Raw genomic sequence first — 109,731 nt, forward strand, 5'->3', positions numbered from 1 at the left:
GCTCGATCCGCAGGCCTCCCAGACGCTCGGCATGGCGCTGCACGAGCTGTCGACCAATGCCACCAAATACGGCGCGCTCGCCAACGACACCGGCATCGTCTCGCTGAGCTGGGTGACGGCCGGCGAGAACCTCGACCTCGTCTGGCTCGAAAGCCGCGCGACGATCGACAAGCAGGCCATAGCGGACAGCCGCAAGGGCTTCGGCAGCGTGGTTCTGGAGCGCATGCTCGGCATGGCGCTCGACGCGACGCTGGAATTCATCGTGCATGACGACGGCATCGAATGGCGGGTGACGATCCCGCTCGCCCGCCTGCGTGACGAGGAGGCTCACCAGCCGGGTTCCTCCGAATGATGAGAGCTGCTTCTTCCTCCCATGCCGGGGTTTACGCCATGACGCCTTTCCTGCGGGCGGCCATCGCCGCCGCCATGCTTGCGGCCGCCGTAACGCCCGCCCTTGCCGCCGGCGAATGCGTGGTCGACGATCCGACCGGCACGCCGCTCAATGTCCGCTCCGCGCCGAACGGGCCGATCCTGACGACGCTGCGGAACGGCACGCGGCTGGAGGTGATCGAGGAAACGAGGATCGGCGCCAAGCGCTGGCTTTTCGTCTCGCGCGGGGGCGAGCGGCTCGGCTGGGTCTTCGGCGCCTATGTCGTCTGCCCGAAGGGCGGCGATGCGCCCGATCTGGCGCCGGGCCAGCCGGCCAGCCGCTTCTGACGGGCACCGGGCGGCGGTTGATCGCGGCCCCTTCCATTTCGCCCGCTAATGGTTTATAGGCACCGCCAGCAATGCGGGCCTGCCCGCTTGCCTTCACGGCCATCGCTGGACGACATCCCGGCTTTTGGCGACCTTTGTTCCCATTCATGAAAGGACATACGATGTCGATCACTGCTGAGCGCAAGGCTGCGCTGATCAAGGAATACGCCACCAAGGAAGGCGACACCGGTTCTCCGGAAGTACAGGTCGCGATCCTGACCGAGCGTATCAACAACCTGACCGGCCACTTCAAGGACCACAAGAAGGACAACCACTCCCGTCGTGGCCTTCTGACGCTGGTTTCCAGCCGCCGCTCGCTTCTTGACTACCTCAAGAAGAAGGACGAAGCCCGTTACAGCAAGCTGATTGCTGCCCTCGGTATTCGCCGCTAAGCAATTTCGGCGGGCGTTCCTCGTGAACGCCCGCCGCTTTCTTTTGCGGAAGAAATTTCCGCCGTACCGCTTCGTCAGTGCCGGCTGCGGCCGCCTCGCGGAACGGGATTCTCCAGCAGGCCGGATGGGCCGGTCCTGCGGAACCAACCGATGGCCTGTCATGGGGCAGGATTGCAGGATGCTTCGGGCGCGCGGCGCCATCCACGGAAGCCTCCCGCTGTCTTGCCCATGATGCGTCACGAACACGGATAGACCACCTGCGCCTTTTCGGGCGGCGGTGCGCGTATCCGTCAAGAAGGACAAGACATGTTCGATACCCATACGGTTGAAATCGAGTGGGCCGGCCGCCCGCTCAAGCTGGAAACCGGCAAGATCGCCCGTCAGGCTGACGGCGCGGTTCTCGCGACCTACGGCGAAACCGTCGTTCTCGCCACCGTCGTTTCCGCCAAGGCGCCGAAGCCGGGCCAGGATTTCTTCCCGCTGACCGTCAACTACCAGGAAAAGACCTACGCCGCCGGCAAGATCCCGGGTGGCTACTTCAAGCGTGAAGGCCGTCCGTCGGAAAAGGAAACGCTGGTTTCCCGCCTGATCGACCGTCCGATCCGCCCGCTCTTCCCGGAAGGCTACAAGAACGACACGCAGGTCGTCGTCACGGTCGTCCAGCATGACCTCGAGAACGATCCCGACGTCCTGTCGATGGTTGCCGCTTCCGCCGCGCTGACGATCTCCGGCGTTCCCTTCATGGGCCCGGTCGGCGCCGCTCGCGTTGGCTACATCAACGGCGAATACGTCCTGAACCCGCATCTCGACGAGATGGACGAGTCGGTTCTCGACCTCGTCGTCGCCGGCACGCAGGACGCCGTCCTGATGGTCGAATCCGAAGCCAAGGAACTGAACGAAGACGTCATGCTCGGCGCCGTCATGTTCGGCCACAAGGGCTTCCAGCCGGTCATCGACGCGATCATCAAGCTCGCTGAAGTGGCTGCCAAGGAACCGCGCGACTTCCAGCCGGAAGACTATTCCGAGCTTGAAGCCGAAATGCTCGGCCTTGCCGAAACCGAACTGCGCGCCGCCTACAAGATCACCCAGAAGGCTGATCGTTACGCCGCCGTCGACGCCGTCAAGGCCAAGGTGAAGGCACACTTCCTGCCGGAAGGCGTCGAGCCGAAGTACAGCGCAGAAGTCATCGGCGCCGTCTTCAAGCACCTGCAGGCCAAGATCGTTCGCTGGAACATCCTCGACACCAAGAGCCGCATCGACGGCCGCGACCTCGAAACCGTTCGCGCCATCGTTTCGGAAGTCGGTATCCTGCCGCGCACGCACGGCTCGGCTCTCTTCACCCGCGGTGAAACCCAGGCCGTGGTCGTTGCCACGCTCGGCACCGGCGAAGACGAGCAGTATGTCGACAGCCTGACCGGCATGTACAAGGAACGCTTCCTGCTGCACTACAACTTCCCGCCCTACTCGGTCGGTGAAACGGGCCGCATGGGCTCCCCGGGCCGCCGCGAAATCGGTCACGGCAAGCTTGCCTGGCGCGCTATCCGCCCGATGCTGCCGACGGCGGAACAGTTCCCCTACACGCTGCGCGTCGTCTCCGAGATCACCGAGTCGAACGGCTCGTCCTCGATGGCGACCGTCTGCGGCACCTCGCTCGCTCTGATGGATGCCGGCGTTCCGCTGGCAAAGCCGGTTGCCGGTATCGCCATGGGCCTCATCCTTGAAGGCGATCGCTTCGCGGTTCTCTCCGACATCCTCGGCGACGAAGACCACCTCGGCGACATGGACTTCAAGGTCGCCGGCACCGCCGACGGCATCACCTCGCTGCAGATGGACATCAAGATCGCCGGTATCACCGAAGAGATCATGAAGGTCGCGCTCAGCCAGGCGCAGGGCGGCCGCAAGCACATCCTCGGCGAAATGGCCCACGCCATCTCCGAAGGCCGCAGCCAGCTCGGCGAATTCGCACCGCGCATCGAAGTCATGAACATCCCAGTCGACAAGATCCGTGAAGTCATCGGCACGGGCGGCAAGGTCATCCGCGAAATCGTCGAAAAGACCGGCGCCAAGATCAACATCGAAGACGACGGCACGATCAAGATCGCGTCCTCGTCCGGCAAGGAGATCGAAGCGGCCCGCAAGTGGATCCACTCCATCGTCGCGGAACCGGAAGTCGGCATGATCTACGAAGGCACGGTCGTCAAGACCGCCGACTTCGGCGCCTTCGTCAACTTCTTCGGCCCGCGCGACGGCCTCGTGCACATCTCGCAGCTCGCCCAGGAGCGCGTTGCCAAGACCTCTGACGTCGTCAAGGAAGGCGACAAGGTCTGGGTCAAGCTGATGGGCTTCGACGAGCGCGGCAAGGTTCGCCTCTCCATGAAGGTCGTCGACCAGGCGACCGGCAAGGAAATCGCCGCCGACAAGAAGGGCGACGGCGAAGCCGCCGAGTAATCGGACACCAATGCATGAAGGGGGCGCGGAGCGGCACGTTCCGCGCCCCTTTTCTTTTTAGTAGACCAATCATCCGCCGAAAGCCGACCATGACCCGCGACGCCCTGAAAACTCTGTTCCATCCCTTCGCCTCCGGCACGCTCGGCCTGCCGGGTGAGGGGGAACGCTACCTCTTCCTCGGCGCGGAAGCCGGCCAGCGCCCGCCGGAAGGCTTTGGCGCGTCCCTGGAGGCGGTGCAGCCGCTGCGCTCGCTCTATCGCGGGCTGGAAGCCGTGCGCGCACCGGTCAAGCCCGTCATCGAGGGCGAGGATTTCGACGGCGCGCTCATCCTGATGACCAAGCACAAGGGCGAGAACGAGAACCGTATCGCCGAAGCCCTGCGCCGCGTGCGCACGGGCGGTCTGATCGTCGTTGCCGGCGGCAAGGAAGACGGCGTGCAGTCCATGCGCAAGCGCCTCGACCAGCTTGGCCTGACGGGCGATTCCATGCCGAAGTACCATGGCCTCGCCATCTGGTTCGCCCGCCCGGAAGACCCGGCGGAGGCGATCTCCAAGCTCGCGGCCAAGCCGGTGCGCATCGCCGGCCGCTTCACGGCGGCGCCCGGCATGTTCTCGCATGACCGCATCGACGACGGCTCCGAACTGCTCGCCACCCGCATCCCGGAGGATTTCAACGGCCATGCCGCCGATTTCGGCGCGGGCTGGGGCTATCTCTCGGTCATGCTCGGTGGCCGCGCGCCGCAGGCGAAGGGCATCGACCTCTTCGAGGCGCATTACGAGGCGCTGGAAGCCGCCAAGGAGAACATGGCGGAGAACTGCCCGAACATCCCGGCGCGCTTCTACTGGTTCGACCTGACGACGGAAACGCCGCGCGACCACTACGACCTCATCGTCATGAACCCGCCCTTCCACGAGGGCCATGCCGCCGACCATTCGCTCGGCGCTGGCATGATCCGCATGGCGGCGAAGTCGCTGAAGATCGGCGGCCGCCTGCTGATGGTCGCCAATCGCGGCCTGCCCTACGAGCCGGTGCTGAAGGAAGCCTTCAAGGAAAGCGGTGAGCTTTGCCGCAACGCCCGCTTCAAGGTGCTGTGGGGCAAGCGCTGAGCCCTACAAAGGCAGCGCGAAGCTCTGCTTGACCGTTTCGCTCGGCACATCCGTCTTGACGGTCTGGATGCCGTTCCTGCGGGTGAGATGCGTCGACTGGAAGCGGCGATAGTCTTCCAGGTCCGAGACGACGACGCGCAGCAGTGCGTCGCTCTCGCCGAGCATGATGTAGCACTCCACCACCTCCGGCAGCCGCTTCATCGCGGCGATGAAATGGTCGATGGTCTCGGCATCCTGCGCCGTCAGGGAGATGCGCGCGAACATGGAAAGCTGCAGCCCCACCTTCGCCTGATCCACCACCGCGACATAGCGGTCGATGACGCCGGCCTCTTCCAATAGCTTCACCCGGCGCAGGCAAGGGGAGGGCGACAGGCCGACCCGCCTTGCAAGCTCGACATTCTGCAGGCGGCCATCCTGTTGCAGTTCGCGCAGGATACGGCGGTCGATATCGTCGAGCTGCATTGAAATCCTCACAAACGTTCAAGCCATCCAGTGGCATGGAATGCCAAATTCTTGTCCATTGCTGGCATCTTCGCAACCCCGTTGCGCATGGGGCGGCATAGGCTGCCGATGTCTGGATGAGGAGGGCAGGATGGACTGGGCTTGGATAATGGCGGCATCTGGCTTTGCCTTCGCCATGGCGGGCACGCCGGGGCCGAACAATACGATGGTGACGGCATCGGGCGCCAACTACGGCTTCCGTCGCACCCTCCCGGTCGCAATAGGCATGGGCATCGGCGTGGCAGCCATCATCTTCGCTGTCGCGGCGGCAGGCGGCGCGGTCGTCTCGGACCCGCGCGTGCATCTGGCGCTGAAATGGATCGGCATCGCCTATCTGCTCTGGCTCGCCTGGCGTATCGCGACGGCTCCGGTCGGTCTTTCGTCCGGGAGCAGCCGGCAGCGGCCCTTCACCTTCGTCGAGGGTGCATTGCTGCAGCTCGTCAATCCGAAGCTCTGGGTGATGGTCGCGGGCGCTGTGGTGGCCTATGGCGGAGGCGTCGCAGGGGACCTAGCGATCCCCTCGGCCTTTGCCGTCATCTTCGGCGGCGCGACGCTGGTGAGCACGCTGGCCTGGGCCGGCATCGGCGTCGGCGCGGGGCGCTTCATGACGGGGGAGCGCAGCCTGAAACTGTTCAACAGAACCATGGCGTTGCTGCTGGTGCTGTCGCTCGTGCCGGTCGTGTTCGACTGAGCACAAAGAAAAACGGCGCGAAGGAGATCTTCGCGCCGTGTGTCTCTTACTCGCTGTCCGCTTTCGCCAGCCGCTCCAGCGTCGGCATGGAGGTGATGTTGTAGCCGGCGTCCACATAGTGGATCTCGCCGGTAACGCCGCTTGCCATGTCGGAGAGCAGGTAGAGCGCCGAATTGCCGACATCCTCGATGGTGACGGTGCGGCGGAGCGGGGCGTTCTTCTGCTGCCAGGAAAGCATGGCGCGGGCATCGGAGATGCCGGCGCCGGCCAGCGTGCGGATCGGGCCTGCCGAGATCGCGTTGACGCGGATGCCCTGCGGGCCGTAGTCGCCGGCAAGGTAGCGCACGGAGGCTTCCAGCGCGGCCTTGGCGACGCCCATGACGTTGTAGTTCGGCATGACGCGCACCGAGCCGCCATAGGTCAGCGTCAGCATCGCGCCGCCGTCCGTCATCAGGTCCGCCGCGCGCTTGGCGATCTCCGTGAAGGAGAAGCAGGAGATGACCATGGTGCGCGAGAAGTTGTCGCGCGAGGTGTCGGCGTAGAGGCCCTTCAGCTCGTTCTTGTCGGAAAAGCCGATGGCGTGCACGACGAAATCGAGCTTGCCCCACTTTTCCCGGATCGCTTCGATCGTCGCATCCACCGAGGCGATATCCTCGACGTCGCAGGGAATGACGAAATCCGAACCGAGTTCGGCGGCGAGCGGCTTGACGCGCTTGCCGAGCGCTTCACCCTGGTAGGTGAAGGCGAGTTCGGCGCCGGCGCCGGCCAGTTTCTGCGCGATCCCCCACGCGATGGAGTGATTGTTCGCGACCCCCATGATGAGGCCGCGCTTGCCGTTCATGATCCCCGTCATGCGTGTCATCCGTTGTGACGCTGGAAGACCAGCGTGGCGTTCGTGCCGCCGAAGCCGAAGGAGTTGGAAAGAACCGTGTCGATCTTGGCATTGTCGATGCGCTTGCGCACGATCGGAACGCCGTCGAATTCGGGGTCCAGCTCGGTGATATGCGCGCTTTCGCCGATGAAGCCGGCCTGCATCATCAGGAGGCCGTAGATCGATTCCTGCACGCCGGCAGCGCCCAGCGAATGGCCGGTCAGCGACTTGGTCGACTGGATGTGCGGGATTTTCTCGCCGAAGACTTCGCGGATCGCGCCGATCTCCTTCGAGTCGCCGACGGGCGTCGAGGTGCCGTGCGTGTTGATGTAGTCGACATCGCCCTTCACCGTGGCGAGCGCCTGACGCATGCAGCGCATCGCGCCTTCGCCCGACGGGGCCACCATGTCGTAGCCGTCGGAGGTCGCGCCGTAGCCGACGATCTCGGCATAGATCTTCGCGCCGCGGGCCTTGGCGTGCTCCAGTTCCTCGAGGACGAGGACGCCCGCGCCGCCGGCGATGACGAAACCGTCGCGGCTGACGTCATAGGCGCGCGAGGCGGTCGACGGCGTGTCGTTGTACTTGGAGGACATGGCGCCCATGGCGTCGAAGAGGTTCGACATGGTCCAGTCGAGGTCCTCGTGGCCGCCGGCGAACATGATGTCCTGCTTGCCCCACTGGATCATTTCCGCGGCATTGCCGATGCAGTGCGCCGAGGTCGAGCAGGCCGACGAGATGGAATAGTTGACGCCGTGGATCTTGAACCAGGTGGCGAGCGTCGCCGAGGCCGTCGAGGACATTGCCTTCGGCACGGCAAACGGGCCGATGCGCTTGGGCGAGTTGTTCTTGATGGTGATATCGGCCGCCTCGATCAGCGTGCGGGTGGACGGACCGCCCGAACCCATGATGATGCCGGCGCGCGGATTGGCCGAATATTCGGCCTCTTCAAGGCCCGAATCGGCGATGGCCTGCTTCATCGCGACGTGGTTCCACGCGCCGCCCTGCGAGAGGAAGCGGGCCGCGCGGCGGTCGACGAGATCGGTCGTGTCGATGTTCGGCGAGCCCCAGACCTGGCACTTGAAGCCGTGGTCGGCGAAGTCCTGGCTGAAGCTGATGCCCGAGCGCGCATCGCGCAGCGATGCCGTCACTTCGTCAGCATTGTTCCCGATGGAGGATACGATCCCCAGACCCGTGACAACTACCCGTCTCATATTCCTGACCTTTTCTTGAACGTCTCGTGGCGGGGGCGGCGCGCCGCCCCCGAGGCTTTCCGCCTCAGGCTTCCTTGTCCTTCGACAGGCCGACGCGCAGGTCGGTCGCCTGGTAGATGGTCTCGCCGTCGGCCTTCAGCCAGCCGTCCGCCGTGCCGAGCACGAGGCGGCCGCGCATGACGCGCTTGAAGTCGATGCCGTATTCCAGAAGCTTGGTGTCCGGCCGGACCATGCCCTTGAACTTCACCTCGCCGGTGGAGAGCGCCATGCCGCGGCCGGGCTCGCCGAGCCAGCCGAGGAAGAAACCGGTGAGCTGCCACATGCCGTCGAGGCCGAGGCAGCCGGGCATGATCGGATTGCCCTGGAAATGACAGGGGAAGTACCAGTCGTCGGGCTTCACGTCGTATTCGGCGCGGATATAGCCCTTGTCGAAGGCGCCGCCCGTCTCGGAAATGTCGGTGATGCGGTGGACCATCAGCATCGGCGGCAGAGGAAGCTGCGCATTGCCCGGGCCGAAGAGCTCGCCGCGGCCGCAGGACAGGATTTCCTCATAGTTGTAGCTGGATTGCCTGGTCGTCATCGAATGTCTCATCCCCGGTCTTGTACACGCTTGTTCAGCGCTAGATTTAGAGGAGGCGAGGCGGAATTTAAAGCGCCCGATCCCTCCCGTTTTGTCGCCGCACCCGTTTTGGGCGAGACGTTAATTCAGCAGTCCGCATACATGATGCGTGCGGTGACAGCCAGCGCAAATTGCCTTGGGCGGGGCCAAGGCCCCGGTTTTCCGCATGTTGCGCGCCCATCGGGCGCTGCAATCCTGGCCCATTGGGCGTTGCAATCCTATTGAATCCCGGCAGCGCTAAAGTTATATCGAAAGCTCAAGATTGTTGTTCAAGGCCAGACAAGCGGATCGCTCGCCCATGACGCATGCACACGAGTTGCCCATCGAAGAGCGCCTGCGCCATTCCGGCCTGCGCCCGACGCGCCAGCGCGTGGCCCTTGCCGACCTCCTGTTCGCCAAGGGCGACCGCCACCTGACGGTGGAGGAACTGCACGAGGAAGCCGTCACGGCCGGCGTTCCGGTCTCGCTGGCGACGGTCTACAACACGCTGCACCAGTTCACCGAGGCCGGCCTCATCCGCGTCCTGGCGGTGGAAAGCGCGAAGACCTATTTCGACACCAATGTCTCCGACCATCACCATTTCTTCGTGGAGGGCGAGAACCACGTCCTCGACATCCCGGTGAGCAATATCGAGATCGGCAACCTGCCGGAGCCGCCCGAGGGCATGGAGATCGCGCATGTCGACGTGATCATCCGCCTGCGCCCGCGCAAGGCCTGATCCTTCTCACATGACATCGTCCGGATGCCGCCCCGGCCGGGGCTTGTAGACCGGAAAGCGCCAGCCGAAGCGCAGGGCCCCGCCGCGAACGATGAAGGCGGCGCCCATGCCGATCGCTGAGGCGACCCACAGCGGCGCCTCCGCGACGGTGGCCCCCGTGAAGGCCGCGGCGCCGATCAGCGCGGCCGTGATGTAGACCTCCGGCCGCAGCAGCACCGAGGGCTCGTTGGCGAGGAGGTCGCGGATGATGCCGCCGAAGCTTGCCGTCAGTACGCCGGTGGTGATGGCGACGGTCGGCGAGCCGGTGGCGGCATAGCCCTTCGCCGCGCCCATCACGCAATAGGCCGAGACGCCCATGGCATCGAGCCAGAGCAGCAGCCGGTAGCGCGACTCGATGCGGTGCGCCAGCACGAAGACGACCAGCGCCACCGTCACGCAGACGATGAGATAGGTCGGGTTCACCACCCAGAAGACAGGTATCCCGAGGATGACGTCGCGGAACGTGCCGCCGCCGATGCCGGTCGCGGCGGCGAGGAACAGGAAGCCGATGATGTCGAGTTGCTTGCGCGAGGCCGAAAGCGCGCCCGTCGCGGCGAAGACGGCAACGCCCGTATAATCGAGCAGTTCAAGGATCGTCACGTCTTCCCCCTTATTCGCCGGGCCCCCAGCAGGCCAAGCCTCGCGACAGCTTTGCTGCCTAAAGCTGTTCCGGCAAGGTGCGTCCGGAATCGCCGACTGCAAAGGTGCGCGCGGCAGAATCACGCCGCATGCCGCACCCGGCCGCATAATGACCGAATCGCCCGCCATGGAAAGGTTTGAGAGATGGCCATCCGCATGAGTTTCCTCGCGCTCCTCTGCGCCGCGCTCGTCGCGGCCGCCACGCCCGTTCGCGCGGCCGAGATCGTGCCGGATGCCATGGCCGCCGTTCAGGCGGAAGTTGCCAAGCGCTGCAAGACGGCCGTCTATGGCGAGGACTTCGCCGAGAGCGTCGATTTCAACAACGACCGGCAGACGGATGCGATCTTCAATCTCGGGGCGGTCAACTGCGACGGCGTGCCGGGCGGCCTGTGCGGCAATGTCGGCTGCCCGCACGAATTCTATATCCGCGTGGCCGAGGGCGGCTATTTCCTCGCCGCCACGGCCGATCTCTACGGCTACGAGATGAAGAAGCGCTTCGGCAACATGGTGCTGGAGCTCAAGGCCAATGCGGCAAGCTGCGGCCGGAGCGACGACGAGTATTGCATCATGACCATCCGCGTGCGGAACACCCGCTTCGAGACGATCTCGAAGAAGTGACCTATTGCGGAAGCAGCGTATGTGTGCGGCCCGCGAGGTAATAGAAGAGCAGTCCCGTCCATTCGCGCAGCGCCGTCGTCATGAGCTGGCTGTTGGCCGATGGCTGGGAGAAATCGAGCCCGAGGCTCGCCCGCCCGGTCGTGCGGTAATCCGTCGGCCAGGGCTGCACGGCAAGGCCGAGCTTGCGGAAGAGGCCGACCGACCGCGGCATGTGGAAGGCTGACGTCACCAGCAGGCAGTTCCCGAGATTGTTCGCGGCAAGCAGCGCCTGGGTATTGGCGGCGTTCTCGAACGTGTCGCGGGAATCTCCCTCGCGGATCAGCCGTGTCGCCGGCACGCCGAACGCCTCGAAGAAGCGCGTGCCGACCACGGCGTCACCCTCATAGGCCCCGCTGAACGATCCGTCGCCGCCGGAAATCAGGATGCGCGCTTCGGGAAACTCCCGCGCCAGCCGCAGCGTTTCGACGAAGCGGTCGCCGGCCTGCGTCATCTCGAAGCCGCCGCGCGCCGCGATGATCTCCGATTCGAACCCGCCGCCGAGCGTGATGATGCAGGAGGGCCCGCCGCTGGCAAGCTCGGCGCGCGGAATGCGGTCTTCCAGCACCTGAAGGAGCACCGAACCGGTCGAGGTGAAGAGCGTCACGAAAAGGACGAGCGCGGCCATCGTCCCCGCCAGCGTTCCGATGCGCCGCCAGCCCAGCCGGCCCGCGGCAAGGCCGATGACGAGCAGTGTGAAGGTGAGGGAAAGCGGCTGGGCGAGAAGCCAGAAGATCTTCGAAATGTAGAAGGTCACGTCACGCCCATCCTGCCCGTTCCGTCATGCGGGTGCGGTCGCCGGGGCCGCCCCCTTGCCGCGCCGCAGATAGAGGATGCCGGCGGCAAGCGCAATGCCGGCGGCAAGAACCGCGATAGCGACGAGCGGCCGATAGGCGATCCACGCGACGGCGATGACCGCGGGCCCGACGAGCAGGGTGAGGATGAGCGCGATCGCCGTCGTGCCGAAGCGCACGATGGAACCGACGAAGGGTACGATGTCGGCGATCACGCCGAAGATGGAGAGGATGAAGGCGAAGCCGACGAGGAGCCCGACCAGCCCGCCGATGCGCACCGCCCAGGTGATGATCGTGTTTTCGCTCTGCGCCGCGTCGAACATCGCGGCCGCGTCGGAAATACCGGCCTCGCTGAGGAAGAGCTCGCGCCCGTTCGTCGTCTTGTAGGGAACGAGGCCCGTACCGCGCTGCGCGCCGACGAAGCTCGCCTCGGAAACATCCGATCGCTCGAAGCGGATGCGGATGTCGCCGATCTGCGGATCCTGCGGGTTGAGCGAGAAGACGGCCGCGCCGGCCATCACCGAGACGGGCTTGCCGAGCGAAACGGCCTCGCCGAGCCGGCTCGCCTCGGTCGCGCCGAGCGGCACGATGCGCTCCTTGCCGAGGCGGGCAACCGCGCGGCCCTCGATGCTGAAGGCGCCGATCGTCGCCGAGGGAACGGAGAAGCGCGCATCCGCGACCGGCTTCCTCGGATTGTCGTGGCCCGGCTGGCGGAAGCTGCCGGAGCTGATCTCGTCGCGGCTCCATTCCTTGCGGTAGGAATAGGTGGTGACGGTTTCCTCGCTGCCGCCGAGCTGCTTGCGCGTCTCGGACTGCGAGCTCTCGGCCCATTGATACATCTCGACGATGCGCTCGAGGCCGGCCGCGCCCTCGGCGGAAATGCCGAGCATATCGTCCTGCGGCACGCCGACCGGCTTCACCGGCCCGGAAATATGCACGAGCCTGCCGTCATTGGCCGGATCGACGCTGCCATTGTCGAGGGAAACCACGAGCCCGGCGCCCTCGACGAGGGCCCGGTAGGTCTTCACCGAGCGGCCCTCGTTCCAGAAGAGAAGCCAGATGCAGGCGACAAGCAGGACGAAGCCGACCAGTATCTTGATCAGCGCCCCCTTCAGCCTGGAAAACCAGGAGGTGGTCGTCGTTTCCGTAAAGCTCATGAAGTCCCCCGACAAGCCCGGCATTTTCCCCTGAAACGCGTAGCACGCCATGCTTATTCGCGGTTCCTGAATTGCGCAAGACGGGAACTTTCAGGCCGGCTCATCCGTTTATTCGACGCGAATAAAAGGGAGCACATCCATGACCGAGAACCGGGAAGACCGCATCCGCAGACGGGCCTACGAACTCTGGCAGCAGGAAGGCTCGCCCGAAGGCAAGCCGGACGACCATTGGCTGCAGGCGGAGCATGAAATCGACCATGGCGATGGCGAGATCGGCGGCGACGACGAGCCGAATCTCGCAGCGCTTCGCGAAGCCGCCCGCCAGCACAACGACACCTTCATCGTAAAGACCGACCTGGAGGACGCCGACCAGCGTGAGGCGACGCCCGGCATGCGCGAGCAGCCATAGGGCCGGCGAGGACATTTTCGGGCCCTTCGACATCTGATCCGTTTCTGGCTGTACAATCGCGACAGTCACGGCGAGACTTTTGCCGATGATTCGGGGGGCACTATGAAAAATGTTCCGGCAACCGCGCTCGTGCTGGCCTTCGCCGGCCTCGGCATCCAGCCCACCATGGCAGGCGACCTTGTCGATGAGGTCCGCCTCGGCGTGAGCGGGGTCGTGAAGGGCGATCACGACAAGGGTGCCGTCGGCTCCGCCGAAATCTACTTCGCGCCTTTCCACTCGTCCGAGACCGGTCTTGCCAAGGCCCTTCTCGAACCGCGCGTCCAGGTCGGCGTGTCGGGTGGCGCGGACGCGACGGACCAGGCCTATCTCGGCCTCAACTGGCATGTGCCGATCACCGAGACCTTCTTCGCCGAGGTCGGCGCGGGCGGCACGGTGCATAACGGCAACCTCGACAGTGGAACCGGCCCGCTCCTCGGCTGCCGCCTCCTCTTTCGCGAGCACGCCGCGCTCGGCATGCGCGTCACCGACAACGTCAACCTGATGGCGACCGTTGATCACTCGTCCCACGCCAACCTCTGCGACGGCCCCAACGACGGCATCACCCACGCCGGCGTGAGCATCGGGGTAAAGTTCTAGGGCGGAATACGGCAGCGGTTGTGTAGCGCTGTAGAAAGATCATTCTGCGGGAAGGTTTGGTGGAGCTAAGCGGGATCGAACCGCTGACCTCTTGCATGCCATGCAAGCGCTCTCCCAGCTGAGCTATAGCCCCATAACGGGTCCGGCAGAGCCGGTTTCCGGGAACCGAAGCGGTGTTGCCGTTCGGTGTGCGGCTTATTACTTCCGGGTTTCGGAGATGGCAAGCCGAAAAATGAAATCCGGCCGATTTTTTTGAAACCGGCCGGATTATCAAGGTCTTAAGCTTCGTCTTCGTCGCCGGTGACGCCGATGAGGTCGCTCATGTCGTCGTCGTCGTCATCTTCGTCCTGTTCCAGGAACGTGTCGTCGTCGTCGCCGTCGATTTCGACGTCGTCATCGCCGAGATCCGGCAGGTCGTCGCCGCCGGATGCATCTTCGTCGGCATCCTCGAGCGAGACGAGTTCGACTTCCGTGTTCTCGGTATCGACTTCGTTGGTATCCTCTTCCTCTTCCTTTTCGAGGACGGCCGCAGCCGAGGTCTCTTCGAAGAAGGAGAGCGGATAGGTCTTGCCCGTGTAGGGCGAAACGATCGGGTCGCGGTTCAGGTCGTAGAACTTCTTGCCCGTTTCCGGGTCGATGCGCTTGGTGCCGAGTTCCGGTTTTGCCACTGTCAAAGCCTCTCAGGTGCCGTTCGTTTGTCGGCGGGGCCGGTGTTTCCGGCGTGTTGAAGGGGAAAATGATTAGCCGGTCCCCTTAATCGTCTTGGGCTATCCTGTCAAAGCGAAACTTCGCGGGACCCGGCGACGGCCTTTCTGCCGAATGTTTTCGGGCAGGATGATGACGCTTTAAATCGTTTGTGATAGCAAGCCCGCACTTTCCCGGGCGATCCCGCCGGGGAACCGTGGAACTACAAGGAAGACGCCCATGTCGCACGGCGCTGTCGCACGGCCCGCAACCGCCCGCAAATCCTCCGGCCTTTCCGGAACCGTCCGCATTCCCGGCGACAAGTCGATTTCGCACCGTTCCTTCATGTTCGGCGGCCTTGCCAGCGGCGAGACGCGCATTACGGGCCTGCTCGAAGGCGAGGACGTCATCAATACGGGCAAGGCCATGCAGGCCATGGGCGCCAGGATCCGCAAGGAAGGCGACACCTGGATCATCAACGGCGTCGGTAACGGCGCGCTGCTGGCACCGCAGGCGCCGCTCGATTTCGGCAATGCCGGCACCGGCTGCCGCCTCACCATGGGTCTCGTCGGCGTCTATGATTTCGATTCCACCTTCATCGGCGATGCCTCGCTGACCAAGCGCCCGATGGGCCGCGTGCTAAACCCGCTGCGCGAAATGGGCGTGCAGGTCACCTCTGCAGAAGGTGATCGCCTGCCGGTGACGCTGCGCGGGCCAAAAACGCCGACGCCGATCACCTATCGCGTGCCGATGGCCTCCGCCCAGGTGAAGTCCGCCGTGCTGCTCGCCGGCCTCAACACGCCCGGCATCACCACCGTCATCGAGCCGATCATGACGCGCGACCACACCGAGAAGATGCTGCAGGGTTTTGGCGCGAACCTGACGGTCGACACCGATGCCGACGGCGTGCGCACCATTCGGCTCGAAGGCCGCGGCAAGCTGACGGGCCAGGTCATCGACGTGCCGGGCGACCCGTCCTCGACGGCCTTCCCGCTGGTGGCGGCGCTGCTCGTGCCGGGCTCCGACGTGACCATTCTCAACGTTCTGATGAACCCGACCCGCACCGGTCTCATCCTGACGCTGCAGGAAATGGGCGCGGACATCGAGGTCCTGAATGCGCGCCTTGCCGGCGGCGAGGACATGGCGGACCTGCGCGTGCGCTCCTCGGCGCTGAAGGGTGTCACGGTGCCGGAAGATCGCGCGCCGTCGATGATCGACGAATATCCGGTCCTCGCCGTGGCGGCCGCCTTTGCCGAAGGCACCACCGTCATGAACGGCCTCGACGAGCTGCGCGTCAAGGAAAGCGACCGCCTTTCGGCCGTCGCCGATGGCCTCAAGCTCAACGGCGTCGATTGCGACGAGGGCGAAGCATCGCTCGTCGTGCGCGGCCGCCCGGATGGCAAGGGTCTCGGCAATGCCTCGGGCGCTGCCGTCGCCACCTATCTCGACCACCGCATCGCCATGAGCTTCCTCGTCATGGGCCTCGTCTCGGAGAACCCTGTCACGGTCGACGACGCCACAATGATCGCCACGAGCTTCCCCGAATTCATGGACCTGATGACCGGCCTCGGCGCGAAGATCGAGCTTCACGACACGAAGGCCGCCTGATGACCTTCACCATCGCCATCGACGGTCCCGCCGCCGCCGGCAAGGGCACACTCTCCCGCCGGATCGCGGAGGAGTACGGCTTCCATCATCTCGATACGGGGCTGACCTATCGGGCGACGGCGAAGGCCCTGCTGGATCGTGGCCTGCCGCTCGATGACGAGGCGGTGGCGGCCGATGTGGCGAAGAACCTCGACCTCGGTGGGCTCGATCGCTCCATTCTGTCGGCCCACGCCATCGGCGAGGCGGCCTCGAAGATCGCGGTCATGCCCTCGGTGCGCCGGGCGCTGGTCGAGGCGCAGCAGGGTTTTGCCGCCCGCGAGCCGGGCACGGTGCTCGACGGGCGCGATATCGGCACGGTCGTCTGCCCGGATGCGCCGGTGAAGCTCTATGTCACGGCCTCGGCCGAAGTGCGCGCCAAGCGCCGCTCCGACGAGATCGTCGCCGGCGGCGGGGTGGCCGATTACGGGACGATCCTTGAGGATATCCGCCGCCGCGACGAGCGCGACATGGGCCGGGCGGACAGTCCGCTGAAGCCCGCTGACGATGCGCACTTGCTCGATACCTCGGAAATGAGTATAGAGGCGGCGTTTTCCGCGGCAAAGTCGTTCATCGACGCCGCGCTTAAGCACCAGTAACGCCAGGAAAAGTGCGCAAGCGGTTTTCCGTCCGGTGTTGCGAAACATAAGAACAAGGCCTGTCCCCGCGCCGGATTTGCTGCCCAAGGGTAGCGGATTGAGCCTCGTTCATCACCAACGCTAACCCCCGGCGCCCGTGCCTTTGGCACATCAGGAGTTTCAATGTCTCAAGCAAACCCCACGCGCGAAGATTTCGCAGCCCTTCTGCAGGAATCCTTCGCCGCTAACGATCTCGCCGAAGGCTATGTCGCCAAGGGCATCGTTACCGCGATCGAAAAGGACGTCGCCATCGTCGACGTCGGCCTCAAGGTTGAAGGTCGCGTTCCGCTGAAGGAATTCGGCGCCAAGTCCAAGGACGGCACGCTGAAGGTCGGCGACGAAGTCGAAGTCTACGTCGAGCGCATCGAAAACGCGCTTGGTGAAGCTGTTCTCTCGCGCGAAAAGGCTCGCCGCGAAGAAAGCTGGGCCAAGCTCGAAGTCAAGTTCGAAGCCGGCGAGCGCGTCGAAGGCGTCATCTTCAACCAGGTCAAGGGTGGCTTCACCGTCGATCTCGACGGCGCCGTTGCCTTCCTGCCGCGTTCGCAGGTCGACATCCGTCCGATCCGCGACGTCACGCCGCTCATGCACAACCCGCAGCCCTTCGAAATCCTCAAGATGGACAAGCGCCGCGGCAACATCGTCGTTTCGCGCCGCACGGTTCTGGAAGAGTCGCGCGCCGAGCAGCGTTCTGAAATCGTTCAGAACCTCGAAGAAGGCCAGGTTGTTGACGGCGTCGTCAAGAACATCACCGATTACGGTGCGTTCGTTGACCTCGGCGGCATCGACGGCCTGCTGCACGTCACCGACATGGCCTGGCGCCGCGTCAACCATCCGTCGGAAATCCTGTCCATTGGCCAGCAGGTCAAGGTTCAGATCATCCGCATCAACCAGGAAACCCACCGCATCTCGCTCGGCATGAAGCAGCTCGAGTCGGATCCGTGGGATGGCATCGGCACGAAGTACCCGGTCGGCAAGAAGATCTCCGGTACCGTCACGAACATCACCGACTACGGTGCGTTCGTCGAGCTGGAGCCGGGCATCGAAGGCCTGATCCACATCTCCGAAATGTCCTGGACCAAGAAGAACGTACACCCCGGCAAGATCCTGTCCACGAGCCAGGAAGTCGACGTTGTCGTTCTCGAAGTCGACCCGACGAAGCGCCGCATCTCGCTCGGTCTCAAGCAGACCCTCGAGAACCCGTGGCAGGCCTTCGCGCACAGCCACCCGGCTGGCACGGAAGTCGAAGGCGAAGTCAAGAACAAGACCGAATTCGGTCTGTTCATCGGCCTCGACGGCGACGTGGACGGCATGGTTCACCTGTCGGACCTCGACTGGAACCGTCCGGGCGAGCAGGTCATCGAAGAGTTCAACAAGGGCGACGTCGTCAAGGCTGTCGTTCTGGATGTGGACGTCGACAAGGAGCGCATCTCGCTCGGCATCAAGCAGCTCGGCCGTGACTCGGTCGGCGAAGCTGCTGCTTCCGGCGACCTGCGCAAGAACGCAGTCGTTTCGGCTGAAGTCATCGCGGTCAACGATGGCGGCATCGAAGTGAAGCTCGTCAACCACGAAGACATCACCGCGTTCATCCGTCGTGGCGACCTGTCGCGTGACCGTGACGAACAGCGTCCGGAGCGTTTCTCGGTCGGCCAGACCGTCGACGCCCGCGTCCTGAGCTTCTCGAAGAAGGATCGCAAGATCCAGCTTTCGATCAAGGCGCTGGAAATCGCCGAAGAGAAGGAAGCCGTCGCACAGTTCGGTTCGTCCGACTCGGGCGCTTCGCTCGGCGACATCCTCGGCGCGGCTCTGAAGAACCGCAACAACGCCGAGTAAGCCTTCGCTTACGAAATGAAGAGCCCGCGGGGAGCGATCCCCGCGGGCTTTTTCTTTGGGGGATCGGTCAGGTCCAGTAGTCGCCGAGCTTCTGGTAGAAGACGAGGCCGGGCTCCAGAACGCCGACCATCTCCGCCGTCTTCTCGCGACGGCGCGCCATGTCTGCGCTTTCGGGCTCTTCGCCCGGGGCGCCGCCCTCCGCTTCCGCTTCGCCGCCGCCGTCTTCGCCCTCGCCGGGGTTTTCCTCGTTGGCCTCGTCCTGTTCCGCCTCACGCGGCTCCGGCCATTCGACATTCTCTTCGGCCGGCAGGTAGGGCACGAAGGCGAGCGGCACGCCCTCGCGCAGCATCGGCGTTGCCACAAGCCTTTCGGGCGTGGCGTCGGCAAGCGCCACGGCAGAGGCGGCTCCGTGCGCCTGCTGCAGGGGCAGCGGCTTGTCGGGCTCGCCTGCCGGGCGCGGCTGTGTCGAATGCGTCGTCTCCGGCTGCGCCTTGCCGCCTGCCCGGCCGCCGTCCGCCTGGTCGCGGACCATCTGGGCGAGCTCCTGCTCGACCTCCGGCCCGAAGGGGCGTTCGAGCAGCGTGCGCAGGAAGCTCGCCTCTTCCGGCGAAAGGTTTTCCATTAGATGTGCGACGGCCTGCATGAGCATTTCGGGCGGCATGTCCCGCGTCACGGCCTGCAAGACGCCACGCGCGAGCGCCTGGCCGGCTGCATTGGCGATCTGCGCCCGCACCGGCGTCTCGGCGCGCTTCGCGATGGGGGCGGGTGCATCCAGTTCTTCGGCGCTGCCTTGATGGCGGAGCGTCGCGGCGGCGGCTTCCAGCGGTTCCTGTCCTGCGGCCTTTGCGGCGGGCAGGCGCGGTTCCGCGTGGGCCGACCCGCCGGTCGCGACGGCGGCTCGGCTCTGGAGGGGCAGCGGCTCGTCGGCCTCGGCCGTGTCGGCGGGCAGGGCGCGTGGCCTGCTGTTGCCGTCGAGATCGAAGATGCGCTTCAGTACGGTCTGGAGTGCGCGGGCATCGCCGGGCGTCTGCCCGGCCTGCTGCGTGCCGTCGTGGCGCGCGACGGCGGCAAGCTGCTGGGCGGTGAGTGCGACCGGTTTCTGCTGGCGTTCGGCAGCGCCGCCGGCAAGCGTCCCGGCCGGCAGGCTGGTTGTCAGGAGATTGGCGAGCTTCTGCGCTTCCGGTCCATTCGGATTGCGCACGACCTCGACGAGGCTGCGCGTCGGCATGGCGGAAAGCACGGTGCCGATCAGCTTCTCCACGCTCGGGCGCAGCTCCGGCGGCAGCCTTGTGATGATGTCGGCGAGCTTGCGGCCGCCTTCCCCGCCAGGCATGGACTTCAGGAGGGTGAGCAGCGTTTCGAGAAGGTCGCGGCCGGGATCGTTCCCGCCGGCCGGCGGCATGTGCTTCAGCATGGTCTCGATGAGGCGCAGGAGCACTTCGGCGCGCAGATTGGCAAGGGCGGCGGCGGAAAGCTGCGGCTTGACGGCGGCATCGGCCGTCCCGCCTGCCTGAAGGGCAGGGGTGGACTGTGCTGTGCCGGTCGTCGGTGCCACATGCGGCAGCATGCCCGCCTCCTGTTCGCCCTGCCGATGCCGTCCATCGCAAGGGCCTGCCAATGTTCCATCGTCCGTCGGATGGCGCATCATGCGCGACGCTGCGAAGTGACAAGCTGTCGGCCCGGCAAACCGGGCATTGATGCGGGGCGGCGGCGGGATGAACCGGCAGAGCACTGGACCGCTGACTGTGCGGGACGGGAAACCCGGAACGCCGAACAACGCTTTGGTTCCTACCATTGGCATTTTATGGTTAACGAAACGCTAACGGACCATGAATACTTCGCAGATGCAGTAGAACGGCGAGGTTGCTTTCGTAGCGCCCTTGCCCCTTATGCTCGGCTCGCGTAAATCTTCCCGGCACTGTTGGCCGGAGGCGGGCGGCGGATGCGGCGGAGACCCCTGATGAACCTCACCAACCTCATCCTCAATACCGACAGCTACAAGTTCAGCCACTACCTGCAATATCCGCCGCAAACGCAGGCGATCTCCTCCTATGTCGAGGCGCGCGGCCATTCCGACCATGCCGAGGTGCTGTTCTTCGGCCTCCAGATGTTCCTCAAGGAATACCTGTCGAAGCCCGCGACGCTTTCGGACATCGACGAGGCGGAGGCGATCGTCACCGCCCATGGCCTGCCGTTCAACCGCGAAGGCTGGGAACATATTGTTCACAAGCACGGCGGCTACCTGCCGCTCCTCATCGAGGCGCTGCCGGAGGGCACGCTGGTGCGCCGCGGGGTGCCGGTGGCGCAGGTGGTCAACACGGATCCGACCTGCTTCTGGCTGACCTCCTATATCGAGACCGCGCTGCTGCGCGCCATCTGGTATCCGAGCACGGTCGCTTCCAATTCGCGCAAGGTGAAGCAGATCATCCAGCCCATCCTGGAAAAGACCTGCGAAGACCCGGCCGCGGTGCTGCCCTTCCGCCTGCATGATTTCGGCGCGCGCGGCACGACGAGCTTCGAGCAGGCCGGCATCGGCGGCGTCGCCCATCTCGTCAATTTCATGGGCACGGATACGGTGACCGGCGTGCTCTATGCCCGCCGCTACTACGGCGCGGACATGGCCGGCTTCTCGATCCCGGCCTCCGAGCACTCGACCATGACCTCCTGGGGTCAGGACCGCGAGGCGGAAGCCTATGGCAACATGATCGACCAGTTCGGCAGCAAGGGGCTCTATGCCGTCGTGTCGGACAGCTACGACATCAACAATGCCGTTTCGGAGATCTGGGGCAAGCAGCTCAAGGATCGCGTGCAGGCGGCCGGCGGCACGCTCGTCGTGCGCCCCGACAGCGGCGATCCGGTGGAAACCCCGGTGCAGGTGGTGCGCCAGCTCGCCTATGCCTTCGGCACGCATCTCAACGCCAAGAGCTACAAGGTGCTCGACAACAGCGTGCGCGTCATCCAGGGCGACGGCATCTCGCCGGCCGATATCGGCCTCATCCTCGGCCGGCTGGAGGCCTTCGGCTTCTCGGCGGAGAATATCGCCTTCGGCATGGGGGCGGGGCTGCTCCAGCGCGTCAATCGCGACACCTATTCCTTCGCCATGAAGGCCAATGCCCGGCAGGACGCCAAAGGGGCCTGGCACGACGTCTACAAGCGCCCGGCGACCATGAACGTCAAGGCCTCCAAGGCCGGCCGACAGGCGGTGGTCGAAGGCTATCTCGGCCCGGAAGCGGCGCGCGTTGACCAGCTTGCCGGCCGGCGGAACCTGTTGCAGCCGGTCTGGCGCGACGGAAGGCTGCTGGTGGACTGGACCCTCGACGAGGTGCGCGCCCGCGCCGTCTGAGGCCCTTGCGGTCCGGCCCCGGCCGCTCCATCTTCAGGTCGATGACTGGAGACGAGAGATGACGGTTCGCCCGCCGCAGGCGCTCGCCCCTTCCTTCACGAAGGATACGGGGCTCAATATCCTCGAATACGAATTGATGTCGGAGCGGGCGGATTCGCTCGGCCGGCATGGGCTGAAGGTGGAGAAGGCGCTGGCTCTCCTTGCCGAGCGGCTGGCCGCCGGTTGCGGCGGGCAGGAGCGCGAAAACCTCCTCGACGACGCGGCTGACAAGGTCTGGGCCTTCTTCATCCAGCGCGAAATGTGCGGCCTGCGCAGCCAGAAAGACGCGATCCGCCGCTACGGCATTCCGCCGGAGGTCATGGCGCGGCTTGGCATCGTGCGGCGCAAGCCGTAGTCGTCAGGCGACGAGCTGGCGGGTGATGAGGTCGTAGATCCCGTTGTCGTCGACGCGCAGCACGAAGATATCCTTCCTCGCCTCTTCCCGTTCCTGCTGCTCGCGGGTGCCGGCCGTATCGAGATTGCGCACCGCCTCGCCGCTGGTTTCGGCCGGCGTGTCCGTGCCGGATGTAGCATTGTCGTGAGGTTTCTCCGCCGTCCTGTCGGCGATCGCCGTCGCCTCGGCGCCTGCGGCCAGAAGCTGGATTGTGTCGAGCACGTCGCCGAAGGTCTTGTCGCCCGTCTCGCCCTTTGCGGCGTCCTCATGGGCGCGGCCCACGGCATCCTGAAGCTTCCGGACGTCCTCCAGCCTGTCGCCGGCTTCGAGCTTGCCGATCGTTTCCTCGCGCTCCTTGCGTGTTTGCGCATCCTCGATGCGGGTCGGGTCGCGCTTGCTCCGGTCGAGCCTCAGTTCCTCCAGCGATTTCGGCTTCGCCGTATCTTCGAGGCGCGCCAGCACCTTGCGCATTTCCGGCGTCAGCGCCTTTTCCGCGTCCGCCTTGTCGGCCAGCGCTTCCTTCACGCGCTGGGCGCCGGCCCCATAGGGATCGCGGATCGCCGCGACGAGGTCGCTCGCCCTGAGGCCGAGATCGGAAAGGCCGGTGGTCTTTTCGAGCGTCGCCACGTCCGCCGGCAATTCGCCGCGCTGGCGCGTGAGCATGGCGGAAAGGCGCTGCTGGAAATCGGCATCCGCCTCGTCTTCGCCCTGTGTCACGCCGGTCGCGAGGGCAAGGCGGGCGACGAGGTTGGCGGCCGCGTCGTCCGAGGCGCCGCTCATCGCCTGCTTTACGGCGGAAAGGGTCGTGCCGAGCGAAAGCAGGGTGACGCCGGACGTGCTGTCCTTGGCCGGAAGCCCGACGCTGTCGATGAGGGTGAGCTTGTCGGCGAGGCGCTGGGCGAAGGCACGGGCGGTCTCGCCGTCCTGCTGGCTGACGCCGAGCGTCTCGCTGAAACGGGAGATCAGCTTGGCGAGCGTGTCGCCGCCGCGGGCATTGCTGCCGAAGAAATGCTCGTTGATGCGGGCATTGGCCTGGCGTGCGGCATCGTCCGAGCGCAGCTCGGCCTGGGCGCGGATCTCGTCCTTCTTCTGCCCGCTCGCTTTTTCCGCTTCCTCGCGGCGGCGATCCTCGATCGTCTCGACGATCGATTGCATGGCCGAGACGGCGGCGGTGGACTGCGCGCTCTGCAGGGGTGTCAACATGGCAACCTCCGGTCTTGCCCGGAGAATACCGCCGAGGCCGTTAACTGGACGTTAAGCCTGTCCCGCCCGGGCCGGCGCGGCATCCGGCGGCTCCGGCCGGCAGACGATCGTCACGAGCACGAAGCTGACATAGAGCAGCAGATACCACGAGCCGAGCTTGGTGAACGGTACCATGTGCCATGTCTGCTGGCCCGGATAGAGCCAGACGCCCGTCGCCGTGCCGATGTTCTCGGCGATCCAGAGGAAGATGCTGGTGAAGAAGGCCGCGACCACCAGCGGCATCCAGCGCGGCCTTTCCTCCACCGTGTAGTAGATGCGCACGCGCCCGAAAAGCAGCACCGTCGCGGCGAAGAGGGCGATGCGGATATCGGCGAGGAAGTGGTGCAGGTAGAAATTGGCATAGATCGCGGCCGCCAGCAGCGCCGTCGTCCAGAACGGCGGATAGCGCGTGAAGCGCATGTCGAAGATGCGGATGGCGCGCGCCATGTAGCTGCCGACCGAGGCATACATGAAGCCGGAAAAGAGCGGCACACCGCCAAGGCGGATGATCGCCTCCTCCGGATAGGCCCAGGACCCCATATGGACCTTGAAGATCTCCATGGCGGTGCCGACGAGGTGATAGATCAGGATGACCTTGGCTTCCTCGACGGTCTCCATCTTCAGCGCGAGGAAGGTGACCTGGATCGCGAGCGCCGACACGAACAGCGCGTCGTAGCGATGGATCGGCCAGTCCGGCTGCCAGACGAGCTTGGTGAGGATGATGAGGCCGAGCATCAGCCCGGCGAAAAGGCAGGCCCAGGCCTGCTTGAGACCGAACAGGATGAATTCGGCAAGCCCGGAGGGGAGCCTTTCGAGCCGGCCGCGGATCAGCCGGCGCAGCGGCTCCAGCGTCGGCCCGGTCTGGTGCGGCCTGTCGCTCTCCACGAAGGGGCTCAGCTATGGGCGAAGATGTCGGTCTCGTCCCAGCCGAGCAGGTCGAGCTTGGCGCGGGTCGGCAGGAAGGCGAAGCACGCATCCGCATGCTCGGCCCGGCCATCGCGCAAGAGGCGGGCGGTGAGCTTGTCGCGCAGCGCATGGAGATGCAGCACGTCCGAGGCGGCATATTCGAGCTGCGCGGGCGAGAGCGTCTCGGCGGCCCAGTCGGAGGACTGCTGCTGCTTGGAAATGTCGACCTCGAGCATTTCCTTGAGATTGTCCTTGAGACCGTGGCGGTCGGTATAGGTCCGGGTCAGGCGCGAGGCGATCTTGGTGCAGAAGACCGGCGTGGTGGTGACGCCGAAGGTGTGGAACAGCACGGCGATGTCGAAGCGGCCGTAGTGGAAGATCTTCTGGCGGGCCGGATCCTCCAGCATGGCGGTGAGGTTCGGCGCCTCCTTCTGGCCGGCGGCGATGCGGATGACGTCGGCGGTGCCGTCGCCCGGCGAGAGCTGCACGACGCAGAGCCGGTCGCGGCGCGGCACGAGGCCGAGCGTTTCGGTGTCGATGGCGATGGCGCCGGTATAGCGGGCGGCGTCGGCGGCGGGGATGTCGCCTTCGTGATACCGGATTGCACTTGCCATGAAAAACCCCATCTAAGCTATCTGAATATCCGCTGGCCTATAGCGCATGTTGCCCGCCTGCGGTACCTCTTTATGAAATGCGGAAGGCCGGCGCGCTGCCGGAAAAGACGATGAAGACACCAGCGATCCTTGCCCTCCTCGCGGTCCTGCTGCCCGCCGCCGCCGGTCACGCGCAGGCTTTCAAGGACCTTCCCGGCGTCGTCCCGTCCGACGCCACCGAGGAATACAGCAACAGCAACGGCATGAATTGCCGGCAGGCCATCGAGGTGCCGCGCAGCACGAAATCCCGCTGGATGCCGCGCAATGTCTATGTCTGCGAGGAAAACGGCATCACCTCGAGCAGCACGAGGCTGCCGCCCTCCAGCATCCGCGCCCTGCGGGGCCTCAACTGGTAGGCGGCAGCGCCCGCTGCCTGTCAGGCGCGCTTGATGACCTTGATGAGCACGAGCAGGATGACCGCGCCGATCGTGGAGTGGATGATCGCGGCGACGATGCCGCTGCCGAGGCTGATGCCCAGCGCGGGGAAGAGGTAGCCGGCGATGAACGCGCCGACGATGCCGACGACGATGTTGCCGATCAGCCCGAAACCGAAGCCCGAGACGATAAGGCCGGCAAGCCAGCCCGCGATCGCGCCGACGATGAGGAATACCAGAATGCTTTCAATGCCCATGATGTGCTCCCTTTGACGGTCTCATTCCGTCGCCTCCCAGAATGTGGCAGGCGCGCGGGGGAAAGCAAGGGGGCGCGTGACGGGGCTTCCGGCGCGATGCGCTAGAAAACCCGTGCCCTCATCGGCGCGCGCCCCGCATCGATCCCGATGAGAAGACAGATGGCCGCGAGCGTTGCCGAAGCGATGGCGGTGGCGCCCAGTCCCAGAACAATCATTGCCCGTTCCTCCTGACGACATTGTCAGTGTGCATGGCCGTCCTACGCGCGCGAGCTTGCCCGTGGCTTGTGCAACGTCGGGTCGAGTTAATTTTAGCGATGCCAGAAGTGGACTATGAACCATTAACCTTCAGGCAAGGAATTAACCATAAACATGGGCTCTACACGTCGGAATGGGAAATTCGCCGTTTCTCACCCAGGCATGACGCCGAACCGCCGTACCGGAACCGAGCCGGTATTCGAGTTTCACCGAATTTGATCATGGATCGTCGAGTGGTGCCGCAGGCCGCTTTGCCGGCAGGGCGCCGCTCCGTGAGCACGGCTCGGCCAGCCCTCCTCCATGAAAGAATTCAGCGGCCGCCGCGAGGCGGCCGGGCATCATGGTTTGGGAGCAGATTGGTGCAGGAAATGCCGGCAGAACAGGCACGAACGGGACAGGCAGCCAGCCTGCGCGACCGTTTGCGCTTTGCCGGCGTCGAGGCCGACCAGGGCGAATTGCTCCGCCGCCATCGCCAGACACTCGAACGGCACGTCGAGACGGCCCTTCGCGATCTCTTCCAGCGCTTCCAGACCTTTCCCGATGCCGCCCGCCATTTCCAGAGCGAGCGCCAGATCGATCGGCTGCACGACCTCCAGAGTTCCCACTGGAGCGTGCTGACCGACGCCCGCTTCGACGGGCTCTATGCCGAGCGCGTCAAGGTTCTTGCCGACAGCGAAAGCCAGATGGGCCTCGACCCGCGCTGGCGCATTGCCGGCCATTCGGTCGTCGTCGAGACGGTCGTCACCGGTCTCATCGAGGAATATTGGCCGAAATCCATCCTGCCCGGCGGCAAGGCCCGCCGCAAGGAACTGACCGATCTCGTCTCCGCCTTCCTGCGCACGGCCATGGTCGATGCGGAGATCGGCGTGTCGCTGCGCTTCAACCAGATGCGCCACGCGCATAACCGCGCGCTCGGCGAACAACGCAAGGAAGACCAGGCCGAACTCGACCGCGTCTTCGGCGATGCCATCCGCGGCCTCTCGCAGCTCGATTTCTCCGCCCGCGTCACCGGCGAGATGCCCGAAGCCTGGCGCGATCTGGCCGGGACGCTGAACGACGCGCTCGCCGAAATCCAGGCGCGCCTCACCGCCGTCGCGGACAATGCAAACGAGAGCGACCGGCTCGTCGCGACGCTCGCCTCCGGCGCGGGCACGCTCTCGGCCCGCTCCGCCGAGCAGTCCGCCAACCTCATCGAAACCGCCAACGCCCTCGGCGCCATCGTCGAGCGCGTGCGTAACACGCTCGGCGAAACGCGCAAGGCGCAGGGCGCCGCCGCCTCGACCCAGCAGTCGGTCGCGCTCAGCGGCTCCATCGTCGGCGAAGCGATGTCCGCCATGGCGGATATCGAGGCATCGGCGGAGAAGATCGGCCAGATCATCGGCGTCATCGACGAGATCGCCTTCCAGACGAACCTGCTGGCGCTCAATGCCGGTATCGAGGCAGCGCGTGCCGGCGACAGCGGCCGCGGCTTTGCGGTCGTCGCGCAGGAAGTGCGCGCGCTCGCCCAGCGCTCGGCCGATGCGGCGCGCGAGATCAAGCAGCTCGTCACCGGCACCAAGGCGCAGGTGGAAGCCGGCGTCGAGCATGTCCACCGCACCCAGGATGCGATCGGCAACATCGTTCGCCAGGTCGAGGGCATCAACGAGGCCATCACCGGCATCGCGCGCGAAAGCGCCGCCGACGCCGAAGGACTGGAAGGCGTTACCGCCGAGATCGGCCGGACCGGCCGCGCGCTGGAGGCCGATGCCACGGACGCCGGCCGCGTTGGCGCGATGGGCGGCGATCTCCAGACGGTCATTCTCGAACTCGGCCGCACGGTGCGGGAATTCCACCTCGCCCAGCGCGATCCGCGCCCGGCCCGGCCCGCCGCGCGCGCCGTGCCCGAGCGGATTGAGACGCCGGCCTCTCCTCTCGATTTCCTGACGGCGCGCGCCGCCGGCTTTGGAGGCTGAGATGGTCGAAAGGCGGCCCCGGCACTGGTTCTCGACGGCGCGCAGCCGGCTTTCCGACGGAAGCCAGCCGCCCGCGGCCAAGACGATTTTGGACAGACGCAGACAAGGAACACCCTAATGGCGAGCAAGAAAGCCGCTCAGAAAAGTCTAAGCCTTGCCCCCGTTCTCGATCTCAACGAGGCCTCGGCCCTGCACGCGCAGCTCATGAGCCTCAAGGGCAATCCGCTCGTCATCGACGCCTCGGCGGTCGAGCGGGTCGGCGCGCTCTGCGCCCAGGTTCTGATGGCGGGCGCCAAAAGCTGGGAAGAGGACAGGCAGCCCTTCACCTTCAACAAGGTGTCCGACCCTTTCATCAAGACGCTGCAACTCATCGGCGTGAACATCGATCACTTGCTGGCACAGGAGGCTAGGCAATGAAGAAGAAAGTCCTGACCGTGGACGATTCCCGGACGATCCGGAACATGCTGCTGGTCACCCTCAATAATGCGGGCTTCGAGACCATCCAGGCCGAAGACGGCATCGAGGGCCTGGAAGTGCTGGAAAACGCGAACCCGGATGTCATCGTCACCGACATCAATATGCCGCGCCTCGACGGCTTCGGCTTCATCGAGGGCGTGCGCCGCAACGAGAAGTACCGGGCGATCCCGATCCTCGTCCTCACCACCGAGAGCGACGCCGAGAAGAAGAACCGCGCCCGCCAGGCCGGTGCGACGGGCTGGATCGTCAAGCCCTTCGATCCGACCAAGCTGATCGACGCAATCGAGCGCGTAACCGCCTAAATCCAGGATTCTCCCGATGGATATGAACGAAATCAAAGAGATCTTCTTCCAGGAGTGCGAGGAGCAGCTCGCGGAACTGGAATCCGGTCTCTTGAAGCTGAACGACGGTGATCGCGACCCCGAAACGGTCAATGCCGTGTTCCGTGCCGTCCACTCGATCAAGGGCGGCGCCGGTGCATTCGGTCTCGATGATCTCGTCTCCTTCGCCCATGTGTTCGAGACGACACTGGATTGCGTTCGATCCAACAAGCTGGAGCCGACACAGGACGTCCTGAAGGTCATGCTGAAGTCCGCCGACGTGCTGGCGGACCTCACCAATGCGGCGCGCGACGGCGGAAGCGTCGACGAATCGCGCAGCCGCACCCTGATCCGCGAGCTGGAAGCGCTGGCCCACGGCGAGGCGCCCGCCGCCGCCGAGCCCGCGCCGAAGCTTGCCGCAGCCCCCAAGGCCGCCGCGCCGGCGCCCGTGGTGGAGCAGCCGCCGGTCAACGACGAAGGCTTCCAGCCGATCCCCTTCTCCTTCGGCGATTTCGACGAGGAGCCGGCCGACCATTACGTGCCGACCGTCCAGGTCGCGTTCAAGCCGAAGAAGGACCTCTACGCCAAGGGCAACGAAGCCGTCCTCCTGCTGCGCGACGTTTCCCGCCTCGGCGAGATGAGCGTCTATTGCGACATGGACGCCCTGCCGACGCTCGACAAGATGAACCCGGAGGAAGCCTATTTCTCCTGGAAGATCTCGGTGACGACCGACAAGGGCGAGGACGGCGTGCGCTCCGTCTTCGAATTCGCCGAATGGGACTGCGACCTCGATATCCAGACCATCGAGGAAGACGTGGTCAGTGAGGCGACCGGTGACGAGGAGCTGCCGATGCAGCCCGTCCCCTTCGACCTTTCCATGCTCGACGACGGTGGCGCTGCCGCAGCCGATGAGCCGGCCGTCATCGAAAGCGATGCCGCTGCTGCCGTCGCCGCCGCCGAAACCGCCACCAAGGTCGCACAGGTTGCAAGCCGCGCCGCGGAAAACGCCAAGGCCGCTGCCGCCGCCTCGGCCGCCAGCGCCGCGCAGGCGAACCAGGCCGCCGCTGCAGGCCAGACAATCCGCGTCGATCTCGACCGCGTCGACCGCCTGATCAACCTCGTCGGCGAACTCGTCATCAACCAGGCGATGCTTTCGCAGAGCGTGGTCGAGAACGACACGAACGGCACGTCCTCCATCAATATGGGCCTCGAGGAGCTCCAGCAGCTCACCCGCGAGATCCAGGATTCGGTGATGGCGATCCGCGCGCAGCCGGTCAAGCCGGTCTTCCAGCGCATGGCCCGCACCGTCCGCGAAATCGCCGACATCACCGGCAAGTCGGTCCGCCTCATCACCGAAGGCGAGAACACCGAAGTCGACAAGACCGTCATCGACAAGCTCGCCGAGCCGCTGACGCACATGATCCGCAACGCGGTCGACCACGGCCTCGAAATGCCGGAGAAGCGCGAAGCCCTCGGCAAGAACCCGGAAGGCACCGTCCGCCTCACGGCAAAGCACCGCTCGGGCCGCATCGTCATCGAGCTGGCCGACGACGGCGCCGGCATCAACCGCGAGAAGGTGCGCCAGAAGGCCATCGACAACGACCTGATCGCGGCCGATGCGAACCTGTCGGACGAGGAGATCGACAACCTGATCTTCCACGCCGGCTTCTCTACCGCCGACAAGGTCTCGGACCTGTCCGGCCGCGGCGTCGGCATGGACGTCGTCAAGCGCTCGATCCAGGCGCTCGGCGGTCGCATCTCGATCTCGTCCAAGCCGGGGCAGGGCTCCGTCTTCACCATGAGCCTGCCGCTGACGCTCGCCGTCCTCGACGGCATGGTGGTCACGGTCGCCGGCCAGACGCTCGTCGTGCCGCTGACGGCCATCGTCGAAACGCTGCAGCCGGAAGCCTCTGCCATCCATTCCTTCGGCGCCTCGCAGCGGCTCATCTCGATCCGCAACTCGTTCTGCCCGCTGGTGGATGTCGGCCGGATCCTCAACTTCCGCAACACGCAGGCCAACCCGATGGACGGCGTCGCGCTCCTCGTCGAATCGGAAGGCGGCGGCCAGCGTGCCCTCATGGTCGATGCGATCCAGGGCCAGCGCCAGGTCGTCATCAAGAGCCTGGAGGCGAACTACACCCACGTCCCGGGCATCGCCGCCGCCACCATTCTCGGTGACGGGCGCGTCGCCCTCATCCTGGACGTCGATGCGGTCGTCGCCGCCTCGCGCGGCCAGTCCCTGAAACAAGACATCTCGCTTGCTGCCACCGGTTAAGCCATGACGAATGCGGTCAAGACTCTCACCCACGGACGCGAACTGATCGCCTTTCGGATCGGCGACCAGGAGTTCTGCGTGAACATCATGTCGGTCAGGGAAATCCGCGGATGGACCCAGGCGACGCCGATGCCGCATGCGCCCTCCTACGTGCTGGGCGTGATCAACCTGCGCGGCGTCGTGCTGCCGATCGTCGACATGTCGCTTCGCCTCGGCATGAAGCCGGCCGAGCCGACGGTGCGCCACGTCATCATCGTCGCCCAGGTCGGGCCGAAGGTGGTGGGCCTGCTGGTCGATGCGGTCTCCGACATCCTGACCGTGACCCCCGAGAATATCCAGCCGACGCCGGATATCGCGAACGAGGTCGAGAAGGCTTATGCGCGCGGCATCCTCGCCATCGAGGGCCGCATGATCTGCCTGATCGAACTGGACTCCCTGTTCCCGCATACGGAAAGCGAAGCCGCATGACCTATTCCCCGGCCATCGATGTCAGACAATCTCCGGACGAGTGCCTGGCGAGCGGCGAATACCCGCTGACGCGCCGGGACCTCTCCGAGATCGCGGCCATGATCTATGCGGATGCGGGCATCTATCTCAACGAGACCAAGGCCTCGCTCGTCTATTCGCGCCTGTCCAAGCACATCCGCCAGCTCGGCCTCAAGGGCTTCCGGGATTATTGCACGCTCGTCTCCTCGCCGGCGGGCGCCGCCGCGCGCCGCGAGATGCTGTCGCACCTGACGACGAACTTCACGCGCTTCTTCCGCGAGAACCACCATTTCGACCATATGCGCACCGACGTCCTGCCGGAGCTTCTGGCCCGAGCCCGCAACGGCGGGCGCGTGCGCATCTGGTCGGCGGCCTGTTCCGACGGGCAGGAACCCTATTCCATCGCGCTCACTGTGCTGTCGCTGATGCCGAACGTTGCGGATTACGATTTCCGCATCCTCGCGACGGATATCGACCCGAAGATCCTCGCCATCGCCCGCGCCGGCGCCTATGACGCGACCGCGCTCGAAACCGTCAGCCCCGCCATGCGCAAGCAGTTCTTTCGCGAGAGCGAGAGCGGCGGCCGGCAGAAATGGCAGATCGACGACCGGGTGAAGCGGCTCATCACCTTCAACGAACTGAACCTGATGGCCCAGTGGCCGTTCAAGGGCCCGTTCGACGTCATCTTCTGCCGCAACGTCGTCATCTATTTCGACGAGCCGACGCAGATGAAGATCTGGTCGCGCTTCGCCGGCATGCTCGGCGAGAACGGCCACCTCTATATCGGCCATTCCGAGCGCGTCTCGGGCGAGGCCAAGCACCAGTTCGACAATATCGGCATCACCACCTACCGCTATACCGGCAAGCACAGGAGGGGCGCATGATGGCACCCGCGCGCGTCCTCGTCGTCGACGATTCGCCGACCATGCGCGGCCTGATCACGGCCGTGCTCAATGCCGACCCGGACGTCAATGTCGTCGGGCAGGCGGGCGATGCCATGGAAGCCCGCAACGCGATCAAGCAACTCAATCCGGACGTCGTGACGCTGGATATCGAGATGCCGAACATGAACGGGCTCGAATTCCTCGACAAGATCATGCGGCTGAGGCCCATGCCGGTCATCATGGTCTCGACGCTCACCCATCGCGGCGCCGAGGCCTCGCTGATGGCGCTGGAGATCGGCGCCTTCGATTGCGTCGGCAAGCCGCAGCCGGGCGACGCCCGTCCCTTCGGCGACCTTGCCGAGAAGGTGAAGGCGGCCGCCCGCTCGCAGCGTCGTTTCATCCGCACCGACGTGCCGCCGCTCGCGCCGACCGTCGCCAACATGAACGCGGCGGCAAGCTACAAGCCGGGCCGGCGGATCGTCGCCATCGGCGCCTCGACGGGCGGCGTGGAAGCGCTGATCGCGGTCCTGCAGAAGTTCCCGGTCAACTGCCCGCCGACGGTCATCACGCAGCACATGCCGCCGACCTTCACGAAAAGCTTCGCCGAGCGGCTGAACCGCCTCTGCGCGCCGGTCGTGGAGGAAGCGAGGGACGGTGCACGGCTGGAGATCGGCAAGATCTATCTGGCGCCGGGCGGCGACCGTCATCTCCAGGTCGCCAATCCGCACGCGCCCTGCTGCCGGCTGCTGGATCGGGATCCGGTCAACGGTCATCGGCCTTCGGTCGACGTGCTGTTCGATTCGGTTGCGGAACTTGCCGGGCGCAATGCCGTCGGCGTCATCCTCACCGGCATGGGCCGGGACGGGGCGGCGGGCTTGCTGAAGATGCGTCATGCAGGGGCGCGAACCATCGGCCAGAACGAAAAAACCTGCATCGTATATGGAATGCCGAGAGTGGCTTTCGAGCTGGGCGCCGTCGAGCACCAGTTTCCGCTCTCCTCCATAGGGGAGGAAATCTTGAAGATCACTGCGGCCCGTAGAGAAGGGAGCGAATAATGTCTATCGCTGAAAAAATCAAAGTACTCATCGTTGACGACCAGGTGACGAGCCGCCTGCTGCTGGGTGACGCCCTGCAGCAGCTCGGCTTCAAGCAGATTACCGCGGCCGGCGACGGCGCGCAGGGCATGGCCATCATGACCCAGCAGCCGCACCACCTCGTCATCTCCGACTTTAACATGCCGAAGATGGATGGCATCGAGTTCCTTCAGGCGGTTCGGTCCAACCCGAACACCAAGAAGGCGGCCTTCATCATCCTGACGGCGCAGGGCGACCGCGCGCTGGTGCAGAAGGCGGCGGCGCTCGGCGCGAACAACGTCCTGGCCAAGCCCTTCACCATCGAGAAGATGAAGGCAGCCATCGAAGCCGTGTTCGGGGCATTGAAATGACATCAGACGCCGGGGCGCGCCGCGTCCATGTCATTCAGGGCGAGTACAAGGTCGTCAACGATCCGGATGTGGTGCTCACCACCATTCTCGGCTCGTGCGTGGCCGCCTGCATGCGCGACCCGGTCCTTGGCGTCGGTGGCATGAACCACTTCCTGCTGCCCGGCTCTGCCGAGGCGCTCGCCTCGGGGGGCGATGCCACGCGCTACGGCGTTCATCTGATGGAGCTCCTGATCAACGGCCTCCTGAAGCAGGGCGCGCGCCGCGACCGGCTGGAGGCGAAGATCTTCGGCGGGGCGAGGACGATCGCGCGCTTTTCCAATGTCGGCGAGCAGAACGCGCTCTTCGCGCGCCAGTTCCTGATGGACGAAGGCATCCGCATCGTGGGCGAGAGCACCGGCGGCGAGCACGGGCGCAAGCTGGAATACTGGCCGTCGAGCGGCCGGGCCCGGCAATATGCCCTGACGGGCGTCGAGACGCAGAAGACGGTGGCGCTGGAACAGCGACCGGTCCGCCCTGCAAAGCCCGTCGAGAGCTCGATCGAATTCTTCTGAGCGGCGTCTTCGCCGCGAGGAAAAAAGTACGAACTGTATTGCGTTGCCGGCCTTCGCCGGCCGTACGGGAAAAAGGGTAATCCATGCAAGCCGACTATCTGAGTGCCGCGACCGCCATGGAGGAAGCCCTTCCGGATGTCCTGATGCGAATCGTGTCCGAACTGCACGACGTCGCCTACCTGATCGAGCGCATCGAGCCGCAGCTCGCGGCCGTGCACGGGGACACAGCCGAACACGCCAATGAGCGCATGATGGTGATGCAGGGCATCGACCTTGCCGTCCAGAAGACGCGCGGCCTTGCCGAGTTCATCGACACGATCACCGCCAGCATTCCCGAAAACTGGGTCGTCGACGTCACCACGGCGCTGAACCTGGTGAAGCTTGCCGACATGCAGAAGGCGCTGAGCAACGGCATGCGCCACGGCCATTCCCAGCCGATCGGCAAGGCGGCCGGCGATTTCGAGGCCTTCTGAGAGAACTCGATAAAAACACGATCTGTCCGGCGGCGCCCTCGGGGCGCCGTTTTGCGTTCGCCCGCCCGCTCTTCCTTCGTGGCACGAAATGCTCGCGCAAGTTTCACGGTCTAGTTTCCGGCCCGGATCAGTCAGGTCCGCGTATTCCATGGGGCAGGTCGGCGCGTGCGGAAATGTGCCGGCTCTATCTCACGAGATTGAAAATGCGTCTGATCGCGCCGGCATGGTAGTCCGGTGTCCAGGCGACTAGTCCGTGCGGGAACAGAATGAATCTGTTGGAACAGTTGACGAAAGTCTACAAGAACCTGGCATCGCTGGGGCAGGCGAAACTCGCGATGCTGGCGGGAGCCGCCGTCGTGTCGATCGGTCTCGTGCTCGCCGCCGGGATCCTCGTGAACAAGCCCGCCTACGAGACGCTCTATGTCGGGCTGGAAAAGGCCGACCTGAACCAGATCGGCCTGGCGCTCGCCGAGGGCAATATCGACTTCAACAACGGAACGGACGGATCGAGCATCGCCGTTCCCGTCGGCCAGACCGGCAAGGCACGGCTCTATCTCGCCGAGCGCGGCCTGCCGAGCAGCGCCAATGCCGGCTACGAGCTCTTCGACAAGGTCGGCTCGCTCGGCCTCACCTCCTTCATGCAGGAGGTGACTCGCATCCGGGCCCTCGAGGGCGAGATCGCCCGCACCATCCAGCAGATCAACGGCATCGCCGCCGCCCGCGTCCATGTCGTGATGCCGGAGCGCGGCAATTTCCGCAGGGCCGACCAGGTGCCGACGGCCTCCGTCATGATCCGCGCCAGCGCGCAGGCCGGCCGTGAATCGGCCGCCGCCATCCGCCACCTCGTCGCCGCCTCCGTTCCGGGGCTTGAGGTCGACGGCGTGACGATCCTCGATTCCGCCGGCCAGCTCCTCGCCTCCGGCGACGATCCGGAAAACGGCCAGCTCAACCGCTCGCTGAACACGGTGCAGACCGTGCAGGGCGAGATCGAGCGCAATATCGAGAAGGCGCTCGCGCCCTTCCTCGGCATGGACAATTTCCGCGCCAGCGTCACCGCCGCCCTCAACACAGACACGCAGCAGATCCAGGAAACGGTCTACGATCCGGAATCGCGCGTGGAACGCTCCGTCCGCGTGACCCGGGAGAGCCAGAAGTCCAGCCAGCACGCCTCGAACAAGGCGGCGACCGTCGAGCAGAACATTCCGCAGGGCGGTCCCAAGGGCGACGGCAACGGCCCGCAGTCGAGCGACGAGGCGGACAAGAAGGAAGAGCAGACCAACTACGAGATCAACAGCAAGACGGTCGCCACCGTCCGCAACGGCTTCGCGGTCGAGAAGCTCTCCGTCGCCGTCGTGGTGAACCGCGCCCGTGTCGCCGCCATGGTCGGCGAGCCGGCCGACCAGGCGAAGATCGACGCCTATATCGCCGACATGCAGAAGATCGTCTCCTCCGCCGCCGGGCTCAACCCGGACCGCGGCGACGTCGTGACGATCACCGCCATGGAATTCCTCGACCACCAGCTCCTGAACGATGCGGTGCCGGGCCCTGGCTTCGTGGAGACGCTGACGCGCAATATCGGCGGCATCATCAATGCGCTCGCCTTCGTCGCCGTCGCCGTCCTCGTCGTCTGGTTCGGCCTTCGCCCGGCGGTTCGCTCCGTCACCGGCGGCGGCGCCGCGGCCGGTGCGCTGGAAAGCGATGCGGCGGGCCTCGAGCTCCCCGACTTCTCGCCGGCCGGCGGCATCGGCGGCCCCGGGGCGACGCTCATGGACGGCTTCGGGGCGGACTTCGGCTTCGACAGCACGGACGACCTGCTCAATGCCGGCGACGATGGCGACGGTTCCTTCAACCGCCGCGTCAAGGAAGGCCCGGAGCGCCGCCTCAGCCGCATGGTCGAGATCAGCGAGGAGCGCGCCGCCAAGATCCTGCGCAAATGGGCGGTGGAGAAGGAAGCCGCCTGACGGCTCCCCACGAAGCAAGACATTCGGGACGCGGCCGGAAACGGCCGCGTCTTTCGTTTTGGTGTCCGGAAAAGTCCGACTTTTCGGTAGGGGTGTCGCTTTTCGGCAACGCCCGTTCAATCCAGTTGCAGCAATTCCTTCGCAATTGATCGGTGCCGAAAGAAAATGACGTTCATGGCGGCGTGGGCTTGGAAAAAATTTCACGCTTCTGGCCGTTGCGCGCCGTCGCACCCGACCTGCAATTTTACGCGCATGAGCGGTCGCTCATGTGGCTGATTGCCGGGCGCTTCTTCAAATATCTCATGGTTAACAAGAATTTAACCGACGCTGCCCGGCGCGGCCGACATTCGCACGCTGTGAGGCAAATCACTTGCATCGGGCCGACTCACAGAAGCCGGCGAAAGTAAATCCCGAGAAGATGCCGTGGTTTTTAGCGAGGGGAGATGTACACTTTAGTCACTGATTCGTTTGGTGATTCTTGCCGATGCGGCCTGACCGGAGAGGGGTTTGGACGGTTCCAGATCTTTGGCGGAAGGGAGGCAGGATCTCCGCTTGGAATTGGAACAGGGGGCTATCATGGAATCGATCCGGCCGGATGTCGCGGCCTGGGAATCCTATGGATTCTCTGCCGAGTCAGGTGAGCGTAAGAGTGCGCGTGAACTGCTGGTTCAACATCTCGCGCGCTGCGCGGGCCGCGCCGGCCTTTCCGCCGGCCTGAAGGCGCTGACCGATTATGTGAGCGCCTCGCATTATTTCCTCGTCCGTCACGACGTGTCGCCCGAAGCGGGGCTCGAGGCCGTGGTCGCATCCGACTGGCCGTTCGACCTGGTGCGCAACATCGCGAGCGCCATCGTCGTCCGCCAGTCACGCATGAGCGAGCTGGACAAGTGCCTGACGCTGCTGAAGCCGAGTTTCAGCCATCTTGCCGACGATGTGGCGGTGCCGGCCGGCATCAGCCGGGAATATTGCGTCATCGCCTTCCATGTCGGGCGGGTGCGCATGTCGCTGCTGCTCCTCTTCCCGGAGCATTTCATCCTCTCCCAGAGCAAGCTGCGCGATGTCGGCGTCATGACCGGCTATTTCGCCAGCGTCTGCTGCCGCGGCGCGATCCTGCGGCATGACCGGGAGATGGAGCTGACGGACCGCGAGATCGAATGCCTCTACTGGATCGCCGAAGGCAAGACGAGCGACGAGATCGCCGTCATCCTCGGCATCTCCCGCAACACGATCAACAACTACATCACCAGCGTGATGCGCAAGACGGCCACCAGGACGCGATCGGAAGCGATCGCCTGGGCCGTTCGCAACAACCTGGTCTGAGGAGGGACGGATGGCCGGTCAGTTTTCCGCTCCCGCTGCAGCGGAGCCAGAGATCCGCATCGCGCGTCCCCAGAAGAGCGCGAGCGCCGCGGATTTCGTGTCGCGCCTCCTGGTAATGCAGACGATCCTCGGAGCCGAGCAATTCGCGGTCCTGCGTCTCAGCGGCCAGGGCCTGCCGTCCGCCCGCAAGCTGGCGCTTTCGCTGCACAACTGGGCGAGCGACGTGGAGGGCAATGCCCGCCTGCTGCTGGAAGCCTACGGGCAGACGATGCTCGCGCATCTCGAAGCCTCCATGCTGCCGCTGATCTGGGAAGGGGCGGGCGACAGCCAGTTTATCGAGGCGGCCGCCGATCCTTTCGTGGCGCGCCTTCCCGCGCGTCTCCTGCCCTGGTCGGGCATGGCGTTCCCGGTCCGCCTCGGCGCGCATGGCAACGGCTATGTCCTCTTCCTCGGTACCTTCATCGCGCCGGCCGCCGATCTCATCATCGACATGCACATGAAGAGCTGCCAGGTGCTGATCGACATGCTGGCCGGCGAGGAGCGCAAGCTGGCGCCCTCCGCCTCGCTCAGCGAGCGCGAGATAGCCTGCCTCCAGATGGCCGGCGACGGCTGCATCTCAGAGGCGATCGCGGAAAAGATGGGCCTCTCCGTGCATACGGTGAACGCCTATCTCGGCACGGCGACGACGAAGCTCGACGCCGTCAACCGCATCCAGGCGATCGCGAAGGCGATCCGCCTCGGCTATATTACCTGACAGGGGAGGGGACGGCCGGCGAACCGGCCGTCTTCGGCGCTCAATGCGCGTGCTGCGGCGCCGAGCCGGATGTCACATAGCGCGCCTCGGCAAGGCTCCTGCGCAGGAAGGCCGTGTTGTCGTCGGGATCGGCGGCCGGATCGTTGAAGGCGACATGGGTGACCTCGACGCCCGCCTTGTCCTTCTGCAGCATCAGCTTGGCATAGACCGTCACGCCCTGCGGGCGCAGCTCCATGTCTAGCGTCACTTCCGGCTCCGTGTCCCAGTCGAGGCGATAGTCGCCGCCGGCGCCGAAATTGACCGTACCGGGCAGGAAATAGAGTTCGGCCGCCGAGGAGACCAGGTCGGCCAGGTTACCGTAGCACTCGAAACGCAACAGCGAGACGAGATCGGCCGCGTCGAGCAGTCTCAGCTCGGTGGCGACCGGGCAGATTGCTTCTGCGACAATCTTCTCGCGCTCGGCGGAATAGGTGCATTTTCTCATCGGATCTAGTTTACCCGTCTGGTCTGGGGCGAGGCTGCGTAAACCCGGTGAATCAGCTCCGCCACGGCCTTGTAGAACACCGGCGGAATGACACTATCCACCGAGACTTGCGCAAACATTGAGCGTGCGAGCGGCGGATCCTCGAAAACGGGAATGCCGTTCTCCTCCGCGAGCTCGCGAATCTTGAGCGCGATGAGGTCCTGGCCCTTGGCGACGACCACAGGGGCATCGCCTTCCTCGCGCACATAGCGCAGCGCCACGGCGAAGTGGGTCGGGTTGGCGATGACGAGGGTCGCGCGCGGCACGGCGGTCATCATGCGGCGACGGATGCGGTCGCGCTGGATCGAGCGCATGCGGGCCTTGACGATCGGGTCGCCCTGGGCCTGCTTCATTTCCTCCTTCACCTCCTGCTTCGTCATCATGAGTTCGGTGAACCAGTGATGGCGCGTCCAGGCGAAGTCGATGGCGGCGATGAGGGCGGTGGCGAAGAGGATGATGAGGAGGACCTTGTTGATGTCCGTCGTCATCATGTAGAGCAGCGCCTGCGGCTCGGAGAACATCGTGTCGAGCGAGGCGAAATAGTTGCCGCGCATGGCGATCGCCACGACCAGCGACACCAGCAGGATCTTGATCAGAGACTTGCCGAATTCGACGAGGCCCTGCTTGCCGAAGAGGCGGCCGAGGCCCTTCATCGGGCTCAGCCGGCTGATCTGCGGGCGCACGCGCTCCAAGACCGGGCTCGGCAGGTTCTGGAAGACCGACGAGGCGATGCCGAAGATCATCATCATCAGGAGGATCGGCATCAGTAGCGCGCCGGCCTCCCAGCCGAGATGGCGGAAGATGGCGATGACGTCCGTGCCGGTCTTGAGGTTCCAGGCCTCCGGCTGCTCGAAGAAATCGCGCAGCGTCTCGCTCATCCGCGCGATGCCGCCCGGCAGGAAGAAGACCAGGAAGAGGTAGATCGCCAGCGTCGAGGCGAAGATCGTGATCTCGCGCGAGAAGGGCGTGTTGCCCTTTTCCATCGCATCGCGAATCTTCTTCTCTGTCGGGAGTTCTGTTTTACTGTCCTTGTCGTCGTCCGACACGTCGCGCTCCAGGGCAATTCCGGCAGGAGGCTCCGGCCGAAAGCAAACGGCCCGAACCGCCTGTCTGGAGATTCGGGCCGGAAATACGCTCCGCCTGCGGCACTATCGTGTCAAGAAGGATCAGGCAGCCTGCTGCGCCTCTTCCTTCTCCTTCAACTGGATTTGTCCGGCGGCGGCGAGGCGGATGGCTTCCTGCGTGATCGAGCGGCGGGCAATCGCCACCTCGCGCGGATTGACGCCCTGGTCGCCGGCGGCGAGATCCGATTCGATCATGCGGCGCTGGCGCGCGCCGATCGAGGAGAGGACAGCCTCGCGCAGTTCCATCGAGGCGCCGCGCAGCGCCGCCGTGATGATGTCGCCCGACACGTCGTTGAACAGCGACACCCGGCTTCTCTGCGGCATGAAGAGCACGTCCTCGAAGAGGAAGATCTTCGGGCGCACCTTCTTGACCGATTCGGTCGAGACCGTTTCGAGCGAGGCGAGCATCTCGTCGACCTGCGACTTCTCCAGCTCGTTCATGAGGTCGGCGACCTTGTTCGTGCCGATAGAGTTGCGGTCCGCATCCAGCGCGTTGATCATCTCGATGACGCGCGCCTCGACGATCGCGGTGGCCTTGGGGCTCGCGTCCTTCAGGTTGACGGTACGGTTGATGATATCTGCACGATGGGCCTCCGGAATCTCCAGAAGCACCTTGGCGCCGAAGGACGAGGGCATCATCGAGAGAATATAGGCGATGGTCTGCGGGTGCTCGTTGAGCAGGAACTGCGAAACGAAGACCGGGTCGGCGTCCTGCAGGCGGTCCCAGATCGTCGTCTCGAAAGCCTGGAAGGCCGCGCGGCGGCCGAGCAGGCCGTCCACCTCGTCGGGCGTCAGGCCCTCCTCGAGGATGCCTTCCATCATCTTGGCGTTGTCCATCAGGCCCGCGCCCTCGGTGAACAGGTCCTCGAACTCGTTGACGAGGTCGATCAGCTCATGAGGGGGGATGGCGCGCAGGTTCTGCGCGGCTGCGATGATCTGCTGCAATTCGCTCTGGGTGAAATATTTCAGCAGCTTGCCGGCGACGCCCTTGCCCATGGCGAGAAGGACGGCTGCTGCCTTCTCGACCTGCGAAAGCGGTGTCCCGACCGCCGTGGACGTACCGAAATTTTCGAAATCCATCATGGATTCATCTCCCTGAGACCTAACCGGTCGTCAGATTTTGCGTGTACTCTTTACTTCGATGAGCTTGACCCCGAAGCGGGTGTCGTCGTTTTCAAGAACGGTGATCTCGCCGCGACCGATCACCCGGCCGTTGACCATGACCTCGACCGGCTCGCCGATACGGCGGTCGAGTGCGATGGTGGCGCCCTCGCTGAGGTTCATCAGGCTGGAGACCTGCATCTGCGAGGAGCCGAGGACGATCTGCAGATCGATCGGGATGTCCATGATGAGGTCCATGTTGGACTCCATCGCGCTGCCCGGACGCGGCGCCTCGCCGAGGCTCTCGGAGAAATCGGCGCCGCCGCCGAAGTCCGAACCGCCGAAGCTGGTATCCGCGCCGAAATCCGACGTGGCCGCGCCGCCGCCGAAATCGCTGCCGGCGCTGAAATCCGTGCTGCCGCCGAAATCGCCGCCGAATGCGGCCAGCGGATCGTCCTCCGCGGCCGCGTCTGCGCCCGAAGCATCCTTCTGAAGAACGCCGCGCAGGTCGTCGATCGCCTGCTCCAGTTCCTGGTCGCCTGCGTTGATGGAAGACATGATGTCGTCAGCGATGGGTGTTTTCTTCGGTGCCATAAGACCACTATTCCATTCGAAACTTGCCTGAGGCGTGCCGCCCCGCAGGCTTCATCCGCAAAACTATCCGATGATGTGCTGGAGAAGCTCTTCCTCCGAGCCGTAGGTATCCTTGACGCGAACCGTGTAGCGGGCGCCCGAGCGGCCGAATTCGCAGACATAGAGGTTGCGGCCGTTCGCATTGACCTCAACGCGCACGTCGCCCGCCTCGTTGAACGGGATGATGTCGCCCGCCTGCAGGCGGCTGATCGTGTCCAGCGTCTGCGCCTCGAGGCGGATGCGCGCTTCCAGCGTCACCTTGGAGCGGCGGACCTGCTCGCCGAGCTGCTCGCTCCATTCGACGCGGGTCCTGGCCGCATTGGCCGGCTTCGGCGCGGTGATGACCGATTTCAGCAGCACGCTCTGCGGCACGACGACATGGAAGGTCGAGAGGACCGGGCCGATGCCGACTGCCATGTTGATCATGGCGACGAAGTCCTCGTCGGAACCGTCCTCCGCCGACTTGCGGATTTCCGCATTGTGCGCCGGGCCGAGGAAGGGCTCGAAGCCGTTCGCGCCGTTGACGGCGGTCTTCAGCACGCCGGAGATCCGGTCGAACATCATGGCCGCGACGTCCAGTTCGATCTTGGAGAGCGGGCGCGGCTCGGGATCCTCGACGGCATCGCTGAGCGCGCCGAGCATGTTCTCGACCAGCGTGATGATCAGCGGGCTGTCGCAGATCAGCGTGAAGCGGTCGCACCAGTCGCGCAGCGACGCATCGCAGAAGGCCATGGCGCCGCCGAGCCCCTGGGTGACCTCGGCATATTTTCCGGTGACGAAGCCGGCATAGGAAACCGCGACCTCGAAGCCGAGCTCGCTTTCCAGCATGTCGGGCAGGAATTCGGCGAAGACCTCGCCGAGGCTGGCGCAGAGCCGGGAGACCGTGGCCTGGTCGCCGAGCCGGCCGGTCAGCCGTGCGAGGACGACGGGATCCATGGTGGGAAGGGACGTCACGGTTGCTGCGCTCATCTCTTAGGCCGCCTTCGAATCGCCGCCGCCGCCGGGATTCATCATTTCCTGCTCCACCGCGTCGATCGACGGGCGCTCGTAGGAAGAGATGGTCTTGCGGCCGTATTCCAGCGCCACCTGCGGCACGGAGCCGTTCATGTAGGCCAGCAGCGTTTGCTTGACGATGACGTAGAGGCGGTTCTGCTTTTCGCGCACGGCCTTGATGTTGGCGGTGATCGGCGCGACCACCGAGTAGGACAGGAAGATGCCGAGCATGGTGCCGACGAGCGCCGAGCCGATGAGGCCGCCGAGGACTTCCGGCGATTCGTTGATCTTGCTCATCGCCTTGATGACCCCGAGAACGGCGGCGATGATGCCGATGGCCGGGAAGGCGTCGCCCATCGTGGTCATGGCGTGGTAGGGCTTCATCTTGTCGCGCGTGATCGTCTGGATCTCCTCGTCCATCAGCGCCTCGATCTCGTGAGAGCGGGCATTGCCGATGATGATGAGGCGGACATAGTCGCAGATGAAGGCGGTGAGTTCCTTGTTCTTCAGCACGGTCGGCGCGGACTGGAAGATCGGCGATTCTTCCGGGTTGTCGATATGCGCTTCGATCTCGTTGCGCGACTTGGTGCGCAGGTCCCGCATCAGGCTGTAGAGCACGCCGAGCGTATCGAGGTAGTCGCGTTCCTTCGGCACCTTGTGCTTGAAGGCCTCGCCCAGCGCCTTGCCGGTTTCCTTGATCACCTTCATCGTGTTCGCCACGATGAAGCCGCCGACGCCGGCGCCGCCGATGATCATGAGTTCGAATGGCTGCATGAGCACGTCGACGTGCCCGCCCATGGCCATGAAGCCGCCCAAGACGCAGCCGACGGTGACGATGAGACCGATAATGATGTTCATGAGCGCAGGTGTCCCGACACAATTCTGACCGTTCCGGGATACGGTTCCAGCCTTGCGTGAAGCTGTACCTTACGGCGGGTTAACGGATCAGGTTCGCGCAAGCAAAAGCCCCGAAGATCGTGGTTCAAAACGGACATCCATGTCTTTTCGAACCTGATCGGCAGCCTATCGTGACCACCACCTATGCGAGCTACAAGCTGATTTCCGCCGACCTCCCGACGTCGCTGAAGCGCGTTTCGGAGCAGCCGGACGTCAAGCGCGAGACGGAATATTACCTCTCCAGGATCGGTGGCATAAAGTCGATCGACGCCTTCTTCGCCGACGACAGGCTCTATAACTACGTGATGAAGGCGCATGGCCTGGAGGACATGGCCTATGCCAAGGCCTTCATGCGCAAGGTGCTGACCGAGGGTGTCGACGACAAGGACGCCTTCGCCAACAAGCTCTCCGACAGCCGCTACAAGGAACTGGCGGAATCGCTGAACTTCGCGCGCCATGGCGAGCTCGCCACCACCTTCGACCGCGCCCAGAAGGGCGTCGCCGAGAAATATGCCCGCGAGACGCTGGAGGTCAGCGCCGGCGAGGACAATACGGGCGTGCGCCTGGCGCTCTATTTCGAGCGCATGGCCTCCTCCATCACCTCCGGCTATTCGATCATCGCCGACGACGCGCTGGCGCAGGTGGTGCGCACCGCCCTGCAGCTTCCGGCCGAATTCGCCGCCACCGATGTCGACCGGCAGGCGGCCTATTACGAAAACGCGCTCGATCTCGCCGATTTCAAGGATCCGTCCAAGGTCGGCAAGTTCCTCGAGCGCTTCACCTCGATGTGGGAGCTGGAAAATCCCTCGGGCAGCTACGATCCGCTGACGGTCTTCAGGTCGTCGAGCGTCACCGGCATTTCGACTGATCTTCTCCTTTCCATCAACAACCTGAAACTCGGAGGTCGCTGAGATGCAGACCGGGCTCTATGTATCGCTTTCGTCCCAGATCGCGCTCGACCGCCGCATGGCCACCCTTGCCGACAACGTCGCGAACTCGACCACGGTCGGTTTTCGCGCGACGGAGGTCAAGTTCAACCAGGTCGTCAGCGACCAGAAGAACGCCGACGTCGCCTTCGTCTCGCAGGGCGATGAATTCCTGTCGACCCGCAACGGCGGCCTGACGCAGACCAGCGGCCCGCTCGATTTCGCGATCCGCGGCGAAGCCTGGTTCCAGGTCGAGACGCCCTCCGGCCCGACGCTCACCCGCGATGGCCGCTTCACCCTGACGGATGCCGGCGACCTCGTCACGCTGAACGGCTATCCGGTGCTCGATCCGGGCGGCGGCCCGATCCAGATCGATGCGAATGCCGGCTCCATCACGCTCAGCGCTGACGGCCAGCTCAACCAGAACGGCCGGCCGGTCGCCGCGCTCGGCATCTTCGAGGCGGACCTTTCCGGCGGCTTCGTGCGCGCCGGTAACAGCGGCATCATCACCACCATCCCGCCGCAGCCGGTGACCGACCGCGTCGATGCGGGCGTGGCGCAGGGCTATGTCGAGGAATCGAACGTCAACGCCATCGCCGAGATGACGCAGCTCATTCAGGTCACGCGCGCCTTCGAGAACATCGCCGCGCTGACGCGCAGCAGTGAGGATTCGATGAGCGAAGCGGTTCGCACCCTCGGCGGAAGCAAGTAAGCGATGACGGGCGCTGGGGAAGGACAGGGCGGAAAAGCGGCAGGCACGCCCGAGGGCGGGCGCATGATGAATGCGCTGGCGGGGCTCGTGCGGCGCTATTCCACGCCGGAATTCTCGGTCGCCCATGGCGGCCATGTGCAGACCATCGCGGCCGGCAACTACACGGTCGGCGGCCTGTCGCGCCATGTGCGCCTCGGCGAGTTCGTGGCGCACAAGAGCGCCACGGGCGTCCATCTCGGCGAGGTGGTGCGCGTCGAACCGGAAACGGTCGTCGTCTGCCCCATCGAGCCGGGCGAGCCGATCGGCATCCACGACACGGTCATCCGAAAGGGCGCCTTCCGCGTCGCGCCGGCCTCTTCCTGGTGCGGCCGCACGATCAACGCGCTGGGCGAGCCCATCGACGGGCTCGGACCGCTGGTGCAGGGCGACGTGCGCCGCTCGATCTCCAATTCCGCGCCGCCCTCGATGACGCGCAAGCGTGTCGAGAAGGGCTTCCATACGGGCGTGCGCGCCATCGACATCTTCGCCCCGCTCTGCCTTGGCCAGCGCCTCGGCATCTTCGCCGGCTCCGGTGTCGGCAAGTCGACGCTGCTGTCGATGCTGGCAAGGGCCGACGCCTTCGACAAGGTGGTGATCGCGCTGGTCGGCGAGCGCGGCCGCGAAGTGCGCGAATTCATCGAGGATACGCTCGGCGACAATCTCGCCAAGTCCGTCGCGGTCGTCGCGACCAGCGACGAGAGCCCGATGCTGCGCAAGATGGCGCCGCTGACGGCGGTCACCATTGCCGAGCACTATCGCGACCAGGGCGACAACGTGCTGCTGATCATCGACAGCGTGACGCGCTTTGCCCATGCCATCCGCGAGGTGGCGACCGCCTCCGGCGAGCCGCCCATCGCGCGCGGCTATCCTGCCTCCGTCTTCACCGAGCTGCCGCGTCTTCTGGAGCGCGCCGGCCCCGGCGCGGAAGGCACCGGCACGATCACGGCGATCATCTCGATCCTCGTCGATGGCGACAACCACAACGACCCGATCGCCGACTCGACGCGCGGCATCCTCGACGGCCATATCGTGCTGGAGCGCAGCCTTGCCGAGGAGGGGCGCTATCCGCCGATCAACCCGCTCGCCTCCATCTCGCGTCTTGCCCGCAAGGCCTGGACGCCGGATCAGGAAAAGCTGGTCTCGCGGCTGAAGGCGCTCATCCACCGCTTCGAGGAAACGCGGGACCTCCGCCTCATCGGCGGTTATCGCCCCGGCGGCGATCCCGATCTCGACATGGCGATCAAGCAGGTGCCGATCATCTACGAGGTTCTGAAACAGACGCCGGGCGAAAGGCCCGCCGGCGACGCCTTCGCCGATCTCGCGATCGCGCTGAAGAATGCGGCCGGGCAGGGCGGTGCGCCGGCCATGCGAAGGGGATGACAGTGACCGATTTCGACGCGGACGAAACCATCCAGCCGCTGCGGCGGCCGGGGCGGGCGCGGGGCTACAGCTTCGGGGACAAGCTGCTCATGGGCACCGGCGTGATGCTGGCGGCGGGCGCGGCTTTCTTCCCGTGGTACGTTTTCCTCAACCCGGAAAAGTTCTCGGTCCCGACCCTCTGGAAGGGCACGACGCGCAACCTGCCGGAAATGGCGGGCAAGCAGGTGGTGAGCGTTTCGCCCGCCGCCATGGTCGATGAAGACAAGGATCCGGCGCCCGTAAGCCTCGACCCGGTCGCGACAGCCACCACCTCCAGCCTCGGCGCGGAGAAGAAGCTCGGCGTCCCGGTGGAAACCGGTCTTAACCAGCCGCTGCCGGTCAGCTCCGGCTTCCGCCTGATGCATGTGGCGAACGGCCGGGCGCTCATCGAGGACGCCCGTGGCATGTATATCGTGCGCGTCGGCTCGATCCTGCCGGACAACAGCCGCCTTGCCACGCTGGAACAGCGCGAAGGCGCCTGGGTCATCGTGACCTCGAACGGCGAAGTCATCAAGCGCAACTGAGCGCGGGGGAAGCCTTCTTCCCAATCCCTCCCCACAAGGGGGGAGGGGCCTGGCGTTGCCGCACCCTTACGCATTCGATTTCGAACGGTGGGCAAGCCTCTGACTTTCTCTCCCTCGCAGGGAGATGCCGGCGGGCAGAGGGAGGGTTCCCTCCTTCGCGATATTTATTCTCCCACGAAATCAGGCGGTTGGCGGGAAACCGCCGCACAGCAAGTCTGACGCAAGATTGGCTCCGTAGGTTCGCCTCGAACAAGGATGGAGCTTGTCATGCAACCGATACAACTGTTTGAACTGGCAACGAAACAGGCCGAATGGCTCGCCGTCCGCCAGAGCGTGGTTGCAGGCAACATCGCCAACGCCAACACCCCCGGGTTCAAGGCGAAGGACGTGACCCCCTTCCAGTCGGTGCTCGAGACGACGGGCATCCGCATGGCGGCGACGCAGCCCGGCCACTTCACCGAAACCGAAATGGCCAGCCGTGTCATCGAGACGAAGCCCACCGAGGAGATCGGCGTGCAGGAGTCCGGCAACACCGTCGGCCTTGCCGAGGAACTCATGAAAGAGGGCCAGGTCAAGCGTGAGTTCGAGTTGAATGCCGGCCTCGTCAAGGCCTTTCATCGCATGATGCTGATGACAGTAAAAAGGTAAGAAATGGATCCGCTCGTAGCTTCCCTGAAAGTCGCAGCCTCGGGACTCGAGGCGCAGTCCACCCGTATCCGCATCGTTTCGGAGAACCTCGCCAACGCCCGTTCGACGGGCGATACGCCCGGCGCCGATCCCTTCCGCCGCAAGACCGTGACCTTCGCCGCCGAGCTCGACCGCGCGACCAACGCCTCGCTCGTCGAAGTCTCGCGTCTCGGCTTCGACGAGACCGACTTCTCCAGCGAATACGATCCGGGCAACCCGGCGGCCGACGAGAAGGGCTACGTCAAGATGCCGAATGTCAACGTCATCGTCGAGATGGCCGACATGCGTGAAGCCAACCGCTCTTACGAGGCGAACCTCCAGAGCATCAAGCAGTCGCGCGACCTGATCAGCGCGACGATCGACCTCCTGAGGGCCTCGCAATGATCGAAAGCGTAAAGAGCATCAATTCCCTCCTGTCCGGCAACGCCGCGACCGGCGTCGAGATGGGGAGCTCCAGCAGCGTTTCCGCTGCCGCCGCGCAGGGAACGGGCACCCAGATGTCCTTCGCCCAGGTGATGGGCGACATGGCCGGCGAGATGGCGAACACGCTGAAGCTCGGCGAGACCAAGTCCTTCGAAGCCATCCAGGGCAAGGCCTCGACCCGCGAAGTGGTCGACGCCGTAATGAACGCCGAGCAGACGCTGCAGACCGCCATCGCCATCCGCGACAAGGTCGTCACCGCCTATCTCGAAGTCGCAAGAATGCAGATCTGAGGACCGGACATGAAAGCCCTTGCCATCGCCGCGACCGGCATGAACGCGCAGCAGACCAATCTCGAAGTGATCGCGAACAACATCGCGAACATCAACACGACGGGCTTCAAGCGCGCCCGCGCCGAGTTCTCCGACCTGCTCTACCAGACCGAGCGCGCCGCCGGCGTGCCGAACCGCGCCAACCAGGCGGTCGTGCCGGAAGGCGCGATCATCGGCCTCGGCGTGAAGACCGCCGCCGTGCGCAACCTGCACCTCCAGGGCGGGCTCGTGTCCACCGGCAACTCCTTCGACCTCGCGCTGATCGGCCGCGGCTGGTTCCAGATCGAGGCGCCGGACGGCTCCACGCTCTATACCCGCGCCGGCGCCTTCAACACCAATGCCGACGGTCAGCTCGTCACGCTCGACGGCTACACGGTCGTCCCCGGCATCACGGTGCCGCAGGACGCGACGGAAGTGAACGTCACCAAGTCCGGCCAGGTCTTCGCGACCGTCGCCGGCCAGCAGCAGGATCTCGGCCAGATCACGCTGGCGAACTTCGTCAACGAAGCCGGCCTCGAGCCGCTCGGCGAGAACCTCTTCCGTGAAACCGCCGCCTCCGGCCCGGCCACGGTCGGCGCGCCGGACGAAGCGGGCTTCGCCTATATCCAGCAGAACTACCTCGAAGCGTCCAACGTCGATCCGGTCAAGGAAATCACCGACCTGATCTCCGCCCAGCGCGCCTACGAAATGAACTCCAAGATCATCCAGGCAGCGGACGAAATGGCGGCGGTGGTCAGCAAGAACCTGAGATAGCAACCGGACATGCGGGGAACATGATGTTTCGCCTGATAGCAGCTCTTCGTACGGGAAAGACCCTTTCGGCCCTCCGGCGCGCGGCCCTTGCCGCGCCGGCGGTGCTGCTCGGCCTTCTCGTCGCCGATGCGGCCCTTGCCGATACGCGCACGGCCGTCGTGCCCAAGCGCATCATCTACCCCGGCGAGGAACTGGATGCAGGCCAGCTCGAAGAGGTCGAGGTCACCAATCCGAACATCGTCAACGGCTTTGCGGAAACCATCGCGGCCGTCAACGGAATGGTGACGAGGCGCACGCTGCTGCCCGGTCGGGTCATCCTCACCTCGGCGCTGCGCGAGCCTTTCGCGGTTTCCCGCGGCACCACCGTCCAGCTCGTCTTCGAAAGCCGTTCGATGGTGCTGCGCGCTGCCGGCACGCCGCTGCAGGATGCGGCCGTCGGCGAACTCATCCGGGTCCGCAACAAGGATTCCGGGGTCATCGTTTCCGGCACCGTCATGGCGGACGGAACCGTACATGTGGTGGCGAAATGATGCAGTCCTTCCTTTCCCGCGCGGTCGTCTTTCTCGCCTGCTTCCTGCTGGCGACGGGTCCGGCCCTGCCGGCCGCCCGCATCAAGGACGTCGCCTCGCTGCAGGCCGGCCGCGAGAACCAGCTCATCGGCTACGGCCTCGTCGTCGGCCTCCAGGGCACGGGCGACAGCATGCGCTCCTCGCCCTTCACCGAGCAGTCGGTCCGCGCCATGCTGCAGAATCTCGGCATCTCGATGGTCGGCACGCAGACGCGCGCCAAGAACATCGCGGCCGTGCTCGTCACCGCCAACCTTCCGCCCTTCGCCAGCCCCGGCAGCCGCATCGACGTGACCGTCGGCTCGCTCGGCGACGCCACCTCGCTGCGCGGCGGCACGCTGGTCATGACCTCGCTTTCCGGCGCGGACGGCCAGATCTACGCGGTCGCGCAGGGCTCGATCGTCGTCACCGGCATCAATGCCAGCGGCGATGCCGCGAGCGTCCAGCAGGGCGTGACGACCGCCGGCCGCGTGCCGAACGGCGCCATCATCGAGCGCGAGCTGCCCTCGCGCTTCAAGGATGCGTCCGACCTCGTCCTCCAGCTGCGCAATCCGGACTTCTCCACCGCCGTCGGCATGGCCGACGCGATCAACCGCTATGCGGCCGCCCAGTACGGCTCGCCGATCGCCGAATCGCGCGATTCCCAGTCCGTCTACGTCTCCAAGCCGAAGATGGCGGACCTCGCCCGTCTGATGGCCGATATCGAGAACCTCGTCATCGAGACGGATGCGCCGGCGCGCGTCGTGATCAACGAGCGCACGGGCACGATCGTCATCGGCCAGGACGTGCGCATCTCGCCCGTCGCCGTCAGCTACGGCTCGCTGACCGTACAGGTCAACGAGATGCCGCAGGTGATCCAGCCCGAACCCTTCTCCAAGGGCGTGACGGCGGTCCAGCCGAGCACGGACATCCTCGTCCAGCAGGAAGGCGGCAACGTCGCCATGCTCGACGGCTCCAGCCTGCGTTCGCTGGTCTCGGGTCTCAACAGCATCGGCGTGAAGCCGGATGGCATCATCTCCATCCTGCAGAGCATCAAGACGGCCGGTGCCCTCCAGGCTGAACTGGTGCTGCAATGAGAACAGGCATGACCCTTTCCACGATCGCCCGCAGGCTCGCGCTCCCCGTCGCAGGCTTCGTCATGATGGCCATTCCCGGTGCCTTCGCCGAGGACCGTCCCGGCATCACCACGACCAATGCAAGCGCCGACGAGATCCGCGAGTTCTGCACCAATATCGCGGACGCGGCGCGCGACCAACGCTATCTCCTCCAGAAGCAGGAACTGGAAAACCTGCAGAAGGACGTCGACGAGCGCATCAAGACGCTGGAAGCCCGCCGCGCCGAATACGAGGACTGGCTGAAACGCCGCAACGATTTCCTGAAGACCGCCGAAGGCGGCCTCGTCGAGATCTACAAGAAGATGAAGCCGGACGCGGCCGCCGCCCAGCTCGCCGAGCTCGATCCGGAAATCGCCTCCGCCATCGTCATGAAGCTGGCGCCGCGCCAGTCGAGCACGATCCTCGGAGAAATGCCGGCCGACAAGGCCGCGGCGCTGACCCGCATCCTCACTGCGGCAAGCGATCCGAATACGTCAAAGGACCCGTCATGAAGAAGACCGCCTTCGCACTCTCCGTGGCGCTGGCCCTGTCGGGCTGCTCCAGCCAGGCGATCAACGAGATCGGCAAGGCCCCGGCGATGAGCCCCATCGGCAGCGGCCTCAACTATGCCGAGACGCCGCAGATGGCGGCCTATCCGAAGCAGCCGCGCACGGCGGTTTCCGGCTATTCGATCTGGAGCGACCAGCAGTCGGCGCTCTTCAAGGATTCCCGCGCCTTCAAGGTCGGCGACATCCTGACGGTCAATATCCGCGTCAACGACAAGGCGACGTTCGACAACAAGACCGACCGCTCGCGCACCAACAAGAGCGGCATCAATTTCGGCCTCAGCGGCTCGACCGCCGACAGCAGCGTCGATGCCAAGGGCGACCTGGCCTTCGGGTCCTCGACCAGCACCAAGGGCGACGGCTCGACGGAGCGTTCGGAGAAGCTGAACCTGCTCGTTGCGGCGGTCGTCACCGGCGTCATCGAGAACGGCAACCTGCTCATCAGCGGCTCGCAGGAAGTGCGCGTCAATCATGAGCTGCGCATCCTCAACGTCGCTGGCATCGTGCGGCCGCAGGATGTCGATGCCAACAACATGATCGCCTACGAGCGCATCGCGGAAGCCCGCATCTCCTACGGCGGCCGCGGCCGCCTGACCGAAGTGCAGCAGCCGCCATGGGGTCAGCAGGCCATCGACCTGTTCTCGCCGATCTGACGATCTCGGCATCCTCGCAACACGGGAAGAAGACAATGGCGGACGAAGAAGAGGGCGGGAAGAAGAAGCCGTCGCTCGTCATCACCATCGCGGCCATCGCCGTCCTGACGCTGCTTGCCGCCGGCGGCGGCTGGTTCGTCGGCAACATGCTCGCCCCGCCTCCGGCCGAAAAGCCGGTCGAGGAGGCGAAGGCCGCGGCACCCGCCGGCGGCGAGCATGGCGCCGCGGGAGAGAAGGGGCAGGAACTCGCCCATATCTCCACCGAGGCCAACGGTATCGTGCTGCTCGATCCGATCACCAGCAATCTCGCCTATCCGTCCGACAACCGCGTTCGCCTCGAGGTCGCGCTGATGTTCAAGGGCGCGCCGGACGTCAAGCTGGCGGAGGAAATCCACCAGGACATCATGGCCTATATGCGCACGGTCTCGCTCCAGCAGGTGCAGGGCCCGCGCGGCTTTCAATATCTCAGGGAAGACCTTGAGGAGCGGGTTGACCTCAGGTCGGAAGGGCGCGTAACCAACGTCATGTTCCGGACCTTTGTGATCGAATGATTCGAGCCCTTCTGACCTTCGTCGCCATGATGGCGATGACCGGTATGGCCTACGCCCAGCAGCAGCTGCAACTGCCGGGCGGCCTTCTCAACGCACCCGTCGATGGCTCGGTCGCCGGCTGGATCATCCGCACCTTCGGGCTGCTGACGGTCCTTTCCGTCGCGCCCGGCATCCTGATCATGGTGACGAGCTTTCCGCGCTTCGTCATCGCCTTCTCCATTCTTCGCTCCGGCATGGGGCTTTCCACCACGCCGTCGAACATGATCCTGGTGTCGCTGGCGCTCTTCATGACCTTCTACGTCATGGCGCCGACCTTCGACCGGGCCTGGCAGAACGGCGTCCAGCCGCTGATGGCCAACCAGATCGACGAGGCCGAGGCCACCAAGCGGATCGCCGAGCCCTTCCGCGACTTCATGGTCGCCAATACCCGCGACAAGGATATCGAGCTCTTCATTTCGCTCGCCGAGGAACGCGGGCAGAAGGTCGTCGAGAACAATGTCGCGGACCTGCGCGTCGTCATCCCGGCCTTCATGATCTCGGAAATCCGCCGCGGCTTCGAGATTGGCTTTCTCGTCGTTCTGCCCTTCCTCGTCATCGACCTGATCGTCGCCACCATCACCATGGCCATGGGCATGATGATGCTGCCGCCGACCTCGATCTCGCTGCCCTTCAAGATCCTGTTCTTCGTGCTCATCGACGGCTGGAATCTCCTCGTCGGCAGCCTCGTGCGCTCGTTCAACTGAACGTCGGCCGGGAAGACGCGCGTGCGCGTTTTTCCCGAAGCGGCGCGCGCTGAATATCTCTTTAACCATAGCGTTTTACCCCCCGTTCACCCTGTTCTCCGACCTCTCGGATGCGACCTTCCGATTTAAGAAGTTGGCAAGGATTGGCTGCGAGTTTTGGCTCAACACGACGGGTTTGGTATCCCTTCACACGCTGAAGAAACCGAGTTGGCATGATGCCGAACCGCCGTAACCGGTAAGTAATCAGTCCGGTATGTCCCCATCAGTATTTCGTTCAAAGGGACAACTAGAATGTCGAGCATTCTCACCAACACGTCTGCACTGTCCGCCCTGCAGACCCTGCGCTCCATCAACAGCAGCATGGAAACGACGCAGGACCGTATCTCCTCGGGCATGCGCGTCGGTGCAGCCAAGGACAACGCCGCCTACTGGTCCATCGCGACCACCATGCGTTCGGACAACGCCGCCCTTTCCGCCGTACAGGACGCAATGGGCCTCGGCGCGGCGAAGGTTGACGTTGCCTACGGCGGCGTCGAAGCTGCCATCGACGTAGTCAAGGAAATCAAGGCCAAGCTCGTCACCGCCACCGAACAGGGCGTCGACAAGACGAAGGTCCAGGAAGAAATCACGCAGCTCCAGGATCAGCTCAAGAGCATCGGCGCCAGCGCAAGCTTCAACGGTGAAAACTGGCTCGCCGGCGGCGCCAGCGACGCCACGGTTGTCACCGGCTTCGTTCGCGACACCGGTGGCACCGTCAAGGTCACGACCGCCTCCTACGATGCCGAATCCAACTCCCTCTTCGGCGCCTATGACTCTTCCACGGGCGAAGTGGGCACGACCGACGGTATCCTCAAGGACGTTCTTGCGATCGATCTGTCCTCGGCTTCGGACTCCGACGTCGCCGGCTTCCTCGATAATGTCGAAACGGCCCTGACGGACATGGAAAAGGTCGGCTCGACCCTCGGCTCGCTCTCCAAGCGCATCAGCCTGCAGGAAGACTTCGCCCAGAAGCTTTCCGACGCCATCGACAAGGGCGTAGGCCGCCTCGTCGACGCCGACATGAACGAGGAATCGACCCGCCTGAAGGCGCTGCAGACCCAGCAGCAGCTCGCCATCCAGTCGCTGTCGATCGCGAATTCCAACTCGCAGAACATCCTCTCGCTGTTCCGTTAATCGACGGATGGAGGAGGGCGCGGAGGCTGACCCGCGCCTGCCTCGACAAAGGCCGCTCCCGGCAACGGGGGCGGCTTTTTGCATTTTTATTTCCCGGGAAAGATTTCCTTAACTTTATTGCGGTTTTCTTAGGCCATCGAAACGGTGGGTTAACCAAGAAACTTAACCGGTTAGCAGGCATGATGCTGACCACCGTCGCCCGGCGAACCCGGAATGTCCCTTTCTCAGTCAGCCATTCAAGGGGCACCTATACTATGACGAGCATTCTGACCAACGTTGCGGCAATGTCCGCTCTCCAGACGCTGCGCTCTATCGGCAACGACATGGAAACCACGCAGGCCCGCGTTTCTTCCGGCATGCGCGTCGGCGAAGCCAAGGACAATGCAGCCTACTGGGCCATTGCCACGACCATGCGCTCCGACAACCTCGCCCTTTCCGCCGTGCAGGACGCCCTCGGCCTCGGCGCTGCGAAGATCGACACGGCCTATGCCGGCATGAACGCGGCCATCGACGTCGTCAAGGAAATCAAGGCCAAGGTCACCGCCGCCACCGAACAGGGCGTCGACAAGGCCAAGGTCCAGGAAGAAATCACCCAGCTGCAGCAGCAGCTCGTCTCGATCGCCTCCGGCGCGTCCTTCAACGGCCAGAACTGGCTCGTCTATGACAGCACGGACACGAGCGCCGACAACGTCGCCGACAAGACCATCGTTTCGGGCTTCATCCGCGACGCCAGCGGCACGGTCAAGGTCAACACCACGACCTACACCCTGGACGAACTCGCCACCGACGGCCAGAACGTTCTGTTCGGCACGGTCGATACGGACGATCACACGCAGAGCGCCGGCGGTATTCTCGGCACCGCAGGCGATGACATCGACGCAACGGGCAACACCTACACCATCACCGACAGCGTCGTGACCCTCGACATCACCAACTTCTCCGACAGCGACATGGCCGAGGCCCTGAACCTGACGGAAGCCGCGATCCAGCTGATGACGAAGGCCGCTTCGCAGCTCGGTTCGATCTCCATGCGCATCGACCTGCAGGTCGATTTCGCCAACAAGCTGACCGACGCCATCGACTCGGGCGTAGGCCGCCTTGTCGACGCCGACATGAACGAGGAATCGACCCGCCTCAAGGCACTGCAGACCCAGCAGCAGCTCGGCATCCAGTCGCTCTCGATCGCCAACTCCTCGGCAGAAGGCATTCTCCAGCTCTTCCGTTAATCGCAAGCCGCAAGGCAGATATGGAAAGGCCCCGGTTTACCGGGGCCTTTTCGCATGTCAGAGCGGCGATTTGAGAAAGGCCGGCATCGCTGCCCCCGCCGCCCGCCGCTCCATGAAAAGCCGCGCCGTATCCAGCGCCTCGCGGATCGTCACGTCCATGTCGAGATAGCGATAGGTGCCGAGCCGGCCGACGAAGGTGACGCCTTCCTCCCGTTCCGCCAGCCGCACATAGTCGGCAAGCTGCGCCTTCTCCTTCACGAGGCGCACCGGATAGTAGGGAATGTCGCCGGGTTCGCAGGTCCGCGAGAATTCACGGTAGCAGACCGAGCCTTCATGCTCCTCCCAGGGCGAGAAATGCTTGTGCTCGGTGATCCGCGTATAGGGCACGGAAAGATCGCCGTAGTTCATCACCGCGCAGCCCTGGTAGTCGCCGTCATGGGTGAAGCGCTCGAAATCGAGCGTCCGGTAGCCGAGCCGCCCGAGGTCATTGTCGAAATAGCCGTCGAGCGGGCCGGAATGGAAGACATGCGCGAAGCCGTCTCGCGCGTTCCGGCGGAAGTCCGTTTCGAGCCTCACCGTGATGTTCGGATGGTCGAGGATGCGTTCGACCATCGCGGTATAGCCGTGCTCCGGCATGCCCTGGTACCTGTGGAAGAAATAGTTGTCCTCGTAGTTGAAGCGAACCGGCAGGCGCTTCAGGATCGAGGCGGGCAGATCGGCCGGAGCGCAGCCCCACTGCTTCTGCGTATAGCCCTTGAAGAAGGCCTCGTAGAGGTCGCGGCCGACGAAGCGGAGGGCCTGCTCCTCGAAGGTCCGCGGATCGGCGATGGTGCGGTCCGCCAGAGCGCCGATGAAGGCGCGGGCTTCGTCCGGCCGGAAGCACTTGCCGAAGAACTGGTTGATCGTGTGCAGGTTGACGGGAAGCGAATAGACCTGCCCGCCGCTCGTCGTCTTCACGCGGTTCTTGTAGGGCAGGAAGGTCGCAAAGCCGTTCACATAGGCCCAGACCTCCGCATCATCCGTATGGAAGATATGCGGGCCGTAGACATGCACCATCACGCCCGTCGCCGCGTCCCGCTCCGTGTGGCAGTTGCCGGCGACATGGGCGCGCGAATCGACGATCTCGACGCGCCAGCCCTCCTGCGCGAGTGCGCGCCCGATCACCGCGCCGGAAAGCCCGGCGCCGACGATGAGGATGCGCTCCCCCTCCTTCATGGGGCGGCAGGCCAGAGGCGGGCGTCCGGGGCAAGCGGCGCGAAGTCGTCGAGGACGATGAGCTCTTCCCGGTAGCGCGCGCGATAGGCCGTGTCGTCCTCGAATTCGATGCCGCGCGTTGCGAGCGTCGCGCCGATCTCGTAATAGACATCGAGATTGCGAAGATCCGGTACGGGCGTCTCGCCGCGCTCCGCCTCGCCCTGCATCTGCCAGAAGAGTTCTTCCAGTCGGCGGGCAAGGCCCGGCATGTCGCGCAAGGCGCAGGTCTCGCGCTGCTGCGCGAGCGATTCGCGCACGGCGGCAAGGCGATCCGGGCTTTCCGCAAGGGCGACGGCCATGCGCACATAGTCGTCCGGATCGCCGCAGACGAGCTCGGGAATGCCGGCCGCCGTCACGATGCTGGCGCAGAAGCGCGACGCGAAGCTCTTGCCGGCGATCGTCAGGACGGGAAGCCCCTGCGTGATGGCGTCCGCCGCCGTCGAATGGGCGCCGTAGGGGAAGGTGTCGAGGAAAAGATCGGCAAGGCCGATCCGCGCAAGATGATCGGGGTTCTGTGCCTTGCCCGCGAAGATGAGACGTTCTTTCGCGACGCCCGCCTCCTCGGCCAGCCGGCGCAGGCGCTCATTGGCGCTCTCGTCGCCGGAAAGCAGCCAGAGCACGCTGCCCGGCGTCGCGGTCAGGATGGCCATCCAGCGGGCAAAGCACGGTGCGGTGATCTTCTGCATGCCGTTGAAGCTGGCGAAGACGAAGGCGTCGTCGGGCAGGCCCGCGTCTGCACGGGCCGGGCGCTCGCTGACGACCCGCTTGCGGTCCACCGGCTGGTTGCAGGCGATGCGCAGCACCTTCTCCGTATAATAAAGTTCGTTTTCCGGTGGCACGATCACGTCGTCGGCGATCATGTACTGATGGTAGGGGCTCGCCATCGTGCCGGGATAGCCGCAGAAATTCACGATGACCGGGGCAGGGCGGTAGGCGAAGATTTTCGTGCGGGCATGCTTCGTGTAGCCGTTGACGTCGATGAGCACGTCGATCCCGTCCGCGGCGATCTTTCGGGCGGCCTCGATGTCGCTGAGCACGGCGATGTCGCGCCAGTGATCGACGGCCTCTTTGATGCGCGCCTGCGTCGGATCGATCGGCGCAGGGTCGCCGCAATAATAGGCGAAGATTTCGACGGACGCCTTGTCGTGCAGCTCGAGGACCTCGCTGAGCGCGAAGCCCACGGCATGCTGGCGCAGGTCCGAGGAGACGTAGCCGACCCGCAGGCGCTCGCCGGTGTCGGTCTTGCGCCGCACCGCCTTGCGCTCGAAGGCGCTGAGGTCGTCGGGCCGGCCGATGGTCTGGCGGCAATAGCGGTGGGCCTTGGCCATCTGGAACAGGGGATCGTCCGCATAGCAGGCGATCGACATGGCGGACATGGCATCCATGAAATGGCGCGGCGTGACATGCAGCGACGGCACGACGACGGGCCATTTGCACTGATGCATCCGCAGGGAGATCCAGTGCTGCGCGGCCTCCGTGCGGGCCGGCTGCAGTTCCATGGCCTGCCAGAGCGCGGCTTCCGCCTCTTCGAGATGGCCGGCGCCTTCCAGGACGCGGCCGATATGCTGGAGGCTGAGCAGCCGGTTGCTGATCCGGTCCGGATTCACCTCCGTCGTCGCATCGACGAAAGTGCGCCACTGCTGCACGGCCTGGCCGGTGAGCCCGCAATCCTCCAGCGTCCGGCCCAGGTTGATATGCGCCTGCCCGAAAAGCGGCTCGATCCGGATCGCCGCCCGCAGCGCATGGAGCGTCGCGGCGACGTCGCCCGCCTTGGAAAGCGAGACGGCATAGTTGAAATAGGCAAGGTGCAGCAGCGGGTTGGCGTCGTTGAAGGCGATCCACGTCTTGTAGAGCTCGATCGCCGCCGCCGTCTGTCCTGCTGCGGAAAGAACCTCCGCCGTCTGGAACAGCTCCGCCAGCGAAAGCTGCTGCGTGCGTGCGCGCAGCAGGAGCTGGAGAAGGGGGGCGTTCGGATCCGGGGCGGTGGAAAGGCTGGCGGTCATGGATATCCTGCGGCTAGGGGCCGTCTGGCCGGGGGCATTACACAAATCTCGGCGAAGTCTACCCTGTAGCGCGGCAGACTTGTCCAGGGCTGTCGTATCCGCGGAGGGCCACGCCTGCAAATTCTGGCCATGAAAAATTCAGGCTTTCTCCATCTGTCTTACCGGTTTCTTAACGCTATTAACTATTTGTTAACCGTTGCCCATTAACCAGTCGTTAAGAACGACAGACCGGCGCCCAGGGCAAACGAGCGGCGCCGGCAGCATGAAGCCCTCGGTCGTTACCGGTCCCCGCCTCACTCCGGCATGTCCCGACGAACTCTTTTTCAGGGCAAGTGCCAATGACCAGCATTTTGACCAACTCCGCCGCCATGGCGGCGCTGCAGACGCTCCGTTCCATCGATAACAGCCTCGAAACGACGCAGGCGCGCGTTTCCTCCGGCCTGCGGGTCGAGACCGCGGCCGACAACGCGGCCTATTGGTCGATCGCGACCACGATGCGCTCCGACAACCGCGCGATCTCGACGGTCGCCGACGCGCTCGGCCTCGGCGCCGCCAAGGTGGATACGGCCTATACCTCGCTGGAAAGCGTCATCGAGGTGATGAGCGAGATCAAGGCCAAGCTCGTGGCCGCCCGCGAGCCGGGCGTCGACAAGAGCAAGATCAACGAAGAAATCAAGGAGCTGAAGAACCAGCTCGTCTCCGCCGCGCAATCGGCGTCCTTCTCGGGGGAGAACTGGCTCTACAATACCGGTTCCGACGCCCTCGGCGTGAAGTCCGTCGTCGCCTCCTTCGTTCGCACCGCGGGCGGGAACGTGAAGGTCGCCACGCTCGATTTCGACACAGAGAACTCCGTTCTCGTCGATGAGGGCGACGCCAGCCGCGGCTATCTGACCAAATCCATCGATGCCGACGCGTTGAGCGAAAGCCCGGCCGGCACCGCGCGTGAATACTATCTGATCGACATGGGCTCGCCCGGTGCCGGTTCTCCCATAGAGATCGACACGAACACGAGCTACGACGATCTGGACGACATGATCAGCGTCACGGACTACATCATCAAGGACCTGACGAACGCTGCCTCGACGCTCGGCGCCATCACCAAGCGCATCAACATGCAGGAAAGCTTCGTCGCCACGCTCGGCGACGTGATCGACAAGGGCATCGGCCGCCTGGTGGATGCCGACATGAACGAGGAATCGACCCGCCTCAAGGCGCTGCAGACCCAGCAGCAACTCGGCATCCAGTCGCTCTCGATCGCCAATTCGAGCGCCGAGAACATCCTCCAGCTCTTCCGCCAGTAAGGGCTTCGGGGACCTCTATCCGCCCGGCCGCAGGTCATCGGCCGAGGCGGGCGGTTGGGCCGTGCTATTTGCCCTGGCGCGGCCCAACACCTTCATCTTCATCCTCGCACAAGTTTGGCCTTCTAGGTTCGGCGGCACGATCAGGAAGATTGTGCGCCTTTCACCTCCCGGAAGGCGCTTCGTCCGGGGAGACAGGTCAGCGGTGTTGTCAGGTAAAAGCGTCTTTGCGAATGAACGTCGAAGCGGCCCGCGGCCTTGCCGCCGGGCCTTCTCTGCATTCATCCGGCACGCAACGGGGCCGGAGGGCGCACGATGAGCGTTCACCTTGCCCGCTACCTCAAGGATTTCGGCGCGCCCCCGCGCATGAAGCCGCCCGTATTCCCCTCCGCGCGCTTTGCGCCGGAAGCCGAAAGCGCCGAGGCGCAGGCCTTCACGATGGCGCCGGCCCTGCCGGAGGTCGATGTCGAGGCGGAGCGCGCGGAAGCCTTCGCCGAAGGTCGCGCCGCAGCGGAGGCTGAGCTACAGGCGAAGCACGAGGCGGACATGGCGGCGCTCAAGGAAGCGCACCGCGCCGAGATCGAGGCCCTGGCGATGCGCTACGAGCAGGATTATGCGGCGGCGCTCGCCGAGCGGTTCGCCACGCTGACGGGCGAGGTCGCCGACCTCGTCGCCGCGCAGGCGGCCCAGGTGCTGGCGCCCGTGATGAGCCAGGTGCTGACGAAGGGCGCGATCTCGGATCTTGCCCGCCTCGTCGCCGAGGGACTCAAGGAAGGCGAGGGCATGACGATCACGGTGAAGGGGCCGCTGGACCTCTTCGAGCAGTTGAAGTCGCATTTCGAGGAGCCGGCGCCGGTCTTCCGGCATGTCGAGATGCAGGATGTCGATCTGACGGTGGAATTCGGCGACGCCGTCCTGGTAACGCGGATGGCGGCCTGGGCTGACACCGTGCGCAAGGTGCTTGCATGAGCGAAGGCGAAAATCACCACCACGGCAAGAACGAGATCATCATCGTCAAGCGTCATGGCGATCACGACGGCGACCACCATGCGGCCGCCTGGAAGATCGCCTATGCCGACTTCATGACGGCGATGATGGCCTTCTTCCTCGTGATGTGGCTCGTCAATGCCGCGAACGAGGAAACGAAGGCCTCGGTCGCCTCCTATTTCAACCCGATCAAGCTGACCGACGACAAGCCGGCGGAAAAATCCGTCAAGAAGCCCGCCAACAGCAAGGACGGCGAGGCAACGCAGGACAAGTCGAAGGAAGAGGGCCAGCAGCAGGCGAGCGGCAACGGCGCGGAAAAGGGCCGCGACGAGAACACGACCGCCGGCGAGGAAACGAAATATTCCGAGGCCGATTTCTTCAGCAATCCCTATTCCGTCCTGTCCGAGATCGCGCAGGAAGTCGGCCAGCAGGCCAATGTCAGCGCCAAGGGCGAGGGTGGCGCGGCCAATTCCGGCCCCGCCACCGGCGCCGACGGCGGCGAAGCCTACCGCGACCCGTTCGATCCCGATTTCTGGACGCAGCAGGTCGAAATCTCGCAGACGACGAGCGCCGGCAGCGAGAGCAAGGCCAAGGATGCCAAAGCCAAGGATATCAAAGCAGGCCAGCAGCAGATGGCCGCGGTGGACACCGACCGCACGGTAGAGGAAGCCCTCGCCAAGGCCGACGCCGATGCGGCGGCACAGCAGGCGCAGGACGCGAAGGCCGAGGCCGGGAAGGCTGCCGCTGAGGAGACGCAGGCCAAGGCCAAGGCCGAGGCCGAAAAGGTCGAGGACCAGAAGAAGGCGGACGAGCTGAAGCAGCAGATTTCCAGGGAGATCGGCACGCTCGGCAAGCTTGCCGAAGGCCTCAGCGTCACCCCCTCCGAAGGCGGCCTTCTCGTCAGCCTGACCGACCAGCTCGATACGCCCATGTTCAATATCGGCTCGGCCGTTCCGCGGCAGGAGATGGTGTTGGCCATGGAAAAGATCGGCAAGATTCTCGAAGGCCGGGCCGGTGCGATCGCCGTTCGCGGCCATACTGACGGCCGTCCCTTTGCCGGTGGCAAGAACGACAACTGGCGCCTTTCGATGGACCGCGCGCAGAGCGCCTATTACATGCTGGTGCGCGGCGGGCTGGAGGAAAAGCGCGTGAGCCAGGTATCCGGCTTCGCAGACCGCCGCCTCAAGGTGCCGGACGATCCGATGGCGGACGCCAACCGCCGCATCGAGATCCTCATCCAGGCCGAGGGTGGCTGATACGATGGGCTTCCTCCGGCGCATTCTTCTGACGGGAACGGTGTTCGGCGCGGCGCTCGCCGCGCCCGCGCCCGTGCGCGCCGACAGTCCGGACGATCTTGCGCCCTACAAGATGATCCGCTCGCTGCAATATGTGCAGGATACGGTGGTGCTCGGCGATCATTCCGCCATGGAGATGCAGCGCTTCCTGCTCGGCACCATCGACGAGCGGCTCCGCACGGCCGATTCCGCGATCTTCGACGATCCGCGCAATGTCGACGCCGCGCTCGTCTATGCCATGAGCGGCGGCAATCCCGACACGCTGGAGCTGCTGATCCGCAAGGACATTGCCGGCCATTTCGATTCCCGCCTGACGGATGCGCTGCGCAGCTATCTCGGCGGCCGGGGCAGCCAGAGCGTCAAGTCGCTCGCGGAGATCTTCCCCGAATACAAGCGCTCGCGGGTCGGGCCCTATCTGGCGCTCGTCTCGGCCAATTCGGTCATCCGCAAGGACCCGAAGCTGGCGCTCAGTTATTTCGACTGGGCGCGCCTCGTCGCGCCCGGCACGATCGTCGAGGAGGCGGCGCTACGCCGCTCCATCTACATCGCCAGCGAAGCCGGCTGGACCGACAAGAGCCTGGCCTATGCCAACCGCTATGCCCGTCGCTTCCTGCGTTCGCCCTATGCCAGCCAGTTCGCCGACCTTTTCGTGAAGCTCGCCGTCGATCATTTCGATGCGCTGAGGCAGGAGGACATTCTCGAGGTCCTGTCCTTCATGGACGTGCCCCGCCAGCGCGAGGTCTATCTGCGCATGGCGCGGCTGGCGGCGATCTCGGGCAAGAACAAGCTGGCCTCGCTTGCCGCCGAGCGCGCCCAGGCCCTGACGGGCGACGGCGAAAGCGTTCCGAAGGTGCTGGCGGACCTCTATTCGGGCCTCGCCTCGGTGCCGTCGGGCGATGTCGCCTCGGCGATGGAATCCATCGTGGCGATCCCCGACGACAAGCTCTCCGCCAAGGATCAGGCGCTGAAGGCCGCCGCCAGGGCGGTCGCCGAAGAGGTGCTGCGCCTGCCGGAGGGCGAGGGCGCCAAGACGGTCGCGAAGGAAGACGGCGTGCCCGCCGAGGCCGACAGTGCCTCCTACGAGGGGCTGAGCGAGGCGGAAGCGGCGGACCGGTCGATGGACCCGCAGGCGGGCGGCGAGGAAAAGCCGGTCGCGGCGGCAAGGCCGGAAAAGGAAACGACGGGGCAGCAGGAAAAGGCGGGCATCGACCCGGCATTCGACAATTTCGTGTCGACCGGCCGATCCAAGCTCGACGAGATCGATGCGCTCTTGAAGGGAGAAGGCAGTTGAGCACCATTGCTAGCGGAGTTTTGGGCATCGCGCAGGGCCAGGCGCCGGCCAAGGGCAAGGCCGCCGGTTCCTCCGAGAACGGCGATTTCGAAAAGACGATCGCCAGCCTCCATGCCAAGGACGGCGAGAGCGGCCACAAGGGCGGCCGCACCTCGATCTCCGGCCATGGCGGGAAAGAAGGCGAGGCGATGAACGGCACGCGGACGCATGCCGCGCATGGCGACATCTCCGCGCTCGCCGATGCGCTTGAGAAGGCGGGCGGCAAGGCCGGCAAGACTGGTGACGGGAAGGCTTCGCACGCCGAGAGCACCGGTCGTACGGGCAGGAAAGGTCATGCCGAGACGGCCGAGGGTGTCGATGCCGACGCGGAGAAGGTTGCCGTGACCGTCGCCGAAAGCGGCGGGGAGGCGGCAGCCGCGAAGACGGATGTCGGCAACCTCCTCGAACTGCTGAACGCGGCGAACACCGCTTCCCACACGGCCGCGGGCCATGGCGCGGCGAAGGCCGCCGCCACGGATGGCAACAAGGCGCAGGCCGGCGGCAAGGTCGCGGGCAAGGCGGACCTCGTGTCGGACCGTGCGGGTTCGGCTGGGGAAGCCTCCGAGCTTGCCGGCGCCGAGGGCGGCGAGGTGCCGCAATCGGATACGGACAAGCTCTTCCGCCTGATCCGCGCCGACGGCAAGGGCCGCGGCCTCGACATGAGCCTTTCGGGCGCCGGCGATCGCGCGACCTTCAAGGATGCCGATATCAATGCGGCGCGGGGCGAGACGGTGACGGTGGTCGATGCGCGCCGCTATATCGGCCTCGCGCAGACCGGCAATGCCGCCGCCGTGACGGGCGCGATCACGCAGGACCCCGAATGGGCGGCCTCGCTGAGCGCCACCGGCGGCCTTGCGCCTTCGGAGGCGGCGGCGACCGGCAAGGTCGTCAACACGCTGAAGATCCAGATGCATCCGATCGAGCTCGGCCTCGTGACGGCGACGCTGCGCCTCCATGGCGAGGAGCTCGTCGTCTCGCTGCAGGTGGAGACGGGCGAGGCCTATCGCCAGCTCCTCGACGACAAGGACACGATCGTGCGGGCGCTGCGCGGCCAGGGCTTCGCCGTCGACCAGGTCAGCGTCCAGCTTGCGCCGGCCGACCGCGGCGCCGGCACGCAGCAGGGCGACAGCCAGGGCCAGCAGGCGCAGCAGCAGCAATTCTCCAGCCAGCCGCAGGCCCGCGAAGGCGGCGGCGGCCGTGAGCACGGCGGCGAGCGCGCAGGCTCGTTCGGACAGGAAGGAACGTCTCATGAGGGCAACATCGCGGAAGCCGCTTCTGGCCTTGCTGGCGGGCAGTCTGTGCGCTCTGGCGGCGTCTATCTCTGACGCCGCCGCGTCGACGGGCTCCTGCGAACGGGAAATCCTCGCCGCCGCCGCCAAGTACGACATCCCGGCCGGCATCCTCTATTCCGTCGGTCTCACGGAGACCGGGCGGAAGGGATCCCTCCAGCCCTTCGCCCTCAACATTGAGGGCAAGGCCTATTTCGGCGCGAGCCGGGAAGAGGCGCTGCGCACCTTCGAGGCGGCGCGCGCCCGCGGCGCCAGGCTGATCGACCTCGGCTGCATGCAGATCAACCACCACTTCCACGGCGAGCATTTCGCCTCGGCGGCGGAAATGTTTGACCCGCACAAGAACGTGGAATATGCAGCCGCCTTCCTGGCGCGTCTGCATGCCCGGCACGAGACCTGGACCATGGCCGTCGCGCGCTACCATGCCGGCCCGAACAACGACCCCGCGCAGAAGCGTTATGTCTGCCGGGTGATCGCGAACCTGGTTGCAACCGGCTATGGAAGCTGGACACCGAATGCGAAAGCGTTCTGCCAGTAATTCAATCAAAGATAGAAAATTCAGCCTGTGCCACAATGTGGCAGGAATGCGCCCTGTTTTAGAACGACAAGGCTGGGCTGTTAACCTTTGTTAACTTTTCCACGAAAAATTTGTGCCGCCCATGGGTGGAGCTACTAGATGTAGATCAAATCGGCACGCAATCCTTAATCAACTGTTAAAATCTGCCAATTAGTTCCTCTAGTTGCCGGTGATTCGCCCGATTCGTACCACTGCCTGAACGAGGCACCACACTGATTCGGAGGCGGACGAATGATCGTAGTGGTTGATGAGCGCGAGCTCGTTAAAGACGGCTATACTTCTCTTTTCGGGCGCGAGGGCGTGCCCTCGACGGGGTTCGACCCCCGCGAATTCGGCGAGTGGGTGAACACCGCCGCCGATTCGGACATCGACGCGGTCGAGGCGTTCCTGATCGGCCAGGGCCAGCTCTCCATGGAGCTGCCGCGCGCGATCCGTGACCGGTCGCAGGCGCCGGTCATCGCGGTCAGCGATACGCCTTCCCTTGAAACCACGCTCGCCCTCTTCGACAGCGGCGTCGACGACGTGGTGCGCAAGCCGGTTCACCCCCGGGAAATCCTGGCCCGTGCGGCGGCCATCCGGCGTCGCCTGAAGGCGCTTGCCAACCATACCGACATCGGCCCGATCCGCGTCTTCTCGGACGGCCGCGACCCGGAAATCTCCGGCGATGTCTTCCCCCTGCCGCGCCGCGAGCGCCGCATCCTGGAATATTTGGTCGCCAATCGCGGCCGCCGGCTTTCCAAGACCCAGATCTTCAACGCGATCTACGGGATCTTCGACGAGGACGTCGAGGAGAACGTCGTCGAAAGCCATATCAGCAAGCTGCGCAAGAAGCTGCGCAAGAAGCTCGGTTTCGATCCGATCGATTCCAAGCGCTTCCTTGGCTACTGCATCGACTGGCAGAGCTGAAACGAACCGCCGGCTGACGGGGAAGGCGGACCCCGGCAGCCAGCTTCACGCAAGGCCCGTCCCATAGGGTCGCGGTGACGAGATGAACGGGGAAACCACATGAGCCTCTACGGTACGATGAGAACGGGTGTTTCCGGCATGAACGCGCAGGCCAATCGCCTGAGCACGGTTGCCGACAACATCGCCAACGCGAACACGACGGGCTACAAGAAAGCCTCGACCCAGTTCTCTTCCCTGATCCTGCCCACCACCGGCGGTGCCTACAATTCGGGCGGCGTGACCACGGACGTGCGCTACTCGATTTCCGCGCAGGGCACGTTCACCTACACGACCTCGGCGACGGACCTTGCCATCAACGGCAAGGGCTTCTTCATCGTCACCGGTTCGGACGGCGTGGAATACCTGACGCGCGCCGGCGCCTTCACCGTCATGGACGACGGCACGCTGCGCAATTCGGCCGGTTTCACCCTGATGGGCTACGAATATTCCTCGACCGAGGATCCGACCATCGTCATCAACGGCTTTGCCGGCCTCTCCGAGATCAATCTCGCTTCGGGCGATCTCAGCGTGAAGGCGTCGGAAAGCGGCTATCTCAACGTGAACCTGCCGGCGAACGAAGAGGACGGCTATTCCAAGGCCACCTCGCTCGTCGCCTATGACAGCCTCGGCAACACCCGCAAGCTCGACTTCACCTACACGAAGGTGGGCGTGACGGCGGGCCCGCCGCCGACGACGCAGTGGGACCTGCGCGTCAGCTACACCGATCCGGAAACCGGCACCGAAACGGAACTCCTCGCGCCGACGACGCTGACCTTCGGCTCGGACGGCAAGCTCCAGACGCCGGAAAGCATCACCACGGACGCCATGACCATTGGCGGCGCGGAACTCAACGCCCTCGAGATCTCCATCGGCGGCAACGCCAAGGGCACGACGCAGCTTGCCGCTGCCTTCGCCGCCAGCGGCGACATCGACGGCATCGGCCCGAGCGGCGTTTCCGGCTACGAGATCAGCGACGACGGCATCGTCTATCTCAAGTACGAGAACGGCGACATGGCGCCGAAGTATCGTATCGCCATGGCGAACGTGCAGAGCCCGGACAATCTCAAGCCGCTTCCCGGCAACGTCTATTCGCAGAGCAGCGATTCGGGCGTCATCGTCATGGGCTATGCCGGCAATGGCGGCTTCGGCACCATCCTTTCCGGCGCGCTGGAGGATTCCAACGTCGATATCGGCGAAGAGCTGACGGCCATGATCGAGTCGCAGCGAAACTACACGGCGAACTCCAAGGTCTTCCAGACCGGTTCGGAACTGATGGAAGTCCTCGTCAACCTCAAGAGATAAGCCGGTCCGGCCCGCACGCGTTCGAGAATTAGGTAGATCCGATGTCGCTTTCAGCAGCAATGAAGACTGCTCAGTCCAGTTTTTCCAACGTAGGCCTCCAATCGGCCGTCGTTTCGAAGAACATTGCCAATGCAAGCAACCCGGCCTACGCGCGGCGTGCGGCGGTTCTCGCCACGGCCGCCTCGGGCGCGACGGTGGTCGAGACCCAGCGTGCCCAGAACGAGGCGCTGCTCAAGCAGAACCTCCTCAGCATCTCCAAGACCGCCGGGCAGGATACGCTGCTCGCCGGTCTCACGCAGATGAAGACGATGCTCGGCGGCGAGGGTTACGAACTCGCCCCGTCCACCTATCTCGCGAAGCTGCGCGACAATCTCCAGGCCTTCGCCGACAAGCCGAACGAGGTCTCGCTCGCCGAGACCGTGGTGGCCGACGCGACCGATGTCGCCAATTCGCTGAACAGCACCTCCGCCGCGCTCCAGAAGCTGCGCGCCGAGGCGGATGCGGATATCGATACGGCGGTGACGGAGCTCAACCGGCTCCTCAAGGAATTCAAGACCTATAACGACAAGGTCAAGCAGAGCACGGCTGCGGGCACGCAGGACAACGACGCGCTCGACCAGCGCGACAAGCTCCTGACGCAGATATCCGAGATCGTCGGCGTCACCACCGTCACCCGCACCAACAACGACCTTGCGCTCTATACCAGCGACGGCACGGTGCTGTTCGAGACGGTGCCGCGCACCGTGAGCTTCGAGGCGACCACCACCTATACGGCGGCCGTCGACGGCAACCAGATCCTGATCGACGGCGTGCCAGTCCAGGCAGGCGCCGGCGGCAACACCAGCGCGCAGGGTTCGCTCGCCGCGCTCCTCCAGCTTCGCGACCACGCGGCCCCGACCTTCCAGAAGCAGCTCGACGAGATGTCGCGCACGCTCGTCTCCATGTTCTCCGAGAATGTCGAGACGCCGCCCGGCTCCGGCACCTTCCTGCCGACGGACGGCCTCTTCACCTGGAGCGGCGTGCCGACGGTCAATTCGCCGGGTCTTGCCGGCGTCATCAAGGTCAATCCGGCGGTGATCACCAGCCAGGGCGGCAATTCGATGCTGCTCAGGGACGGCATCAACGAGACGTTCAACGTCGACAACAATGCGAGCTTCTCGGAGCTCCTGAACGGCTATGCCGCGGCTTTCGAGACGCCGCAGACCTACGACCCGGATGCGGCGATCGACACGACCGGCACGATCCTCGCCTTCTCGACCGGCTCGGTCGGCTGGCTGGAGCAGATCCGCAGCGCCGCGACCACGGCGAGCGACGACAAGAACGCGCTGCTCGGCCGCACCCAGGACGCGCTGCAGAACGTGACGGCGGTCAGCCTCGACGAGGAACTGGCGCTGCTCCTCGATTTGGAGCAATCCTACAAGGCGTCGGCGAAACTGGTTTCGGCGGTGGATGAGATGATCACCGCACTCCTCCAGGCGGCGGGCTAGTCATGAAGGCTTCTTTCGTTTCCAACCTGTCCCTTCAGAACACCATGCGGCTCACCGTCGCAAAGGCTCAGAAGGAGATGCAGCAGCTTCAGGAAGAGACGGTCACCGGCCGCCACGCCGATGTCGGCACCGCGCTGGGCGCCAAGACGGCACGCACGCTCAACCTGCACCGCGACCTCCAGCGCATGGAATCGCTGAAGAGCACCAATGCGCTCACCACCCAGCGGCTCGCCGCCTCGCAGGAAGCCCTCGGCCAGATGTCGTCCGCGGCGAACGACGCGATGGAGGTGCTGATCGCGCTCTCCGGCATCACCTCGGCCGACCAGCTGGATCTCGCCAAGCAGAATATCGGCAACGCGCTGTCGACCTTCACGGCCGCCGCCAACACGTCCTTCAGCGGTGAATATCTCTTCGCCGGCATCAATTCGGACGTGATTCCGTTCAACGATTATTCGGAAGCGCCGCTCTCGGCCGCCAAGACGACGTTCGACAACGCCTTCTTCGCCCATTTCGGCATCACGCAGACCGACCCGGCCGTCGCCAATATCGCGCCGGCGGACATGCAGGCCTTCATCGACGATCTCGAAACCAGCTTCATGGGTTCGGACTGGGAAGCGGACTGGTCGAACGCCTCGGACGAGAACATGCAGAGCCGCATCAGCGCGGCCGAGACCGTCCAGAGCTCGACCAATACCAATGCGACCGGCATGCGCTATATGGCGCTCGGCCTCGTTATCGGACAGGAACTGCTGGCACTCGGCATTTCGGAGCAGACGCGCAAGACGGTCAGCGATTCGGCGATCGACTATATGGGGCGGGCGATCTCGGGCATCGACGGCGAGCGCTCCAAGCTCGGTATTTCCGAATCCCGCGTCACGCAGGCCAACACGTCGCTGGACGCCCAGATCACCATCCTGAACACCAGCATCAAGGACATGGAGGGCATCGATACCTACGAGGCCGCGACGCGCGTGACCACGCTCGAGTCGCAGCTTTCGCTCGCCTACACGCTGACGTCGAGGATCCAGAATCTCAGTCTGCTGAACTACCTCTGATGAACCAGAGGGTACGGACACACATGAAGGATGTCTGAATGTACCAGTTTTCCTATGCCGAGATCATGGAGGAGGGCGTCGCCGTCTCGAAGGATCGGGAACGGCAGGTCCTCGAAAGGTCCATCGCGCTGTTGCAGGCCGCGGTGGCTGCCGGGGGCAGTTACGGCAAGGAGGCGGTGGAAGCCGTCTATTACACCCGTCGGGTCTGGATCCGCTTCATCGAGGATCTCGGAAATCCCGAAAACCAGCTCGAGGACGAGATCAGGGCCAATCTCATCTCGATCGCCATCTGGATTCTCAAGGAGATCGAAAGGATACGCAAACGCGAATCCACGAACTTCCAGGGCATCATCGACATTACCACCATCATCAAGGATGGCATCAAATGAAAAGTACGCTGCGTATATCGCTGAAATCCGGTGAGCGCATTTTCGTCAACGGCGCAGTCCTGAGGGTCGACCGCAAGGTCGCCGTCGAGTTCCTCAACGACGTGACCTTCCTTCTGGAAAACCACGTCCTGCAGCCGGAACAGGCTACGACGCCGCTCCGCCAGCTCTATTTCATCGCGCAGATGGCGCTGATCAACCCGGAAGGCGCCGAGCAGTCGATCGCCATGTTCCGCAAGTCGGTCATCATGCTGCTCTCCTGCTTCAAGAACGAGGAAGTGCTGGCCGAGCTGAAGCGCGTCGACGCGCTCGTCACGCAGGGCCGCGCCTTCGAGGCCCTGAAGGCCATCCGCGCCCTCTACCCGATCGAGGATCGCATCCTCAACAACCACGAGATGGCTCCGGCCACCATCGAACAGATCCGCAGGGAGATCGCACCATGGTAGACGCAGTCGGCACCGCGACCTCTTCCGGCTACATTCCCGGCGTCACCGGCGCGGAATCCGGCGGCGACTCCAAGACCGCGACGCTGAACTACGAGAGCTTCCTCAAGCTTCTCGTGGCGCAGATGAAGAACCAGGATCCGACCGAGCCGATGGACGCCACCCAGCAGATGGCGCAGCTTGCGACCTTCTCGCAGGTCGAGCAGACCATCAAGACGAACAAGAACCTGGAAAGCCTGCTTCAGCGCACCTCGCTGCAGGAGGCGAACTCCGTCATCGGCCGCACGGTCACCAGCGACGACGGCAAGGTTTCTGGCGTCGTCAAGGAAGTCACGCTATATAATGACGGTATCGTAGCAACGCTTGAGTCGGGTGAGAAGATCATCGTCGGCCCCGGCGTAACCGTGAAGTGACCCTATCCCGTGAATGAGGCAGACGCCCTCGACATAGCGCAGGCAGCCATCTGGACTGTCATCGTGTCCTCCGGACCGGCCGTGCTCGCGGCCATGGTCGTGGGCGTCGTCATCGCCTTCATCCAGGCGCTGACGCAGGTGCAGGAAATGACCCTCACCTTCGTCCCGAAGATCCTCGCGATCTTCGTCACCATCGCCATTTCCGCGCCCTTCATCGGCGCCCAGATCTCCATCTTCACCGACCTCGTCTTCTCGCGAATACAAAGCGGGTTCTGACGCTTTTCCGCATTCTGCTTTCCGGCATGTCCGACGCGCCGTCGCCACGGCGCGAAGGTGCTGCGCACGTGGCTGCCCCCCCGTCTTCGGCGCCTCACGTTCCGAGCAAGCTTCAAGTGCGATGACCGGAAATATCCAGATCGTCAGGAATTGAATCGCCATCGTTCACGGCTCGATTCAATCTTCAGGGAGTGCCGAATGAACATTCACACCGGTTATGCTGCCGCTTCTCAGCAATACAAGAAAGGTGAATATCTGGGGGCCCTCCGCACGCTCAACAGCTTGCTCGATACGACCCGGGACGCGAGGACATACTCCCTTCTCGCCAAAACCTTCCTGAAGCTCGACATGAAATCCGAGGCGGCGGAAGCCTATGCCCTCGCCGGCCGCGAGGAAGGCAGCAGGAAGGAAGAGAACCTTCGCAATGCCATGCAGCTTCATTTCGAATGCGGCAATGAAGATCAGGTTCTCGTTCTGGCGAGGAACTTCATATCGATCGCCCCGAAGGACCCGGAGATCGCCTATATCATCGCCTCCATCTTCCTGAGGCGAGGCGAGAAGTCCATCCTCCAGGGCCTGCGCAAGCCCCTTCTCGAAAGCAACAATCCCTCGCATATCGCGCTTGCGATGCGCCTCCTTGCCGACGACCCCAGGGACGAGGAGAACCTGAGAACGCTCAAGCGCGCCATCAAGCTTTTCCCGAACCATATCGCCATGCAGCTCTTCTATCTGGTGCATGCGCGCGAATTCGGCGAGTTCGACGACGTGCGGCGTGGCCAGGCGCTCATCGAGAACGAAATCGCGAAGGGCAACCGGGAGGTCGTGCGGAACGACAACCCCTTCCACCATCTGATGTGGTGCGGCGACGAGAGTCTCAACGGAACGGTTGGCTTCTCCGCCAGCGCCTACGATCCCGCCCTGCCGGAGAAGCGGCGCGGCATGCCGCATGACTGGTCGGGAAGGAAGATCCGCATCGGCTATCTGTCGAACGATTTCTGGGAGAACCACGCGACGATGAAGCTCGTCGGAAACGTCCTGGAGCAGCACGACAGGGACCGTTTCGAGATCACGCTCTTCTGCTACACCGCCCCGCATCACCTCGAAACCAACAGTTTCGATCGCGGCCGCTGGGGCAAGGTCATTTCGGTTGCCGACATGTCGAATGCGGAAGCCGCCGCCCTGATCCGCAAGGAGAAGATCGACATCCTCGTCGACCTCAAGGGACATACCAAGGGTACCAGGTCCCATATCCTCAACGAGGCGACCGCGCCGGTCCACGTCGCCTGGCTCGGTTTTCCCGGTACGACCGTCAATGTCGATCTCGACTACGTCATCGGTGACCCGATCGTGCTGCCGGAAGCCTCGCGCCCGCATTATTACGAAAAATTCTGCCGCCTGCCGGAAACCTACCAGCCGAACGACCCCGTCAGCCGCCCGCGCCTGCAGCCGTGCAGCCGCGCCGATTTCGGCCTTCCGGAGGACGCCTTCGTCTTTGCATCGTTCAACGGCAATCGAAAGATCAGCCTGAAGGCGATCGATGCCTGGATCAGCATCCTCAAAAAGACCGAGAATTCCGTCATCTGGATTCTCGGGGCGAACGCGCGTTTCCAGACGAATATCCGCAAGGAATTCGAAAAGAACCGCATCTCGCCCAAGCGGGTCTTCTTCACGACGAAGGTCGGCTACGAAGAGCACATCAATCGTATCCAGGTGGCGGATCTCGGGCTCGATACCTATCCCTATAACGGCCACACGACGACGTCCGAACAGCTCTGGGCCGGCCTGCCGGTCCTGACGCTCAAGGGCACCAATTTCGCGTCGAGGGTGAGCGAAAGCCTCTTGAACGCAATCGGCCTTCCCGAACTCGTGGCAGCCGACCAGGCCGACTACATCGACATGGCCGTATCGCTCGCCAAGGACCGGACGCGGATCGCCGAATACAAGAAGCGCTTGTCCGACAACCGCTTCCTGAAACCCCTGTTCGACAGCGAACGATTCTGCCGCCACCTCGAAAAGGCTTACGAGATGATGGCCGACCGCGCCAAGAGCGGGCTCGGGCCCGATCACTTCGACGTTCCCGTCTTGCCGGAGCGAACGGCCAGCTTCGCCTAGTCCAGGTCCTTGCCGGGCGGCCCACGGCGGGCGCCCGGCAATAGCGATCCGAAACCTGCCTGCTTCAGTGAAACCCGACAATCGAGCGTACCGGTGACGACTTTTCCCCGCACTATCAAACTTGGTCTCGGCAAGGATTTCAGCGAAGATTGCTTCAATATCGACGTTGCCGCGAGCGCAACCGGCGATGCGGTCCTCGACTTTCGCGTCGCGCCGTTTCTGCCGTCGGAAAAGGCTCTGCCCACCCGCCGCTTCGGAACCGTCACCCTCAAGAAGAACAGTTTCCGGGAGATCCTGGCGCCCGGTGTCCTGCAGCAGGTGGATGACTTCCAGGCCTTCATGACCTCATGCCTGGACCTGCTCGTGGTGGGCGGCGTCATGAAAATCACCGTTCCCTACGATCTGTCCTTCGGAGCCTGGGCCGATCCGAGAAACCGGCGTGCTTTCAACGAGCTGACATTCGCCAGCTATATCGACGATCAAGGCCATGCCGCCGGCAGCATGCACTGCTTCGAAATGGTATCCCTCGATTACATACCGGGGCAGATAGCCATGGAGCTTCAGGCGAAGGAAGTTCCCGCGCCGGAGATCGCGCGCTATCCTCGCGCCATCGACGGTCTCAGCGTCCAGCTTCAGAAGGTTGTCGACCGGAAGGCCGTGGCGACGCCCGCAGCAGCGCAGGACACCAGCCTTCCCCGCACGGCCTCCGGGCCTCAGGCGTTTGCAGGAAGCTGGAGCCAGTTGAAGGACCGCTTCTGCATCTGGATCGTCACGCCTGAAAACTACATTCACACGCGCGCGTTCTACGAGCCGGCCGTCAGCCTTTCCAGCGCGTTCAGGCAGCTTGGAGGCTCGGCGCCGATTACGACGCAACCGGCCGAGTGGAAGGGCCGGATTCCCATCATCTATGGCGCCAATGTCCTGACCAAGGACATCGCCGAGAAGCTGCCGCGCGGCTCGGTGATCTTTAACATGGAGCAGGCGACGACGGATTCGGTGTGGATGTCGTCCAACTATTTCGCATTTCTCAAGACGTTCGCCGTTCTGGAAAGCAGCGCGGCCAATCTCGAGCGCCTGGCAGGCGTGGGAATAGATCATGCGCAGTTGCTGCAGCTCGGCTATTGCCCAGAATGGACCTGCATCGAACCGGAGCCGGTCCAGGACATCGACGTTCTCTTCTACGGATCCATGAACGAGCGGCGGCGCGCTATCCTGCTTGCGCTGCATGAGCGGGGCCTGAAGATCAAGCACCTTTTCGGCGTCTATGGCGCGGAGCGGGATGCCGCGATCGCCCGCGCGAAAGTCGTGATGAACATTCATGCCAAGCCGAACTGGGTTTTTGAAACCGTCCGGGTTCTCTACCTGCTCGCCAATCGCACCTGCGTCCTTACCGAGGCGGAAGGCGACGATGACGAAGCGGAAGCATATCGCGGCGGCCTGGCGATGGCGCCCTATGACGATCTCGTCGAAAGGTGCGTGGAGTTGGTCGCAAACGAGGAAGAGCGCCGCCGGCTGGCGGACACCGGCTTCGATCTCGTCAAGCGCCGCTCGCAGGCTCAAATCCTCTCCGAAGCATTGGGAATCTGAGCGTCTTTCCTCCGGCCGAAGACCGTTCGTAGCGCCGGCTATGGCGCGAAAGCATGGAAGCGGCCTGCCCTTCGCTTTCGCGCAAGTCCGCAGGCCGCTCGGCATCCCACCCGGTTAAGCTTCCGGGCTTGGCCTTTCCCGCTTTTCCCTGTTCCAGCGCATCAGCACCTCGGGTGTCACCCGGCAATAGGCCGTGGGGCCGAAGGCCCACGGAATGCTTTCCAGCTCCAGCCCCCAGCGTCCGATGAACTCGTCGGCAGCCAGGGTTTCCCCGGGCCATTCAGGCTGTGCATATTCATCGAACACGATGATGCCGTTCGGGACCATATGATCGAGAATGTGGTCGAGCACCGCCTTGGTGGGCTTGTAGACGTCCATGTCCAGCAGAACGAAGGCGAATTTCACGCCCTTCTTTTCCGCGTTGAAGCGGGGGAATGTTTCCGAAACGTCGCCTTCGACGAGGTGGACGCGTTCCGCAATTCGGCTGACCTTCTTGAAGTGTTCGAACGTATGAATGAACACATCCCGGTTCGTCGCCAAGCCTCCGACCCGTCTCTGGTCGTGCGGCGTGGACGATAAATCCTCCTCGCTGATTTCCGCAAAGCCGCCAAATCGCTCGAAGCCGTAGAGATGGCGTTGCGAAATGGGCAGCCTCTCGTGCTGGGCGGCATGGAAGGTCTCGATCAGGCGTGCCAGGAAGAAGAATGTCGAGCCTTTCCAGACACCGAACTCTGCAAGGCTGCCGGGCAACCCCGTCGTCTTTCCATAAAGCTCGTACAAGGCCATCAGGCGCGCGAATTCCGACTGGCGCATATATGCGGAAAACTTCGTCACCTCGGTAAAGAAGTCGATGTTTTCCCCTTGGCTGTTCTGCAGGCTGAACAAACTGATTCTCCTATGGTCGAATTACGAAATGCAGGGATGCCGCCGCTGCGGGCGGCACGGCGATCAGGACACGCGGACGAAACGGCTGAGTTCAAACGGGATATCGTAACCGTCCCAGATGAAATCGAAGTCGAGAGCGGTGCCGGCCGGGCACCAGCGGGATACGCCCTGTCCGATATGGCTTGCGGCCATCGCGTTCAGTTCCGTCGATGAGAAGCCGAAATGCACGACGGCCTGGTCGTATTCCTCTATCAGCGAGGGAATGTCATCGGTTGACGGCAGAAAGACGACTTGCAGGAAGCCGCCTCCGACACGAAGCTCACGGCGTCCCGTGCCTTCGGCAAAGACGCCGGTCACCGCATCGTCCTGCCAGAGAACCGACGACACTTCGCCCGTGCTCGCCAAGGCGAACGCTTCGGTCATTTTCCGGATGGCGAGCCCCGCGGCTGCCGGCGGCTGCTTTTCACGGATGCTCCTGCCCAGATCGGCGAGAAACGCTCTCACCGTCTCCGAATGCGCCGCAGCGTCGCCGACGACATAGAGGGTATGAGGCGAGGCGCAGGCCATCTGGTCGAAGACGGCGATATCGTTGGCAAACCGCTGCGCGAGCACATGGCATTCCTGCGGCGTCAAGACGGCGAGGGCCTCGCCCTTGAACAGGGCCCAGGAAAACCTGTCGCCGAACCAGAGGGCCTTGCCGCCCTTGCGCAGCGGTAGCGATGCGAAGAGATCGACCTTGGCATCGCCGCCCCAGACGACGCGCGCATCGCTGCAGGACGAAATTCCGGCGCTTATTTCCGATGCTGCATCGTAGCGAACGAACAACTGGGTTTCGTCAGCCTGCGTCGCCAGTTCCTCGAGAAACAGGTCACAGACGGATTGCATCGCGCTGCTGATCGTCGAGGGCAGGCGCACCACATTCGCGTTGCCGACCAGATAGGAAAGTATCCAGGAATAGAGAAACACCGTCTCGACATTCTGGGGCGGCAGATGAAACACGAGGCCCCGGGCGCGGGCCTGGGTCGTTTCCGGCATCCGTCGCAGATAGCTCTCTTTCAACCGCTGAAGGGCGGATTTGCGCGTCCAGAAGGCGAAATGCGTGACGAAGGCGGGCAGGCTCGCCCGTTTTTCGAGGAGCTTCGCGCTGACGGCGGCGACGGCGGCAAGCCTGTCGTCGGAAAAGGGCAGGACGGTCCGGTGCCGGATGCGCTTATCGAGATCCTTGACGAAGTTCGCCTCGGATATCTCCCGGATGGATCCTTTCGTGCCGAGAACCTGCACATCCGTCATCGCATCGCCCTCGTTGTTGCGGCCACCACGTCGCTGCAGCCCCGCAGCTCGGCTCTTGCCACCCGGCCGGTTATCCGGACGGCCTTGCCGAAGCGCCCGCCGATGCCGCTGTCCACCTCGACGATGACGCCGCGATCCTCCGTCAGGATGCTGTGACCGGGATAGGAGAGGGGGAGCAGGGAAAGTGTCTGGACGACGCCTTCCTCGCCGGGAGCGGCCGGCTGCCAGTCGCCCGGCCTCCGCACGATGATGTCCGTGAAATTCGGAGGGTGGAGCAGGCCGTCCTCGCCTTCCGTGAAGACGGAACCGATCTGTTCCACGAAGCCATAGAAATTGCAGATGTTTCTCAAGCCGAACCGCCGGCCGAGGGCCGCGCGGAAATCGGGGTTGGAAACCTTCTGCTCCTCCAGGCTCTTCCAGCCGCCGGAGTGGACGAGGATCCCGTTCGAAAGGTCGAACTCCCCATCGGCGCACATCTGGTAGAGCCTCGACCATACGAGGAAGGTGAAGCCGAAGATCAGGAAGGACTGCCCCTGGTATTTTTCGATGAAGGACAGAAGCGTATCGCGCTGCAGGTCGAGTTCGCTGTCGAGGGCGAATGTCGCGTTTGCGCCGAATTTCATCATGCCGAGCACGCCGGCACCCCGCGCACTGAGATCGCCCGGCTTGAGGACATCCTTCGTGTCGATGACGAGAAATGGCTGGCGCCTTTCCCCGAGAATGGAGCGGAAGGTCGACACCAGGGCCTGCGACTGGCGTGCGGCGGTGGCCTTGTCGACGACGATGCGGCTTGGAACCTGTCCCGACGTGCCGCTTGAGCGCAGGGTCATCAGCGGCGTATCCGTCGACGACAGTTCGAGCTTCTTGAAGAGGCCGACGGGAAGGAACGGAATGTCCTCCAGGCGCTCGTAGCGTCGTGGCCCGCCCCAGGCGGCATCGATCATGCGGGCATAGGGAGCGCAGCGCTCGTAGTGGTACCGCACGAGATCGTTCAGCTCCGGCAGAAGGAGCGCTTCCTTGCTTGCCTGCCTGTGGGAATGCGCCGGTGTCTGGAGCAGTTCTTCAAACATCGCCGATTTCCCGAAGCCGGGCATAGTCCGTCTTGCCGTTCTCCTTGCGGGGAATGGCGGAGACGTGCCGAAGGACGAATGCCGTGGAAGGGATGCGGTATCGGCCCGCCAGTATCCGCAGGAACGCCTTTATCGCGCGCGCATCGCCGCTCTCGTGGCAGACGACGATCTTCTCGTCATCGTCGAAACAGCTCACGCTCGCGACTTCGCCGATATCGAGCTCTACCGCATCGAGAGCGATCCGCAGGCCCGAAACCTTCGCAAATCGCTTCACGCGCCCCTTCAGGAACAGGAAGCCATCGGCGTCGAGCCAGCCTATGTCGCCGGTTGCAAGGACGCCTGCGAGCTCGTCTCCACGCGCAAGATCGCTGCGCGAGGACGCATAGCCCAGCATGACATTCGGCCCGTCATAAATCACATTCCCGACGTTGCCGGCCGGAAGGGCGTCGCCCTGATCGTCGAGGATACGGATTTGCCCGCCCGCCAACGGCTTGCCGACGGAGCCCAGCTTTTCGGGCAATGCCCCGCCGGGCGTCGTCGTCATGCGCGGAGAGGCTTCCGTCTGGCCGTACATCACATGAAAATTCCCGTTGCGGTGCCGGACATTCTCAAGGATGCGCCCCTGAATGCGCGTGTCGAGGGCGCCGCCGGCCTGTGTAAACGTCGTGACCGATGCCGGCACCAGCTCGAAGCCGAAACGCGCCAGGGTCGCGTAATGGAAGGGCACGCCGGGAAAGTGCGTGCATTCCGCCCCGGCAACCTTTTGCCAGAAGCTCGGGGAAGTGACCGCATCGTTCATGACGAAAACGCGTCCCCCGACCTGCAGATGGGAGGTGACCAACGACAGGCCGTAGGAATAGTGCAAGGGCAGGTGGGCGATCGCAACGCTCCGGCTGTCGATCCGCAGCACGTCCGCGATCTGAAGCGCATTCGTGACGACGGCGGCCCCGGACAGCCGGACAAAGCGTGCGCTTCCCGTCGTTCCCGACGTCGCCAGCATCAGCTGAAGGTTCGGTGCGATCGGTGCTTTTCCGCGTTCCTCCTGCTGCCTGACGGCCCAGTACGCGGCTGAGGCGCTGTCGAAACCCCGGGCGAACCCCTCGGCCTCCGCAATCGGACTGGAAGACAGCAGGATATCCGGCCGGTATGCGTCGATCAGACCGGAGAGCTTCTCATCGGGCAGGGCCGGATCGACAAGCATGACCGCGTGCCCCGCCGCTGCCGCGGCCAGGATGGAGATCACGGTGGCCGCGCGGTTCTCGCTCGCCAGAAAAACCAGCCCCTTTTCGGGCCGGGCAATGATCTTTGCCAGCGCAATGCTCATCGCGCGCAGCTCCTCCCGGCTGATCCAGGCGCCGCCGGTGTCGTCCTGCAGGGCGGGAGCCTTCTCCACCGCGGGAAGGACAGGCAGCAGGCCGCCGCAGAGGGGATCGGGTCCAGCGGGAATGCGCTCCATCATATCACCATGCCGCCATCGACGCCGATGACCTGGCCGGTGACATACCGGGAGAGGTCGCTTGCGAGGAAGAGGATGACATCGGCGACCTCCTCGGCCGTTCCAGGCCGCGCCAGGCCGATGCTGCGCAAGGTCTCCGCCTTGATTTCCGGGCTGAGGCCCTCCGTGAGCGCTGTCTCTATGAAACCCGGAGCGACCGCATTGACGCGAATATTATGACGGGCGAGTTCCTTGGCCGCAGCCAGCGTCGCACCGATAACACCGGCCTTCGATGCGGCATAGACGAGCTGTCCCGCAACCCCGCGCACGCCGACGATGGAAGACAGGTTGACGATGCTGCCGCCCGTTCTGGCCATGAGGCGCGCGGCGGCCTGCGTGAAATGTACGACGCCCGCGACATTGGTCTGCAGGCTCTCGTGAATATCCGCATCGGAAATCATGCCGGTCATTGCAGGCCGCATGATGCCGGCATTGTTCACGAGGATATCCAGGCGCCGGTAGCGGGAGAAAACCTGCTTCACCGCAGCTTGAGAAAAATCCGCGACGCCGACGTCGCCTTCGATCAGGAGAAGGCGCTCGGGATCGAACATGTCGAGGACCGGCTCGCCGATCTGCCGCGCGACGAGGACGACCGATGCCCCCTGGTCCGCGAGCCTTCGGGCGGCAGCAAGGCCGATGCCCCGGGAGGCGCCGGTAATGAGTGCGACACGTCCGGTAAGATCAGCCGGCGTCATATCGCGACATGATTTCGACGGCCTTGTCGAAATTGCTCATGCTCAGGATCTCGCGGGTCTCCAGCATCGCGTCGAATTCCTCCTCCAGCGCCGCCACCAGTGTCATGTGACCCACCGAGGTCCATTCCGGATATTCGAGATAGGCCAGCTCGGACGTCTCCACCGGCTCTTCGAGGTCGAAGGCGCGGATAAACGTTTTCAGGACTCTACTCTGCGTGTTCATCGTGGCTCCTCACTGGCCGAATGAGGCGCGGTGCCCCATGGAGAGCGGTAAAGGGAATGGCTTGCTTGAAACTGGACCGCCCGTTCAGCGGCCCGCCCCAAGTATCTTCTCGGCGAGGTAGCGGCCGTAGGAGCTTCCCCTCATGCCATGCGCAAGCGCCGCGAGCTGTTCTGCATCGATAAAGCCGTTGGCATAGGCGATCTCTTCCGGACTGGAGATCTTGAAGCCCTGCCGCCGCTCGAGCGTGGCAACGAAATTGCCGGCTTCCAGGAGGCTGTCGGTCGTTCCGGTATCGAGCCAGGCATAGCCGCGCCCCATCAGGGTCACGCTCAGGCGCCGCTGATCCAGGTAGACCCGGTTCACATCGGAGATTTCCAGCTCCCCGCGCGCCGAGGGTTTCAGGTTCCTCGCTATATCGACGACGTCCGCGTCATAGAAATAAAGGCCGGTTACCGCCCAGTTGGATTTCGGCACGGCGGGCTTTTCCTCGATGGAGACGGCCCGGACCTGCTCATCGAATTCGACGACACCGTACCGTTCGGGATCGTGGACCTGATAGGCGAAAATCCTCGCTCCTTCGCGAAGATCAACGGCCTCCTTCAGCAGGTCGGTCAGGCCATGACCGAAGAATATGTTGTCGCCCAGAATGAGGCAGGACGGCTTGCCGTCGACGAAGTCGGCCGCAATCACATAGGCCTGCGCGAGGCCGCGGGGCTCGGGTTGTTCCGCATATTGGATCGAGATCCCCCAGGCGGAGCCATCCCCCAGAAGGTTCTGGAAGTGGGGCAGGTCCCGGGGCGTCGAGATCAGGAGTATGTCCCTGATCCCCGCGAGCATCAGCGTCGATATGGGATAATATATCATCGGCTTGTCGTAGATCGGCATCAGCTGCTTCGACATGGCGAGTGTCATCGGATGAAGACGCGTGCCGTTACCGCCCGCCAGAATGATGCCTTTCATCGACTGGAACCCCGAAGAATATTGAAGGGAAAATGCTGCATCAGCTGGCGTAAGCTTTCTGGGCGGTTTCCGCGAAGGTGTTGTCCGCGACAAGCGGCCCCCACCAGGCTTCGTTCTCGAGATACCAATGAACGGTCGCGCGTATGCCGCTGTCGAAGTCGTAAGCCGCCTGCCAGCCCAGTTCGGCCTCCAGCTTCGAGGCGTCGATCGCATATCGGAAATCATGCCCGGGCCGGTCGGCGACGAAGCGGATCAGGTCGGCATGCGGGCCGGATGCCGGGCGCAGTTCGTCCATGATCGCGCAGATGCGGTTTACGACATCGATGTTCCGGCGCTCGTTGCGCCCGCCGACATTGTAGGTGGATCCCGCTCTGCCCTTGCGGGAGATGAGGTCGAGCGCGCGGACATGGTCCGAGACATGGAGCCAGTCGCGTATGTTGCGACCCGTGCCATAGACAGGCAGCGGCGCGCCCCTCGATGCCTTGACGATGATCGACGGTATCAGCTTCTCCGGATGCTGGTGCGGTCCGTAGTTGTTCGAGCAGTTGGAAACCAGAACGGGCAGTCCGTAGGTCCGTCCCCATGCTGCGACGAGATGGTCGGAAGCGGCCTTCGATGCGGAATAGGGCGAGCTTGGATCGTAAGGCGTCGTCTCGTCGAAGAGGCCGTCGCTTCCCAGCGAGCCAAAGACCTCGTCCGTCGAGACATGCAGGAAGCGAAAGGCTTCCCGCTCCGCGCCGGAGAGCGAGGACCAGTAGGACCGCGCCTGCTCAAGAAGCACGAACGTCCCCATGACGTTCGTCTCGATAAAGGCGCGCGAGCCGCTTATCGAACGGTCCACATGGCTCTCCGCCGCGAGATGGATGACACGGTCCGGCCGGAAATCCTGAAACGCCAGCCGCATGAGAGGAGCGTCGCAGATGTCGGCTTTCAGGAAGCGGTAGTGGCCCTGCCCGCTTACGGCCGCCAGGGAGGCGAGATTGCCGGCATAGGTGATCTTGTCGACGTTCAGGACCTCGTCGCCCTTGTCCAGGACAAGGTGGCGCACCAGCTCGGAACCTATGAAACCCGCGCCTCCCGTTACGAGCGTCCGCATGATCAGTTTTCCTTTTCAAGGATCGCCAGATCCCGCAACCGCGGATGGCGACCGTCTTTTTCCGAGAGCGTTGCCTGCTTGAGGTCGAAGGGCCAGTCTATGCCGAGATCGGGGTCGTCCCAGGCGAGGCCCCGATCGTGGTCGGGGCTGTAATAGGCGGTCACCTTGTAGGCGACGAGGCAATCGGGCGTGAGGGTGCAGAAGCCGTGGGCGAACCCCGGTGGAATCCAGAACTGAACGGCATCCCCGCCGCTCATGACGGTGGAAACGTGCTGCCCGAAGGACCTCGAACCCGGCCGGATATCCACGGCCACGTCGAAAATGGTCCCGGCAAGACAGGTGACGAGCTTGCCCTGGGCGCATGGATCCATCTGGAAGTGCAGCCCGCGGACGGTGCCGGGATTCTTGGAATGGGAGCGATTGTCCTGGACGAAGACGTGGTCGCCGGCCGCCTCCCGAAACGCGTCTTGCCGAAACGTTTCGGTGAAGTATCCCCGCTCGTCCTGAAACAGGCGCGATTCAAAAAGCAGGGGCCCTTCGATATTCAGGCGTTTTATGTGCATGCGCTCGGCGGACCTCTGGATGACGCTGCCGTTTTATAAACAGCGGCTTGTTTGAAGCTGACCAAACGCATCCTGCGCCGCCATCGTCCTTCGGCGGCCGTCGCGGCGGTGCGAAAGGTTCAGCCTCGCGTAAGGGAGCGTTGAAAGAATGATCGGGCTCCCCTCATCTCATCTGGAAGATCGCCTTGGCAATTCAGCTCTTCGTTCCCCGCTTTCATGTCGACGAATGCCTCGAGCAGATTCGGGAGTGCCTTGAGAAGGGCTGGACCGGCATGGGCTTCAAGACCCTCGAAATGGAAGCCGCGTGGAAGAGCTATACGGGGCTGGCGAACGCGCATTTCCTGAGCTCCAACACCGCCGGCCTTCATCTCGCGCTCGAGGTTTTCCGCCGCCGCTTCGGATGGCGGGAAGAAGACGAGATCATCACGACGCCGCTGACCTTCGTCTCCTCCAACCACGCCATCCTCTATGCCGGCCTGAAGCCCGTCTTTGCCGATGTCGACGAGTATCTCTGCCTCGATCCGCAGAGCGTGCGCGACCGGATCACCCCCAGGACCCGTGCCGTGATGTTCGTCGGTCTCGGCGGCAATAGCGGGCAATATGAGGCAATCCGGGACCTCTGCCGTGAACACGGGCTGAAGTTCATTCTGGACGCGGCGCATATGAGCGGCACGCGGATCGACGGCAGGCATGCCGGGCATGACGCGGACGTCTCGGTCTTCAGCTTCCAGGCCGTCAAGAATCTTCCGACGGCGGATTCCGGCATGATCTGCTTCGCTGAGGAAGAAGATGACGCCGCCGTCAGGAAGCTAAGCTGGCTCGGCATCAACAAGGACACGTTCTCGCGCACCGCGGCGCAGGGCGACTACAAGTGGATGTATGACGTCGAAACGCTCGGCTACAAATACCACGGCAACTCGATCATGGCCGCCATCGCGCTCGTGCAGTTGAAGTATCTCGACGAGGAGAACACGTATCGCCGGCAGCTTGCGGCCTGGTATGAGGAGGCGCTGCAAGGCCGCGATATCGGCCTTGTGCCGGTCGCCGCAAATTGCCAGTCATCCCGCCACCTGTTCCAGGTCCTCGTCCCCCGGCGCAACGAGACATTGGCGCAACTGAATGCCCGCCAGATATTCCCGGGTGTCCATTACCGCGACAATACCGAATACAGCCTCTATGCGTCCGGTGCCGGAACCTGCCCGCGCGCGGCGCAGGCGAGCAATTCCATAATCTCCCTGCCGCTGCACCTTTCCATGACACGGGAAGATGTCGGAACCGTCGCGGAAAACCTCAGGGACATTGTGTCCCAGGCCTCGCCTACAGGAACCGGGCGTATTTCTGCCTGATCCTGTCCCAGTCGGGACGCAGGATTTCATGCTCCACCATGTCGTGCCTGCGGTCGCCGATCTGCAAGGCGGCGGGATGGAGGCCGCAGCGGCGCGCACCATAGATCTCATGAAATGTCAGGACGCGGATATTGCCCTCGGCCGTGTGGGAAAACAGCCGTTTCATGTCCAGCGTCTCGAAGATGAAACGGTGCAGAAGCAGGACCGATTCCAGAAGCACGGGGCTGGATTCGCCCATCACCCAGCGGCCCCATTCCATCTCGCCGTCGCCCACCGGATTGTAGGCGGCGAAAAAGCCGATGGGCGTGTCCCTGCCCAGCGGCTGGATGGCGAACATGTAGTCCTCCGGTCGGGTCATCTGGCGCCTTACCCAGGCGCGCTGCTCGTCCAGCGTAATGTCGAGCGGTGGCAGGAATTCCGTCAGATCGGGGCGCTGGCGAAGGGAAAGCATCAGCGGCGCGTCCGCCTCCTCGATGGGCCTCAGCATTACTTTCCGTCCGACCAAGGCTGACTGCGTCGCCATTATCCCACCGCTTGAAAACTGGAAGACCGTGCACCGGACCAAATCAGGCCGATGGTCCGGCCGCACTCTAGTTTCTTCTGCAGCTTGGCGAAAGGATTGCAAGAGGCTATCCGGCCGGCGCCGGGACATCGGGGCCCGCGCGCCGGCCTGCCACCCTCGCGCAAGCTTCGCCCTCTATGTCGTCATGTGAAATGGGCGACGCGTGTGGTGCGTCGCGGCCTCTCATGACGAGACGGGACGCATTCAGATGGCGCAAGTACCGGCAATCAACCTTCCGAAGGTAAGCCCCAGCGGCCGCGATATCGCATTCGCCGTGGGCATCCTGACGATCCTGTCGATCCTCTTCCTGCCGATCCCGGCCTTCATGATCGACATCGGCCTTGCCTTCTCGATCGCCTTTTCCGTGCTCATCCTCATGGTGGCGCTGTGGATCCAGCGGCCGCTCGATTTCTCGTCCTTCCCGACGGTCCTCCTCATCGCGACCATGGTGCGCCTCGCGCTCAACATCGCGACGACCCGCGTCATCCTTTCCCACGGCAACGAGGGGCACGATGCGGCGGGCGGCGTGATCGCGGGCTTTGCCAGCCTCGTCATGTCCGGCGACTTCGTCATCGGGATCATCGTCTTCATGATCCTGATCGTGGTGAACTTCATCGTCATCACCAAGGGCGCGACGCGTATCGCCGAAGTCGGCGCCCGCTTCACCCTCGATGCCATCCCCGGCAAGCAGATGTCGATCGACGCCGACCTTTCCGCCGGCCTCATCGACGAGAAGCAGGCGCAGCTTCGCCGCCGCGAGCTGGAGGAGGAAAGCTCCTTCTTCGGCTCGATGGACGGTGCCTCGAAATTCGTGCGCGGCGATGCCATCGCCGGCCTTCTCATCACCGCCATCAATGTCTTCGGCGGCATCGTCATCGGCTATTTCCGCCACGGCATGGAGCTCGGCGAAGCCGCCGACGTCTTCGTGAAGCTGTCGGTCGGCGACGGCCTCGTCTCGCAGATTCCCGCCCTCATCGTCTCGCTCGCCGCCGGCCTCATCGTCTCGCGCGGCGGCACGGCAGGCTCCACCGACCAGGCGGTCATCAACCAGCTCTCCGGCTATCCGCGCGCGCTCTTCGTCGCCTCCGGCCTTATGACGCTGCTCGCGGTCATGCCGGGCCTGCCCTTCTTCCCCTTCATGGTCCTCGGCGGCGTCATGGCCTTCGGCGCCTGGATCATCCCGCGCCGTATCGAGGAGGAGAACCGCCTCAAGCGCGAAGCGGAGGCCCAGCAGGTCCAGGCGACGCGCGAGCAGGAGAAGGATTCCGTCAAGTCGGTGCTGAAGACCGCCGAGATCGAGCTGCTGCTCGGCAAGCAGGTTTCCACGCGTCTTCTCGGCGCGCATCAGGAACTGGCCTTCCGCGTCGGCAAGATGCGCAAGAAGTTCGCCGCGCAATACGGCTTCGTCGTGCCGGAGATCAAGGTCTCCGACGACATCACCATCCCGGACAAGTCCTACCAGATCCGCATCCACGGCACGACGATCGCCTCCAACATCGTGCGCGTCGGCGAAGTGCTGGTCGTCACCGGCGGCGGGCGCAAGCCGAGCGTGCCGGGCGACGATATCCGCGAGCCCGCCTTCGGCATGCCGGCCGTCTCGATCCTCGAGACCTTCGCCGACGACCTGCGCCGCGAGGGCTTCCACCCGATCGACAACGTCTCGGTGGTGCTCACGCACCTTTCCGAGGTCATCCGCAACAACCTGCCGCAGCTTCTCTCCTACAAGGACGTGAAGATCCTGATCGAGCGCCTCGATCCGGAATACCGCAAGCTCGCCGACGAGATCTGCTCCTCGCACATGTCCTATTCGGGCCTGCAGGCGGTGCTGAAGCTGCTGCTCGCCGAGCGCGTCTCCATCCGCAACCTGCATCTCATCCTCGAAGCGGTCGCCGAGCTTGCCCCGCATGTGCGCAAGACCGAGCAGATCGTCGAGCATGTACGCATCCGCATGGCGCAGCAGATCTGCGGCGACCTCACCGACAACGGCGTGCTGCCGGTGCTGCGCCTCGGCAACAAGTGGGACATGGTGTTCCACCAGGCGCTCAAGCGCGATTCGAAGGGCGAGATCGTCGAGTTCGACATCGATCCGCGCCAGCTCGAGGAATTTTCCGAGCAGGCGACCCGGGTTATCCGCGAGTTTCTCGACCGCGGCACGCCCTTCGTACTGGTCACGTCGCCCGAATCCCGCTCTTATGTGCGCATGATCATCGAGCGCCTCTTCGCCACATTGCCGGTTCTCTCGCATGTCGAGCTTGCCAAGGGCATCGAGATCAAGATTCTCGGCTCCATTTCATGATCTCCGACCCGCAGGGCACGGTGCTGGCGCTGTTCGCCGCGTTCTGCCGTGTCGGCGGGTGTTTCATGCTCCTGCCGGGCTTTTCCTCCGCGCGCATGTCGATGCAGATCCGCCTGTTCCTGGCGGTCGCCGTGTCCATGGCGGTGCTGCCGCTGATGTGGGATACGATCTATCCGCGCGCCTCCGGCCCGCTCGACGGCTATCTGACGATGATCACCTTCGAGACGCTGACCGGCGCGGTGATCGGCCTGATCGCCCGCTATTACGTGCTCGGCCTGCAGTTCGCCGGCACGGTGCTGACCATGATGATGGGCTTCAACTCGCCGCCGACGCCGGATGTGCTGGAAGACGCGGCCGAAAACCAGCTGACGAACCTTCTCTCCTTTACCGGCCTGCTGATACTCTTCCTTCTGGATTTCCATCACATCGTCCTTCGGGCGCTGATCGATTCCTACAATGTCATGCCGCTCGGCGGCGGCTTCAATCCGCAGAGTGCGCTCATCACGCTCACCGATACGCTGAGCCAGACCTTCATGATCATGCTGCGGCTCGCCAGCCCGTTCATCCTCTACGGTCTGGTGTTCAACGTCTCCGTCGGCCTCGTCAACAAGCTGGCGCCGCAGATCCCGATCTACTTCATCTCGCTGCCCTTCATCATCATGGGCGGCATGCTGCTGCTGTATTTCGGCGTGTCCTCGCTCCTGGAAATCTTCACCGCCGGCTTCCTGCCGGTCTTCCGGGGAGGCTGACATGGCGCAGAACCGCTCGGACAAGCTCAAGCGGCTGGTGACGGTGCAGCGCCATCTGGAGAAGATGGCGGAGATCGACCTTGCCAGCACCACCCGCCAGCGGCAGGAAGTGGCGGAGACGATGACCGTGGTGGTCGATGCGATCAACTCGCTCGATCCGGTGCACCGCAGCTTCTCGCGGCACTATTCCGGCCAGTACAGCAGGCTCCAGCAGCAGGAGCAGATGCTGGCAAACGTGCAGGAAATGCACGAGATGCGCGTCGTGCGTGAGCGCACCAAGGGCGACCGGATGGAAGACCGCATGAAGGAGGCGCGCGACGCCGAGGACCGCGCGGCTGCGGACGACGCGATCTACGATCTCATCGACCAGCATCTCGCCTACAGGTCGGACGACACGTAGGTCCTTTCGACTATCCGGCCAAATATCCGGAAAGACAGGCGATTTACCGTCCTCTCATCAAGCTTGCGTGAAAATGGATTCGGCGGCCGGTGGCGTCACGGCTTCGTCATCCGCCACCAGCCTCCCGTAAGGTTGAGCAGCGATAGTCGCATCAGGACGATGACGAGGTTTGCCGAAGCAGCCGTGGCAATGGCGCGGGCGGACCGGATGTCCACTATGGTCATGAGGCCGGCGGACCGCCATGAGGACGGGTCCGGCACGCGGGAATCACCTGAAAGGCTTTGAGACGTGGCAATAACTCCCCCCAGCGATCTGGTGCTCGACGTTGTGCGCGCCGCCGATCCGGCACAGGTTCAGGAAGCGCAGGCCAAGCTGAAATCGAACAGGGCCGCCTTCGAGGCGACCAGCCTTGCCGAGGCGGGCGCCGGCTTCCAGGCCGCCGTCGGCATTCTCAATCGGGATACGACCACCGCCAGCCACGCGGCGAGCGCGGGCGTTCAGGCTGTCGGCGGAAAGAATATCCCGGAGCACCTGCGCAAGTTCGAATCCATGGTGCTGCAGAATTTCGTGAAGTCGATGATGCCCGCCGAGAGCGAGGAGCTTTACGGCAAGGGCACGGCCGGCGAGATGTGGCGCGGCATGATGGCCGACCAGCTCGGCGATGCGATCGCCAAGGGCGGCGGTATCGGCATTGCCGAAAGCCTCGCCAAGAAGAGCGGCATCACCACCAATCCGCGGGACAAGGATGTCGACCGCGTCGCCGCCGGCATGGTGCAGACCATGCAGCGCGAGGCCTTTGCCGACCTGACGCCCGGCATCAAGGACGATCACAAGAAATCGCATAAGGTTTAAGCGGAGCATAACAAAATGGAACAGGCGAACAACGAACTCCGGATCCGCACCGTTCTCGGCCGACTCGAGACGATCATCGACAACGAGAACGACAGCATCGGCAGCGACCCGGAATTCGACCTGCCGACGTCGAACGCCCACAAGAGCCGCTGCCTCTATGAGCTCGCCATGCTGACGCGCGACGTGCCGCCGGACGAGGTGCCGCCGACCTTCTCCACGCAGCTCGGGCGCCTGCGCGAAAAGCTGGCCACGAACGCCCAGCGCATCTCCGCCCATCTGGAAGCCGTGCGCGAGGTCGTCACCATCCTGAAGAATGCCGTGCAGGACCTCGAGGCTGACGGCACCTATTCGCAGGAACAGTTCCGCCTGGGTTACGGCACATGATCAAGCTCGTCGGCACCGGCGTCTGGATCCTCGCGATCACGCTCGCCTCGGTCTATTTCTCGCTGAAGATGGCCTCGGCCCCCAAGGTCGACACGGCCGCCGCCGCGCGCGAGGCCGCGATGGAATTCGTCAGCGGCTATACGACCACCGTGCCGGTGATCGGCGAGGGCGGCGTCAGCGGCTACCTGCTGACCAAGCTCGCCTACAAGGCCAACAAGGAGCTTGCCGCCAAGCAGGTCGTGCCGCTGCCGGAGATGATTACCGACGAACTCTATACCCTGCTCGTCGGCAAGAAGATGATCGATGTCGGGGCGACCGGCAATTTCGATCTCGACGCCTTCCGCGGCGTGGTGAAGGAGGGGCTGAACCGTCGCTTCGGCGCGGAGGTCATCGCCGAGGTCTATGTCGAGCAGATCGACTATCTCACCACCGCCTCCGTGGAGGATCCGCCGCAGAAGAAGGGCGTGACCCTTTTGAAGGGCGAAGTCCCGACCGTCGAGCAGACGCAGAAGAGCGGGCACTGATCCCCGCCATATAGCAATTCCGGCAAAAGTGCGCAGCGGTTTTGCGTCCGGAGTTGCGTAGAAACAAGGAGATAGAGCGTTCTCGCGATTCGGGGAAAAGCGGAAACGCTCTAGGAGTGCAGGAAGGCCGGTTCGTCAGATCGAGCCGGCCTTTGCCGTTGCTGCCGGGCCGTGCGCCGGCCTTGGTCGCGCCAGCTTGTGGCGAAGCACATGGCAAAGGAGGAGGGGAGCGGCGAGATCGGGCTTCCGGGCAAGGCGGGCGGCGATGCCCTGCCTGCCGGCGGCCTCGGGACGCCGGGAACCGTCGGCCGGCACGTCGAACAGTCCGCGCACGCTGAGGACGAGCCGCGCATCCCCGGCGCCGGCATGGCGGTCGATCCACTTTTCCTGCGCGGGGCTTCCCATCGATACGACGAGGATATCCGCGCGGGCGGCGCGGACGCGGTCCACGATCGCGCCGGATTCTTCCTGATCGAATGCGCCGTCGGCGATCGGCAGGATGGTGTGCCAGGGGGCATGGCGCTGCAGGTCCCCGGCCGCCTGCTTCAATGTTTCCGACGTGCCGCCGATCAGGGCGACGCGCATCGGCCTGGCGAGGTAGGTCAGGAGCGCCGGAACGAAGGCCGTGCCGGTGAAGCGTGCGGGAAAGCGCTTGCCGTGCAGCATGCGCGAGGCCATGTCGATGCCGCTTCCCTCGGGCATGACGATCTGCCGCTCCAGCACGGCACGGTATTCCGCATCCCATGTCAGGCGATTGGCGTTTCTTGCATCGAGGAAGGCGATGACGTTCTGGCCGAAGGGCATGGTCGCCACTTCCTCGGCAAGCGAGAAGCTTTCGGCCCAGCCGAGATCGCAGACCGCAAGGCCGAGTATCTCCCGCTGGGAGGCGACGATGTTGCCCGATGCGAAGGCCATGGCCCGGTTCCCTCATACGACTTTCGGCAATCCCGCTTCGAACGGATTGCTTCGCGGCCGGTCTAGCAAGTCCGGCTGAAGGGCCGTTTAAGGAATTCCGGAAAAGGTGAGGGAAGGTGTTCATCCTTCGCTAACCATGAGGCTAAGGCATTGATGTTGCGTATAATTTCTTCGAGAAAGGCTGCCGCTGCGGTAAAAATCCTCCAGGCAACATGGAACAAAGGCCGGCGGTATGAGTGGTTTCGCCATGCCGCATCGCGGCTCCCCTCATCGCTGACAGGAAAAAGGGCCTCCGGTCGATTTCGTGTGCTCTTCCCGTCGATGGCGCTTGAATTTATGTGTTTTGGACAGCATAGGGCGTTGAGAGGCCATCCCGCCGAACGGCCGCCCCGCTAGGGTGGCGCAATTCATTCAGGGAGAGAAATGTGACCACCATTATCGATGGGAAGCAGGTTGCCGCTTCCGTGATTGACGCCGTGAAAGCCGCGACCGTCGCGCTCGAAAAGGATGCCGGCTTTAAGCCCGGTCTTGCTGTCGTCATCGTCGGCGACGATCCGGCCAGCCACGCCTATGTTTCCTCCAAGAGCCGCATGGCCAAGGAATGCGGCTTCAACTCCGTCCAGCACACGCTGCCGGAGGAGACGACGCAGGAAGAGCTCGCCCATCTGGTGGAAACGCTGAATGCCGACGAGACCATCCACGGCATCCTCGTGCAGCTCCCCCTCCCGAAACACCTCGATTCCGACCCGATCATCCAGTCGATCCGGCCCGAGAAGGACGTCGATGGCCTGCATGTCGTCAATGCCGGCAAGGTGGCGACGGGCGATCTCGACGGCGGTCTCGTCTCCTGCACGCCGGCCGGCGCCATGGTCTTCGTGCGCCGCATCCACGGCAACGATCTCTCCGGCCTCAATGCCGTGGTGATCGGCCGCTCCAACCTCTTCGGCAAGCCGATGTCGGCCCTGCTGCTCGCCGCCAATGCGACGGTGACGACGGCCCATTCGCGCACGAAGGACCTTGCCGCCGTCTGCCGCAACGCCGATATCCTCGTCGCCGCCGTCGGCCGGCCGGAAATGGTGAAGGCCGATTGGGTCAAGCCCGGCGCGACCGTCATCGATGTCGGCATCAACCGCGTTCCCGCGCCGGAAAAGGGTGAGGGCAAGTCGCGCCTCGTCGGCGATGTCGCCTTCGAGGAATGCGCGAAGGTCGCGGGCGTCATCACGCCGGTTCCCGGCGGCGTCGGCCCCATGACCATCGCCATGCTGATGGCCAATACCGTCATCGCCGCCTATCGCAAGGCCGGCAGGACGCCGCCGAAGTTCTGAACCGCTTCCCGCAAAAGGCGCCCTCGGGGCGCCTTTTCATCTGGCGGGTGCCGGCCCCGTGGAGGCGCGCACGATGAGGTCCGCCTTCCACAATTCCTGCTGCGGCACCGTTTCGAGCTGCAGGATTTCCGCGATGAGCCGCCGCGCGATGCGCTGGCCGGCGGCGCGCAGCGACGAGCGCGTCGTCGTCAGCGGCACCATGAAATTCTCCGGCTTCAGCATCGGCAGCACGTCGTCATGGGCGATGAGGGAGATGTCCGTGCCGAGTTTCAGGCCGGCCTGGTTGATCGCCCGCACGGCCCCGAGCGCCAGCACGGTGCTGGAGCACAGCACGGCCGTCGGCGGCGTCTCCAGCCGGAGGAAGCGCTCCATGGCGCGGAAGCCGTACTCGTCCGTCATCTGCGAATGCTGTACGCACTCCTCGCGCAGCACGAGCCCGTATTCGCCGAGCGCCCGCTCGGTGCCCTTGCGGCGGCGCATCGCGAAGGTGAGATAGTCCGGTCCGTTGATGAGGGCGAAGTGCCGGTGGCCGAGCTGGGTGAGCAGCCGCGCCGCATCGTAGAAGAGGCCGGTATTGTCGATGTCGAGGAACGGATAGTCGGACGGAATGCCGATGGAGCGCCCATGCACGATGAAGGGCGTCTTGAGCGACTTCATCATGGCGATGCGCGGGTCCTTCTCGCGCATATAGGCGAAGAACAGCGCATCCACATTGCCGCTTGCCACCAGCCGCCGGCAGGTGGCGACCTCGTCCTCGGGATGGCTCGGATTGATGACGAAGTGGAAGTCATGCTTGACCGCCTCGTCGCCGAGCCCGGCCAGGAACTCGCCGAAATGCACGTCGGACTGGATGCCGTCGGCCGTCGGCATGACGAGGCCGATGGAGCCGGCGCGGCCGGTCGCAAGGCGCTGGGCCGCACGGTTGGGGCGGTAGCCGGTCTCCCGGACGGCATCGAGCACGCGCTGGCGGGTTTCGGCATTGACCTCCGGATAACCGTTCAAAGCCCTGCTCACGGTTGTCTGGGAGAGGCCCAGCAATTGCGATAACTGCTTGAGATTCACATGCTTAGCTTTCTAGAACTATTCAAAGCGCTTTGGATTTCTGGCGCGCATATCTCCGGATTGTCCCAAGGCGCCCCGGCATCTAACATCAGCAAATCCGCGAGTAAAAGCGGATTTGGGCTTTTTGCGTTGCAAAACTACGCTGCGCTGCGTCAGCCCCGCGCCTTTCGCTCAAGTGGGGAAGGGTACTTGACGAAGGCGCGGGGGAAATGGGATGAAAGTGCATCCAAAGCGCTTTGAATTTGGGGGCGTTTTTGAAAATGCCCGCCCGGGGAGAGGGCGGGTTTGCTATGGGAGGCAAATCAGGTGAAGAAGACCTTGTTGATGACCGCTGCCCTCGCGCTCTTCATGGCGGGCGGCGCCGTTTCGGCCGATCTGAAGTTCAAGCCCGGTGAGGATTCCCGGTTCAACTGGCAGAGCCTGGAGGATTTCAGGAAGGGCCACGACCTCAAGGGCCAGACGCTCACCATTTTCGGCCCCTGGCGCGGCGAGGACGAAGCGCTCTTCAAGAATGTCTATGCCTATTTCGTCGAGGCGACGGGCGTCGACCTGAAATACTCCTCCTCCGAGAACTACGAGCAGCAGATCGTCATCGACACGCAGGCCGGCAGCCCGCCGGACGTCGCCATCCTGCCGCAGCCGGGCCTCATCGCCGACCTCGCCTCCAAGGGCTACCTGACGCCGCTCGGCGACGAGACCAAGAAGTGGCTGCTCGACAACTATGCCGCCGGCCAGTCCTGGGTCGATCTTTCGACCTTCAAGGGCAAGGACGGCACGGCCGCGCTCTATGCCTTCCCCTACAAGATCGACGTGAAGTCGCTCGTCTGGTACGTGCCCGAAAACTTCGAGGACGCCGGCTATGAAGTGCCGAAGACCATGGAAGATCTCAAGGCGCTGACGGAAAAGATCGTCGCCGATGGCGGCACGCCCTGGTGCATCGGCCTCGGTTCGGGCGGCGCCACCGGCTGGCCGGCGACCGACTGGGTCGAGGACCTGATGCTGCGCACGGCATCGCCGGAAACCTACGACAAGTGGGTCAAGAACGAGATCCCCTTCACCGATGCCGCCGTGGTCGGCGCGCTCGACGAATTCGGCTGGTTCGCCAAGAACGACACGTTCGTCGACGGCGGCGCGGCGGCGGTCGCCTCCACCGACTTCCGCGACAGCCCGAAGGGCCTCTTCGCCTCGCCGCCGAAATGCTACCTGCACCATCAGGCATCCTTCATCCCGTCCTTCTTCCCGGAGGGCACGGTGGTCGGCCAGGATGCGGACTTCTTCTACATGCCGCCCTATGCCAGCAAGCCGGAACTCGGCAACCCGGTCCTCGGTGCCGGCACGCTCGCCATGATCACCAAGGACACGCCCGCCTCGCGCGCCTTCATCGAGTTCCTCAAGACGCCGATCGCCCATGAAGTCTGGATGGCGCAGTCGAGCTTCCTGACGCCCTTCAAGAGCGCCAACAAGGAAGCCTATGCCAATGCCCCGATGAAGAAGCAGGGCGAGATCCTGCTCGATTCGACGACCTTCCGCTTCGACGGTTCCGACCTGATGCCGGGCAAGATCGGCGCGGGCGCGTTCTGGACGGGCATGGTCGATTTCGTCGGCGGCAAGTCGGCCAACGACGTCGCGGCCGATATCCAGAAGGCCTGGGACGCCATCAAGTAATCCGGCGAACCGGCCGGCATCCCCGGCCGGTTTCCCACGCATGCGAAGTGCACCGGACATGCGGCAAGGCCGCGTGGACGATCGATGCGCCTCCGAGGGTTCTTGAGGGGAGCATTCCTGGGGAGGAGCTGCCATGTCGCAATTGTTATTCGCCGTCTTCACGATGGTCGGGGGCGTGCTCGCCTGTGCCGCCTATTTCTTCGGGACCAACTGGCTGCTCGACAGGATCTTCCCCTCCAAGGGGCGGACGGGGGCCGAGGCGTCCCGCAACCTCAGGATCACCAATGCCATCCGGCCGTGGCTGTTCATGGCGCCGGCGCTTTTCGCGCTCGCCATCTATCTCGTCTATCCCGTCTTCGAATCGGTGCGCCTCTCCTTCCACGACCGCTCCGGCACCCGCTTCGTCGGCTTCAGCAATTTCGCCTGGATGATCAATGACGGCGAGTTCCGCCAGTCGATCTTCAACAATTTCCTCTGGCTGCTGGTGGTGCCGGCGCTCGCCACCTTCTTCGGCCTCGTCATCGCCGCGCTCACCGACCGCATCTGGTGGGGCAATATCGCCAAGACCCTGATCTTCATGCCGATGGCGATCTCCTTCGTCGGCGCCGCCGTCATCTGGAAATTCGTCTACGATTTCCGCTCGGAGGGCTCCGAGCAGATCGGCATCCTCAATGCCGTCGTCGTTGCCCTCGGCGGCACGCCCGAGGCGTGGATGACCATTCCCTTCTGGAACAACTTCTTCCTCATGGTGATCCTGATCTGGATTCAGACCGGCTTTGCCATGGTCATCCTCTCCGCGGCCCTGCGCGGCATTCCGGAAGAGACCATCGAGGCGGCCGTCATCGACGGGGCGAACGGCTTCCAGATCTTCTTCAAGATCATGGTGCCGCAGATCTGGGGCACGATTGCCGTCGTCTGGACGACGATCACCATCCTCGTCCTTAAGGTCTTCGACATCGTGCTCGCGATGACCAACGGCCAGTGGCAGACGCAGGTCTTGGCGAACCTGATGTTCGACTGGATGTTCCGCGGCGGCGGTGACTTCGGCCGCGGCGCGGCCATCGCCGTCGTCATCATGATCCTCGTCGTTCCGATCATGATCTGGAACATCCGCAACGCCACCCGGGAAATGGAAGGCCATTGAGATGATCGCATCGTCCCGTTCGCCGCTCATCATCCTCGTCCATCTTTCGGTCCTGCTGCTCGTTGCGCTCTGGACGCTGCCGACCGCGGGCCTGTTGATCTCCTCGCTGCGCGACAAGGACCAGCTCGCCGTCTCCGGCTGGTGGACGGCGCTCTCAACCTCCTCGCAGAACCTCACCGGCCGCGCGAGCGCGCCGGATGCCCAGGTCGAGCGTGACGGCAAGTTCGTCATCTCCGGCAACCTGACGGAGGGCGGCTCGGCCAAGGTCTCGGCCTTCGGCGTCCGCCCCATGCAGCCCGCCGCCTTCGAGCCGGGCACGGCCGCCGATATCGGCGACGGCCAGACGCTGACCGTCAACGAGGACGGCAGCTACGAACTCGTCTCGCCGGCGAAGATGGAAGGCACGCGCGGCCAGCGCATCTTCTACACCGCCTCCGTCCCGCCGCGCTTCACGCTCGACAATTATCGCGAGGTGCTGAGCGCCGCCGGCATCGGCTCGTCCTTCATCAATTCGCTGACGGTGGCGATCCCCTCGACCATCATCCCGATCCTCGTCGCCGCCTTCTGCGCCTATGCGTTGGCCTGGATGCCGTTTCCCGGCCGGGCGATCCTCATCGCGGTCATCGTCGGCCTGCTCGTCGTGCCGTTGCAGATGTCGCTGATCCCGCTGCTCCGGCTCTATAACGGCGTCGGCGCCTTCTTCGGCGTGCCGGCCAAGACCTATGTCGGCATCTGGCTCGCCCATATGGGCTTCGGCCTGCCGCTCGCCATCTACCTCCTGCGCAACTACATGGCCGGCCTGCCGCGCGAGATCATGGAATCGGCCCGCGTCGACGGCGCGTCCGATTTCGACATCTTCGTGAAGATCATCCTGCCGCTCTCCTTCCCGGCGCTCGCCTCCTTCGCCATCTTCCAGTTCCTGTGGACATGGAACGACCTGCTCGTCGCCATGGTCTTCCTCGGCACGGGCAATGACGAGCTGGTGCTGACCGGGCGCCTCGTGAACCTCCTCGGCTCGCGCGGCGGCAACTGGGAAATCCTCACGGCCTCCGCCTTCATCACCATCGTCGTCCCCCTTATCGTCTTCTTCAGCCTGCAGCGCTATCTCGTGCGCGGCCTGCTGGCGGGGTCGGTCAAGGGCGGCTGACGCATACCTATAGGACAAGCAGAATGACGACGTCGGATTCCACCCTTCTCACGCCGGACAAGGACTGGTGGCGCGGCGCGGTGATCTACCAGATCTATCCGCGCTCCTTCCAGGACACCAATGGCGACGGGATCGGCGACCTCAAGGGCATCACCGAGCGCCTTGCCCATGTCGCGTCCCTCGGCGTGGACGCGATCTGGATTTCGCCCTTCTTCACCTCGCCGATGAAGGACTTCGGCTACGACGTCTCGGATTATCTCGATGTCGACCCGATCTTCGGGGAGCTTGCCGATTTCGACGCGCTGATCGCCGAGGCCCACCGGCTCGACATCCGCGTGATGATCGACCTCGTGCTGTCGCACACCTCCGACAAGCATCCCTGGTTCGTCGAAAGCCGCTCGCGGCGGACCAATCCCAAGGCGGACTGGTATGTCTGGGCGGATTCGAAGCCCGACGGCACGCCGCCCAACAACTGGCTGGCGATCTTCGGCGGCTCCGCCTGGCAGTGGGACGCAACGCGCCTGCAATATTACATGCACAATTTCCTGACCTCGCAGCCGGATTTGAACCTGCACAATCCGGAAGTTCAGGACGCGCTGCTCTCCGTCGCCCGCTTCTGGCTGGAGCGCGGCGTCGACGGCTTCCGCCTCGACACGATCAACTTCTACTTCCACGACAAGGAGCTGCGCGACAACCCGTCGCTTCCCCCCGAGCGCCGCAACGCGCAGACGGCGCCCGCCGTGAACCCCTACAACTACCAGGAACATCTCTACGACAAGAACCAGCCGGAGAACCTCGAATTCCTCAAACGCTTCCGCGCGCTTCTCGAGGAATTCCCGGCCATCGCGGCGGTCGGCGAGGTGGGTGACAGCCAGCGCGGCCTCGAGATCGCCGGCGAATACACCTCCGGAGGCGACAAGATGCACATGTGCTACGCCTTCGAGTTCCTGGCGCCCGATCCGCTGACGCCGGCCTTCGTCGCCGAGACGCAGCATGCGCTGGAAAAGGCGGCGCCCGAAGGCTGGGTCTGCTGGGCCTTCTCCAACCATGACGTCATGCGCCATGTCAGCCGCTGGGGCTTCGGCGTGACGGATCACGAGGCGCATGCCAGGCTGCTGGCGAGCCTCCTAATGTCGCTGCGCGGCTCCGTCTGCATCTATCAGGGCGAGGAACTGGCCTTGCCGGAGGCCGAGCTTGCCTACGAGGATCTGCAGGATCCCTACGGCATCCAGTTCTGGCCGGATTTCAAGGGCCGCGACGGCTGCCGCACGCCAATGGTCTGGAGTGCCGGCGAGCAGTCCGGCGGCTTCAGCGATGGCAGGCCCTGGCTGCCGGTCTCTGCCGCCCATCTGGAGCGTGCGGTCGACGTGCAGGAGGGCGACGAGGCGTCGGTCCTGTCGCACTACCGCCGCTTCCTCGCCTTCCGCAAGGAGCACGTGGCGCTGGTCAAGGGCGACATCGAATTCCTTTCGGCCGAAGGGGCGATCCTCTCCTTCGTGCGCAGCCACGGCAACGAGAAGGTCTTCTGCGCCTTCAACATGAGCCCGGTGCCGCGCCTTGCCGACCTGCCGTCCGGCACGCTGGAGGTGCTGGAAGGCCATGGCTTCGCTAGCCTGATGCATGAGGAAAATATAGAACTTCCGGCCTGGAGCGGGTTTTTCGCCCGCTTCGCGTGACCACTGCGCCAAAACGTAAAGGGGAGAGAGACATGACAGGGCTGGTGCTCAGGGATATTCGCAAGTCCTACGGCGCGGTGGATGTGATCCACGGCATCGATCTCGATATCAAGCAGGGCGAGTTCATCGTCTTCGTCGGCCCGTCCGGCTGTGGCAAGTCGACCCTCCTGCGCATGATCGCGGGCCTCGAAGAGATCACCGGCGGCGACATGACCATCGACGGCGAGCGAGTCAACGACGTGCCGCCCTCCAAGCGCGGCATCGCCATGGTCTTCCAGTCCTACGCGCTCTATCCGCACATGACCGTCTACGACAACATGGCCTTCGGCATGCGGATCGCCGGCGAGAGCAAGGAGGAGATCGACCGCCGCGTGCGCTCGGCCGCCGATATCCTCCAGCTCACCCAATATCTCGACCGCCTGCCCAAGGCGCTGTCGGGCGGCCAGCGCCAGCGCGTCGCCATCGGCCGCGCCATCTGCCGCGACCCCAAGGTCTTCCTCTTCGACGAGCCGCTGTCGAACCTCGATGCCGCCTTGCGTGTCGCCACCCGCATCGAGATCGCCAAGCTCAACGAGCAGATGGCCGACACGACGATGATCTACGTGACGCACGACCAGGTGGAGGCGATGACGCTCGCCGACCGCATCGTCGTGCTCTCGGCCGGCCATATCGAGCAGGTCGGCCCGCCGCTGGAGCTCTACGAGCGCCCGGCGAACCTCTTCGTCGCCCGCTTCATCGGTTCGCCCGCCATGAACATCATCCCGGCGAAGATCACCGCCGCCGGTGAGGCGACCGCGCTGGAACTGACCGGCGGGCGCACCTCCAGCGTCGATATCCCGACGGCGGCCTCCGAAGTCGGCAAGACGGCGAGCTTCGGCGTGCGGCCGGAAGACCTGCAGATCACCACCGGCGAGGACTTCCTCTTCGAGGGTACCGTCTCCATCGTCGAGGCACTCGGCGAGGTGACGCTGCTCTATATCGAGGGCCTCGTGCCGGGCGAGCCGATCATCGCGAAGATCCCCGGCATCCTTGCCGTCAGGCGCGGCGACAAGGTCCGCTTCACCGCAGATAAGGCGCGGCTGCATCTCTTCGACGCGGCCGGGAACAGCTACCGCGCCGCTTGAGCGTGGGCGCTGAGACAGGGACGGGCAGCAGGATTTCGCCTTGCCGCTCAACCCGTTATTAAGCCTTGCCGGGCTAGCTTTCCCGCAAATCGAAAGTGCCGGGGCAGCAGGCGGATGAGCATCTATGGGCAAGGGCAGCGGGGCAGCTACCTGAACAAGGAAGAGTCCTTCATGTACGATCGGGAAAAGTCCTTCCCGATGGAGGATACCTGCAACGAGGCCCGCATCGAGTTCACCGAGAGCGGCGGGCTCGTCAACCTCGTCTCCCGCCGCGGCATCATTACCAAGCTCTCACGCAGCGGCGCCGTCATCACCATGACGACCAAGTTCCAGCTGCCGCGCAATTTCTACCTCGACATCGTCAGCGCCCGCATCCCGATGATCGGATGCCTGACGCAGCGCATCTATACGAACGACGTGGTGGAGGCCCGCTTCCTGCGGCTCCTGTCCGACAAGGACCTGCAGCGCATCTTCGTCTACTCGACGCATCGGAACCATCAGGGCCGGACGCTGGATATCTATAGCTGAGGGCTTGGGAGGCGCTGCCCCTCATCCGGCCTGCCGGCCACCTTCTCCCCGCAAGCGGGGAGAAGGAAACCGTGGCGATGCTTTCCCATGAATTGAAGGAAACCCGCGCGGCAATGTCCCTTCTCCCCGCCTGCGGGGAGAAGGTGGCCGGCAGGCCGGATGAGGGGCCGCCCGCCTGACTACGCGAACAGCACGCTCGCCCCATGGTCCGCCGGCCCCGCGATTGCGCGGAAGGGCGCGAAGAGCTCGCGGCCCATGCCGAATTCGTTGCCGGAAAGATCGGCCGTCGCCTGCGGGCGGGCGTCGAATTCGGCGGGGTCCACCAGAACCTCGATGGTGCCGTGGGCGGCGTCCAGCCGGATCGTGTCGCCGCTGCGGATGCGGCCGATCGGGCCGTTGTCGACCGCTTCGGGCGTCACATGGATGGCGGCCGGGACCTTGCCGGAGGCGCCGGACATGCGGCCGTCGGTGAGCAGCGCCACGCGCTGGCCGCGGTCCTGCAGGATGCCGAGCACGGTGGTCAGCTTGTGCAGCTCCGGCATGCCATTGGCCTTCGGGCCCTGGAAGCGGACGACCGCGATGAAGTCGCCGGTCAGCTCGCCGTTCTTGAAGGCGGCATTGAGTTCCTGCTGGTCGTGGAAGACCTTGGCCGGCGCCTCGATGACATGGCGCTCCGGCTTGACGGCGGAGATCTTGATCACCGCCTTGCCGATATTGCCGGTCAGCATCTTCAGCCCGCCGGTCGGCTGGAAGGGCGCCTCGATGCTGGCGAGGATCTTCGGATCGTGGCTGACCTTCGGTGCCGGCTCGCGGCGCACGCTGCCGTTCTCGCCGAGCCTCGGATCGATCGTATAGGCCTGGAGGCCCTGGCCGTAGACCGTGCGCACGTCGTCATGCAGCATGCCGGTCTTCAGCAGTTCCTGGATGAGGAAGCCCATGCCGCCGGCGGCATGGAAATGGTTCACGTCGGCAAGGCCGTTCGGATAGACGCGGGCGAGCAGCGGCACGACGTCGGAAAGATCGGAAATGTCCTTCCAGGTCAGCACGATGCCGGCGGCGCGCGCCATGGCGAGAAGGTGCAGCGTGTGGTTGGTCGAGCCGCCGGTGGCGTGGAGGCCCACGACGCCGTTGACGATGGACCGCTCGTCGATCATCTCGCCGGCCGGGGTGAACTCGTTGCCCCCGGCGGTGATGGCGAGCGCGCGCTTGGCGGCTTCCTTGGTCAGCGCGTCGCGCAGCGGCGTGCCGGGATTGATGAAGGAGGCGCCGGGCATGTGGAAGCCCATGATCTCCATCAGCATCTGGTTGGAATTGGCGGTGCCGTAGAAGGTGCAGGTGCCGGGGCCGTGATAGGACTTGGATTCGGCCTCCAGCAGCTCGGCGCGGCCGGCCTTGCCTTCCGCATAGAGCTGGCGCACGCGGGCCTTCTCGTCGTTCGGCAGGCCGGATGTCATAGGGCCGGCGGGGATGAAGACGGCCGGCAGGTGGCCGAAGGTCAGCGCCGCGATGGTGAGGCCCGGCACGATCTTGTCGCAGACGCCGAGATAGACGACCGAATCGAACATGTTGTGCGACAGGCCGACGCCCGCCGCCATGGCGATCAGGTCGCGCGAGAAGAGCGACAGCTCCATGCCCGGCTGACCCTGGGTAACGCCGTCGCACATGGCCGGCACGCCGCCGGCGACCTGCGCCACGCCGCCCGCCTCCCGCGCGGCCTCGCGGATCAGCGCCGGATAGGTCTCGAAGGGCTGGTGGGCCGAGAGCATGTCATTATAGGCGGTAATGATGCCGAGGTTGGGGACGCGGTCGCCGGCGAGCGCGTCCTTCTCGGCGGGGGAACAGACCGCAAAGCCGTGCGCGAGGTTGCCGCAGGAGAGCACGGCGCGGTGCACGCCCTTGGAGGCGGCGGCCTGCACGCGCTCCAGATAGGGCAGGCGGTGCGGCTTGGAACGTTCGACGATGCGGGCGGTAATGGCTTCGATGCGTTTGTCGGCGGACATGGGATCTATCCTGACTTTCTCGATTGCATTCTTGCACGGCAAGGCGAGCGGGAAAGCTTCGCCATCCGCGGGGGCAACGGCGTCTCTCGACGCCGGTCATGTTCGGCTTCAGCCGGCCGGGTGCTCTAGGGCGCCCAGTAGATATCGAGCGGCGTCGCCGCGCGCCGGAGAATGGCGCGGATCGGCATGTCGGCCTCCGGTCCGTCCTCCTTAGCGGCGGAAAGAACGTCCATCTTGCCCTGACCCTCGATATGCAGCACCAGAAGGCGGGCATCCTGAAAGCTGGTGAAGGTGAAGGTGAGGCGGGTTTCGCCCGCGCCCTCCGCTTCCATGGTGATCACGCCGCGCGGCGTCTCGGATGCGATCGCCTCGGCAAGGTTGCTGCCGCCGGGGAAGAACGAGGCCGTATGGCCGTCCGTTCCCATGCCGAGAATGGCGACGTCGAAGGGATGGCCGAGGCTTGCGGCATCGGCCGAGGCGATCTTCGCCGCTTCCTCCGCGCTGCCGGCGTCCCGGTAGAGCGGCAGGAAGGCGGCTGCCCTCGCTTTGCCCTGCAGCAGGTTGTCGGCGACGAGCAGGTGGTTCGAGCGCGGATTGTCCGCCGGCACGAAGCGCTCGTCGACCAGCGTGACCGTCACCTTGCTCCAGTCGATGTCGCGGGTGGAAAGCGCCTTGAAGAAGGCCTTGGGCGTCGAGCCGCCCGATACCGCGATGGTCGCGCGGCCGCGCGCGGCGATGCCGTCCGCGAGCGCGGCGGAAACCCGGTCCGCCAGCCCCTCGGCCAATGCCGCGCCATCCTTGAATTCATGCAGTTGCGCGCTCATCGGGCTTCCTTACGTTTCGTGCCAGGTGCGGCCGTCGCGCTCGATGAGGGCGATGGCCTGGCTCGGGCCCCAGGTGCCGGCGGTGTAGCCCTGCGCCTGCTGGCCGGTCGCTTCCCATGCCTTCAGGATCGGGTCGACCCAGCGCCAGGCGGCTTCCACCTCGTCGCGGCGCATGAAGAGCGTCTGGTTGTTGCGGATGACGTCGAGCAGCAGGCGCTCGTAGGCGTCGGCATTGCGCGCGTCGAAGGCCTCGGCGAAGCTCATGTCGAGCGAGACATTGCGCAGGCGCATGCCGCCCGGGCCGGGGTCCTTGATCATCAGCGACTGCTTGACGCCCTCGTCCGGCTGCAGGCGGATGATGAGCTGGTTGGCCTCGATGCGGCCCGCCGAAGGATCGAAGATCGAATGCGGGATCGGCTTGAAGGTGATGACGATCTCCGACATGCGCGTGGCAAGCCGCTTGCCCGTGCGGATGTAGAAGGGCACGCCCGCCCAGCGCCAGTTGCCGATCTCGGCCTTGATGGCGACGAAGGTCTCCGTGTTGGAGACGCCGCCTTCCAGCTCTTCGAGATAGCCCTTGACCGGGCCGCCCGAGGAGGCGCCGGCGCGGTACTGGCCGCGCACCGTCAGGCGCTCGACATTGTACTGGTCGATCGGCTTCAGCGCGCGCAGTACCTTGAGCTTCTCGTCGCGCACGGCCTCGGCGTCCATGGACGAGGGCACTTCCATCGCCACGAGGCAGAGAAGCTGGAGGATGTGGTTCTGCACCATGTCGCGCAGCGCGCCGGCCTTGTCGTAGTAGCCCGCGCGGCTTTCGAGGCCGACCGATTCGGCGACCGTGATCTGCACATGGTCGATATGGGCGGAGTTCCACAGCGGCTCGTAGAGCGCGTTGGCAAAGCGCAGCGCCATCAGGTTCTGCACCGTCTCCTTGCCGAGATAATGGTCGATGCGGAAGATCTGCTCTTCATGGAAGACCTTGCCGATCGTGTTGTTCAGCTCGTTGGCGGAGGCAAGGTCGCGGCCGATCGGCTTTTCGACGACGATGCGCGTCTGCTTGGTGATCAGCTTGTGGTCGCGGATCTTTTCCGAGATATCACCGAAGATGGCGGGCGCGACGGCGAGGTAGAAGGCGCGCACGCGGTCCTTGCCCTCGTCCAGCAGGGCCTTCAGCTTGTCCCAGCCCTGGTCCGATTTGGCGTCGACCGCGACATAGAACAGCCGGTCGCAGAAGATCCTGACCTGCTCGTCGTCGAATTCGCCGGCCTTCAGGTGCTCCTTCAGCGCATCGACGGCGAACTTGCGGTATTCCGCATCCGTGAAGGCGGTGCGCGACGCGCCGATGATGCGCGTCGGGTCCGAAAGCTGGCCGGCGAGCTGCCGGTGGTAGAGGGCCGGAAGGAGCTTGCGTTCCGCAAGGTCGCCGGTTCCGCCGAAGACGACATAGTCGAAGGGTTCAACGGGAATGATCTGGCTGCTCATCGGATATCTCGATCTCGTTCTGTTGGCGGGTGTTATAATCTAATCGATTTAAAAACGCCAGCGTGCAACGCAACAAAATCGGTGTTTCCATTCGATCAGAGCCTGTCGCGCAGCGCGTACCACGTCATGGCGAGGAACAGAAGCGGCGAACGGAAGCGCTGACCGCCCGGAAAGGCCGGAATTTTCAGGGCCTTCATCAGGTCGAGATCGCTGCTGCCGCCGGTTACCTCGTCGGCATAGAGCTTGCCGCAATAGTTTGACAGCATGACGCCATGGCCGGAATAGCCGCCGATGGTGGTGATGCCGGGCATGACCTCGCGCACATAGGGCTTGCGCGGCATGGTGATGCCGACGGAGCCGCCCCAGGCATGGGTGAGCTCGATGCCCTTCAGTTCCGGATAGACCTCCTCGATCTGCCGGCGGATGGGCGGCGTCATGTCGTCGAGGTTTTCCGAATAGGCTTCGCGGCCGCCGAACAGCAGCCGGCCGTCACGGGTCTTGCGGAAATAGCGCACGACGAACCGCGTGTCGGCGATGGCCTCGCCGCCGGGAATGACCGAGGGGAACCTGTCGAGCGGCACCGTCGCGCCGATGAAGGAGCGGATCGGCATGACATGCGCCGCCGTCTTCGGCTCGAGGTCGCCGATATAGGCGTTGCAGGCGATCAGTGCCTTGTCGGCGCGGATCGTGCCCGTCGCGGTGGTGATCATCGCCTTGCCGCCGGCACGCTCGATCTTCAGGGCAGGGGTCTTTTCATGCAGGCTGGCGCCGGCGGCCTGCGCGGCGCGGGCGACGCCGACCAGCAGCTTCATCGGGTGGATGTGGCCGGTGCCGGTGTCGCGGATGCCGAAGAAGAAGCGTTTCGAGCCGACGCGCTCCTCCGTCTCCGCCCGGTCCATGTAGGTCATGTGCGGATAGTCGTAGCGCGTCGCGGCGATTTCCACGTGATCGCGGAAATCCTTCTCGAAACTCGCCTTGTGGCTGACATTGAGCTGGCCGGGCACATAGTCGATGTCGAGGTTCTGGGAGGCGGTGAAATCGTGGATATGGCGCTTGGCGTCCTCGGCCATGTCGAAGAGGGCCTTTGCGCGTTCGTAGCCGAGTTCGGCCTCCAGCTCCTCCGCCTCGGCGCGCTGGCCGGTGCCGAGCTGGCCGCCGTTGCGCCCGGACGCGCCGTCGCCGAAGCGGTGCGCCTCGATGAGCGTGACGCGCACGCCCTTCCGCGCGAGATTGTAGGCAGCCTGCAGGCCGGTGAAGCCGCCGCCGACGATGGCGACATCGGTCTCGACGGATCCGTCGAGGGGGGCATATTCGGGACGCTCGCCGACGCTTGCCTCATACCAGGAGACGCCGGGGGAAATCGGGCTTTGCCAGGGCATTGCACACACTCGTGTTCGAGAGGGTGCAGCGGCGCGCCGGGGCGCCGCCGCTCTCAGGGTCTGGTCTCTCGCAGCGGCCCGGACCGCCGGCCGCTCAGACGTTGAGCAGCAGGAACTCGCGTTCCCAGGGGCTGATCACCTGCATGAAGGTCTCGAACTCGCCCCGCTTGACGCCGGCATAGAGGCCGATGAACTCGGCGCTCAGCACCTCGGCCAGAGCCGGATCGGATTCGAGCAGCGACACGGCCTCCAGCAGGCCGCGCGGCAGGTCGATAGAGCCCTCGTTGGCGGTGTCCTCCGTCGGCGCGGTCGGCTCGAGCTTGTTCATGATGCCGAGCAGGCCGCAGCCGAGCGAGGCCGCGAGCGCGAGATAGGGGTTGGCGTCCGAGCCGGGAAGCCGGTTCTCGATGCGCCGCGCCGCAGCGTCCGATACCGGCACGCGGAAGGCCGTCGTGCGGTTGTCGTAGCCCCAGGCATTGTTGACGGGCGCCGACATGTCGGGTGTCAGGCGCCGGTAGGAATTCACATAGGGCGCCATCATGACCAGCGTCTTCGGCACATAGGCCTGCATGCCGCCGATGAAGTGGAAGAACTCCTGCGAGGCCGATCCGTCCGGATTGGAGAAGACGTTCCGGCCGGTCTCGATCTCCACCACGGACTGGTGGATGTGCATGGCCGAGCCCGCCTGTCCCTGCATGGGCTTGGCCATGAAGGTGGCGTAGATGCCGTGCTTCATCGCCGCTTCGCGGATCGTGCGCTTGAACAGGAACACCTGGTCGGCGAGCTCGACGGGATCGCCGTGGCGCAGGTTGATCTCGAGCTGCGCCGGGCCCTCCTCGTGGATCAGGGTATCGATCTCGAGCCCCTGCTTTTCCGAGAAGTGGTAGATGTCGTCGATCAGCTCGTCGAACTCGTTGATGCCGGCGATGGAATAGCCCTGGCCGCCCTGGATGGCGCGGCCGGAGCGGCCCTTCGGCGGATGCAGCGGATAGTCCGGGTCGTCGTTGACGGCGACGAGGTAGAACTCGATCTCCGGCGCCACCACCGGCTTCCAGCCGCGGTCGCTATACATCTTGACGACGTTTTTCAGCACGTTGCGCGGCGTGTAGGGCACGTTCTCGCCGGTCGAACCGACGATGTCGCAGATGACCTGCGCGGTCGGGTCGGTCTCCCACGGCACGACGGAAAGCGTCGAAAGATCCGGCACGAGCTTCAGGTCGCTGTCGCGCGGCTCGTAGCGGAAATTGCCGGTCTCCTCCGGATAGTCGCCGGAGATCGTGTGGCGATAGAGCGCCGACGGCAGCGCCAGCGAGGTGTTCGAGGTGAACTTCGACGACGGCATCATCTTGCCGCGCGGCACCCCTGCAAGGTCCGGCGTGATGCATTCGATGTCTTCGATGCCGCGGGCGCGAAGCCAGTCTGCGGCGTCCTTCCAGGTCTTTACCCCGCGCGGCACGCTGATGGCGGGAGGGATTTTAGAGGAGCGTGCGGCCTTTTCGATGGTGGGGGTAACGACTTTCTTTTTGGACGGCATGAGACACCGGGTTTGGTTGACGATGCGCCATCATAGCCGGAGTTT

Annotated in this window: 114 protein-coding genes and 1 tRNA gene (1 of these 115 cut by a window edge); 75 read left to right on the top strand and 40 right to left on the bottom strand. The window is 64.4% G+C overall.

Going from position 1 to position 109,731, the window contains the following annotated elements; translation table 11 throughout:
• From ShzoTeo12_RS01065 to ShzoTeo12_RS01085, 5 genes are all read left to right on the top strand, one after another.
• On the top strand, window positions 1-352 hold the final stretch of the coding sequence (locus ShzoTeo12_RS01065) for a sensor histidine kinase (RefSeq protein WP_119257773.1). It extends 1,370 nt beyond the left edge of the window; the window shows 352 of its 1,722 coding nt (coding positions 1,371-1,722); the start codon falls outside the window, past its left edge; its stop codon occupies window positions 350-352.
• A 38-nt stretch (window positions 353-390) separates the two neighbouring features.
• On the top strand, window positions 391-717 hold the full coding sequence (locus tag ShzoTeo12_RS01070) for an SH3 domain-containing protein (protein ID WP_318910898.1): 327 nt from the start codon (window positions 391-393) through the stop codon (window positions 715-717).
• Window positions 718-878: 161 nt separating this feature from the next.
• Window positions 879-1,148, top strand: coding sequence for a 30S ribosomal protein S15 (gene rpsO, locus ShzoTeo12_RS01075; RefSeq protein WP_119257629.1), 270 nt, complete (start codon window positions 879-881; stop codon window positions 1,146-1,148).
• A gap of 306 nt (window positions 1,149-1,454) precedes the next feature.
• Entirely contained in the window at window positions 1,455-3,596 is a 2,142-nt protein-coding gene (gene pnp, locus ShzoTeo12_RS01080; protein WP_318910900.1) for a polyribonucleotide nucleotidyltransferase, read from the top strand.
• An 89-nt stretch (window positions 3,597-3,685) separates the two neighbouring features.
• On the top strand, window positions 3,686-4,702 hold the full coding sequence (locus ShzoTeo12_RS01085; RefSeq protein WP_318910902.1) for a class I SAM-dependent methyltransferase: 1,017 nt from the start codon (window positions 3,686-3,688) through the stop codon (window positions 4,700-4,702).
• A 3-nt stretch (window positions 4,703-4,705) separates the two neighbouring features.
• Here the strand turns inward: ShzoTeo12_RS01085 and ShzoTeo12_RS01090 are convergent, their stop codons facing one another.
• The gene (locus ShzoTeo12_RS01090) at window positions 4,706-5,164 is read right to left on the bottom strand and encodes an Lrp/AsnC family transcriptional regulator (protein WP_318910904.1); all 459 of its coding nucleotides are present in this window, start codon (window positions 5,162-5,164) and stop codon (window positions 4,706-4,708) included.
• A 130-nt stretch (window positions 5,165-5,294) separates the two neighbouring features.
• Between ShzoTeo12_RS01090 and ShzoTeo12_RS01095 the strand changes: the two genes are divergently transcribed.
• The gene (locus ShzoTeo12_RS01095; protein WP_318910906.1) at window positions 5,295-5,894 is read left to right on the top strand and encodes a LysE family translocator; all 600 of its coding nucleotides are present in this window, start codon (window positions 5,295-5,297) and stop codon (window positions 5,892-5,894) included.
• Between the two features lie 46 nt (window positions 5,895-5,940).
• Here ShzoTeo12_RS01095 and fabI read toward each other — a convergent pair whose 3' ends face one another.
• From fabI to fabA, 3 genes are all read right to left on the bottom strand, one after another.
• A complete protein-coding gene (gene fabI, locus ShzoTeo12_RS01100; protein ID WP_318910908.1) occupies window positions 5,941-6,747 on the bottom strand; it encodes an enoyl-ACP reductase FabI in 807 nt (268 codons plus the stop codon).
• Window positions 6,748-6,752: 5 nt separating this feature from the next.
• A complete protein-coding gene (gene fabB / locus ShzoTeo12_RS01105; protein WP_318910910.1) occupies window positions 6,753-7,976 on the bottom strand; it encodes a beta-ketoacyl-ACP synthase I in 1,224 nt (407 codons plus the stop codon).
• Window positions 7,977-8,040: 64 nt separating this feature from the next.
• Window positions 8,041-8,556, bottom strand: a complete 516-nt coding sequence (gene fabA / locus ShzoTeo12_RS01110) for a 3-hydroxyacyl-[acyl-carrier-protein] dehydratase FabA (RefSeq protein ID WP_119257636.1) — start codon at window positions 8,554-8,556, stop codon at window positions 8,041-8,043.
• Between the two features lie 337 nt (window positions 8,557-8,893).
• Between fabA and irrA the strand changes: the two genes are divergently transcribed.
• Complete coding sequence (gene irrA, locus ShzoTeo12_RS01115; RefSeq protein WP_119257637.1) at window positions 8,894-9,313, top strand: iron response transcriptional regulator IrrA; 420 nt, start codon at window positions 8,894-8,896, stop codon at window positions 9,311-9,313.
• Window positions 9,314-9,319: 6 nt separating this feature from the next.
• Here the strand turns inward: irrA and ShzoTeo12_RS01120 are convergent, their stop codons facing one another.
• Window positions 9,320-9,952 (bottom strand): trimeric intracellular cation channel family protein, encoded by a 633-nt coding sequence (locus ShzoTeo12_RS01120; RefSeq protein ID WP_318910912.1) that lies wholly within the window; start codon window positions 9,950-9,952, stop codon window positions 9,320-9,322.
• Window positions 9,953-10,135: 183 nt separating this feature from the next.
• Between ShzoTeo12_RS01120 and ShzoTeo12_RS01125 the strand changes: the two genes are divergently transcribed.
• On the top strand, window positions 10,136-10,609 hold the full coding sequence (locus ShzoTeo12_RS01125) for a hypothetical protein (RefSeq protein ID WP_119257639.1): 474 nt from the start codon (window positions 10,136-10,138) through the stop codon (window positions 10,607-10,609).
• 1 nt (window position 10,610) lies between these two features.
• Here ShzoTeo12_RS01125 and ShzoTeo12_RS01130 read toward each other — a convergent pair whose 3' ends face one another.
• On the bottom strand, window positions 10,611-11,402 hold the full coding sequence (locus ShzoTeo12_RS01130; protein ID WP_318910915.1) for a YdcF family protein: 792 nt from the start codon (window positions 11,400-11,402) through the stop codon (window positions 10,611-10,613).
• Between the two features lie 24 nt (window positions 11,403-11,426).
• Window positions 11,427-12,596: a TMEM43 family protein gene (locus ShzoTeo12_RS01135; RefSeq protein ID WP_318910917.1), complete on the bottom strand. Its 1,170-nt coding sequence runs from the start codon at window positions 12,594-12,596 to the stop codon at window positions 11,427-11,429.
• Window positions 12,597-12,717: 121 nt separating this feature from the next.
• Here ShzoTeo12_RS01135 and ShzoTeo12_RS01140 point away from each other — a divergent pair, with 121 nt between their 5' ends.
• The gene (locus tag ShzoTeo12_RS01140) at window positions 12,718-13,005 is read left to right on the top strand and encodes a DUF2934 domain-containing protein (protein WP_245424867.1); all 288 of its coding nucleotides are present in this window, start codon (window positions 12,718-12,720) and stop codon (window positions 13,003-13,005) included.
• Window positions 13,006-13,107: 102 nt separating this feature from the next.
• On the top strand, window positions 13,108-13,641 hold the full coding sequence (locus ShzoTeo12_RS01145; protein WP_119257643.1) for an acyloxyacyl hydrolase: 534 nt from the start codon (window positions 13,108-13,110) through the stop codon (window positions 13,639-13,641).
• Between the two features lie 57 nt (window positions 13,642-13,698).
• Here ShzoTeo12_RS01145 and ShzoTeo12_RS01150 read toward each other — a convergent pair.
• Both ShzoTeo12_RS01150 and ShzoTeo12_RS01155 read right to left on the bottom strand, forming a co-directional pair.
• A tRNA-Ala gene (locus ShzoTeo12_RS01150) sits at window positions 13,699-13,774 on the bottom strand.
• A 145-nt stretch (window positions 13,775-13,919) separates the two neighbouring features.
• Window positions 13,920-14,309 (bottom strand): TIGR02300 family protein, encoded by a 390-nt coding sequence (locus ShzoTeo12_RS01155; protein WP_119257644.1) that lies wholly within the window; start codon window positions 14,307-14,309, stop codon window positions 13,920-13,922.
• Window positions 14,310-14,565: 256 nt separating this feature from the next.
• Between ShzoTeo12_RS01155 and aroA the strand changes: the two genes are divergently transcribed.
• The 3 genes from aroA (at window position 14,566) to rpsA (ending at window position 18,437) form a co-directional block, all read left to right on the top strand.
• A complete protein-coding gene (gene aroA, locus ShzoTeo12_RS01160; protein ID WP_318910920.1) occupies window positions 14,566-15,933 on the top strand; it encodes a 3-phosphoshikimate 1-carboxyvinyltransferase in 1,368 nt (455 codons plus the stop codon).
• Window positions 15,933-16,568, top strand: a complete 636-nt coding sequence (gene cmk, locus ShzoTeo12_RS01165; protein ID WP_318910922.1) for a (d)CMP kinase — start codon at window positions 15,933-15,935, stop codon at window positions 16,566-16,568. Before aroA ends, cmk begins: the two co-directional genes overlap by 1 nt.
• Before the next feature lie 162 nt (window positions 16,569-16,730).
• Window positions 16,731-18,437, top strand: a complete 1,707-nt coding sequence (rpsA, locus tag ShzoTeo12_RS01170; RefSeq protein WP_119257647.1) for a 30S ribosomal protein S1 — start codon at window positions 16,731-16,733, stop codon at window positions 18,435-18,437.
• 67 nt (window positions 18,438-18,504) lie between these two features.
• On the opposite strand, the gene ShzoTeo12_RS01175 is transcribed toward rpsA, so the two are convergent.
• Window positions 18,505-20,004, bottom strand: a complete 1,500-nt coding sequence (locus ShzoTeo12_RS01175) for a hypothetical protein (RefSeq protein WP_318910924.1) — start codon at window positions 20,002-20,004, stop codon at window positions 18,505-18,507.
• Window positions 20,005-20,397: 393 nt separating this feature from the next.
• Between ShzoTeo12_RS01175 and ShzoTeo12_RS01180 the strand changes: the two genes are divergently transcribed.
• Both ShzoTeo12_RS01180 and ShzoTeo12_RS01185 read left to right on the top strand, forming a co-directional pair.
• On the top strand, window positions 20,398-21,780 hold the full coding sequence (locus tag ShzoTeo12_RS01180; RefSeq protein ID WP_318910926.1) for a nicotinate phosphoribosyltransferase: 1,383 nt from the start codon (window positions 20,398-20,400) through the stop codon (window positions 21,778-21,780).
• Between the two features lie 58 nt (window positions 21,781-21,838).
• Window positions 21,839-22,174 carry a DUF6665 family protein gene (locus ShzoTeo12_RS01185; protein ID WP_318910928.1) on the top strand — a complete coding sequence of 112 codons (336 nt, stop codon included), beginning with the start codon at window positions 21,839-21,841 and terminating at the stop codon, window positions 22,172-22,174.
• A 3-nt stretch (window positions 22,175-22,177) separates the two neighbouring features.
• On the opposite strand, the gene ShzoTeo12_RS01190 is transcribed toward ShzoTeo12_RS01185, so the two are convergent.
• The 3 genes from ShzoTeo12_RS01190 to ShzoTeo12_RS01200 are packed head-to-tail and all read right to left on the bottom strand — an operon-like array spanning window position 22,178 to window position 24,975.
• A complete protein-coding gene (locus ShzoTeo12_RS01190; protein WP_318910929.1) occupies window positions 22,178-23,416 on the bottom strand; it encodes a hypothetical protein in 1,239 nt (412 codons plus the stop codon).
• A 51-nt stretch (window positions 23,417-23,467) separates the two neighbouring features.
• Complete coding sequence (locus tag ShzoTeo12_RS01195; RefSeq protein WP_318910930.1) at window positions 23,468-24,340, bottom strand: DUF817 domain-containing protein; 873 nt, start codon at window positions 24,338-24,340, stop codon at window positions 23,468-23,470.
• Between the two features lie 8 nt (window positions 24,341-24,348).
• Window positions 24,349-24,975 carry a ribonuclease D gene (locus tag ShzoTeo12_RS01200; RefSeq protein WP_119257775.1) on the bottom strand — a complete coding sequence of 209 codons (627 nt, stop codon included), beginning with the start codon at window positions 24,973-24,975 and terminating at the stop codon, window positions 24,349-24,351.
• Between the two features lie 110 nt (window positions 24,976-25,085).
• On the opposite strand from ShzoTeo12_RS01200, the gene ShzoTeo12_RS01205 reads away from it, so the two are divergent.
• Complete coding sequence (locus ShzoTeo12_RS01205; RefSeq protein ID WP_162911441.1) at window positions 25,086-25,370, top strand: hypothetical protein; 285 nt, start codon at window positions 25,086-25,088, stop codon at window positions 25,368-25,370.
• 20 nt (window positions 25,371-25,390) lie between these two features.
• Here ShzoTeo12_RS01205 and ShzoTeo12_RS01210 read toward each other — a convergent pair whose 3' ends face one another.
• Window positions 25,391-25,645, bottom strand: a complete 255-nt coding sequence (locus tag ShzoTeo12_RS01210) for a GlsB/YeaQ/YmgE family stress response membrane protein (RefSeq protein WP_119257653.1) — start codon at window positions 25,643-25,645, stop codon at window positions 25,391-25,393.
• A 623-nt stretch (window positions 25,646-26,268) separates the two neighbouring features.
• On the opposite strand from ShzoTeo12_RS01210, the gene ShzoTeo12_RS01215 reads away from it, so the two are divergent.
• From ShzoTeo12_RS01215 to visR, 13 genes are all read left to right on the top strand, one after another.
• The gene (locus ShzoTeo12_RS01215; protein ID WP_318910932.1) at window positions 26,269-27,852 is read left to right on the top strand and encodes a globin-coupled sensor protein; all 1,584 of its coding nucleotides are present in this window, start codon (window positions 26,269-26,271) and stop codon (window positions 27,850-27,852) included.
• A gap of 117 nt (window positions 27,853-27,969) precedes the next feature.
• A complete protein-coding gene (locus ShzoTeo12_RS01220; protein WP_119257654.1) occupies window positions 27,970-28,269 on the top strand; it encodes an STAS domain-containing protein in 300 nt (99 codons plus the stop codon).
• Window positions 28,266-28,631 (top strand): chemotaxis response regulator CheY1, encoded by a 366-nt coding sequence (gene cheY1 / locus ShzoTeo12_RS01225; RefSeq protein ID WP_069059983.1) that lies wholly within the window; start codon window positions 28,266-28,268, stop codon window positions 28,629-28,631. Before ShzoTeo12_RS01220 ends, cheY1 begins: the two co-directional genes overlap by 4 nt.
• Before the next feature lie 16 nt (window positions 28,632-28,647).
• Window positions 28,648-30,924 (top strand): chemotaxis protein CheA, encoded by a 2,277-nt coding sequence (locus ShzoTeo12_RS01230; RefSeq protein ID WP_318910934.1) that lies wholly within the window; start codon window positions 28,648-28,650, stop codon window positions 30,922-30,924.
• A 3-nt stretch (window positions 30,925-30,927) separates the two neighbouring features.
• Window positions 30,928-31,392 (top strand): chemotaxis protein CheW, encoded by a 465-nt coding sequence (locus ShzoTeo12_RS01235; protein WP_119257656.1) that lies wholly within the window; start codon window positions 30,928-30,930, stop codon window positions 31,390-31,392.
• Window positions 31,389-32,294: a protein-glutamate O-methyltransferase CheR gene (gene cheR / locus ShzoTeo12_RS01240; protein ID WP_318910935.1), complete on the top strand. Its 906-nt coding sequence runs from the start codon at window positions 31,389-31,391 to the stop codon at window positions 32,292-32,294. The genes ShzoTeo12_RS01235 and cheR overlap by 4 nt, the downstream gene beginning before the upstream one ends.
• Entirely contained in the window at window positions 32,291-33,349 is a 1,059-nt protein-coding gene (gene cheB / locus ShzoTeo12_RS01245) for a protein-glutamate O-methylesterase CheB (RefSeq protein WP_119257658.1), read from the top strand. The genes cheR and cheB overlap by 4 nt, the downstream gene beginning before the upstream one ends.
• Window positions 33,349-33,738, top strand: coding sequence for a response regulator (locus ShzoTeo12_RS01250; RefSeq protein WP_119257659.1), 390 nt, complete (start codon window positions 33,349-33,351; stop codon window positions 33,736-33,738). The genes cheB and ShzoTeo12_RS01250 overlap by 1 nt, the downstream gene beginning before the upstream one ends.
• Window positions 33,735-34,289, top strand: a complete 555-nt coding sequence (cheD, locus tag ShzoTeo12_RS01255) for a chemoreceptor glutamine deamidase CheD (RefSeq protein WP_318910936.1) — start codon at window positions 33,735-33,737, stop codon at window positions 34,287-34,289. The genes ShzoTeo12_RS01250 and cheD overlap by 4 nt, the downstream gene beginning before the upstream one ends.
• An 83-nt stretch (window positions 34,290-34,372) precedes the next feature.
• Window positions 34,373-34,762 carry a hypothetical protein gene (gene cheT, locus ShzoTeo12_RS01260; protein ID WP_119257661.1) on the top strand — a complete coding sequence of 130 codons (390 nt, stop codon included), beginning with the start codon at window positions 34,373-34,375 and terminating at the stop codon, window positions 34,760-34,762.
• Window positions 34,763-35,028: 266 nt separating this feature from the next.
• Window positions 35,029-36,723 (top strand): flagellar basal-body MS-ring/collar protein FliF, encoded by a 1,695-nt coding sequence (gene fliF, locus ShzoTeo12_RS01265; RefSeq protein WP_318910937.1) that lies wholly within the window; start codon window positions 35,029-35,031, stop codon window positions 36,721-36,723.
• A 576-nt stretch (window positions 36,724-37,299) separates the two neighbouring features.
• Window positions 37,300-38,043 (top strand): transcriptional regulator VisN, encoded by a 744-nt coding sequence (gene visN / locus ShzoTeo12_RS01270; protein WP_318910938.1) that lies wholly within the window; start codon window positions 37,300-37,302, stop codon window positions 38,041-38,043.
• A gap of 10 nt (window positions 38,044-38,053) precedes the next feature.
• Window positions 38,054-38,797, top strand: coding sequence for a transcriptional regulator VisR (gene visR / locus ShzoTeo12_RS01275; RefSeq protein WP_119257665.1), 744 nt, complete (start codon window positions 38,054-38,056; stop codon window positions 38,795-38,797).
• Between the two features lie 40 nt (window positions 38,798-38,837).
• On the opposite strand, the gene ShzoTeo12_RS01280 is transcribed toward visR, so the two are convergent.
• From ShzoTeo12_RS01280 to motA, 6 genes are all read right to left on the bottom strand, one after another.
• Window positions 38,838-39,281, bottom strand: a complete 444-nt coding sequence (locus tag ShzoTeo12_RS01280) for a hypothetical protein (protein WP_119257666.1) — start codon at window positions 39,279-39,281, stop codon at window positions 38,838-38,840.
• A gap of 5 nt (window positions 39,282-39,286) precedes the next feature.
• On the bottom strand, window positions 39,287-40,366 hold the full coding sequence (gene flhB / locus ShzoTeo12_RS01285) for a flagellar biosynthesis protein FlhB (protein WP_119257667.1): 1,080 nt from the start codon (window positions 40,364-40,366) through the stop codon (window positions 39,287-39,289).
• A 120-nt stretch (window positions 40,367-40,486) separates the two neighbouring features.
• Window positions 40,487-41,527: a flagellar motor switch protein FliG gene (fliG, locus tag ShzoTeo12_RS01290; protein WP_119257668.1), complete on the bottom strand. Its 1,041-nt coding sequence runs from the start codon at window positions 41,525-41,527 to the stop codon at window positions 40,487-40,489.
• Window positions 41,528-41,557: 30 nt separating this feature from the next.
• On the bottom strand, window positions 41,558-42,139 hold the full coding sequence (gene fliN, locus ShzoTeo12_RS01295; RefSeq protein WP_318910939.1) for a flagellar motor switch protein FliN: 582 nt from the start codon (window positions 42,137-42,139) through the stop codon (window positions 41,558-41,560).
• Between the two features lie 63 nt (window positions 42,140-42,202).
• On the bottom strand, window positions 42,203-43,147 hold the full coding sequence (locus ShzoTeo12_RS01300) for a FliM/FliN family flagellar motor switch protein (protein ID WP_318910941.1): 945 nt from the start codon (window positions 43,145-43,147) through the stop codon (window positions 42,203-42,205).
• A 3-nt stretch (window positions 43,148-43,150) separates the two neighbouring features.
• On the bottom strand, window positions 43,151-44,029 hold the full coding sequence (gene motA, locus ShzoTeo12_RS01305) for a flagellar motor stator protein MotA (protein WP_119257671.1): 879 nt from the start codon (window positions 44,027-44,029) through the stop codon (window positions 43,151-43,153).
• A gap of 170 nt (window positions 44,030-44,199) precedes the next feature.
• On the opposite strand from motA, the gene ShzoTeo12_RS01310 reads away from it, so the two are divergent.
• The 16 genes from ShzoTeo12_RS01310 to ShzoTeo12_RS01385 all read left to right on the top strand — a co-directional run bounded on the left by ShzoTeo12_RS01310 (window position 44,200) and on the right by ShzoTeo12_RS01385 (window position 56,452).
• A complete protein-coding gene (locus ShzoTeo12_RS01310; protein WP_119257672.1) occupies window positions 44,200-44,979 on the top strand; it encodes a DUF1217 domain-containing protein in 780 nt (259 codons plus the stop codon).
• Between the two features lies 1 nt (window position 44,980).
• Complete coding sequence (flgF, locus tag ShzoTeo12_RS01315) at window positions 44,981-45,706, top strand: flagellar basal-body rod protein FlgF (RefSeq protein ID WP_119257673.1); 726 nt, start codon at window positions 44,981-44,983, stop codon at window positions 45,704-45,706.
• Window positions 45,707-45,769: 63 nt separating this feature from the next.
• Window positions 45,770-47,125 (top strand): flagellar protein export ATPase FliI, encoded by a 1,356-nt coding sequence (fliI, locus tag ShzoTeo12_RS01320; RefSeq protein WP_119257674.1) that lies wholly within the window; start codon window positions 45,770-45,772, stop codon window positions 47,123-47,125.
• Window positions 47,122-47,688, top strand: coding sequence for a flagellar protein (locus ShzoTeo12_RS01325; RefSeq protein WP_119257675.1), 567 nt, complete (start codon window positions 47,122-47,124; stop codon window positions 47,686-47,688). The genes fliI and ShzoTeo12_RS01325 overlap by 4 nt, the downstream gene beginning before the upstream one ends.
• A 267-nt stretch (window positions 47,689-47,955) precedes the next feature.
• Window positions 47,956-48,336: a flagellar basal body rod protein FlgB gene (gene flgB / locus ShzoTeo12_RS01330; protein WP_119257777.1), complete on the top strand. Its 381-nt coding sequence runs from the start codon at window positions 47,956-47,958 to the stop codon at window positions 48,334-48,336.
• A gap of 3 nt (window positions 48,337-48,339) precedes the next feature.
• The gene (gene flgC, locus ShzoTeo12_RS01335; RefSeq protein WP_119257676.1) at window positions 48,340-48,759 is read left to right on the top strand and encodes a flagellar basal body rod protein FlgC; all 420 of its coding nucleotides are present in this window, start codon (window positions 48,340-48,342) and stop codon (window positions 48,757-48,759) included.
• Complete coding sequence (locus ShzoTeo12_RS01340) at window positions 48,756-49,088, top strand: flagellar hook-basal body complex protein FliE (protein WP_318910943.1); 333 nt, start codon at window positions 48,756-48,758, stop codon at window positions 49,086-49,088. Before flgC ends, ShzoTeo12_RS01340 begins: the two co-directional genes overlap by 4 nt.
• Window positions 49,089-49,097: 9 nt before the next feature.
• Window positions 49,098-49,880: a flagellar basal-body rod protein FlgG gene (gene flgG, locus ShzoTeo12_RS01345; RefSeq protein ID WP_119257678.1), complete on the top strand. Its 783-nt coding sequence runs from the start codon at window positions 49,098-49,100 to the stop codon at window positions 49,878-49,880.
• Window positions 49,881-49,900: 20 nt separating this feature from the next.
• Complete coding sequence (flgA, locus tag ShzoTeo12_RS01350; RefSeq protein ID WP_119257679.1) at window positions 49,901-50,410, top strand: flagellar basal body P-ring formation chaperone FlgA; 510 nt, start codon at window positions 49,901-49,903, stop codon at window positions 50,408-50,410.
• Window positions 50,410-51,522, top strand: coding sequence for a flagellar basal body P-ring protein FlgI (locus ShzoTeo12_RS01355; protein WP_162911447.1), 1,113 nt, complete (start codon window positions 50,410-50,412; stop codon window positions 51,520-51,522). The genes flgA and ShzoTeo12_RS01355 overlap by 1 nt, the downstream gene beginning before the upstream one ends.
• Window positions 51,519-52,052: a MotE family protein gene (locus tag ShzoTeo12_RS01360; protein ID WP_318910944.1), complete on the top strand. Its 534-nt coding sequence runs from the start codon at window positions 51,519-51,521 to the stop codon at window positions 52,050-52,052. The genes ShzoTeo12_RS01355 and ShzoTeo12_RS01360 overlap by 4 nt, the downstream gene beginning before the upstream one ends.
• Window positions 52,049-52,759: a flagellar basal body L-ring protein FlgH gene (flgH, locus tag ShzoTeo12_RS01365; protein ID WP_119257682.1), complete on the top strand. Its 711-nt coding sequence runs from the start codon at window positions 52,049-52,051 to the stop codon at window positions 52,757-52,759. Before ShzoTeo12_RS01360 ends, flgH begins: the two co-directional genes overlap by 4 nt.
• Before the next feature lie 35 nt (window positions 52,760-52,794).
• Window positions 52,795-53,310 (top strand): flagellar basal body-associated protein FliL, encoded by a 516-nt coding sequence (gene fliL / locus ShzoTeo12_RS01370; protein WP_119257683.1) that lies wholly within the window; start codon window positions 52,795-52,797, stop codon window positions 53,308-53,310.
• A complete protein-coding gene (fliP, locus tag ShzoTeo12_RS01375) occupies window positions 53,307-54,053 on the top strand; it encodes a flagellar type III secretion system pore protein FliP (RefSeq protein ID WP_119257684.1) in 747 nt (248 codons plus the stop codon). Before fliL ends, fliP begins: the two co-directional genes overlap by 4 nt.
• A 291-nt stretch (window positions 54,054-54,344) precedes the next feature.
• Window positions 54,345-55,226: a flagellin gene (locus ShzoTeo12_RS01380; RefSeq protein WP_119257685.1), complete on the top strand. Its 882-nt coding sequence runs from the start codon at window positions 54,345-54,347 to the stop codon at window positions 55,224-55,226.
• Window positions 55,227-55,480: 254 nt separating this feature from the next.
• Window positions 55,481-56,452 (top strand): flagellin, encoded by a 972-nt coding sequence (locus ShzoTeo12_RS01385; RefSeq protein WP_119257686.1) that lies wholly within the window; start codon window positions 55,481-55,483, stop codon window positions 56,450-56,452.
• Between the two features lie 57 nt (window positions 56,453-56,509).
• Here the strand turns inward: ShzoTeo12_RS01385 and ShzoTeo12_RS01390 are convergent, their stop codons facing one another.
• Window positions 56,510-57,667, bottom strand: coding sequence for a UDP-galactopyranose mutase (locus tag ShzoTeo12_RS01390; protein ID WP_318910948.1), 1,158 nt, complete (start codon window positions 57,665-57,667; stop codon window positions 56,510-56,512).
• Window positions 57,664-59,709, bottom strand: coding sequence for a glycosyl transferase (locus tag ShzoTeo12_RS01395; protein ID WP_318910950.1), 2,046 nt, complete (start codon window positions 59,707-59,709; stop codon window positions 57,664-57,666). The genes ShzoTeo12_RS01390 and ShzoTeo12_RS01395 overlap by 4 nt, the downstream gene beginning before the upstream one ends.
• 338 nt (window positions 59,710-60,047) lie before the next feature.
• Here ShzoTeo12_RS01395 and ShzoTeo12_RS01400 point away from each other — a divergent pair, with 338 nt between their 5' ends.
• From ShzoTeo12_RS01400 to ShzoTeo12_RS01475, 16 genes are all read left to right on the top strand, one after another.
• On the top strand, window positions 60,048-61,010 hold the full coding sequence (locus ShzoTeo12_RS01400; protein ID WP_119257689.1) for a flagellin: 963 nt from the start codon (window positions 60,048-60,050) through the stop codon (window positions 61,008-61,010).
• A 312-nt stretch (window positions 61,011-61,322) separates the two neighbouring features.
• A complete protein-coding gene (locus tag ShzoTeo12_RS01405) occupies window positions 61,323-61,976 on the top strand; it encodes a hypothetical protein (protein ID WP_318910952.1) in 654 nt (217 codons plus the stop codon).
• A complete protein-coding gene (locus ShzoTeo12_RS01410; protein ID WP_318910954.1) occupies window positions 61,973-63,250 on the top strand; it encodes a MotB family protein in 1,278 nt (425 codons plus the stop codon). The genes ShzoTeo12_RS01405 and ShzoTeo12_RS01410 overlap by 4 nt, the downstream gene beginning before the upstream one ends.
• Window positions 63,251-63,254: 4 nt before the next feature.
• On the top strand, window positions 63,255-64,580 hold the full coding sequence (motC, locus tag ShzoTeo12_RS01415; RefSeq protein WP_318912345.1) for a chemotaxis protein MotC: 1,326 nt from the start codon (window positions 63,255-63,257) through the stop codon (window positions 64,578-64,580).
• Window positions 64,577-65,944: a flagellar hook-length control protein FliK gene (locus ShzoTeo12_RS01420; protein WP_318910955.1), complete on the top strand. Its 1,368-nt coding sequence runs from the start codon at window positions 64,577-64,579 to the stop codon at window positions 65,942-65,944. The genes motC and ShzoTeo12_RS01420 overlap by 4 nt, the downstream gene beginning before the upstream one ends.
• On the top strand, window positions 65,868-66,446 hold the full coding sequence (locus tag ShzoTeo12_RS01425) for a transglycosylase SLT domain-containing protein (RefSeq protein ID WP_119257694.1): 579 nt from the start codon (window positions 65,868-65,870) through the stop codon (window positions 66,444-66,446). The genes ShzoTeo12_RS01420 and ShzoTeo12_RS01425 overlap by 77 nt, the downstream gene beginning before the upstream one ends.
• A gap of 270 nt (window positions 66,447-66,716) precedes the next feature.
• A complete protein-coding gene (rem, locus tag ShzoTeo12_RS01430) occupies window positions 66,717-67,391 on the top strand; it encodes a transcriptional activator Rem (protein ID WP_119257695.1) in 675 nt (224 codons plus the stop codon).
• 99 nt (window positions 67,392-67,490) lie between these two features.
• Window positions 67,491-68,732, top strand: coding sequence for a flagellar hook protein FlgE (locus ShzoTeo12_RS01435; protein ID WP_119257696.1), 1,242 nt, complete (start codon window positions 67,491-67,493; stop codon window positions 68,730-68,732).
• Between the two features lie 41 nt (window positions 68,733-68,773).
• The gene (gene flgK / locus ShzoTeo12_RS01440) at window positions 68,774-70,219 is read left to right on the top strand and encodes a flagellar hook-associated protein FlgK (protein WP_119257697.1); all 1,446 of its coding nucleotides are present in this window, start codon (window positions 68,774-68,776) and stop codon (window positions 70,217-70,219) included.
• Window positions 70,220-70,221: 2 nt separating this feature from the next.
• The gene (locus ShzoTeo12_RS01445) at window positions 70,222-71,274 is read left to right on the top strand and encodes a flagellar hook-associated family protein (RefSeq protein WP_119257698.1); all 1,053 of its coding nucleotides are present in this window, start codon (window positions 70,222-70,224) and stop codon (window positions 71,272-71,274) included.
• Window positions 71,275-71,312: 38 nt separating this feature from the next.
• On the top strand, window positions 71,313-71,663 hold the full coding sequence (flaF, locus tag ShzoTeo12_RS01450; protein WP_119257699.1) for a flagellar biosynthesis regulator FlaF: 351 nt from the start codon (window positions 71,313-71,315) through the stop codon (window positions 71,661-71,663).
• A complete protein-coding gene (gene flbT, locus ShzoTeo12_RS01455; protein WP_119257700.1) occupies window positions 71,660-72,106 on the top strand; it encodes a flagellar biosynthesis repressor FlbT in 447 nt (148 codons plus the stop codon). The genes flaF and flbT overlap by 4 nt, the downstream gene beginning before the upstream one ends.
• Window positions 72,100-72,516 (top strand): flagellar hook assembly protein FlgD, encoded by a 417-nt coding sequence (flgD, locus tag ShzoTeo12_RS01460; RefSeq protein WP_119257701.1) that lies wholly within the window; start codon window positions 72,100-72,102, stop codon window positions 72,514-72,516. Before flbT ends, flgD begins: the two co-directional genes overlap by 7 nt.
• Window positions 72,517-72,525: 9 nt before the next feature.
• Window positions 72,526-72,792, top strand: coding sequence for a flagellar biosynthesis protein FliQ (gene fliQ / locus ShzoTeo12_RS01465; RefSeq protein ID WP_119257702.1), 267 nt, complete (start codon window positions 72,526-72,528; stop codon window positions 72,790-72,792).
• Between the two features lie 198 nt (window positions 72,793-72,990).
• Entirely contained in the window at window positions 72,991-74,904 is a 1,914-nt protein-coding gene (locus ShzoTeo12_RS01470) for a glycosyl transferase (protein WP_318910957.1), read from the top strand.
• A 9-nt stretch (window positions 74,905-74,913) separates the two neighbouring features.
• The gene (locus ShzoTeo12_RS01475) at window positions 74,914-76,491 is read left to right on the top strand and encodes a hypothetical protein (protein WP_318910958.1); all 1,578 of its coding nucleotides are present in this window, start codon (window positions 74,914-74,916) and stop codon (window positions 76,489-76,491) included.
• A gap of 114 nt (window positions 76,492-76,605) precedes the next feature.
• On the opposite strand, the gene ShzoTeo12_RS01480 is transcribed toward ShzoTeo12_RS01475, so the two are convergent.
• The 9 genes from ShzoTeo12_RS01480 to rfbC all read right to left on the bottom strand — a co-directional run bounded on the left by ShzoTeo12_RS01480 (window position 76,606) and on the right by rfbC (window position 84,768).
• Entirely contained in the window at window positions 76,606-77,376 is a 771-nt protein-coding gene (locus ShzoTeo12_RS01480) for a TylF/MycF/NovP-related O-methyltransferase (protein WP_119257705.1), read from the bottom strand.
• A gap of 63 nt (window positions 77,377-77,439) precedes the next feature.
• Complete coding sequence (locus tag ShzoTeo12_RS01485) at window positions 77,440-78,666, bottom strand: acyl-CoA reductase (RefSeq protein ID WP_318910960.1); 1,227 nt, start codon at window positions 78,664-78,666, stop codon at window positions 77,440-77,442.
• Window positions 78,663-79,736, bottom strand: coding sequence for an acyl-protein synthetase (locus tag ShzoTeo12_RS01490; RefSeq protein WP_318910961.1), 1,074 nt, complete (start codon window positions 79,734-79,736; stop codon window positions 78,663-78,665). The genes ShzoTeo12_RS01485 and ShzoTeo12_RS01490 overlap by 4 nt, the downstream gene beginning before the upstream one ends.
• Window positions 79,729-81,195 (bottom strand): AMP-binding protein, encoded by a 1,467-nt coding sequence (locus ShzoTeo12_RS01495; RefSeq protein ID WP_318910963.1) that lies wholly within the window; start codon window positions 81,193-81,195, stop codon window positions 79,729-79,731. The genes ShzoTeo12_RS01490 and ShzoTeo12_RS01495 overlap by 8 nt, the downstream gene beginning before the upstream one ends.
• The gene (locus tag ShzoTeo12_RS01500; RefSeq protein ID WP_318910964.1) at window positions 81,192-81,926 is read right to left on the bottom strand and encodes an SDR family NAD(P)-dependent oxidoreductase; all 735 of its coding nucleotides are present in this window, start codon (window positions 81,924-81,926) and stop codon (window positions 81,192-81,194) included. The genes ShzoTeo12_RS01495 and ShzoTeo12_RS01500 overlap by 4 nt, the downstream gene beginning before the upstream one ends.
• Window positions 81,913-82,149, bottom strand: a complete 237-nt coding sequence (locus ShzoTeo12_RS01505) for an acyl carrier protein (protein ID WP_318910966.1) — start codon at window positions 82,147-82,149, stop codon at window positions 81,913-81,915. Before ShzoTeo12_RS01505 ends, ShzoTeo12_RS01500 begins: the two co-directional genes overlap by 14 nt.
• Window positions 82,150-82,233: 84 nt before the next feature.
• On the bottom strand, window positions 82,234-83,109 hold the full coding sequence (rfbA, locus tag ShzoTeo12_RS01510) for a glucose-1-phosphate thymidylyltransferase RfbA (RefSeq protein ID WP_318910967.1): 876 nt from the start codon (window positions 83,107-83,109) through the stop codon (window positions 82,234-82,236).
• 40 nt (window positions 83,110-83,149) lie between these two features.
• Complete coding sequence (gene rfbB / locus ShzoTeo12_RS01515; protein WP_318910968.1) at window positions 83,150-84,205, bottom strand: dTDP-glucose 4,6-dehydratase; 1,056 nt, start codon at window positions 84,203-84,205, stop codon at window positions 83,150-83,152.
• A gap of 2 nt (window positions 84,206-84,207) precedes the next feature.
• The gene (gene rfbC, locus ShzoTeo12_RS01520) at window positions 84,208-84,768 is read right to left on the bottom strand and encodes a dTDP-4-dehydrorhamnose 3,5-epimerase (RefSeq protein WP_318910970.1); all 561 of its coding nucleotides are present in this window, start codon (window positions 84,766-84,768) and stop codon (window positions 84,208-84,210) included.
• A 185-nt stretch (window positions 84,769-84,953) separates the two neighbouring features.
• Here rfbC and ShzoTeo12_RS01525 point away from each other — a divergent pair, with 185 nt between their 5' ends.
• The gene (locus tag ShzoTeo12_RS01525) at window positions 84,954-86,114 is read left to right on the top strand and encodes a DegT/DnrJ/EryC1/StrS family aminotransferase (RefSeq protein WP_318910972.1); all 1,161 of its coding nucleotides are present in this window, start codon (window positions 84,954-84,956) and stop codon (window positions 86,112-86,114) included.
• Here the strand turns inward: ShzoTeo12_RS01525 and ShzoTeo12_RS01530 are convergent.
• A complete protein-coding gene (locus ShzoTeo12_RS01530) occupies window positions 86,086-86,601 on the bottom strand; it encodes a GNAT family N-acetyltransferase (RefSeq protein WP_318910974.1) in 516 nt (171 codons plus the stop codon). The two genes, ShzoTeo12_RS01525 and ShzoTeo12_RS01530, sit on opposite strands and share 29 nt — an antisense overlap.
• A 283-nt stretch (window positions 86,602-86,884) precedes the next feature.
• Between ShzoTeo12_RS01530 and flhA the strand changes: the two genes are divergently transcribed.
• The 3 genes from flhA to ShzoTeo12_RS01545 are packed head-to-tail and all read left to right on the top strand — an operon-like array spanning window position 86,885 to window position 90,121.
• Window positions 86,885-88,972, top strand: coding sequence for a flagellar biosynthesis protein FlhA (gene flhA, locus ShzoTeo12_RS01535; protein ID WP_313194379.1), 2,088 nt, complete (start codon window positions 86,885-86,887; stop codon window positions 88,970-88,972).
• Window positions 88,969-89,721 carry a flagellar biosynthetic protein FliR gene (gene fliR / locus ShzoTeo12_RS01540; RefSeq protein ID WP_119257716.1) on the top strand — a complete coding sequence of 251 codons (753 nt, stop codon included), beginning with the start codon at window positions 88,969-88,971 and terminating at the stop codon, window positions 89,719-89,721. Before flhA ends, fliR begins: the two co-directional genes overlap by 4 nt.
• A 1-nt stretch (window position 89,722) precedes the next feature.
• The gene (locus ShzoTeo12_RS01545; RefSeq protein WP_318910978.1) at window positions 89,723-90,121 is read left to right on the top strand and encodes a hypothetical protein; all 399 of its coding nucleotides are present in this window, start codon (window positions 89,723-89,725) and stop codon (window positions 90,119-90,121) included.
• Window positions 90,122-90,216: 95 nt separating this feature from the next.
• Here ShzoTeo12_RS01545 and ShzoTeo12_RS01550 read toward each other — a convergent pair whose 3' ends face one another.
• Window positions 90,217-90,345 carry a hypothetical protein gene (locus ShzoTeo12_RS01550; RefSeq protein ID WP_281048104.1) on the bottom strand — a complete coding sequence of 43 codons (129 nt, stop codon included), beginning with the start codon at window positions 90,343-90,345 and terminating at the stop codon, window positions 90,217-90,219.
• A 64-nt stretch (window positions 90,346-90,409) separates the two neighbouring features.
• Here ShzoTeo12_RS01550 and ShzoTeo12_RS01555 point away from each other — a divergent pair, with 64 nt between their 5' ends.
• From ShzoTeo12_RS01555 to ShzoTeo12_RS01565, 3 genes are read left to right on the top strand one after another with little or no spacing between them, the layout of a single operon-like run.
• Window positions 90,410-90,973 carry a rod-binding protein gene (locus ShzoTeo12_RS01555; protein WP_119257718.1) on the top strand — a complete coding sequence of 188 codons (564 nt, stop codon included), beginning with the start codon at window positions 90,410-90,412 and terminating at the stop codon, window positions 90,971-90,973.
• A gap of 15 nt (window positions 90,974-90,988) precedes the next feature.
• On the top strand, window positions 90,989-91,357 hold the full coding sequence (locus ShzoTeo12_RS01560) for a hypothetical protein (RefSeq protein ID WP_119257719.1): 369 nt from the start codon (window positions 90,989-90,991) through the stop codon (window positions 91,355-91,357).
• Window positions 91,354-91,881: a hypothetical protein gene (locus ShzoTeo12_RS01565; RefSeq protein ID WP_119257720.1), complete on the top strand. Its 528-nt coding sequence runs from the start codon at window positions 91,354-91,356 to the stop codon at window positions 91,879-91,881. Before ShzoTeo12_RS01560 ends, ShzoTeo12_RS01565 begins: the two co-directional genes overlap by 4 nt.
• 135 nt (window positions 91,882-92,016) lie before the next feature.
• Here the strand turns inward: ShzoTeo12_RS01565 and ShzoTeo12_RS01570 are convergent, their stop codons facing one another.
• A complete protein-coding gene (locus ShzoTeo12_RS01570; protein WP_318910980.1) occupies window positions 92,017-92,796 on the bottom strand; it encodes a WecB/TagA/CpsF family glycosyltransferase in 780 nt (259 codons plus the stop codon).
• Window positions 92,797-93,221: 425 nt separating this feature from the next.
• Here ShzoTeo12_RS01570 and folD point away from each other — a divergent pair, with 425 nt between their 5' ends.
• A complete protein-coding gene (gene folD / locus ShzoTeo12_RS01575; RefSeq protein WP_318910981.1) occupies window positions 93,222-94,121 on the top strand; it encodes a bifunctional methylenetetrahydrofolate dehydrogenase/methenyltetrahydrofolate cyclohydrolase FolD in 900 nt (299 codons plus the stop codon).
• A gap of 36 nt (window positions 94,122-94,157) precedes the next feature.
• Here the strand turns inward: folD and ShzoTeo12_RS01580 are convergent, their stop codons facing one another.
• Entirely contained in the window at window positions 94,158-95,183 is a 1,026-nt protein-coding gene (locus ShzoTeo12_RS01580) for a substrate-binding domain-containing protein (protein WP_318910982.1), read from the bottom strand.
• A gap of 324 nt (window positions 95,184-95,507) precedes the next feature.
• Here ShzoTeo12_RS01580 and ShzoTeo12_RS01585 point away from each other — a divergent pair, with 324 nt between their 5' ends.
• The 6 genes from ShzoTeo12_RS01585 (at window position 95,508) to ShzoTeo12_RS01610 (ending at window position 102,467) form a co-directional block, all read left to right on the top strand.
• Window positions 95,508-96,848, top strand: coding sequence for an ABC transporter substrate-binding protein (locus ShzoTeo12_RS01585; RefSeq protein ID WP_413251110.1), 1,341 nt, complete (start codon window positions 95,508-95,510; stop codon window positions 96,846-96,848).
• Window positions 96,849-96,981: 133 nt separating this feature from the next.
• Window positions 96,982-97,992 (top strand): sugar ABC transporter permease, encoded by a 1,011-nt coding sequence (locus tag ShzoTeo12_RS01590; RefSeq protein ID WP_318910985.1) that lies wholly within the window; start codon window positions 96,982-96,984, stop codon window positions 97,990-97,992.
• 1 nt (window position 97,993) lies between these two features.
• Window positions 97,994-99,139, top strand: a complete 1,146-nt coding sequence (locus ShzoTeo12_RS01595; protein ID WP_318910987.1) for a carbohydrate ABC transporter permease — start codon at window positions 97,994-97,996, stop codon at window positions 99,137-99,139.
• Window positions 99,140-99,162: 23 nt separating this feature from the next.
• Window positions 99,163-100,815, top strand: a complete 1,653-nt coding sequence (locus ShzoTeo12_RS01600; protein ID WP_318910989.1) for an alpha-glucosidase family protein — start codon at window positions 99,163-99,165, stop codon at window positions 100,813-100,815.
• Between the two features lie 32 nt (window positions 100,816-100,847).
• Complete coding sequence (locus ShzoTeo12_RS01605; protein WP_119257728.1) at window positions 100,848-101,939, top strand: ABC transporter ATP-binding protein; 1,092 nt, start codon at window positions 100,848-100,850, stop codon at window positions 101,937-101,939.
• A gap of 114 nt (window positions 101,940-102,053) precedes the next feature.
• On the top strand, window positions 102,054-102,467 hold the full coding sequence (locus ShzoTeo12_RS01610; protein WP_318910991.1) for a hypothetical protein: 414 nt from the start codon (window positions 102,054-102,056) through the stop codon (window positions 102,465-102,467).
• 179 nt (window positions 102,468-102,646) lie between these two features.
• Here ShzoTeo12_RS01610 and edd read toward each other — a convergent pair whose 3' ends face one another.
• The 5 genes from edd to ShzoTeo12_RS01635 form a co-directional block, all read right to left on the bottom strand.
• The gene (gene edd, locus ShzoTeo12_RS01615; RefSeq protein ID WP_318910993.1) at window positions 102,647-104,467 is read right to left on the bottom strand and encodes a phosphogluconate dehydratase; all 1,821 of its coding nucleotides are present in this window, start codon (window positions 104,465-104,467) and stop codon (window positions 102,647-102,649) included.
• Window positions 104,468-104,592: 125 nt separating this feature from the next.
• The gene (gene pgl / locus ShzoTeo12_RS01620) at window positions 104,593-105,291 is read right to left on the bottom strand and encodes a 6-phosphogluconolactonase (RefSeq protein ID WP_318910995.1); all 699 of its coding nucleotides are present in this window, start codon (window positions 105,289-105,291) and stop codon (window positions 104,593-104,595) included.
• Between the two features lie 9 nt (window positions 105,292-105,300).
• A complete protein-coding gene (gene zwf / locus ShzoTeo12_RS01625; protein WP_119257732.1) occupies window positions 105,301-106,773 on the bottom strand; it encodes a glucose-6-phosphate dehydrogenase in 1,473 nt (490 codons plus the stop codon).
• Window positions 106,774-106,868: 95 nt separating this feature from the next.
• A complete protein-coding gene (locus ShzoTeo12_RS01630; RefSeq protein ID WP_318910996.1) occupies window positions 106,869-108,152 on the bottom strand; it encodes an FAD-binding oxidoreductase in 1,284 nt (427 codons plus the stop codon).
• 94 nt (window positions 108,153-108,246) lie between these two features.
• On the bottom strand, window positions 108,247-109,686 hold the full coding sequence (locus ShzoTeo12_RS01635; RefSeq protein ID WP_119257734.1) for a glutamine synthetase family protein: 1,440 nt from the start codon (window positions 109,684-109,686) through the stop codon (window positions 108,247-108,249).
• Window positions 109,687-109,731 lie beyond the last annotated feature (45 nt).

It is taken from the genome of Shinella zoogloeoides (assembly GCF_033705735.1).
GTDB lineage: Bacteria > Pseudomonadota > Alphaproteobacteria > Rhizobiales > Rhizobiaceae > Shinella > Shinella zoogloeoides_A.

Coding starts and splice junctions, on each gene's coding strand:
- ShzoTeo12_RS01070 (WP_318910898.1), top strand. CDS start 391: ATGACGCCTTTCCTGCGGGCGGCCATCGCCGCCGCCATGCTTGCGGCC.
- rpsO (WP_119257629.1), top strand. CDS start 879: ATGTCGATCACTGCTGAGCGCAAGGCTGCGCTGATCAAGGAATACGCC.
- pnp (WP_318910900.1), top strand. CDS start 1,455: ATGTTCGATACCCATACGGTTGAAATCGAGTGGGCCGGCCGCCCGCTC.
- ShzoTeo12_RS01085 (WP_318910902.1), top strand. CDS start 3,686: ATGACCCGCGACGCCCTGAAAACTCTGTTCCATCCCTTCGCCTCCGGC.
- ShzoTeo12_RS01090 (WP_318910904.1), bottom strand. CDS start 5,164: ATGCAGCTCGACGATATCGACCGCCGTATCCTGCGCGAACTGCAACAG.
- ShzoTeo12_RS01095 (WP_318910906.1), top strand. CDS start 5,295: ATGGACTGGGCTTGGATAATGGCGGCATCTGGCTTTGCCTTCGCCATG.
- fabI (WP_318910908.1), bottom strand. CDS start 6,747: ATGACGGGGATCATGAACGGCAAGCGCGGCCTCATCATGGGGGTCGCG.
- fabB (WP_318910910.1), bottom strand. CDS start 7,976: ATGAGACGGGTAGTTGTCACGGGTCTGGGGATCGTATCCTCCATCGGG.
- fabA (WP_119257636.1), bottom strand. CDS start 8,556: ATGACGACCAGGCAATCCAGCTACAACTATGAGGAAATCCTGTCCTGC.
- irrA (WP_119257637.1), top strand. CDS start 8,894: ATGACGCATGCACACGAGTTGCCCATCGAAGAGCGCCTGCGCCATTCC.
- ShzoTeo12_RS01125 (WP_119257639.1), top strand. CDS start 10,136: ATGGCCATCCGCATGAGTTTCCTCGCGCTCCTCTGCGCCGCGCTCGTC.
- ShzoTeo12_RS01135 (WP_318910917.1), bottom strand. CDS start 12,596: ATGAGCTTTACGGAAACGACGACCACCTCCTGGTTTTCCAGGCTGAAG.
- ShzoTeo12_RS01145 (WP_119257643.1), top strand. CDS start 13,108: ATGAAAAATGTTCCGGCAACCGCGCTCGTGCTGGCCTTCGCCGGCCTC.
- aroA (WP_318910920.1), top strand. CDS start 14,566: ATGTCGCACGGCGCTGTCGCACGGCCCGCAACCGCCCGCAAATCCTCC.
- cmk (WP_318910922.1), top strand. CDS start 15,933: ATGACCTTCACCATCGCCATCGACGGTCCCGCCGCCGCCGGCAAGGGC.
- rpsA (WP_119257647.1), top strand. CDS start 16,731: ATGTCTCAAGCAAACCCCACGCGCGAAGATTTCGCAGCCCTTCTGCAG.
- ShzoTeo12_RS01175 (WP_318910924.1), bottom strand. CDS start 20,004: ATGCTGCCGCATGTGGCACCGACGACCGGCACAGCACAGTCCACCCCT.
- ShzoTeo12_RS01180 (WP_318910926.1), top strand. CDS start 20,398: ATGAACCTCACCAACCTCATCCTCAATACCGACAGCTACAAGTTCAGC.
- ShzoTeo12_RS01185 (WP_318910928.1), top strand. CDS start 21,839: ATGACGGTTCGCCCGCCGCAGGCGCTCGCCCCTTCCTTCACGAAGGAT.
- ShzoTeo12_RS01190 (WP_318910929.1), bottom strand. CDS start 23,416: ATGTTGACACCCCTGCAGAGCGCGCAGTCCACCGCCGCCGTCTCGGCC.
- ShzoTeo12_RS01200 (WP_119257775.1), bottom strand. CDS start 24,975: ATGGCAAGTGCAATCCGGTATCACGAAGGCGACATCCCCGCCGCCGAC.
- ShzoTeo12_RS01205 (WP_162911441.1), top strand. CDS start 25,086: ATGAAGACACCAGCGATCCTTGCCCTCCTCGCGGTCCTGCTGCCCGCC.
- ShzoTeo12_RS01210 (WP_119257653.1), bottom strand. CDS start 25,645: ATGGGCATTGAAAGCATTCTGGTATTCCTCATCGTCGGCGCGATCGCG.
- ShzoTeo12_RS01215 (WP_318910932.1), top strand. CDS start 26,269: ATGCCGGCAGAACAGGCACGAACGGGACAGGCAGCCAGCCTGCGCGAC.
- ShzoTeo12_RS01220 (WP_119257654.1), top strand. CDS start 27,970: ATGGCGAGCAAGAAAGCCGCTCAGAAAAGTCTAAGCCTTGCCCCCGTT.
- cheY1 (WP_069059983.1), top strand. CDS start 28,266: ATGAAGAAGAAAGTCCTGACCGTGGACGATTCCCGGACGATCCGGAAC.
- ShzoTeo12_RS01230 (WP_318910934.1), top strand. CDS start 28,648: ATGGATATGAACGAAATCAAAGAGATCTTCTTCCAGGAGTGCGAGGAG.
- ShzoTeo12_RS01235 (WP_119257656.1), top strand. CDS start 30,928: ATGACGAATGCGGTCAAGACTCTCACCCACGGACGCGAACTGATCGCC.
- cheR (WP_318910935.1), top strand. CDS start 31,389: ATGACCTATTCCCCGGCCATCGATGTCAGACAATCTCCGGACGAGTGC.
- cheB (WP_119257658.1), top strand. CDS start 32,291: ATGATGGCACCCGCGCGCGTCCTCGTCGTCGACGATTCGCCGACCATG.
- ShzoTeo12_RS01250 (WP_119257659.1), top strand. CDS start 33,349: ATGTCTATCGCTGAAAAAATCAAAGTACTCATCGTTGACGACCAGGTG.
- cheD (WP_318910936.1), top strand. CDS start 33,735: ATGACATCAGACGCCGGGGCGCGCCGCGTCCATGTCATTCAGGGCGAG.
- cheT (WP_119257661.1), top strand. CDS start 34,373: ATGCAAGCCGACTATCTGAGTGCCGCGACCGCCATGGAGGAAGCCCTT.
- fliF (WP_318910937.1), top strand. CDS start 35,029: ATGAATCTGTTGGAACAGTTGACGAAAGTCTACAAGAACCTGGCATCG.
- visN (WP_318910938.1), top strand. CDS start 37,300: ATGGAATCGATCCGGCCGGATGTCGCGGCCTGGGAATCCTATGGATTC.
- visR (WP_119257665.1), top strand. CDS start 38,054: ATGGCCGGTCAGTTTTCCGCTCCCGCTGCAGCGGAGCCAGAGATCCGC.
- ShzoTeo12_RS01280 (WP_119257666.1), bottom strand. CDS start 39,281: ATGAGAAAATGCACCTATTCCGCCGAGCGCGAGAAGATTGTCGCAGAA.
- fliG (WP_119257668.1), bottom strand. CDS start 41,527: ATGATGGATTTCGAAAATTTCGGTACGTCCACGGCGGTCGGGACACCG.
- fliN (WP_318910939.1), bottom strand. CDS start 42,139: ATGGCACCGAAGAAAACACCCATCGCTGACGACATCATGTCTTCCATC.
- ShzoTeo12_RS01300 (WP_318910941.1), bottom strand. CDS start 43,147: ATGAGCGCAGCAACCGTGACGTCCCTTCCCACCATGGATCCCGTCGTC.
- motA (WP_119257671.1), bottom strand. CDS start 44,029: ATGAACATCATTATCGGTCTCATCGTCACCGTCGGCTGCGTCTTGGGC.
- flgF (WP_119257673.1), top strand. CDS start 44,981: ATGCAGACCGGGCTCTATGTATCGCTTTCGTCCCAGATCGCGCTCGAC.
- fliI (WP_119257674.1), top strand. CDS start 45,770: ATGATGAATGCGCTGGCGGGGCTCGTGCGGCGCTATTCCACGCCGGAA.
- ShzoTeo12_RS01325 (WP_119257675.1), top strand. CDS start 47,122: ATGACAGTGACCGATTTCGACGCGGACGAAACCATCCAGCCGCTGCGG.
- flgB (WP_119257777.1), top strand. CDS start 47,956: ATGCAACCGATACAACTGTTTGAACTGGCAACGAAACAGGCCGAATGG.
- flgC (WP_119257676.1), top strand. CDS start 48,340: ATGGATCCGCTCGTAGCTTCCCTGAAAGTCGCAGCCTCGGGACTCGAG.
- ShzoTeo12_RS01340 (WP_318910943.1), top strand. CDS start 48,756: ATGATCGAAAGCGTAAAGAGCATCAATTCCCTCCTGTCCGGCAACGCC.
- flgG (WP_119257678.1), top strand. CDS start 49,098: ATGAAAGCCCTTGCCATCGCCGCGACCGGCATGAACGCGCAGCAGACC.
- flgA (WP_119257679.1), top strand. CDS start 49,901: ATGATGTTTCGCCTGATAGCAGCTCTTCGTACGGGAAAGACCCTTTCG.
- ShzoTeo12_RS01355 (WP_162911447.1), top strand. CDS start 50,410: ATGCAGTCCTTCCTTTCCCGCGCGGTCGTCTTTCTCGCCTGCTTCCTG.
- ShzoTeo12_RS01360 (WP_318910944.1), top strand. CDS start 51,519: ATGAGAACAGGCATGACCCTTTCCACGATCGCCCGCAGGCTCGCGCTC.
- flgH (WP_119257682.1), top strand. CDS start 52,049: ATGAAGAAGACCGCCTTCGCACTCTCCGTGGCGCTGGCCCTGTCGGGC.
- fliL (WP_119257683.1), top strand. CDS start 52,795: ATGGCGGACGAAGAAGAGGGCGGGAAGAAGAAGCCGTCGCTCGTCATC.
- fliP (WP_119257684.1), top strand. CDS start 53,307: ATGATTCGAGCCCTTCTGACCTTCGTCGCCATGATGGCGATGACCGGT.
- ShzoTeo12_RS01380 (WP_119257685.1), top strand. CDS start 54,345: ATGTCGAGCATTCTCACCAACACGTCTGCACTGTCCGCCCTGCAGACC.
- ShzoTeo12_RS01385 (WP_119257686.1), top strand. CDS start 55,481: ATGACGAGCATTCTGACCAACGTTGCGGCAATGTCCGCTCTCCAGACG.
- ShzoTeo12_RS01390 (WP_318910948.1), bottom strand. CDS start 57,667: ATGAAGGAGGGGGAGCGCATCCTCATCGTCGGCGCCGGGCTTTCCGGC.
- ShzoTeo12_RS01395 (WP_318910950.1), bottom strand. CDS start 59,709: ATGACCGCCAGCCTTTCCACCGCCCCGGATCCGAACGCCCCCCTTCTC.
- ShzoTeo12_RS01400 (WP_119257689.1), top strand. CDS start 60,048: ATGACCAGCATTTTGACCAACTCCGCCGCCATGGCGGCGCTGCAGACG.
- ShzoTeo12_RS01405 (WP_318910952.1), top strand. CDS start 61,323: ATGAGCGTTCACCTTGCCCGCTACCTCAAGGATTTCGGCGCGCCCCCG.
- ShzoTeo12_RS01410 (WP_318910954.1), top strand. CDS start 61,973: ATGAGCGAAGGCGAAAATCACCACCACGGCAAGAACGAGATCATCATC.
- motC (WP_318912345.1), top strand. CDS start 63,255: ATGGGCTTCCTCCGGCGCATTCTTCTGACGGGAACGGTGTTCGGCGCG.
- ShzoTeo12_RS01425 (WP_119257694.1), top strand. CDS start 65,868: ATGAGGGCAACATCGCGGAAGCCGCTTCTGGCCTTGCTGGCGGGCAGT.
- rem (WP_119257695.1), top strand. CDS start 66,717: ATGATCGTAGTGGTTGATGAGCGCGAGCTCGTTAAAGACGGCTATACT.
- ShzoTeo12_RS01435 (WP_119257696.1), top strand. CDS start 67,491: ATGAGCCTCTACGGTACGATGAGAACGGGTGTTTCCGGCATGAACGCG.
- flgK (WP_119257697.1), top strand. CDS start 68,774: ATGTCGCTTTCAGCAGCAATGAAGACTGCTCAGTCCAGTTTTTCCAAC.
- ShzoTeo12_RS01445 (WP_119257698.1), top strand. CDS start 70,222: ATGAAGGCTTCTTTCGTTTCCAACCTGTCCCTTCAGAACACCATGCGG.
- flaF (WP_119257699.1), top strand. CDS start 71,313: ATGTACCAGTTTTCCTATGCCGAGATCATGGAGGAGGGCGTCGCCGTC.
- flbT (WP_119257700.1), top strand. CDS start 71,660: ATGAAAAGTACGCTGCGTATATCGCTGAAATCCGGTGAGCGCATTTTC.
- flgD (WP_119257701.1), top strand. CDS start 72,100: ATGGTAGACGCAGTCGGCACCGCGACCTCTTCCGGCTACATTCCCGGC.
- ShzoTeo12_RS01470 (WP_318910957.1), top strand. CDS start 72,991: ATGAACATTCACACCGGTTATGCTGCCGCTTCTCAGCAATACAAGAAA.
- ShzoTeo12_RS01485 (WP_318910960.1), bottom strand. CDS start 78,666: ATGACGGATGTGCAGGTTCTCGGCACGAAAGGATCCATCCGGGAGATA.
- ShzoTeo12_RS01490 (WP_318910961.1), bottom strand. CDS start 79,736: ATGTTTGAAGAACTGCTCCAGACACCGGCGCATTCCCACAGGCAGGCA.
- ShzoTeo12_RS01495 (WP_318910963.1), bottom strand. CDS start 81,195: ATGATGGAGCGCATTCCCGCTGGACCCGATCCCCTCTGCGGCGGCCTG.
- ShzoTeo12_RS01500 (WP_318910964.1), bottom strand. CDS start 81,926: ATGACGCCGGCTGATCTTACCGGACGTGTCGCACTCATTACCGGCGCC.
- ShzoTeo12_RS01505 (WP_318910966.1), bottom strand. CDS start 82,149: ATGAACACGCAGAGTAGAGTCCTGAAAACGTTTATCCGCGCCTTCGAC.
- rfbA (WP_318910967.1), bottom strand. CDS start 83,109: ATGAAAGGCATCATTCTGGCGGGCGGTAACGGCACGCGTCTTCATCCG.
- rfbB (WP_318910968.1), bottom strand. CDS start 84,205: ATGCGGACGCTCGTAACGGGAGGCGCGGGTTTCATAGGTTCCGAGCTG.
- rfbC (WP_318910970.1), bottom strand. CDS start 84,768: ATGCACATAAAACGCCTGAATATCGAAGGGCCCCTGCTTTTTGAATCG.
- ShzoTeo12_RS01530 (WP_318910974.1), bottom strand. CDS start 86,601: ATGCTGAGGCCCATCGAGGAGGCGGACGCGCCGCTGATGCTTTCCCTT.
- flhA (WP_313194379.1), top strand. CDS start 86,885: ATGGCGCAAGTACCGGCAATCAACCTTCCGAAGGTAAGCCCCAGCGGC.
- fliR (WP_119257716.1), top strand. CDS start 88,969: ATGATCTCCGACCCGCAGGGCACGGTGCTGGCGCTGTTCGCCGCGTTC.
- ShzoTeo12_RS01545 (WP_318910978.1), top strand. CDS start 89,723: ATGGCGCAGAACCGCTCGGACAAGCTCAAGCGGCTGGTGACGGTGCAG.
- ShzoTeo12_RS01550 (WP_281048104.1), bottom strand. CDS start 90,345: ATGACCATAGTGGACATCCGGTCCGCCCGCGCCATTGCCACGGCTGCT.
- ShzoTeo12_RS01560 (WP_119257719.1), top strand. CDS start 90,989: ATGGAACAGGCGAACAACGAACTCCGGATCCGCACCGTTCTCGGCCGA.
- ShzoTeo12_RS01565 (WP_119257720.1), top strand. CDS start 91,354: ATGATCAAGCTCGTCGGCACCGGCGTCTGGATCCTCGCGATCACGCTC.
- ShzoTeo12_RS01570 (WP_318910980.1), bottom strand. CDS start 92,796: ATGGCCTTCGCATCGGGCAACATCGTCGCCTCCCAGCGGGAGATACTC.
- ShzoTeo12_RS01585 (WP_413251110.1), top strand. CDS start 95,508: ATGACCGCTGCCCTCGCGCTCTTCATGGCGGGCGGCGCCGTTTCGGCC.
- ShzoTeo12_RS01590 (WP_318910985.1), top strand. CDS start 96,982: ATGTCGCAATTGTTATTCGCCGTCTTCACGATGGTCGGGGGCGTGCTC.
- ShzoTeo12_RS01595 (WP_318910987.1), top strand. CDS start 97,994: ATGATCGCATCGTCCCGTTCGCCGCTCATCATCCTCGTCCATCTTTCG.
- ShzoTeo12_RS01600 (WP_318910989.1), top strand. CDS start 99,163: ATGACGACGTCGGATTCCACCCTTCTCACGCCGGACAAGGACTGGTGG.
- ShzoTeo12_RS01605 (WP_119257728.1), top strand. CDS start 100,848: ATGACAGGGCTGGTGCTCAGGGATATTCGCAAGTCCTACGGCGCGGTG.
- ShzoTeo12_RS01610 (WP_318910991.1), top strand. CDS start 102,054: ATGAGCATCTATGGGCAAGGGCAGCGGGGCAGCTACCTGAACAAGGAA.
- edd (WP_318910993.1), bottom strand. CDS start 104,467: ATGTCCGCCGACAAACGCATCGAAGCCATTACCGCCCGCATCGTCGAA.
- pgl (WP_318910995.1), bottom strand. CDS start 105,291: ATGAGCGCGCAACTGCATGAATTCAAGGATGGCGCGGCATTGGCCGAG.
- zwf (WP_119257732.1), bottom strand. CDS start 106,773: ATGAGCAGCCAGATCATTCCCGTTGAACCCTTCGACTATGTCGTCTTC.
- ShzoTeo12_RS01630 (WP_318910996.1), bottom strand. CDS start 108,152: ATGCCCTGGCAAAGCCCGATTTCCCCCGGCGTCTCCTGGTATGAGGCA.
- ShzoTeo12_RS01635 (WP_119257734.1), bottom strand. CDS start 109,686: ATGCCGTCCAAAAAGAAAGTCGTTACCCCCACCATCGAAAAGGCCGCA.